We start from the raw sequence: 115,343 nt of genomic DNA on the forward strand, positions 1-115,343 counted from the left end.
AGTAAATAGGCGCTGTTCGTCACGCTTTACTGAAAAGAATGCTTCTCCTTTACTTAGGGTCGCCTGCCTGGTTTTACCATTTTCCTTATACTGTAAGCACGGCTAGCGCATTTTAATCCCAGACTCTAGCAGGGTTGAGCGGTAATCATCGTCTAGCCCTGCCATTTTCTTTTTCCTCGCCATACTTGCTGACTTAGATGCATCTTGTTTAAAAAGCGCCATGGCTATCTTTCGCATTACATTAAACATTAATGGCCCTTGAAGTTTGCGTATTCTCGATTCATCTTCTCTGAAGTTCATATCAAGCATCCAATGCATGCTTTCAACCTGCCAGTGACTGCGTACTGCATTGAGTGCTTGCGCTGCATTTAAGTCTAATGAACTTATATACCAGCGTGTTTCAGTGGTATCCGACCCTGCCGACTTATCATGAACTTCAGCCCTGACCTTAATAATACTCGTTAAGCCAGGCCAACGATAATCCTTGCCTAGCCAGCTTTTATCTATAAGTAACTGCTGGCATGTACGTGTTTCAACACGCCCATGTCCTGAGCTTATTTCGGTATGTTCATCACAATTATGCTTAGTTAACCTTTCACGCTCGCACTTGTGCCACCACGCTTCTAGTTCCTTTTGCATGCCTGAATGATTACCTTTAAGTGCAAGAATATAATCTGCTTTTTGTTGGATGATTTGTTTTGCTATTTCTTGTTGGCATCCCATCGCATCTAACGTAATGATACTGTTTTCAATATCGAGCAGGGTGAGTAATTCTGGTATTGCGGTGATTTCATTTGTTTTATTATCAACAGCCGTCTGCCCAAGCACTAACTGGTGTTGGCAACTCCATGCACTGACCGTGTGTAAGGCACTTTTTCTGTCTTTTGTGGTAAATGAACGCCGTGCGGTTTTGCCATCGATAGCGATGATATCTGCACCTGTAGTTTCAATCAGTGATGATATCCAAGATTGAAATGCCCTTTCTATTTCATTTGCTTTTAACCGACACATGACGCGAGCAATCGTGTCATGTTTTGGAATTCCTGCGTTGAACGTGCCGTATTTTTTTAACCAATCAAGCTTTAGGTGCCCAAAGTCTTCAATATCTTCCCATCCTTCTGCACCAGAGAGTACAGCGCTAATAGCAAGGAGAAGAATATCGATAAGTTCATGCTTTTTACAACGTTCAATGCGAGGATCTGTAATTGAATTAAAATGTTTCAGAAAAGTAGTGCTCATATTTATGCGACCAAGTAATTATTATGCCTTGATCTGATCACTACTTGCTCTATAAGTTCAATTTATAATGATCTTGCCGTGATACTGTAAGCTAGTTTGAATATTTAACGCCACCTCGGTGCCATCCGATAAAGTAATATCAGATGCTTCAGTTGCAACATATTGTTGTGCTGCAACAAGGATGGGAGCTTTTGGTGATACTGGCGGATTTAACTGGGTTAAGCCTATAAACGCCATAATTAAACATGCGGCCGCAGCGCTTGCCCATATCAATAAATTATTTTTTTTACGAGGTGAAATTACTATATGTTCATCTGACTTTTGCTGTGAATCCACTTTTTGCAATGCTTCGATGAGTGCAGGGTCTTGCCAAATCTGTTTATCGAGTTGTTCATTACTTGCATCGTCAGGTTTGAATGGAGTATGCATTGAATATCTCTATCTGTCTTTACTATTAATATAACGACTTAATGTACTTTAAGGGGACAATTAGCTGGTGATAAATCCGCTGATAGCCTCTTTAAGCATATCCATCGCGCGCGAAATATGCTTTTTTACAGCTTCTTCGGACAACCCTAAACTTTTCGATATTTGCTGGCGGCTTTCTCCATGTAAGCGTCTTCGAATAAACACATCTCTACGTAAGGCTGGCATTTGAGTTAATACTTGCTGATAGATACGTAGCCGCTGTTCATATTCAAGTAGGTTTTCAAGGGAAAGATCGTTACTTTCAGGCTCATATTCTAGGCTCTCGGGATATTTATTTTTCTCTCTATGATGATCAACAATTAAATGGTGCGCCATGCGATACCCATAGGCTAATGGGTTATCAATATGAGTAGTGCATTCCATTTTTAATGCTTTCATTAGCAGTTTTTGAAATAAGTCATCAGCATCAGCGCCTTCACCGACCCCGCGGAAAAAAAAGCTTTTCAATGTATCTTGGTTGGCAATAAAACATTTTACGAGTGGTTTATTTTGTTGCCTCTGTTCATTTGTTAGTGATGGCGATATCTGTGTTTGCGGCATTGTTTTTATCGTTATCTATAACATTTTGTTTTTTCAATAGACGCTCATTCTAGAGTATAGGTGACACCTTTTTATGATGTTTTGATTACATTTTTATGATGCTGGTGTCGTAAAACCGACACAAAAACTTCATCGAATAAAAACGTCCCCTATTAATTTTAAGCTGCGTCATTAGAAGCGAAATCAATTTAAAGTCGTAATATCTACAACAGGAAGAGCATGATGACTAAGCGAGTTTTTACATTATCACCTTTAGCACTAGCGTTAAGCGTACTGTTCGTCGTACCTGCATATGCACAAGACAATGAAAATAAAGAACAAGCGATGGAGCAAATCGTCGTAACGGGTAGTTACATTAAGAGTTTAGAAAAAGCGATAGATTTAAAACGCGAAAACATAGGTTTTTCAGATTCGATAGTGGCGTCAGATATTGCTGATTTCCCCGAGCAAAATTTAGCTGAAGCACTACAACGTATGCCCGGTGTAACTATTGAGCGCAATAAGGGATTAGGTCAAAAGGTTAATGTACGTAGCTTACCGAGCGAATTTACATTTGTATCAATAAACAACTTAGCAACGGCGTCAGGCAGCGGTGGTCGTGATGTTGAGTTTGATATGTTTGCTTCTGAAATTATTCAAAGTGTTACTGTAAAAAAATCACCCACAGCTGCAGATGAAGAAGGGGGGATTGCAGGCTCTGTAGCAATTACCACCGCGCGACCATTTGATTACGAAGGACGCAAAATGGTTGCCTCCTTTGAAGGTGCTTACAATGAGATCTCTGAACAAACAGATCCTAAGTTTGCATTTTTAGCCAGTGATACGTTTGGTGATTGGGGGGCTCTTGCTTCGATAGCTTACTCAGAGCGAACAAACCGAACTGATAGTAACTCAGGAATAGATTTTCGGCCGCTTTCACGCTGGTTAGAAAAGTCAGGCTCATCACAGTGGCAGGCAGACCAAGCCGCTGATGTACTAGAGCGAGATACGGGAATTACGATTAATGATCGCCTAGACAGCGATGAAACCAGCCGAGTGGTATTTTTAAATAAAGTAGGCGATCGCTCTTACTTAACGGAGCAAGAAAAATGGGGTGCAACGCTTTCATTACAATATAAACCGAGCAGTGAATTTAGTTTAACTTTTGATGGGTTACTAGGTAGTTTTGATGATCATGAAGATGAGTACGATGCTGCTGCCTATGCGGCTTCAAGTGTTAGTTCTTTAGAGCGTGTTAATCAATACGATAGTTCAACCTTGAGTGATTATGGTATTACTGTTTTGACCGATGTTGACTATGCAGCGACTCAGCATGAGTTTTTAAGTAAAGAAAATAGCAGTGATACAGACTACCAACAATTTAGCATTGCTATGGATTGGATCGTTGGCCAGTGGGATATTAATGGCTTATTTGGCTACAGTGGTGCAGATAAATCAATTGAGTCTACAAACTTAAAACACACAGCTTATCGTGCAACACGTTCACGTTATACAAGTACCGGCGCAGAGACTATCCCAAGTGACAGCGCAGATACCTTTGATATGTATAACTCACCTGAAGCTTATTTATTTGATTACAACGAAGTGAATCGTGAGGCTATCTCAGATGATAAATATGCTGCGCAATTAGACTTTACTCGCCAGTTAAATTTAGCGTTTTTCCCTGCATTATCTAAGGTGCAATTTGGTGCGCGATATACTGATAAATCAAAAGAACGTAATTATGGGTCTAATCGTGTGACAGGCCCATCAGCAGGTGATACTTCTTGGGTTGGCACGCGTACCTTAGCTGATAGTGAACTGACTAATATTACAGATCTTGTAAATGGTGGTGAGTATTTATCTGAAGTGCCATCTAAGCAAGGTTGGAGTCAGATTTCAAATAGTTATGCCCGCGATCAACTTAGGTACGAAGGCTTTGGAGTCGACTTTGAAGAAGATCAGTACTATCAAGTAGAAGAGAAAACAACAGCAATTTACGCAATGGCTGACTTTGTTTTTGATATTGGTGATATGCCGGCAACGCTTAATACAGGCGTGCGCTATATTGATACCGATGTAAACTCATCAGGTTATCATCAGGTTCAAAATGATGATGGTTCGACAAACTACACCTCAGAGCCTGTATCAAAAAATGGTCATTACACCGATTTACTGCCAAGTATTAACTTTACCCTTGAGCTTAATGATGACCTAATTCTTCGTACAGCGGCTTCTGAAACACTAATGCGTCCTGCTCTTACTGACATTGCGTATAAGCGTACTGTCAGTTTGAGTGAATTTAAATATCGTGATGGAAACCCCGATCTTCAACCAACTTATGCCGACCAGTGGGAAGTAGGGCTAGAGTGGTATTTAGAAGAAGGGGGGATACTTGCTGTTTCATACTTTGAAAAAGAAATAGAAGGTGTTGTTCGCGAATCTCTCACCGGTGTAGTTGAGGGGGTGACTAAATACAATGATAACGGAACTGTTGATGGTGTATATGACTTTGATGTTTATCAAAAAGTGAATGCTGAGGGGGCGTATGATGTAAGTGGCGTTGAGTTTGTCGCACAAATCCCATTTGTACGCTTTCACAATTTACTAGATGGCTTTGGTATAAACGCAAACTACACGACACTTGATAACTCGTTAACGGGCTCATCTGATTTAGGTATTCCAACACCACCTGAAGGCCTAGCTGATGAAACCTTTAATCTGACTTTCTATTATGAAAATGAGAGTTTTGATGCGCGTATTTCGTATAACTATAAAGACAAGTATGTAGAGTATATTGAGCTTGATATGTACCCAGTTTATCGTGATGCGTATGGCCAAACAGATGTTTCATTAGGCTACAACATCAATAACTCTATGAAAGTAACGCTTGAAGGTATTAATATCACTGACGAAGAAACCAAAGGTTATACACTTGATCCAGCTTTTCCGACTATGTATGAGTTCTCTGGCCGACGTGTATCGCTAGGCTTTCGAGCTATTTTTTAATTACATAACTTTAAGTTGCTGGGAGCAGTATGCTCCCAGCTTTTTCGTTTTTAATGCAATTGCAGGGCATTTTTTATGAAGTTATTTTTATCTTTGATACTTTGCTTCACGACAGCATTACATGCTACTTCACTAAGTAATACTCAGATAGCCTTTGTGCCGGATATTCACTTTCATGATATTTATGGTGACTTTTCAGCTGAAGGGTTCGAAGGCATTGAATTGGGTAAAGGAAATAAGCCTGTGAGTATTCGCAGTATGCAAGCGCAGATTCACTCAACTCGTTTATTTAATGAAAATTACTTTGCACTTATTGCCACACTAGATGATATTGCCGCTAAGGGGGTAAAGCTAGTCGCACTACCGGGGGATTTTACTGATGACGGTCAACCAATACATTTACAGGGCTTAAAAGCTATTCTTGATGATTACGAAAAAAATCATGGCATGCGTTTTTTTGCTATTCCTGGTAATCATGACCCAGTTACACCCTTTAAAAGCCCAGGCGGCAAAGCTGATTTTTTAGGACCTGATGCAAAACATCTTGCTATTTACTCAACCGATCACCCTCGTTGTGAAGCATCTACAAAAAAAGTCATGGGTTGATATGCAGTGATAAAATAGCCCATGCAGGTTATAAAGAAATCGTTGAAATAATGGGAGCATTTGGCTTATTACCAGATAGCCGTGATTTACTGTGGGAAACACCCTTTGGTAAAGCTGGTTCACTGGCTCAACGCCGCTATTCACAATGCGCACAAAATGACAAAGCCAGTTGCAAGCAAGTACCTGATACTAGTTATTTAGTTGAGCCTGTTAAGGGACTTTGGTTGCTTGCTATAGATGCCAATGTATATATCCCGAAACTTAAAAATGGCGCTATGGTTTTTCAAGGCTCAGGTAATGCCGGTTATAACAAGGTACTGACAGAAAAGCCTTTTTTATTAGAATGGATCACAAAAGTGGTTGAACGTGCTAAAAAGCAAAATAAAACATTGGTAGCGTTTAGTCATTTTCCGATGGGAGAATTTTACGATGGGCAAACGCAGTCGATTAAATCGCTATTTGGTGATTCGGGTTTTCAGTTAGCCAGAGAGCCTAGTAGTGATACTCGAAAACTACTCGCCGAAACAGGTTTAAAACTGCATATTGGTGGGCATATGCATATGAACGACACGTCGGTCATCGAGAGTGAACATAATACATTATTTAATATACAAGCACCTTCTATCGCAGCGTATCGCCCTGCTTATAAGTTAGTCACGCTCAATAAACAGTTAGCAAAAGTTGATACGGTCACGATAGATAAAGTGATGCAGTTTAATTTACTGTTTAATGCCTATGAAAAAGAGCACAAATACCTGAAAAGTAATAAGCCTGAGCAAGCATGGGACAAATCCATTTTAGCAGCTAAAAACTATCAGAGTTTCAGTAAAATACATTTACACGAGCTCGCTAAATGGCGCTTTATCCCTCGTGAATGGCCTTCGGACTTTCGTAATAACGTACTTCAAATGTCGCTACTTGAGGTCATCACTTTATTCGATGTTGAGCAAAACTTAGTCTCTACAGCAAAATTGCAAAGCTTGCAGACTAGGACTGTACTGGATTTTATATCTGACTTTTACTTAGTCCGTAATGCTGGCTCATTAGCATTTGTAGATATATCAAAACAAGATCAAAAAACGTATGAAATTATGGCTAAGTTACTTCACTCTGATGGTAACTGTGTTAACAATGCTTCAAACGAAGAAAAAACGACAAAGAATATTTGTCAATTAAAATCCGCTTTAACTCAAGCGTTTAGTTTATATGATAATTTAAGCCATGGTATGGCGGATAGATGTTTGATCATTGATATGTCAGAAAATAAGCCATTAAAAAGCTGTGCGGCAGATACTGTATCGCCATAGCTCAAGTTTTATAATTAATTATTATTTAATGGGGGACTAAGTTAAATGCTTAGGTGTAAAGTTGTTAAGAAGTTAGTGTTGGCTCAGCTGAACAATAATGAATAGCATAACCTTAAGCGCTAAGCTTGATGGAATAATAAAAAATTATCGCATCAGGTTTAATGTAACAGAGCTCGGTACTGGCCGCTGATAAATTGTGTGATTCAAACATCATTTCACTTTTTGTAACTCCAAGTCACGTTGATAATTTGATAGTAGAATAACAGTGCATAATTATTTACGGGAAATAATAAAACATTTATCATTATCTTAATATTGTTATTATTTCCCTCCCTTAATGATGTGTTATAAATATTCCTCAATAAAAGGAACCCTTTTATGAATAAATTATTTTGGTGGAATTTAAATTCCGAAGAAAAAGCAAAACGTTCATTTATCCTTGCCCCGGTTATCGGTGTACTCGCTTTTTTATTTATGTTTTTAGCCAATACAACATTATCGACTTTAAGTATATTGGGAATTTCAATAGCGGCTGTATTTTTAATGGTTGCGCAAGGTTTGTACTATAAACGAAAAGCCGATAAAGAAACATAGTCTCTATAGTTAAATAAACTTTTGATACTTTACTAAAGTGAAAATGGTAGAGCTATTATTTTATCATTTATGGAAGTAAGGCAGTTTTGGTTTTTCTATACAATTTTAGGCGCAAAGCTGTAGTTTCGCTCACGAGGTGACTTTAAGTTAAAAAGGTAATTGTCAGTATGCGCTTTTTGGTAAAGTGACTATTACTAAAAGGTGTTTACTTCTTTTCTACCTCTTCTGCACAATGCTTTAGTTTATTTTTGGCTCTACCTTTCATTGGCCCACATGGGGACAGATGAAAGGTAGTTATACAAAATATTTTAGCCAAAAAGTGTTATTAGTTGTTTTTTTCTTGTTCGCGTTTTTCACGTGCTTCGCGTAACTCATCAGCGAGTTCTTTTGCTTTTTGCTTGGTTTTTTCGCTCAGCTCGCCTGCAGCTTCTTTACTTTCAATCCAGGCATCAACGGCTACTTTTTTACCATCGTCGTACATGTCTAAACCAAGCGCTTTACTTTCATCGAGTAATTCTTGAAACGAGTTGTCACTAAATTCATTGCTCGTATCTTTAACATCATCCCATGCATCGTTGAATGCTTGCTTTACTTCTTCTTTAGCTTCGCCAGTGTCTTTTTTAACTTCGTTTGCGTCTTCACAGCCAGTAAGGGCAACGGCCCCTAATAAAAGTAAACTTACTAATTTATTCATACTTGATCTCTAATGGAGTTATTAAACTAAGTTTAGTATAGGCGATAAAAAATGAATGTACCTAGAACAACACGCCTTTTTTAAGTTAATGGATGAACACGTGGCGTCGTTGTTATTTGATCTCGATAACTATCCCGCTGTTATAAAATATCTTAGTCGAGGTCAGGTGAGCTCTATGAAAATCATTGAAGAAGGTTTTATGCCGCGTATGCAGGCTTATTTGTAACGAACAAAAAGGCTAAGGCATTTGGCAAGTAAATACAGTTGCAGATGATGCTTTTATTGGTTGGGTGCTTATTTGACCGATGGGGTTTTGTGAAGGCTTAAATTCGGGCAATATAGATTGCAGTAATATAGAAATTGGTTGGCGTTTTAACCGTGTCAGTTGAGGTAAAGGTTATGCTAGAGAGGCGGCGATTACGCAGGCTAAAGAAGTGGCTAAACAAAGTGATGTAAAAACACTGAGCGCCACTACACTCAAAGATAATATAGCGCCAATTAAAGTTATGACCAAGTTGGGTATGACATTCATAAATACACCCGTAAAGATGATGAAAGTGAGTCGCTGGCAGTTTTATATCGAACGAGCGTTAACGTATTGTTTGCGGTTTTATGGTATACACCACAACGTATCTATTTATTAGAATAATAAAAGTTAAAGGGGATCGGATATGTATTTAATAATTAAACGTAGCCTATTGCTGGGTATTATTTTAGCTCAGTTGCAAGTGAATGTAATGGCAAAAGCTGATGCATCAGCGCAGTCAGCGGTTGCTATGCCTGATAGCTACAGTAGTGATACTGCGCGAGCAATATTAGAGCAAGGTGGCAACGCAGTTGATGCTGCTATTGCTGCGCAGTTTGTATTAGCAGTCACTTTGCCTGAAGCAGGTAATATTGGTGGTGGTGGTTTCATGTTGATTCAAAAAGACGGTAAAGGTGATTTTATTGACTACCGCGAAACCGCGCCAAGTGCAGCGCATCGCGATATGTATCTTGATAAAAAAGGAGATGTTATTACCAATAAATCGGTCTACGGCATTCATGCCAGTGGCGTACCCGGGAGTGTTGCGGGCATGTGGTTGGCTCATCAAAAACATGGCTCTTTAAAATGGAATACGTTGCTAACCCCAGCGGTAAAATTGGCTGAAAATGGCTTTATTGTGCACCCTAAATTAGCTAGCAGTATTGAGCGTTATATTACTCGTATGGCTAAAAAAGAGGTGAATATTAACTTTGCAGAGCACTTTGCTTTGGCAAAAGCCAATACTGTTTTTAAGCAACCAGAACTAGCTGCGACTCTTAAGCGTATCCGCGAACAAGGTAAAGCTGGGTTTTATGAAGGTAAAACGGCCAAAATTATTGCTGACTTTATGGATGAGCATGGTGGCATAATTACACAAGCAGATTTAAAAGCTTACCAAGCAAAATCACGTACCCCCATTAAAGCTGACTGGAATGGTTATGAAGTTTTAACATCTCCACCGCCAAGTTCAGGTGGTATCGCTATTTTACAGTGGTTAAAAATGTATGAGTTAATTAAACCAAGCGACAAACTTGCAAATAATTCAGTCTCTTATATTCATTTACTAGCTGAAATTGGTAAGCGTGTATTTGCTGACCGAGCTGAGTATTTAGGTGATCCTGATTTTTATGAGGTACCAAAAACAGAGCTGTTAGCTATGGAATACCTTAAGGAGCGTAGCAGTACTATTACACCCGATAAAATTTCGAATACTGAGGACATCAAGCCGGGCCTATATGAAAGTGAGCAAACTACGCATTTTTCAATTGTTGATAAGTGGGGTAATGCAGTTGCTAATACCACAACCATTAATTTAGGTTTTGGCAGTGGGGTGGTAGTAACAGGGGCTGGCTTTTTACTTAATGATGAAATGGATGACTTTAGCGCAAAACCCGGAGTGATGAATGTATTTGGCGCTATAGGCGGTAAAGCCAACGAAATTCAGCCACATAAGCGTATGCTTAGCTCGATGACACCGACTATTTTACTTAAAGATAATAAAGTAAAAATGGTTACCGGCTCTCCTGGTGGCACAACGATTATTAGCTCGGTTTATGAGTCTATTTTAAATGCGGTTGAATTTAATATGAGCGCCGAGAAAACAGTGAATAGCCCACGTTTTCATCATCAATTATGGCCTAAAAATGTGATCCGTTATCATCCAGGGCTTGATAAGCAAGTAATAAACGCGCTTGAAAAAATGGGCTACAGTTTAGATGAAAGGCGATTTGGCGATATGCATGTAATTATTAACAATAATGGCAAGCTTGATGCCGCATCAGAGGCATCGGGGCGAGGTAAAGCGGTGGTGTTTTAGATTTTACCTCTTTACGTAATACAAAATAAAAACGGGGCTTTTAATTAAAAGCCTCGTTTTTTTATTATCTTGTTGTCTCGTTCTATTATGTGTTTAACCAATGGCAGGAATGAGCTCCGCGATTTGCATCCCTTGAGCACTAATAATAAGCACACCACAAAGAGCGGCAAGTGCTAAACCTATATTACCGCCACGTACAGCATAACCTGTTTGATCACCTTGTTTACGCTGCTTATAAACCATGGCAACGGGCAAGAAGATGGCAAGTATCACTAAGGCGATAGCTGCATAACCTAAGGCCACAATAAAGCCTTGTGGATAAAATAGCGCAAACCCAAGAGGGGGAATAAAGGTAATTAAGGCTGTTTTTATACGATCTTTACTACCATCACCTTTTTTTAAAGCATCGGCAAAAAAATCAAATAAACCTAAACTTACTCCTAAAAATGACGTGGCTAAGGCTAAATCGGCAAATAAGTTAACCGCTGTCGCGATTGCTGAGTTATTGGCAATACTGGACATGCTAGAAACAAACCCTAGCAAGTTCGTACTTTTAAGTAATACAGCTTGGCTCATTATACCTTGGATAATTAGTTGCCAAAAAATATAAATAATTAGAGGTAGCGCAGCGCCTGCGAACATGACTTTTCGTAAGGTTTTAATATCAATGCCAACATACTTCACAATAGAAGGAATTGAGCCGTGAAAGCCAAATGAGGTAAACACTACCGGAATAGCCGATAAAATAAGCCCTTGCTCAATAGGCATTTCGAGTAAATGTTGGCTTTGTACATAAGGGGTAAGTATATAAAATAAACTTGCTAGTGCAATTATTTTTATAGTAAACAATACGCGATTTAGCTTATCAACTTTACTTGTGCCAAGGGTGACTACAGTACCTATTACTATTGCAATAATAATGGCACCAATTTGTGGGGCGATATCAATATTAAAGCCGGTATTAATTTTTTCTTGTAGCTGTTCACCACCGCCTGCAATATAAGCTGCACAAAGCGCATAGAACAAAAACATCACCGAAAAGTTCGCAATGTATTGGCCGCGTTTGCCAAGCCATGATTTAGCTAAAGTATTGAGCGTGGCATCACGGTCGGCGTATTGGTGCAACTCCAGCATTAATAGGGCGGTGTAAGTCATCAACATCCATGTCGCTATAATTAGCGCAAGTGCGGTTGAGAAACCGAGCCCCGCTGATACAATGGGTAGCGCTAACATACCTGCGCCGATAGTGGTCCCTGCAACAATTAACATGCTGCCTATAGTTTTATTTTTAAGCACTTTTATGCCCCTAAAAAACGTGCGAGACAAGCAAGATATAACTAGTTGGTGCAAACTTAAATAGTTTTGTTATAAATGAAAGAAATTAATTGCAACTTATTTTTCATAAACTCTATTTAACAAGCATAAATGCAGTGGATGACTACTTAAATATCATTACATTTTGGCTATTTTGATCACTAAACGAGGATTTTTATCACGACCTAAAATATTATCGTTGGTGGCCACATGGCGTTTTTCACCGAAACCTTGTGTTTCAGATTTTATGATTTAACTTACATTCAAGGCGTGAAGTGGTGACCATTTCCCATTGTGAATTATCAGCAGTTGCGGTGTATTGACGCATAGCCGCGGATGAAGCACCTGATAAGCACACGGTGGTTACACAAAGCCAGCTAGTTACTAAAGCAAGAAACTAAGCAAATAGCACGCCTAAATTTAGTTGCTAATTTATCTGCGAAGGCCTAGCACACCCCCCCCCATTTTTGACATAATACACCTTAAATTGGCAAACCAAGAAGACTATGGCAAATACTGAACAAACACTTTTCGCAAAACGCTTTCGAGGCTTTTTTCCTGTGGTTATAGATGTGGAAACAGCAGGGTTCAATAAAGCAACTGATGCGTTGTTAGAAATAGCTGTCTCTATTTTAAAGATGGATGACGACGGTTTGCTGAGTATTGACCAGACCGTGCATTTTCATGTTGAGCCATTTGAAGGCGCTAATATTGAACAAGCGGCGATTGAATTTAATGGTATAGATCCATTTTCACCACTTCGCGGCGCTGTATCAGAAGAAGCAGCGATAAAAGAAATTTGTAAAGTTGTACGTAAAGCACAAAAAGCAGCAGGGTGTCAGCGCTCAGTCGTGGTGGCGCATAATGCTGCTTTTGATCATGGGTTTGTAAATGCTGCGATTGAACGTAATAATATTAAGCGTACGCCGTTTCATCCGTTCGTGAGCTTCGATACCACGTCGCTTGCAGGCCTTGCCCTTGGCCAAACGGTACTTGCAAAGGCATGTCGTGCAGCGGGAATTGAATTTGATAACAAACAAGCTCACTCGGCTCTTTATGATACCGAGCGCACCGCAGAGTTATATTGTTTAATTGTTAATCGCTGGCAACAGCTCGGTGGCTGGCCACTTGCTGAAGAAGCCGAGAACATGGTTAGCGAAGAGGCAGAAACAAAAACGACTGAGTGATCTTTAGTTGCATTTATTTAATCAAATGGGGTAAGTAAATTCGTAAAAGTTACTTACCCCATTTGGCAATTATTAGCTCAACACTTTCATTGTAATAATAAATCGTGTGTTTAATGGCCAATTAAACACAATAATAAAAATAAAACCAATAAGCCCTTGAGTCACCATCCTTTACTCAGTTATACTGCTTGCACGCTCTGAATGAGTTACTAATTCAGGGGCTGATTAGGATTCGACGGAATTCAAGAAGCCCAAGGTGCATGTCGAGGTGCGGTTTGCCTCGTTAAACAGCCGCAACTTAAAGTAATCGCAAACGACGATAACTACTCTCTAGCAGCTTAGGCTGGCTAGCGCTCCTTCCATGTATTCTTGTGGACTGGATTTTGGAGTGTCACCCTAACACCTGATCGCGACGGAAACCCTGGCCGGGGTTGAAGCGTTAAAACTAAGCGGCCTCGCCTTTACTTACCGTGTTTGTCCGGGATTTAAAGGTTAATTAAATGACAATACTAAACATGTAGTACCGACGGTCGAGGCTTTTCGGACGGGGGTTCAAATCCCCCCAGCTCCACCAATAAAGGTTTTTGAATTCGTTGATTTAAAAACCCTAAAAAACCCGCCAATTTGAGAAATCAAATTGGCGGGTTTTTTTATGGATAAAATTTACTCTTGATTTTAAACTGATGGATAAAATTATGATGATATAAAGAAGGATTGCTTGATCATTACTCTAAATCTTATTCCGTATTAAGTCTCGCACAATAAACCTGGCAGGGTGAATGGCTTGGCTTACGCGTTCGCTTAGTGGGCGAGGTTCATCGTTTAAGTTTGCGATTAAGTGTTCTGCGGCCAGTGGGGCGCTACAAAAACCGCGAGCGCCGAAGCCGGTTAATATATGTAAACCTTGTTGTGGTTTGTCTAAAGGCTGATATTGATAGCGCTTACCTAAACGTAAATTGGCAAAGGCGTTGGTGTAGTCTGCTTGTTCGGCCCATTCGCCTGCCATGGGGAGGTGATCAATAAAGCTACAGCGTATGGCAGCTTTTGCTGAGGTTACTTTATCCAAAGTATTGGCAAAAGATGCGTCAGCATAAAAATCAAGTAGTTGCTGGTGGTTCGTTTGGTTATCTTGCTCACTTATAACACGGCTTTTGGTGTTTTTTTCAAACGTTGCGCCCATGCAGTGGTGATGGTTATACATTGGCGTAAAGTAGCCTTTATGGCAAAGCACGGTTTTTAGTTTTTGTGATTCGTTACTTGTTTTTATATGTGAAACTTGCCCGCGTACACTGACAATGGGCAAGCTAGCCGTTTGGTTAAATTGCTCGCTGTACTCACCAGCGCAAATAATTACATCGCTAAATGGACCAAAGGTTTTTTGCTTGGTTTTTAACAGCCAGCCGTCTGGAGTCTTTTCTAACGTTTGTATAGCGCAGCTTAAATGCGAAGTGATTGGCGTCTGTGCTTTAGTGGCACAAAACTCTGCTGCTTTAAATAAAGCACTCACAAGCCCAGGAGGATTTACCCAGCCACCTTTTGGAAAGTAAACGCCAGCATAACCTGTTTTAACACCGGCAATAGCATCGCCTTGCTCTGCGCTTACGTTATGCATAAGTGATTCTGGCCAAAGTGATTTCTCGGCTAAGTTTTGGTGTTTATCAGCTAAACCTTGCTTTACTGCATGCTGTAAAACGCCGCACCAGTCGTGGTCAAAATTAAACCCTTGTGACAATAGATGCTGATAAAGCCTTTTTGCGTATAAAAAGCTATGGGCAAAAAACTCACTGTGTGGCGAGTTTTTCGCTTGTAAATGTGGGTAAACTGCACCTTGTACATTATGTGATGCACCCATAGCAAGCTCGCTGTCTTGGCAAAACAAACTACTGGGAATACGACGCTTGGCAAGGCTATATAATACCGCGCTACTGGCAATGCCGCCGCCAATGACTGCGACATTACTAAGCTTAGCTTGTTGATGTGCAAAGTAAGTAGGGGCTGACTGTTTGGTATTTGCCTGTTCTAATAACCCTGTAAGCATTTCACGTTTTTGACCAAACCCTTTTACTTTATTGACAGTAAAGCCGGCTTCAATGAGCCCACGCCTTACAAAGCCCGCAGCAGTAAAAGTGGCGAATGTGGCGTGTGCGCGGGAAATATCGACCATTTTTACAAATAGTGATTGTTGCCACATGTCAGGATTCTTACTGGGTGCAAAACCATCAAGGTACCAAGCATCAACTATACCAGCCTCAGGATAGCTCATGGTATTGATTGAGTCTTGCACATCACCAAAATATAAGTCGAGTACAACTTGTCCATTGGCAAATTCAAGGCGGTGGCAACCCGCTAAATTAATAGGGTACTTCGCAAGTAGCTGCTCATTAAATATTTTTAAGCTTGGCCACGCTTTAAGCGCTTGAGCTAAATCGTTTAGTTTTATAGGGTATTTCTCAAAGGAAATGAAATGTAAGCGATTAACACCAAGGTTGGGTTGATTTTGAACTTTATTCTCGCCATGCTGCCTATTAGATATTAGGTTAGCAAATTGCTGCCAAGTATTTAAAAAATTAAGTCCTGTGCCAAAGCCAGTTTCTGCAATCACAAAGTGTGTTCGGTCATGGTTTTGTAATCGTTGAGCTATATTATTTTGCTGATAAAAAACATAATTTGATTCGCTAAGGCCATTGTCATTAGAAAAATACACATCGTCAAAGGTGTCAGCAACAGGTGTACCAAGGTGGTTAAAGTGAATGTCGGCGTTTTTTATCATGTATTAACTTAAAATTTAGGAACTTTTTTTTATTATTTTACGTGTTTTCTTTGAAATAGTCTGGCGTTATTTATAAGCTAGGTGTTCAGAGTACAAGTGTACGCTAGAAAGCTGACCACTTCGTTGTAAGTTTCAGCGTAAAATAGAACACAATTTAGTATCAAGCTAAGGTAATTACCCATGAGAAGAGCCGTTATTACGGGCGTTGGTGTTGTTTCAAGCATCGGCAACAACAAAGATGAAGTATTAGAATCGTTAAAAACAGGTAAGAGCGGTATCGCTTTTAACCAAGAATTTGCAGATTACAAGTTACGCAGTAACGTATCTGGAAAAATTGATATTGACGTAAAAGAGTTTGTTGACCGCAAAGCAATGCGCTTTATGGGCGATGCAGCCGCCTATTCATATATTTCAATGGCACAAGCAATAGAAGATGCAGGTTTAACTGAAGAGCAAGTATCAAATGAACGCACAGGTTTACTTGTTGGTTCTGGTGGTGGTTCGTCTAAATGGCAAGTTGAAGCCGCGGATATTTTACGTGAAAAAGGCGTAAAACGTGTTGGTCCATATATGGTACCGCGTACCATGGCAAGTACGACTTCTGCATGCTTAGCAACGCCTTTCAAAATTAAAGGCGTTAACTATTCAATTAGTTCTGCATGTGCAACTTCAGCGCATTGTATTGGCCATGCGGTTGAGCAAATTCAACTAGGTAAGCAAGATGTCGTTTTTGCCGGTGGCGGTGAAGAACTGCACTGGACGCTAGCAATGGAATTTGACGCAATGGGCGCACTTTCTACTAAATACAACGAAACACCTGAAAAAGCATCACGTACATATGATGCTAAGCGTGACGGTTTTGTTATTTCTGGCGGTGGCGGGATTGTTGTAGTTGAAGAGCTTGAGCATGCACTAGCTCGTGGCGCGCATATTTATGCTGAAATCACTGGCTATGGCGCAACATCTGATGGCTACGATATGGTTGCACCATCAGGCGAAGGTGCTGCACGTTGTATGCGCCAAGCAATGCAAGGCCTTGACGGCGATATTGATTACTTAAATACCCATGGCACTTCAACACCGGTTGGTGATGTGAAAGAGCTAGGCGCAATTCAAGATGTATTTGGCGGTAACTCACCAATGATAAGCGCAACGAAAGCTATGACTGGCCATGCACTAGGTGCAGCTGGCGTTCATGAAGCTATTTTTTCACTGTTAATGCTTGAGCATGGTTTTGTAGCACCTTCAATCAATATTGATGAATTAGACGAGCAAGCTGAGGGCTTAAATATTGTGACTGAGCGTCAAGATGTTGAACTAAACACAGTAATGTCTAATAGCTTTGGCTTTGGTGGCACTAATGCCACGTTAGTAATGAGTAAATATAAAGACTAATTGAAAGTCTGAACATATAAAAGCCGAGCATATTGAAGTGACCCCCAATAGTTGGACAGTCCAATTACTGGGGGTCTTTTTATGTCCAAACATCATCGAGCTTTTAAGCTCAAAGTAGCTGAGTTCGCTTTATCTGAAAGCTCTCCGGCGATAGGTAATAGATTTAATGTTACACAAAGGCAGGTCCGATATTGGACCGCTGTTTATCGAATTCATGGCGCTGAAAGCTTCAGGTCTGTTCACAAACCTTATTCTCAAGCATTTAAGATAGAAGTGTTAAAATCGATGGCAGCTAACAGTTGGTCACTCAGCTATACCAGTGCGTTCTTCGATTTATCGTCCCCAGGTATTCTTTTTCAATGGCAAAAGCTTTATGCTCGCGATGGTATATCCCGTCTCCAACCACAGAAAAAAGGTAGGCCAACCATGACAAATAATTCTTCTTCATCAAAACCAGTAGAGCAAATGACTGAGGAGGAGTTACGAGAAGAGTTAGCATACTTACGAGCAGAGAATGATGTGCTAAAAAAGTTAGAAGCCTTGGCTCAAGCCAGAAAGAAAAAAGCAAAGACAAGACGATAGTCGTCGAAGAGTTCAAGGCAAAACATAGCTTACGACATCTATTAAAGGCCACGGGGTTGGCGAAGAGTGTCTACTATTATCATCGAACTACATGTGAGCAGCCCTGCGCCAACAGTGATTTACTCGTAAAAATACGTGATATCTATCACACGCATAAAGGGCGATATGGCTATCGCAGAATTACGAGTGCCCTAAGAAAAATGGGGGTACTCGTTAATCATAAGCGCGTTCAACGTCTAATGAATGAGTTAGGCCTTAAGTCAAAAGTAAGGCCTAAGCGCTATAAATCTTACAAAGGTGAAGTGGGTAAAATCGCAGAAAATACGCTTAACCGCGAGTTTACTGCGCAGAAGCCTAATCAAAAATGGGTAACGGATGTGACGGAGTTTAAAGTGGATAATGAGAAGGTATATCTATCGCCTATGATTGACTTATTCAACCAAGAGATAATCAGTTACGAAGTAAGAAAATCCGTTGCGCTTCCCTTGGTAACTGACATGCTTAAAACCGCAACGGCTAAGTTGAAGCCGAACGAGAAGCCGATAGTACACTCAGACCAAGGATGGCAATATCAAAACAAGCAATATCAAAAGCACCTTAAAGAAAAAGGGTTAAAACAAAGTATGTCTAGAAAAGGAAACTGTTTAGATAACGCTGTTGCTGAAAATTTCTTTGCCATACTGAAAAGCGAGATGTATCACAACGAAACGTTCAAGGACGCGAATGAACTCATTGAAAACATCAAAGAATATATCCACTATTATAACAATGAGCGTATTAAGCTGAAACTAAAAGGCCTGAGTCCGATACAATATCGAAATCAGGCCTTGGCTGCCGCTTAGAAATGAGTCCAACTTTATGGGGTCACTTCCACGGCAAGATCATTATAAATTGAACTTATAGAGCAAGTAGTGATCAGATCAAGGCATAATAATTACTTGGTCGCATAAATATGAGCACTACTTTTCTGAAACATTTTAATTCAATTACAGATCCTCGCATTGAACGTTGTAAAAAGCATGAACTTATCGATATTCTTCTCCTTGCTATTAGCGCTGTACTCTCTGGTGCAGAAGGATGGGAAGATATTGAAGACTTTGGGCACCTAAAGCTTGATTGGTTAAAAAAATACGGCACGTTCAACGCAGGAATTCCAAAACATGACACGATTGCTCGCGTCATGTGTCGGTTAAAAGCAAATGAAATAGAAAGGGCATTTCAATCTTGGATATCATCACTGATTGAAACTACAGGTGCAGATATCATCGCTATCGATGGCAAAACCGCACGGCGTTCATTTACCACAAAAGACAGAAAAAGTGCCTTACACACGGTCAGTGCATGGAGTTGCCAACACCAGTTAGTGCTTGGGCAGACGGCTGTTGATAATAAAACAAATGAAATCACCGCAATACCAGAATTACTCACCCTGCTCGATATTGAAAACAGTATCATTACGTTAGATGCGATGGGATGCCAACAAGAAATAGCAAAACAAATCATCCAACAAAAAGCAGATTATATTCTTGCACTTAAAGGTAATCATTCAGGCATGCAAAAGGAACTAGAAGCGTGGTGGCACAAGTGCGAGCGTGAAAGGTTAACTAAGCATAATTGTGATGAACATACCGAAATAAGCTCAGGACATGGGCGTGTTGAAACACGTACATGCCAGCAGTTACTTATAGATAAAAGCTGGCTAGGCAAGGATTATCGTTGGCCTGGCTTAACGAGTATTATTAAGGTCAGGGCTGAAGTTCATGATAAGTCGGCAGGGTCGGATACCACTGAAACACGCTGGTATATAAGTTCATTAGACTTAAATGCAGCGCAAGCACTCAATGCAGTACGCAGTCACTGGCAGGTTGAAAGCATGCATTGGATGCTTGATATGAACTTCAGAGAAGATGAATCGAGAATACGCAAACTTCAAGGGCCATTAATGTTTAATGTAATGCGAAAGATAGCCATGGCGCTTTTTAAACAAGATGCATCTAAGTCAGCAAGTATGGCGAGGAAAAAGAAAATGGCAGGGCTAGACGATGATTACCGCTCAACCCTGCTAGAGTCTGGGATTAAAATGCGCTAGCCGTGGGGTCACTTCATTTATGCGGCTTTTTCGTTTGTGTAATAAGGGTAATGTTCGCTACAATAGCCACTATTGTTGCCATTCGGATTCATTCATGAAAATTCTCGCTGATCAAAACATGCCGCTTGTTGAAGAGTACTTTGCAGACTTTGGTGAGGTTACTCGGTTTGATGGTCGAAACTTACAAAGCGATCAATTAGTTGATGTAGATGTTTTATTAACCCGCTCGGTTACTAAAGTGAATGAGCAGCTATTGGAAAAAGCGGATAAACTGCGTTTTGTAGGTACGGCAACTATTGGGGTTGATCATATCGATACCGCACTTTTACAGCGTAAAAATATTACTTTTACTAGCGCCCCTGGGTGTAACGCTGTTGCAGTAAGTGAATATGTGATCAGTAGCTTATTTGTCCTATGCCAAGAAAACGGCACTAGGCTTACCGGGAAAACTATCGGCATTGTTGGGGTAGGAAGCATTGGTAGTTGCTTACGCGATAAGTTAGCTGCGTTAGATGTTACGGTATTACTTTGCGATCCACCTAAACAACAAGCGGGTGAACTTGATGAGCATATTGATTTAGATACGCTGCTTGCACAAGCTGATATTATCACTTTTCATGTGCCCTTAATTAAATCTGGCGAACACCAAACCTTACATTTAATGGATAAAGCACGCTTAGCTGCACTTAAACCAGGGACGGTATTAATAAATGCCAGCCGTGGAGAAGTGGTCGATAACCAAGCGTTGCTTAATATAATGCAACGCGGGGCAAAGCTTGATTTAGTGCTTGATGTATGGGAGAACGAGCCGACAATTTTAACAGAGTTACTCGATTACGTTCGCTTAGCTAGTGTACATATTGCAGGTCATACTTTAGAAGGTAAAGCACGAGGTACGCAAATGCTGTATCAACGGTTGTGTCAGTTACAAGGTGTTCCAGAGACAAAAACATTAAGTGACTTTTTACCTATCCCCGCGATTACACAAGTCACTCTACAAGATACATTCAGTGAAGCCGATCTAGGTCAATTGATTCACCTTGTTTATGATGTGCGTAGAGATGACGGCATTTTAAGGCGTGACTTGGCTCAGCAAGGTTTTGACAACCTAAGAAAAAGCTATCCGTTAAGGCGCGAATTCAGCACCGTAAGTATTGTCGATGCTAAGCATAACACTGCGCTTTTAGCTGGGCTTGGCTTTAATCTTATATAAATTAATTTTTAAATAACGGCCATAAGGCCAGTTATTAAACGAGGAATACATATGTCGCAAAAATTTAATGTTGTCGTTCTTGGTGCAACAGGTCTAGTAGGCCGTCAAATAATCGAGACCTTAGCAGATCGAAAATTCCCGATTGACCAATTATTTTTATTAGCTAGCAGTCGTAGTGCTGGTGAAGATATTAAATTTCGTGGTGAAACTATCGAAGTGCAAGACGTTGAAGGCTTTGATTTTAGCCAAGCACACATTGGTTTATTTTCAGCTGGCGGTAGTGTTTCTGAAAAATACGCGCCAATTGCGGCAGAAGCAGGTTGTGTGGTTATAGATAATACCTCACAGTTTAGAAATGACTTTGATATACCGTTGGTAATACCAGAAGTTAATGCTGCAAGTTTGGCTGATTTTAGAAATAGAAATATTATTGCTAATCCAAATTGTTCGACCATTCAAATGTTGGTTGCACTTAAGCCAATCCATGATGCTTTCGGTATTGACCGTATTAATGTGTCAACGTACCAAGCGGTATCGGGTGCAGGTAAAGACGCGGTGGATGAACTCGCTAAGCAAACTGCTAACTTAATGAATGCTAGACCAATGGAAAACGAAATTTTCCCTAAGCAAATTGCTTTTAATGTTATCCCGCAAATTGACACATTTGAGGATAATGGTTACACCCGCGAAGAAATGAAAATGGTGAACGAAACGCAGAAAATCTTGGGCGATAGTTCCATTGCAGTTAATCCAACGTGTGTTCGAGTACCTGTATTTTTTGGTCACAGTGAAGCAATAAGCCTTGAAACACGCATGCCATTTGATTTAGAACAAGCAAAACAATTGCTTAATGATGCTCCAGGAGTTGAGCTAATTGATGATGCAAGCGATTACCCAACCGCAGTTTCAGACGCTAGTGGTACTGACACAGTCTATGTTGGGCGCTTACGTGCTGATATTACCCATCCACATGGTTTAAATATGTGGGTTGTCAGTGATAATACTCGTAAAGGTGCAGCAACTAATAGCGTACAAATAGCCGAAGAGCTAATTGCCAACTATTTATAAAAAAGCTGATTAAACATACTATAAAAAGCGGCAATTTGCCGCTTTTTTAGGTTTTGACTGTCAAGTTATTGCCGCATAAGCTGTAAAAGCGTATAAACTCAATCATAATAACAAAGCTTTATTCAGTTAATGAGGCTTAAGCTATTAACTATCAAAGTGTTATAATAGATATTAGATATTAAAACGTAACTGGTTTATAGTTTGTGGCTGGAATAGACCTTGCAGAAGGAGCTTAATTAGCGTTAATTTTCTGCAAGAAATAATCAATGTCTGAGTACCCGCTGGTGGTGCTTAAACATTTAAATAGTAAAGGATCAGCATGCGCGGTTTAATAACACTTTTCATTATAGCGTCTGCATTGGTAGTAACTCCAGTTTACTCTCAAGACGGAACCCAGCTCAAAGGCCCAAAAGGCGTTGACTATAGCGCGCAAGAACGCTCTATTGGTCCAATAAAACCGACGGATACGTTATGGCGTATTGCTGCAAAGGTGCGTCCAGATAACTCGGTAAATATTTATCAAGTTATGGTGGCTCTGTACGAGAAAAGCCCAAGCTCATTCTTAGATAAAAACCTTAATCACATGCGCGATGGCGCTTATTTAAAAGTTCCTACAATTGCGCAAATGCGCGCTATTAGCTCCGCGCTTGCTAAGCAGCGCTCAGAGCAAGATGATGAATTGTGGGAAAAAAAGAAAAATGGCACGCTGACTAAAAATGATATAGACACGTCACAAAAAAAACTAACGCAAGCGCGCAGAGCTGATGTTGATCAAGCTAAACAAGAATTACAGCAAGAAATAAACACCATTAAAACTGAACAGGATATGCGTTTAGTTGAATTACAAAATCAATTTAAGTCTTCAGTTAAAAATGTTGAAGAGCTTCTTATTGAAAATAATAAGTTAAAACAGCAGTTAATCAGTATTTCAACAGAGCCTGAAAATGTTCGCAATCAACTGGGTCAAGACAGCGAGATTCAAATACAACTCAAAGGGTTGATCAGTAAACAAAATGAAATAATTGAGCAGCAAAAAGTAAAAAAACAACACAATAGTGAATTTAGCATAGTAGGGTTGTTATCAAGCCCGCTAATATTGATTTTAATGATGGCTATTGCGGCGTTATTGATTATCGCAGGCATCGTGTTTTTCTTAAAAAACCGTAATAATCAAGAATTAAAAGCCAATGATGAAGGTGATTTTTTACTGCAAGCTCCTACTTATAATGCCGATGAAAATAATGATTTAGATCCGGGTCTTGAGCCCATTAGTTCCAATTCTACCGATGGTGAAAACGACGATTTAAGCGTGCGATTGGATGATGGTTTAGATTCAGACATATTGCCTGAAGACGACGATATGATGTTTGATGATCCCCTTGAAGGCTTGTTAAACGACGATGTTTTTTTTGATGATGAAAAATCAGATGACGATGACCTAGATATTTCTTTACAACAAGACTTCGACCAAACTGCTGGTGACAGCCTCAGGGACGACATTGATCTTGATAGTGATCCTGAAGAAAAAAACACTGATAATATTTTAAGTGAAGAGCTTGCGAGCGAAGAGGATGACGAAGATCTTGACATTGACTCGTTAATTGATGAAGCACTAGCCGGTTCTGCAGATGAGTTATCTGAGGCGCAAGAAGAGCTTGATGTTGATGATGTTGAGTCACTTGCTTCAAGCTTAACTGACGAACCAGAACTTGACGACACTCCATTGGGCGCTGAGTCTGAACTCGAAAATGCGTATGATGAAGACTCATTACTTAATGATGAAGATTATGTTGAACCAAAAGAATGGTCTGAAGCCGATAACGAACTAGAATACGCTGAAATTGACCTAGGTGACGATCCGCTAGCTGATGATACTGACTTAGCGAAAGAGAATGGTTTAGAAAGTGTTAGTTCAAGGCAAGAGCTTGAACTTGATGATGAACTGGTTGACCCTGAAAATGATGACACCCAAAGTGACAATATTCAAAATGATAATGCAAGTCTTGATGGTGAAAGTGAATACCAACAAGTTCAGCAAGCACCGCTTCAAACTAGTCAAGCAGAGCAACATTTAGATCATGCTTTAGGGGGCGGTAATAGTGATGCTGAAGCGTTAAGTGACTCTGATAAACTGGACCGCTTAGAAGAAAATACAGCTGCTGATACAGAAGCATCAATGGACGAAGAGCTTGCAGCTAAAGCGCAAAATAAGTTGTCAGTTCAGAAAATTGATGACGACTTTATGGCTGACCTAAGTCAGACTGATTTCGATGCACTTTTAAATGAACTTGCAGACTCAGAGGACTTTAATGGCGAAGATACCAGCGACTTTGATGTTGATTTTAAGGCGCTTTTAAATGAAGATTTAGAAAATGAAGTGCCAGCAGATGAAAACCTAGCTGAATCATTATCAAAACCGGGCAAAGAGTCTCAAGGCGAGCTAGATGAAATTGATAATGCTCTTGATGATAAATTTGTTGATATTGACTCACTGATTGAACAAAGTGATGAGCAAAGCCCTGAGTACGAACCTTATGATGATGTGAATATGGACGTTGGCCTAGGCGACTTTGATGCATTACTTGCAGGTGATAACCCAACTGATGTAGATATTGAAAGTGGAGGTTACTCTGCTAAGTTAGATTTAGCGCGCGCCTATATAGAAATAGATGATATGTACTCAGCAATGGGCGTAATAGAAGAAGTGATTACTAATGGCCCTGAAGAAGTACAGCAAGAGGCCTTAAGCTTGAAAGCGAAGCTCAAGCCTTAATCATACTGTTAGTACGTTTATGAGTAAATTAAGCCCTTTTTAGGGCTTTTTTTATAGCTTGATTTATTAAGGTTGCTTTTATTGCATCGCTAGATAGCATAAAATGCCTCGTTCATTAGCACAGTAGGTAAAGCAGTAATTATGCGAGTAGCACTAGGGGTAGAGTACAACGGCGCCTGTTATAGTGGTTGGCAACGTCAGTCACATGTAAATAGCGTACAGCAAGAAGTCGAAACGGCTTTGTCGCGTATTTGTAATCATCCAGTTGAAATTGTCTGTGCTGGGCGAACTGACGCTGGTGTACACGGCACAGGGCAGGTGGTGCACTTTGAAACCGAAGCGAACCGAGACATGGTTGCTTTTACTTTGGGCATGAATACCTTATTACCTAAAGATATTTGCATTCGATTTGCTCAGCCAGTAAATAAAGACTTTCATGCTCGCTTTAGTGCTACAGCACGTCGTTACCGTTATGTTATTTACAACAACAGGTTGCGCGGTGCAATAATGAACGAAGGGGTAACACATTTTTATCATCACCTGGACGAGACAAAAATGCAGGCCGCGTGTCAGTATTTAATAGGTGAACACGATTTTACTTCTTTTCGGGCTTTACATTGTCAAGCCAATACCGCGACTCGCACCATTCACCATTTATCGGTTACTCGTCAAGGTAGTTATGTGATTATTGATATTAAAGCGAATGCTTTTTTACATCATATGGTACGTAATATTACTGGTTGTTTAATGGATATTGGTCTTGATAAACAGCAGCCCGAATGGTTGGCAGAATTACTTAATTTAAGAGAGCGAGCGAAAGCAAGTGCTACCGCTAAGCCTACTGGTCTTTACTTAGTTGATGTTGATTATCCAGAACACTTTACGATTCCTAAAACACCATTAGGGCCACTATTTCTAACCGATTCAGATGGTTAAGTTTATAGATTCACTACTAAGACCAGTTTTTTATACCGTCTTTAGTTAATTCATGTTTTAATTAGAAAAATTGTCTGTCTGTAGGACAGTCAAGCGACACACAACAGTATTAAGAGAGTTGCAAATGAGTTGGTTAGAAAAGATCTTACCTAAAACGACAAAATCATCAGGTCGTAAAGAGATCCCTGAAGGGGTTTGGGCAAAATGTACAGACTGTGATTCGATTTTATATAAAGCTGAATTAGAAAAATCACTCAACGTATGCCCTAAGTGCGGACACCACATGCGGGTTAGTGGTCGTAAACGCCTAGAACACTTTTTAGACGATAACGGTCGTCAAGAGCTTGGTACACAGCATGAACCAAAAGATATTTTAAAGTTTAGAGACTCTAAAAAGTATTCAGATCGTATTAGCCAAGCACAAAAAAATAGCGGTGAAAAAGATGCGCTAGTCGCTATTAAAGGCAACCTAAAAGGTATTCCTGTTGCGGCCGTCGCATTTGAGTTTTCATTTATGGGCGGTTCAATGGCTTCGGTTGTTGGGGCTCGCTTTGTTGATGCTGTTGATCAATGTTTAGAGCATAATATGCCGCTAATCTGTTTTTCAGCATCAGGTGGCGCACGTATGCAAGAAGCTCTTATGTCATTGATGCAAATGGCTAAAACTAGTGCAGCACTAGCTAAAATGAGTGAAAAAGGCTTGCCATTTATTTCAGTAATGACTGACCCTACAATGGGTGGTGTATCTGCGTCGTTAGCGATGCTAGGTGATATTAACGTTGCAGAACCTAAAGCACTAATTGGTTTTGCCGGTCCACGCGTTATTGAACAAACAGTACGTGAAACCTTGCCAGAAGGCTTCCAACGTAGTGAATTCTTACTTGAACACGGTGCAATTGATATGATTGTTGACCGCCGTGAAATGCGTGACACATTAGCACGTGTACTAGCTAAGTTTATGAACTTGCCTTCTACTGAACAAGAGCATAGAGTAGCGTAAATTTCAGCTGAACTGATTAACGCTATGATAGAAAACCTCCCTAGCCAATCGTCAAGTCTTGATGATTGGCTTTGTTATTTAGAAAGTATCCATCCTGCTAACATTGATATGGGGCTTGAGCGCGTAGCGCATGTTGCCAGTCAAGTGGGTCTTTTAAATACGGCCAGTAAAGTTATCCTGATTGGCGGCACTAACGGTAAAGGTACTACAGCCCGTTGCCTTGAATCGCTGCTTTTAGCACAAGGGTATACTGTCGGTACGTATGCGTCGCCACATTTAATTCGTTATAACGAACGAGTACGAGTTAATGGGGCTGAACTTGATGACCAATTCCATGTTGATGCTTTTCATTTATTAGAGCAGGGCCGTGGTGACATGTCACTGACTTATTTTGAATACGGCACTTTAGGTGCACTGGCTATTTTTGAACGTCATGCGGTTGACTACGTTCTATTAGAAGTTGGTTTAGGAGGACGGTTCGACGCCACAAATATTGTTACGCCTTATGCAAGTGTCATCACCACTATTGATTTAGACCACAAAGAATACCTCGGTGATACACGTGAACTTGTTGGTTATGATAAAGCAGGTATTTTCCGTAAGGATACACCTGCGATTGTCGGCGATTTAGCAATTCCTCATACTGTGACTGATTACGGCAAAGAAGTTGACGCTAATATGGTTTTATCTGGGCGTGATTTTATATTTAAAGAAAGTGATGATAGCTTTAGTTGGCAATTCAGCGGCCAACAGTTTAACTATGCAAAGCCTGCCATACCTTGTCAAAATGCAGCCACAGCATTAACTACGCTTGCAGTGCTTGGTTTATTACCAGAACAACATGTCATTGAAAATTGCTTGCGTAATTTAATAGTAGAAGGGCGCTTTCAGCAATTAAGTCGGCAACCTCTTGTGTACACAGATGTGGCCCATAACCCCGAGTCTGCACGCTATTTGGCACAAAAAATAGCAAGCTTTAAAGATAAAGGCTTTAAAATACATGCATTAGCCGCTATGCTTGCTGACAAAGATAAGGTCGGCGTGCTTAAAGAAGTCAACAGCTTGGTTGATGTTTGGTCTATTGCTAGCTTAAATTGCTTTCGTGGTGACTCTGTTGAAAACTTAAAAGTAGCGCTAGAAGCTGTGCACTGCCAAACACGTATTGATAGCTATGATAGTATTCCAGATGCACTTAACAATGTCTTGCCGACCCTTAATGAAGATACCTTATTTATTATCTTTGGCTCATTTATGACAGTTGCAGCCGCTATTAATTATTGGAAAAAATAGAGAGGAAGTCGGTGAACTCAGGTTTTATTAATCGCTTAGTCGGAACCAGTATTGTAGTTATTGCTGCAATTGTTTTTATTCCAAATGTTTTAGATGGCGAAAAAGTTCATTACAAAGAAGGCTTTAAAGCTATTCCTGAACGGCCTGAGTTCAAAACGATCAACTTGCAAGAAGAAATTGACGCAAAGGTGGCTGACGCCGAGCAGCCCAAACAACCGCAAATTGAAGATATAAAAGCAGATGATCAGCGCTTCGAAGAGCCTCCTAAACAGTTGGTTGAGGCATCAACGGAGCAGCCCAACGAGACTGCTGTCGAGCAACCGACTGCTCCTGCGCGCGCTCCTAAAGAAAACCTTTCCAAAGTGTCTTATGTTATTCAATTAGGTAGCTTTTCACATAAACCTAATGTGAAAACGTTGATAGCAAAGCTTAATGCTAAAGGTTTTAAAACGTTTACCAAGCCTGTTAAAACCGTAAATGGCACATTGACTAAAGTATTCGTAGGACCCTCTTTAAATAAATCCGAACTAGAGGGTAAACTTCCTAAATTGAAAGAACTGACTAAACTAAATGGTAAAGTCACTCAGTTTGAAATAACAAAATGATCTGGCATTTTTACAGGTAGTCTTATAGAATGCGCCCCAAATTAACGACTAATTGGTTATTATGATCTGGGTTGATTACGCCATACTTGGCATTATTGCACTGTCTACTTTTATCGGTTTAATTCGTGGCTTTATCAAAGAAGCAATGTCATTAGCCGTTTGGGCTGGCGCATTTATCATCTCTAGTTTGTTTTACCAATATTTAGCATCCTTCCTAACATCAATTTCTGAACCCCTTTTAAGAAATGCAGCGGCGATAGCCATACTATTCTTTTCGACGCTACTGTTAGGTGGGCTACTAAACTATATATTAGGCGAGTTGGTACAACGTACTGGTTTGTCGGGCACTGACCGTGTTTTTGGCGTAGTATTTGGTGCTCTGCGTGGCGTGTTGGTCGTAAGCGCGTTACTCTTCTTTCTTGATGCTTTTACTGGTGCGCCAAACACGCATTGGTGGAAGAATTCTATTTTGATCCCAGAATTTGGCTTTGTTGTTGAATGGTTTTTTTCATACCTTGAAAACAACTCAAGCTTTTTAAATTCGGTAAACCGTTAATCGGCGAGGATAAATTTCATGTGTGGTATCGTTGGAATAGTTGGAACATCTCCTGTAAATCAGGCGATTTATGATGGCTTAACTGTTTTGCAGCACCGTGGTCAAGATGCCGCAGGCATCATAACCATTGAAAACAACACGTTTAGCTTGCGAAAAGGCAATGGTCTTGTGAAAGATGTGTTTCACACCCGTCATATGAAACGTTTACAAGGCACAATTGGTATTGGCCATGTACGTTACCCAACAGCAGGCTCTTCTAGCTCGTCAGAAGCACAGCCTTTTTATGTTAATTCACCATTTGGTATTGCTTTAGCGCACAATGGTAACTTAACTAACGCTGAGCAGTTAAAAGAGCAATTATTTTCTGAAGCGCGTCGTCATGTAAATACGACCTCAGATTCAGAAATATTACTTAATATCATGGCACATGAGTTAAGTAAGCCTAATAAGCTAAAGCTTGATCCTGTAGATGTATTTACTGCGGTCACTGATGTGATCAGTCAAGTAGAAGGTGGGTACGCTGCCATTTCAATGGTGATTGGCCATGGCGTGGTGGCGTTTCGTGACCCTAATGGCATTCGTCCTCTCGTATTTGGTAAACGCGAAACCAATAATGGCACCGAATACATGTTTGCCTCTGAAAGCGTGGCACTTAAAATAGATGGTTTTGATTTTGTGCGTGATGTAGCACCAGGTGAAGCTATTTATGTTACTGAAGATGGACAGTTTTTCTCACAAGCGTGCGCCGAAAAAGTATCTTACTCGCCATGTATTTTTGAGTTTGTTTACTTTGCTCGTCCAGACTCTAATATTGACCGTATGTCTGTTTATGCGACTCGCGTTAATATGGGGACTAAATTGGGTGAAAAGATTGCCAGAGAATGGGCTAATAAAGACATTGATGTAGTAATCCCTATTCCTGAAACTTCATGTGATATCGCGCTTGAAATCGCTTCAGTACTTGATTTACCGTATCGGCAAGGGTTTGTTAAAAACCGTTATATTGGTCGCACATTTATTATGCCAGGCCAAGAAATGCGTAAAAAGTCAGTACGTCAAAAGCTCAACGCCATTGACCGTGAATTTAAAGGCAAAAACGTACTGTTAGTCGATGATTCAATTGTTCGTGGTACAACATCGGCGCAAATCGTTGAAATGGCCCGTGAGTCAGGCGCTAAAAACGTTTATTTTGCCTCAGCGGCTCCTGAAATTCGTTTCCCTAATGTATATGGTATTGATATGCCGTCAGCGGCAGAGCTTATTGCGCATGGTCGTGAAGTTGAAGATATTAACGCTAACATTGGTTCAGATGGATTAATCTTCCAATCACTTCCTGATTTAATTGATGCAGTACGTCAAGAGAATCCTGAGATAAGCCGTTTTGAAACCTCTGTATTTGATGGTCAATATATCACTGGTGGGATTGACCAAGATTATTTAAATCATATTGATAAGCTACGTAATGATTCGGCAAAGTCGAGTCGTGAAAGTGCTATGTCTTCAAGTCTTGAGTTACATAATCAAGAAGAAAGCGGCGCAGAAGAATAAGACTGCTATAACAAACAATAACTAAAAAAGGAGCTCAATTAGCTCCTTTTTTGTTTGCCCAGCGAAGCTGGCAAACCCGATAGGCTGAAAGATGCCTTATCACCCTGACTAAGGGGAAGATAATCTGAATGGCAAGGGCGTCACTGGCCAACGGTGGGGTCTGAAGGAAGCCATAAGAAGTTAGAGGTACACAACTAACCGTAACCTGTTTCGGCAGTATTGGTGGGTCAGCGTGCAAAATAGCGCAACGCCCTATACTTAGTCAGACCAATACTGTGCTTGAGGGTGGGATTTCTAACAGGGAGCCAGTGCAGTAACTGGGGAAGCCTGGCATCTAAACTTAATGAGAGTAAGTGGCCTAAATTCAAGGTGAAAGCCAAGATTTAGTGTCGGTGTGAGGTGGCAGATGAACCCGTAGTAGTGAGTAAGGCTAGGCCGATGAAAGCCAGTAATGGTGTGGAGGGGAAAACCAAGCCGACCATCAACATTATGTTTGATGGGGTCAACTTTAGCCAAAAGCTTTAATTGATTGCGAAGGGGGGAAGTATTCTTTAAGCGTATGAAAGACGGGAACTTTTGTTTATCGGCTCACAAGTATTTCGACGGAAATAGCCAAAATATGACGGCCTAAATTCGGATAATAAGTGCAATTTCTCAGATTAGATGGCCAGCTGTTATAATTCGGCCATTTTCTCGCCAAAGGAAATTGCTTTAATGAAATATAAACAGCTGACACAAGAAGAAAGATACCAGATTTACGCGTTAATAAAAGCAGGAAATAACCAAAAGCAGATAGCTGAAGAACTAACTCGTTCACCGTCATCTATTTCTAGAGAGCTAAAACGCAATAAAGGACTTAAAGGCTATCGGCCTAACCAAGCCAATAACTTTGCTGAACAAAGACGTAAGTCATCTTTCAAAGCAAGTAAGTTAACAGAGGACGTCACTCACTGGATTAATAAATTGTTGCATGACGGACTTTCCCCTGAGCAAGTGGCAGGCCGCTTAGCTTTAGAGAAACAGGTCGTTTTACATCATGAAACAATTTATCAATATATTTACAGAGACAAGGCTCGTGGTGGCAAGCTACATAAGACACTCACTCGTGCATGTAAAAAGTATAAAAAACGCTATGGAAGCTATGATAAACGTGGACAGATAGTTAATCGAGTCAGCATTGATGAACGCCCAAGTATTGTGGATTCAAAGTCTAGGATTGGTGATTGGGAGGGCGATACAGTGATAGGTAAAGGGCGTAAAAATGCGCTTGTCACAATGGTTGAACGTAAAACGTTATATACAGTCGTTCACAGAATTGAAAGCAAGCATGCGAAAATAACAGCCGATGCGCTGATCACGTGTATGACACCATATAAAGGTAAGGTTATTACCGTGACGTTAGATAATGGAAAAGAGTTTGCTCACCATGAGCATGTTGCACAAAAATTAGAAGCTGATGTGTATTTCGCTCATCCCTATTCATCATGGGAGCGGGGCATAAATGAGAATACCAACGGCTTACTTAGACGCTTCTTCCCCAAGGGAACTGACTTTATGGCGCTAAGTGAAGCAGAGATACAGGCGGCAGTTGATAAGCTCAACCATCGGCCAAGAAAAACAAGAGGGTATAAAACCCCTCATGAATTATTTACGGGGCAATCAGAAGTTCTGGTGGCTGCATAATGATTGCACTTAATACTTGAATTCAAGCGGCCAAACAGGAATGTAGACGCTGAGAATTGAAGGGCGAGCAATGGAGTAATGACTGACCACTTAGGCAGATTGCCAAAAAAGGCTAGCACACCTAATGTCATCATGAAGAATCAGCGATAAGTAGAGTGACACGAGCAGACATACCGCAAGCAAAGGCAGAAAATGACAGTTTACTACAGCTTGTACGGACAATTATTAGACATTAATAACCTGTACAAGGGATTCAAAAAAGTGAAAGCAGCTAAAGGAGCGGCCGGAATAGATAGGCAGACCGTAGGCGCATTCGCCCTGAATTTAGAAGCAAACTTAAAACAACTGCAACTTGAGCTGCAAACCAAGCAATATAGGGCACAACCTGTCAAACGGGTGGAAATACCCAAAGATGATGGCGGTGTCAGAATGCTAGGTATCCCCGCAGTTCGAGACCGAATAGTGCAACAAACACTATTGAACATACTCCAACCGATATTCGACATCGACTTTCACCCATCGAGTTATGGGTATAGGCCGAAACGAAGCTGTCATGACGCTATCAGTAAAGCAAGTGTATTTATCCGTAAATACCATCGCGACTGGGTCGTAGACATGGATTTGTCGAAGTGTTTTGACCTGCTTGATCATGCTTTGATAATTAGGAGTGTTAGACGCAAAGTGACGGACGGTAGTATTTTAAAACTGATTAATCAGTTCTTAAAAAGCGGAGTAATGATAGGTGAACACTGGGAGGCTAGTACGATAGGAAGCCCACAAGGTGGCGTAATTAGCCCGTTATTGGCCAATATCTACCTAGATGCTTTCGATCAAGAAATGAAAAAGCGTAATCACCGAATAGTGAGGTATGCAGATGATATCTTGATTTTGTGCAGCACAGAAAAAGCAGCGCAAGAAGCACTTAAGGCATCCACCCAGATACTAGAGCGAGACTTGAAATTAACCGTGAACCAAAATAAAACCCATATTGCTCATAGCAGCAAAGGAGTGAAGTTTTTGGGAGTAGAGATAGGTAGCCAGTGGACACGGATACAAGCATCAAAACTCATCGGGTTTAAACAAAAAGTGAAGCAATTAACAAAACGTAACGGCGGCATAAATTTAGCAGAAGTAATAAAACGGCTAAATCCAGTTGTGCGCGGTTTTGTAAATTATTTTAGTATAGCCAATTGTAAACGAGAGCTAAAAGCCTTGGCAGGTTGGATCAGACGAAGACTAAGGGCAATACAGCTGAGGTTGTGGAAGAAGCCATCAAGGCTACATCGACGACTAAAGCAGTTAGGAAAAAAGCCACCGTTTAAGTTCATTAAGATGAACTCGTGGCGTAACTCACTAAGCCCTTTATCTTGTGTATCGATGCCAAACCAATGGTTTGAGGAGCTTGGTTTATATCCAATAGAAAAAGTGAATACGGGATGGCTTGCTTTATCGGCGTTTAGGAAATAAGTTGATAAAATGTGAAGGGTACAGGAGCCGTATACGAGGTCCGTACGTACGGTTCTGTGAGAGGGATGAGGCATAAGCCTCACCCTACTCGATGCCTATATTTAAACTAATTTATTAATTAAGTAAACATTGGGCTGACAATGCCATTGGTCCAAAGCATTGCTGTGACAGCTAAAATGATCACCAATAAAATCAGTCCACAAGTAACCACAGAGCTTGAGTAAATAAATCCTCGTTCTTGTGGAATATGCATTAAGATAGGCACACCTGTATAAAGCAAATACACAGAGTAAGCGAGTGCCACTATACCCGCACACACTAAAAGCCAAAGCTCAGGCCAAAATGCTGCTAACGCTGACATAAACACTGGGGTCGAAGTATAAGCGGCTAACTCCAACGTTTGTGTAAAAGTAGGCTCTGCACCAAACGTAACAGCCATCCAATGCGCTAAGTAAGCCAGCGCAAACACCCCTGCAATAAGTGCAATATACATTGCGGCTGCAATGAAGAGGGCGCTTTCATGGGTTAAAAATACCGGGTTACCTGTACCAATGCTCCAGCCTAAATAGACTGATGAATAATACCCCATTACACAAGGAAATAGTGCAATAAGCATTATGTGCGATAAGCTATACGCTAGGCTTTCGTGGCGGTTATCAATCGTTTGCCACTCTTCGAGCGGATGGGCATAAATGCCCCATAGGTGATTTAGTATCATAATTAGTGCCCCATAAAAGGTTGTATTAACTGTTTTAATGATTTATTTTTATACAGCTTACTAAGTTATGGTTTAGTATTTTTTGCTTGTCAAGGCGCCAGCAAGTAGTTAAATATCAAATTTCATACACTTTGTAGCTTTAATGGGCTTATTTCGTGGTAAAATATACGATATACCAAAAATTATTTAGCATGAGTTATCCCAGTGCCTTATAACCACCTTTTAAAACCAATCAACACTTTTTTAAATTGCTCAACTCCTGATGCGTGGATTGACGAAGCCATTAAAAAAGAAAATTTAAAAGTACTACTGATTGATCACCTGATTTGTGAGCTTAAAGCAGCCCAATCGGCGATGTTTTTAATTCGCAAATATGCGGTTGATAAAGAAAGTAGTGATGCGTTACTTGAGTGGCTTAAACCGTTTGAAACGCTTATTTATAAACGCGAAGGCAATTGGCGCGACCTAGCAGCTAAAAATAAACTTACCAAGTCAATCATTCCAAAATCAAACTCGCCATATGGGCAAGAGCTAATTGATAAAATGGTGATGTTAATTAAAGAAGAACTACATCATTTTTATCAAGTGCTCGAAATTATGGATGAGTACGGTGTTGAGTATCAAAGTATTACTCCGTGTCGTTACGCTAAAGGCATGTTACGCCACGTGAAAACCTTTGAGCCAGATGCATTAGTTGATAAGCTCATAGTGGGCGCTTACATCGAAGCTCGCTCGTGCGAACGCTTTGCAAAGCTTGCACCGTATTTAGATAAACGGCTAGGTGATTTTTATATTTCACTGCTGCGTTCAGAAGCACGTCATTACCAAGATTACTTAGCTTTGGCACAAGAGATTAGTGGTTTTGATATCACTGAGCGCGTGCAGTTTTTTGGTAATATTGAAGCCGAATTGATTGCAACGCCAGATACTGATTTTAAGTTTCATTCGGGTGTACCAAGCGCTGAATAACCGTCGTTATTACTTCGTGTTCATTTTTGATGCAAGAGGTGTGTTATTAAGCGTTTGGCCGTTTTCATCAACGACTAAATATGAGCCTTGTTCGTACCAATCACCAAGTACGGTACGGGTGAGTGTTTTATCTGCTACTTGATATTTATGCACATTAGGGCGGTGAGTGTGCCCATGGATCATATTGGTGACTTTATGGGCTTTGAACATATTAAGTACAGCTTGTTCAGTCACATCTAAAATATCTAGTGCTTTACTGGCTTGATTCATTTTACTTTTTTCGCGTATTTTACGGGCTAAACTACGACGATACCAAAGCGGTAATGCAAGCATAAGTTTAGGCCACCACCAACCTCGACTCTTTTTACGAAATTGTTGATATTCAATATCTTGAGTACACATTTCGTCGCCATGTAAAATGACCGTAGGTGTGCCGTATAAATCAATTACATATTGCTCAGGTAGTAATGTCATACCGGCTTGCGATGCGTATTTATCACGTATTATAAAGTCGCGATTACCATGGATGAAATAAACGGGAATACCACTATCACTCACTGCTTTTAAGTGTTTCGCTACGCTTGCTGATAACTCGGTGATAAAGTCATCGCCTACCCATACTTCAAAAAAGTCACCCAGAATATAAAGCGCATCAACTGGTTGGTTGATTATTTTAGTGTTTAAAAATGCATAAAAGGCCGCGCTAATATCTGGGCGGTTTTCGCTTAAATGTAAATCGGCAATAAAGTATGTTTGGCGCATGATGACTCGTGGTTAACACTAAAATTAAAAAGCGGATAAATTTACCCGCCTTTAAATATAAAACTAACTTAGCTTACAGTTACTTTTTCGATTTTTACATCGTCAAGAGGTACGTCTTGGTGAAAACCAGCGCTACCAGTTGCAACACCCTTAATTTTATTTACAACGTCCATGCCTTCAACGACTTCAGCAAATACACAGTAACCCCAACCTTGTGATGTTTCGCTGGTGAAGTTTAAAAAGTCATTGTCGTTCACGTTAATGAAAAACTGCGCTGTTGCTGAATGAGGATCCGGAGTACGGGCCATAGCAAGCGTGCCTACTTTATTAGCAAGGGCGTTGTTTGCTTCGTTTTGTATAGGGTCATGAACTTCTTTCTGTTCCATACCTGATTCAAAACCACCGCCTTGGACCATAAAACCGTCAATTACACGGTGAAATATAGTACCGTCATAAAAACCTGCATTTGCATACTGTAAAAAGTTTTTAACTGTGTTTGGTACTTCGCTGTCGTGCATTTTGATGGTGATGTCACCAAAGTTTGTGTGTAGAACAACCATGAGGTTTCCTATTTTCTGGTTTAATAATGGCGCTATTTTATAGTAGTTGGCTAAGATTAACAAAGCGGATATTGATTAAAACTAGTTTGACAAAGCGCTAGAGCAGGGGCTTTGCAAGTGGTAACATAGTGATCCACGAAAACAGTCAAGGATATTTAATAAATGGTACACATTTACAACACACTTACACGACAAAAAGAACAGTTTAAACCTATGGTCGATGGCAAAATCGGCATGTATGTGTGTGGTATCACCATTTATGATTATTGTCATATTGGCCATGCCCGTACGTTTGTGGGGTTTGATGTTATCGTTCGCTACCTTCGCCATATCGGTTATGACCTAAACTATGTGCGTAATATCACTGATGTCGACGATAAAATTATCCAACGCGCTAGTGAAAATGGCGAAACGATCAATGAGTTGACGCTTCGTATGACTAAAGCGATGCATGAGGACTTTGATAATTTAAATATGTTGCGTCCAGATATTGAGCCAACAGTGACTAACCATATGCCAGAAATTATAGCGATGGTTGAGCGGTTAGTTGCAAAAGGCCATGCTTATGTTGCCGCAGATGGCGATGTATTGTTTGATGTCTCAACCTTTAAGCAATATGGTGCACTTTCGCAGCAAGATTTAACTATGTTGCAATCAGGCTCTCGCGTTGAGGTGGCTCAAGATAAAGAAGATCCACTTGATTTTGTGCTATGGAAAAAAGCCAAAACGGGTGAGCCATCGTGGCCATCGCCATGGGGAGAAGGACGCCCGGGTTGGCATATTGAATGTTCAGCGATGAGTTCAAAGCACTTAGGTGAGCATTTTGATATTCATGGCGGCGGCTCAGATTTACAGTTTCCACACCATGAAAATGAAATTGCCCAGTCATGCTGCGCAAATAGTGGTAACTACGTAAATACGTGGATCCACACCGGTATGGTACAAGTAAACAAAGAAAAGATGTCGAAGTCATTAGATAATTTTTTTACCGTACGTGAAGTGCTTAAAGCTTATGATGCTGAATCAGTGCGATACTTTTTAATTTCCGGCCATTACCGTAGCCAGCTAAATTACTCACAAGAGAATTTAGACCAAGCACGTTCTTCACTTGAACGTATCTATACTGCGCTTCGTGGTGTTGAGCCTATAGCGTGTGAGCTTGAAGGCAATGAATATGTGGCTAAGTTCAGAAAAGCTATGAACGATGACTTTAATACACCTGAGGCACTGCCTGTATTGTTTGAACTGGCAAAAGAGTTAAACCGTGTTAAAGAAATTAATGCCGTTCAAGCAGGTCAGTTAGCGTATATTTTACGTAGTATTGGTGAAGTATTAGGTGTGGCGCAGCAAGTACCTGACACTTTTTTACAAGGTGGGCAGACTGATAATGAAGTCGCAGAAATTGAAGCCTTAATCGTAAAGCGTAACGAGGCTCGTGCTGGTAAAGACTGGGGGGCCGCTGATGAGGCCCGTGATGCACTTAATGCCTTAGGTGTGATTTTGGAAGACTCTGCAGGTAAAACCACATGGCGTAAAGCATAATAAATAGCTTTTAGAGCAAAGTTTCATATTTTTAAAAAGGTTGCCGACGTGGCAGCCTTTTTTATTTTTTATATTGACCTAACCCTTACTTTAGGTTTTATCCTTCTGCCTCATAACAGTTTAAAAGGAGCGAAATGAATATTTTACTTGCAATGATCCCTGCTTTTTTATGGGGTACAACGTACGCTGTGACAAAATATGCTGCGCCTGACTGGCCGCCAATATTACTTGGCGCAATACGCGCACTGCCGGCAGGTATTGTATTATTGCTGGTTAAACCTTCATTGCCACGCGCAAAACAATGGCGTGGATTAATACTGCTGGCAATGGTGAATATAGCCCTGTTTTTTAGTTTTATTTTTGTTATGGCGATTAATTTACCAGCCGCAATTGCCGGTGTAGGTATGGTGTCAGTGCCAGTGGTTGCATTACTTTATGCATGGTTATTTAAAGGGCAGAAACCAGCGCTTGTGCAATTTTTTTGTGCGCTGATTTTAATAGTATTGGCTTGGCGGTTATTTGATCCACAACATGTAACGCTAAACTTATTAGGAATAGCTGCGCTGATCGGAGCATTATTGACGATTGTTATTGGGAGTTCATTGGTACAAAAAGTGACTGTGCATATTCATTGGTGGACAGTATTAACTTGGCAGTTGATGATTGGTGGCGCACTATTAACATTTGGCGCCCTAATTCAAGCCTATTATATAGAGCCACAAGCATATCAAGTATTAAAAATGGCATTCACACCCATTCAGTGGTTTGTATTATTTTGGTTAGTCGTCCCTAATACTGCTATTGCTTATACACTTTATGTTTGGTTACTTGGGCGTATGACTGTGGTTGAGTTTACCTTTGGGACCATTGCTAACCCTATCGCGGGGATTATTTGCGCTGTAGTCTTACTTAATGAGCACTACGACAGGTGGCAATATACTGTAATGGTATTAATGATTTTCTTTTCTGTGTTACCACAAGGGCTAAAATTGATTAAACAAAGAGTCGCAACAAAAAAGGCCAGCGTTTAAGCTGGCTTTTAGTAAAAACTGAAAGTAAAACCTCAAAAATTAACTGTGGTATTTTTCACATGCTTCTAAGGTGTTTTCAATTAAGCTTGCCACTGTCATTGGGCCGACACCACCAGGGACGGGGGTAATAAAGTGCGCTTTTTGCTCTGCCACACTATATTCAACGTCACCCACTAATTTTCCTGTATCGAGGCGGTTAATACCCACATCAATAACAATAGCGCCTTCTTTAACCCAATCGCCGGGGATAAATTTAGGTTTACCAACGGCAACAACCAATAAATCAGCGCGGCGTACATGGGTTTCTAAATCTTGAGTAAATTTATGACATACGGTTGTTGTGCAGCCGGCGAGTAATAGCTCGAGTGACATCGGGCGACCAACAATGTTTGATGCACCGACTACAACCGCATGCATGCCTTTATAACGTACACCTGTAGAATCAAGTAAGGTAATTATACCTTTGGGTGTACAAGGGCGAAGTGCTGGCATACGTTGTGCTAAGCGGCCAATGTTATATGGGTGAAAGCCATCGACATCTTTATGCGGGGTAATGCGCTCAAGAATTTTTTCAGCGTCAAGCCGTTTAGGCAAGGGTAACTGTACTAAAATACCGTCGACTTCTTGGTCTTGGTTTAGTTCATCAATTAAAGTTAGTAGCTGTTCTTCGGTTGCTGTGTTTGGTAAATCAAATGATTTAGATATAAAGCCGACTTCTTCACACGCTTTTCGTTTTGAGCCTACATAGACTTGGCTTGCGGGATCTTGTCCTACTAGAACTACGGCAAGGCCTGGTGCTCTTAATCCTTGAGCTACGCGCTGTGATACTTTTTGTGCAACCGTACTGCGTACTTGCTTAGCTATTGCCTTACCATCGATGATGTTTGCCGTCATGGGTGACCTTTAGTTGGGGTTAGTTAACGATACTTTAAAAAACGAATGCATATAGAAATTGGGGTAATAATGCTAACAAAGAACATGGTCTTTACTTCTCGTTTTTAATATACATTACTATTTTCGCAGAAAAGCAGCATAGCGCCAAGATGCAATCTTATATAAAGTGTGGATTTCTAAAAAAGAGTTTGAATTTTAGCTTACATTCTCATTATTTAACCATTATGAACTAAAAATGACCGATTGATTTATTTTCTTAAAAAAAGGTTTGACCTGACCCAGCCAAATCACTATTATGCACCCCGTTGTTAACGAGGTCACTCGCTAGCAATAATAAGCATCGGCGATTAGCGCAGTTTGGTAGCGCACTTGGTTTGGGTCCAAGGGGTCGCAGGTTCAAATCCTGCATCGCCGACCACTTTTTAATTAAAGTAGCTTATTGGTTCGCTATGAAGTTTTCGATGCGCCCATAGCTCAGCTGGATAGAGCAACGCCCTTCTAAGGCGTCGGTCGAAGGTTCGAATCCTTCTGGGTGCACCATTTTGAAAACAATGTAATGCCGTGGTGATTGTAGCTCAGTTGGTAGAGCCCCGGATTGTGATTCCGGTTGTCGTGGGTTCGAGCCCCATCAGTCACCCCAATTTACAAAAAATATCGGCGATTAGCGCAGTTTGGTAGCGCACTTGGTTTGGGTCCAAGGGGTCGCAGGTTCAAATCCTGCATCGCCGACCACTTTCTCTTTTGAAGTGGTCTTAAACTCCCAGTTTGAGTATTTAATATGAAAAAAGAAGTTTAGCACTTCAATATCGGCGATTAGCGCAGTTTGGTAGCGCACTTGGTTTGGGTCCAAGGGGTCGCAGGTTCAAATCCTGCATCGCCGACCACTTTTAAAACTCCAATTTTGTGTCATTTGGTTTGGGTATATCCCATGCAGTCTCAGGTTCAAATCCTGCATCGGCGAGCACCTTTTTAAAATGTATAATAATAAATCAAAGTAAACTTTCTTATTTTAATCACTAAAGAATTCTCTTTGTGCTAACTTGCTAATCAAAACGCTTACTTCTTAACCATTTATCTTGTATAATGCGTGATCTAGCCAAATAATTGCCCCCTAGACTCGACTATCATAAATATTAGGTTATAATGCCGCGTCTATTGTTTAATATAGTGCCCGTAGGGCAGAGCAGCAATGGTATCTCATGGTATTAAACAGGTTGTTAAGTCATCAACTATGACTTAACACTTGCAAGCTCATCGAGATCACCTTGTGTGTAAGGAAGGCGAACAGTCGCCAAAATTGAAGATTGAGGTAAATCATGCAAGTTTCTGTTGAGACGACTCAAGGCCTTGAGCGCCGTCTGACCATCACCGTTCCTGCAGAGAACGTTGAGACCGAAGTAAAAAAACGCTTACAACAACTGTCTAAAACCCAGCGTATTGATGGTTTCCGTCCTGGTAAAGTACCAACATCAGTAATTAACAAACGTTACGGTGGCGCAGTTCGTCAAGAAGTTGCTGGTGAATTAATGCAACGCAACTATATTGATGCAATTGTTGCTGAAAAAATTAACCCTGCTGGCGCACCATCATTTGCACCTAAGTCTCTTGAAGCAGGTAAAGATTTAGAGTTCTCAGCGACATTCGAAGTTTACCCTGAAGTTGAAGTTCAAGGTTTAGATAAAGTTACTGTAGAAAAACCAGCTGTAGCTGTAACTGACGAAGACCTAGCAAATATGCTTGAAACGCTTCGTAAGCAACATGCATCATGGACTGAAGTAGATGCAGCAGCGGGCGAAAATGACCGCGCAACTGTTGATTTCATCGGTACTATCGATGGTGAAGAGTTCGAAGGCGGTCAAGCTGAAGATTTCCCTCTAGAGCTTGGTCAAGGTCGTATGATCCCAGGTTTTGAAGATAATATCGTTGGCAAAAAAGCCGGTGAAGAAGTGGTTGCAGACGTAAACTTCCCTGATGATTACCATGCTGAAAACCTTAAAGGTAAAGCTGTAAAATTCGTAATCACTGTGAAGAAAGTTGAAACGCAAGAGTTACCTGAGCTATCTGAAGAGTTCGCAACTAAATTCGGTGTTACCGAAGGTGGCGTTGACGCACTTAAAGAAGAAGTGAAGAAAAACATGTCTCGTGAGCTTGATCAAGCGGTTAAAGCTAATGTTAAAGATCAAGCGGTTAAAGGCTTACTTGAAAACAACGACGTTGAAGTTCCAAAAGGACTTATCGATCAAGAAATCGAAGCGCTTCGAGAACAAGCTGCACAACGTTTTGGCGGCGACGCTAAAAACATGCCTGAGCTTCCAGCAGAATTGTTCCACGAACAAGCTGTAACACGTGTTAAAACTGGCCTTTTATTAGGTGAAGTTATTAAAGCGAACGACATTAAAGTTGATGATGAAAAAGTTGAAGCATTAATTGCAAATGTAGCTTCTGCATATGAAGATCCAACTGAAGTAGTAGAATACTACAAAGCAAATGATCAACTAATGCAGCAAATGCGTAATGTAGCAATGGAAGAGCAAGCTGTTGAAGCTATTTTAGCTGAAGCAACCGTGACTGACGTTGAAAAAGCATTTGATGACATCATGAATCCACAGCAAGGTGCTTAATAAGTCATTGACTTAAGTCCTCGCTAACGATTAAATGGCTCGTGTTACTCTGTATTATGCAGTGTGCTCGAGCCATTTTAGTTTATGGCATTCGATTTTCACCCAAATTATAATACCAATTATATGAAAAACATGATCATTTTAGTGAGCTTAATCGTTCTCTAACTCAATGCAATTGGTATAACTATGCTTCCTGGTTACAAGGATAAGCGCATAAGGAATTAAATAAGTATGAATACTGGTATTACAGATCCTCTAAATGCATTAGTCCCTATGGTTGTTGAACAATCAGCAAAAGGCGAGCGCTCGTATGATATTTACTCGAGACTATTAAAAGAACGGATTATTTTCTTAACCGGCCAAGTTGAAGACAACATGGCAAATCTGATTTTAGCGCAAATGCTATTTTTAGAATCAGAAAACCCAGATAAAGATATCTTTTTATATGTCAATTCACCGGGTGGCTCTGTAACTGCGGGTATGGCTATTTACGATACCATGAATTTTATTAAACCTGATGTAAGCACAATTTGTGTTGGCCAAGCGGCTAGCATGGGGGCATTTTTATTATCAGCTGGTGCTAAAGGTAAGCGTTACTGTTTACCTAATTCGCGTGTGATGATCCACCAACCATTAGGTGGTTTCCAAGGCCAAGCATCTGATTTTGAAATACATGCTAAAGAAATCTTGTCTATTAAAGACAAGTTAAACCGTTTAATGGCTGACCATACAGGTCAACCATTAGATGTGGTATCGCGTGATACTGACCGTGATAACTTTATGAGTGCCAGCCAAGCGGTTGACTACGGTATTGTAGACTCAGTATTTACCAATCGCGGTAAGTAATTAAGCTATTGTTATGTTTAACCCGAGTTATTGCAGATGCGTGCTTGGGTTATCACTGTGCCAAAAGCAATAAATTTTGGTATAGTAATAGTATTGAAACAGCTGCTAAATAGTTTGGCAGCCAACGTATAGAGATGAGGTAGCTGAATGTCTGACACTCCTACAGACTCCGACAAAAGTAATAAGTTGTTGTACTGCTCTTTTTGTGGCAAAAGCCAGCACGAAGTCCGTAAATTAATTGCCGGTCCTTCAGTGTACGTTTGTGATGAATGTGTTGAGTTGTGTAACGATATTATCAGGGAAGAAATCAAAGACATTGCGCCTAAACACAATGCTTATGATAAATTGCCGGTACCAAAAGAAATTCGTAATCATCTTGATGATTACGTTATTGGTCAGGAACACGCTAAAAAAGTATTGTCGGTTGCAGTTTACAATCACTACAAACGTCTACGCAATCAAGAGAAAAACCCAGACATAGAATTAGGTAAAAGTAATATCTTGCTGATCGGCCCCACTGGTAGCGGTAAAACATTACTTGCAGAAACCATGGCGCGTTTACTTGATGTACCTTTTACTATGGCCGATGCCACCACCTTAACTGAAGCTGGTTATGTAGGGGAAGATGTTGAAAATATCATACAAAAGCTATTACAAAAATGCGACTACGATGTAGAAAAAGCCCAGCGTGGTATTGTTTACATTGATGAAATTGACAAAATTTCACGTAAATCAGATAACCCATCGATTACCCGTGACGTATCAGGTGAGGGTGTGCAACAAGCACTCCTTAAACTGATTGAAGGTACTGTTGCATCGGTTCCACCGCAAGGTGGCCGAAAACATCCGCAACAAGAGTTTTTACAAGTAGATACGTCTAAAATACTGTTTATTTGTGGCGGTGCATTTTCTGGGCTAGATAAAGTCATTGAACAACGCAGCCATAAAAATACTGGCATAGGTTTTGGCGCAAGCGTTAAAGAATCGTCAGGTTCACGTTCGTTGAGTGATACATTTAAAAGTGTTGAGCCAGAAGATTTAGTCAAGTATGGTCTTATTCCAGAGTTTATTGGCCGTCTTCCCGTAGTTGCAACGTTAACGGAGCTTGATGAATCTGCACTTATTCAAATTTTAAGTGAGCCTAAAAACGCCATCACTAAGCAGTTCTCTGCATTGTTTGATATGGAAGAAGTTGAGCTTGAGTTCCGCGAAGATGCCTTAAGCGCGATTGCGCACAAAGCAATGGAGCGTAAAGCAGGAGCTCGTGGTTTACGATCTATTGTTGAAGGTGTATTGCTTGAAATCATGTACGAGCTGCCATCAATGGATAATGTAAGCAAAGTAGTTATTGATGAGACCGTTATTAAAGGCGAGTCAGATCCTATTCTGATTTATGATAACAGCAAGCAAGACAAAGCTGCATCAGAATAAGTTTGATTGATAAGTAAACGAAAAGGAGCCTTAGGCTCCTTTTTTTATAATTTATTTAATCGTGTCAGCCTAAATTGTTGAACTTTAGTTAGGTTATCCCCATATACTTTAGTAATCTTTAAAATAAATGAAGTGCGAAGAGAAAATATAATGACGCTTGAGAGAACAGACCGAGTTGAAATCCCGGTGCTAGCACTGCGTGATGTTGTGGTTTATCCACACATGGTAATACCGCTTTTTGTTGGCCGCGAAAAATCAATAAAATGCCTTGAAGCGGCAATGGATAAAGACAAACAAATTTTCCTCGTGGCGCAAAAAGACGCAACCGTGGACGAACCTGAGCAAGATGATATTTATCGTGTTGGTACTATCGCAACCGTACTTCAATTACTTAAATTACCTGACGGCACAGTAAAAGTACTAGTCGAAGGTACACAGCGTGCAAAGCTTGAAAGCTTTGTTGATAATGACGAATTCTTTGTCGCCAATGCCCAGTTTATTGAATCGGGTGATATTGACGAAAAAGAGCAAGATATCTTCATTCGCAGCGCTGTTAGTCAATTCGAAGGCTATGTAAAACTCAATAAAAAAATTCCGCCAGAAGTGCTGACCTCAGTGTCGGGCATTGATGAAGCTGCGCGTCTTGCTGATACCATGGCCGCACATATGCCATTAAAAGTGCCAGAGAAGCAAAAAGTACTCGAAATTCAGGATGTAACAGAACGTCTAGAGTATTTAATGGCATTGATGGAAGGTGAAATCGATTTACTACAAGTTGAGAAAAAAATTCGTAGCCGCGTTAAGAAACAGATGGAAAAATCCCAGCGCGAGTATTATCTTAACGAGCAAATGAAAGCTATCCAAAAAGAACTCGGTGAGCTTGATGATGTACCAGATGAATTTGAAGCACTGAAAAAGCGTATCGAAGAATCAGGCATGTCAAATGACGCGACAGAAAAAGCTAATGCTGAGCTGGCAAAGTTAAAAATGATGTCGCCAATGTCAGCAGAGGCCACCGTAGTACGTTCGTACATTGATACATTAATTAATGTACCGTGGAAAAAGCGCTCTAAAGTGAAAAAAGATTTAGCTGGCGCGCAAAAAATTCTAGATAGTGACCATCACGGTCTAGGTAAAGTAAAAGAACGTATTATTGAGTATCTAGCGGTACAACAACGTACCAATAAACTTAAAGGTCCTATTTTATGTTTGGTTGGGCCTCCGGGTGTAGGTAAAACCTCGTTGGGGCAATCAATTGCACGTTCAACCGGGCGTAAATATGTACGTATGGCACTTGGCGGCGTACGTGATGAAGCTGAAATTCGTGGCCATCGTCGTACATATATTGGTTCAATGCCAGGTAAGCTAATTCAAAATATGACTAAAGTGGGTGTCAAAAACCCATTATTCTTATTAGATGAAATTGATAAAATGTCAGCAGACATGCGTGGCGATCCAGCATCTGCATTATTAGAGGTGCTCGATCCTGAGCAAAATAATCGTTTTGCTGATCATTATCTTGAAGTTGATTATGATTTATCAGATGTGATGTTTGTTGCGACATCAAACAGCTTTAATATCCCAGGGCCATTACTAGACCGTATGGAAGTTATTCGTTTGTCGGGCTATACCGAAGATGAAAAGCTGAACATTGCTAAAGAACATTTGATTCCAAAGCAAATTAAACGCAACGGCTTGAAAGTTAAAGAAGTAGTAATTGAGGATAGTGCAATTATCGGCATTATTCGTTATTACACTCGCGAAGCAGGGGTGCGTAATCTAGAGCGTGAAGCATCTAAGTTATGTCGCAAAGCGGTTAAAAATATCTTACTTAATAAAGCCACTAAAACAGTCACCATCAACGCAGATAACCTTGAAGAGTTTTTAGGTGTGCAACGTTTTGACTATGGTAAAGCAGAAGATGGTAATCGTATTGGTCAAGTAACCGGACTTGCATGGACTGAAGTGGGTGGCGACTTACTGACTATTGAATCAGCTGCTGTGCCAGGTAAAGGTAAACTAAGTTACACCGGCTCACTAGGGGACGTTATGCAGGAGTCGATTCAAGCAGCTATGACAGTTGTGCGTAATCGTGCTGAAGCATTTCGGATCAACAGTGACTTTTATGAAAAGCGTGACATTCATGTGCACGTACCTGAAGGCGCAACCCCTAAAGATGGCCCAAGTGCGGGTGCAGCTATGGTAACTGGTTTAGTGTCGAGTCTAACGGGTAACCCTGTACGCGCTGATGTGGCTATGACGGGTGAAATAACACTACGTGGTGAAGTACTGCCTATTGGTGGTCTAAAAGAGAAGTTACTTGCTGCGCATCGTGGTGGTATTAAAACGGTAATCATTCCAAAAATTAACGAGCGTGATTTAAAAGAGATCCCAGAAAACGTACTGGAAGGCCTTGATATTCACCCAGTTACTTGGATTGATGATGTATTAAAACTAGCTTTAGTACACCCTGTTGAGAGTTTTTCAGTCGAAACAGAGAAAAAGCAGTAAAAAAACCGAAAAAAGTGCTTTTAAGGGCTTTTCAAATCCGTTTGGTATGATAAGTTAAGCACTGGTTTTCAAGCCTAGGCCTTATGTGGCCTAGGTTTAAGAAATATAAAATAGTCTGAGCATAATTAGTTTGCTCTTAAATTTTCAAAACAGTGATGTTAATTTAAAAAACAATCGCTCTTGATAATAACAATGAAAGAGGATGATATTGTGAATAAATCTCAATTAATCGATCAAATCGCAGCAGATGCTGATATTTCTAAAGCAGCTGCAGGTCGAGCGCTAGATTCATTCATCGAGTCTGTATCAGGTTCCCTAAAAGATGGCGACCCAGTAGCGCTTGTTGGTTTCGGTACTTTCTCAGTACGTGAACGTGCAGCACGTTCAGGCCGTAACCCACAAACTGGCGAAACAATTCAAATTGCAGCAGCTACTATTCCAGCTTTTAAAGCGGGTAAAGCGCTAAAAGATGCATGTAATAGCTAAGACTGCTTTACAGTAAGTTAGCTTGGCGGGTTTTATATTGCCAATTGCTTCAAGTGAAAAAGCGTATCTGGTAAGATACGCTTTTTTTACATGGGCAAGGTAATTTCTGCCTTGAACAGAATAGAGATAAGTAAATGCTTGAGAAAATCAGAGATGGTTCGCAAGGACCGATAGCAAAGATTATTTTGGCTGCGGTGATTTTATCTTTTGCCTTAGCAGGGATCGGTGGTTATTTAGGTCAAACCACAGAGCAGCCCGTTGCTGAAGTAAATGGAGTTAAAATTAGCCAAACCGAATTCAGTCGTGCATATCAAAACGAACGTAGCCGATTAGAACAACAATTCGGTGAATATTTTGCACAAATTACGGCCGATCCTAATTACATGGCGCAAATTCGTCAAGGCGTGATTAACCGTTTAGTCGAGCAAGAGTTACAAACACAACTAGCAGAAGAGCTTGGCTTACGTGTTAGTGACGAGAGTGTTAAGCAAGCTATTTTTGAATTACCGTACTTTCAAATTGGTGGCCAGTTTAATAACGATCGTTACTTACAGGTTATTCGTCAAATGAATTTCCAGCCGAGTGCATTTCGTGAGTATCTTCGCGAAGAAATGACCCGCAGCCAATTGGTATCGGCTGTAGCTGGTTCAGATTTTGTGCTTGAAAATGAAGTAGCGAACACCGTTGCATTACAGCAGCAAACTCGTGCAATTGATTATTTAGTCTTAAGTAAAGAATCATTGCAGTCAGAAGTTGACGTAACTGAGCAAGAAATTGCTGATTACTACGAGTTAAACACGTCACAGTTTCTAGCTCCTGAGCAAATATCAGTGAACTATATTGAACTTGAGGCTGCAAACCTAGAAATTGATTCAAACGTCTCTGAAGATGACGTAAAAGCATATTATCAACAAAATAATGCCCAGTATGTCGAATCTGAAAAGCGCCGTGTAGCGCATATCCTAGTTGATAACAGTGAAGACGACGATGCGGCTAAAGCCAAAGCGGACGATTTACTAGCACAACTACAACAAGGCGCAGATTTTGCTGAGCTTGCTGAGTCATCATCAGATGATATTGTTAGCGCTGAAATGGGTGGCGACTTAGATTGGATTGAGCGTGATATGATGGACCCGGCATTTGAAGATGCCGCTTTTGCGCTTGCAAATAAAGGTGACTTCTCTGACGTGGTTGAATCTGAGTTTGGTTATCACATTATTAAGTTAACTGACTTACAAAGCGAGCAAGTAAAACCGTACGATGAGGTAAAAGCTGACCTTCGGGCTGAGCTTGAGCGTACTGAAAAAATTAACGCTTTCTATGACAAGCAAACTGAAATGAGCGAACTTGCTTTTGAAGTAGCTGATAGTCTAGACGATGCTGCCATTGGTGCAGGCGTTGAAGTGAAAAGCACGGCGCTTGTTAATCGTAATGAACTCCCTGAGCCATTGAGTAACCCAATAGTGACTTCGGCTATCTTCTCACCAGATGTACTTGAAGATGGTCTTAATTCAGAAGTTCTAGAAATAGGTGACGAGCATGTTGTCGTTGTGCGCATTAACGAATATAAGCCAGCCGCGACTAAAGAGCTTGCTACCGTGAGCGAGCAAATTAAAGCGACCTTAATTGCACAAAAAGCTTCAGAGCTAACAAAAGAAAAAGCCACCACGTTATTTGCACAAATCCAATCAGGGAAAAGCTTAAATGATGTGGCTACAGAGCAAAATCTGACGGTTCGTCAAGAAGCTACGCTTACACGTGAAGCTTACTCAGTATCGCCAGCTATTGTTCAGCATGCTTTTAAAATGGCTCATCCAAGTGACGTGCCAGTGGTTGATAAAGTAACCCTGCAAAATGGTGACGCAGCTATTGTTGCACTTAAGTCAGTGACTAATGCCAAGCTTGAAGGTGAACTAGATCCACAACAAAAGCAAAATATTACCATGGGTGAAGTAAACAAAAACTACATGGTTTTTATTGCTGCATTAAAAGCGCAAGCAGATTTAAACTTACCACAACTTCAGCAAGCTGTTGAATAAAAAGTAATTTAACCTACTTATTTAAAAAGCGCCGAAAGGCGCTTTTTTTGTGTTTGTTATAATAAACGCTAGGTAACCTGAATCTCGTTTAAGAAATTGAACTAAATGCCTGTTCCGAGATCCGATCTTTCGACCAAGAACGATTGGATAGACAAGGAACAGGCATGATTAAATTAGTTGAATTGTTTTGCGATGTCGATGATTTTTGCAAAGTATTTATACCTCAATGGGAACAACAATTACTCGAAGATGGTACCCAAAAACGTCAGCGAGCAGGACGTATGACGACCAGTGAAATTATGACTATTGTCATCAGTTTCCATATGTCGCATCACCGTGATTTTAAAAATTACTATCTTGGTTATGTTTCACTTATGTACAAAAGTGAATTTCCTAACTTGCTCAGTTATACCCGATTTTTAGCCGTTATGCCGAGGGTACTTGTGCCGATGTGCGCCTATTTCACTTCGCTTAAAGGAAAGCCTACAGGTGTTGAATTCATTGATTCTACATGTATTAAGGTATGCCATAACATTCGTATACCCAGGCACAAAACCTTTGATGGAATAGCCCAGCGAGGCAAAGGAACAATGGGTTGGTTTTATGGCTTCAAGTTGCATTTAATTGTTAATCATCACGGTGAAATTGTTGCTGCAAAAGTGACAACAGGTAATGTGCATGATACACAGCCAGTGCGTGAATTAGCGAGCTGTCTGACGGATAAATTATATGGTGACAAAGGGTATTTAAGTAAAGCTTTAGAAGCCGATTTACTCGATAAAGGGGTAAAGCTCATTACGACGGTTCGCAAAAACATGAAGGCAAAAGCGATGTCACTATGGGATAGAGCGATGCTTTCAAAGCGCTTTATAATTGAAACAATTAATGACCAACTCAAGAATATATCCTTCATTGAACATTCGAGACATCGGAGTATGAACGGCTTTATGTTAAATTTAGTCGCTGGATTGGTGGCTTATTACTTGAAAGAAAATAAACCACACCTTAATTTAACTGATGTAGAGCGCAATGCATTAGTTATCGCTTAAGCAGATCTCAGGTTAGGTATTAAAAAAGTGGCTTTTAAGCTCGAATTTACCTCGCGCTTGTGTTCATAAACAGCGCAGTTTGTTTACGTAAAGGTGTGTATCGTAAATTGGTTTGAGTGAAGCGAAACTCAACGAAATGGATCTTATAAATCGATACTATCGATTTGCCTTATTGAATATTTTTACAGTATATAAGGTTTTTCTAGGAAACAGTGTTTTTCATTGTTGATATTTATTCACTAAAAATAAGAAAGTATACTCATTGTCACAATTATTTTAGGTTTAATTCTATAAGCATAAATTGACCTAGGAGCATTCACTATTATTCAAAAGGATTAACTCTGTGATCATTTCATCTCCATTAGATTACCGTAAAGCGGCAAAAGCTAAACTTCCGCCATTTTTATTCCATTACATAGATGGTGGTGCTTACAATGAACACACACTTCGTAAAAACACCGCAGATTTAGCTAATATTGCGCTAAAACAACGAGTGTTGAACGACATGTCGGAACTTGACTTAAGTACTGAATTATTTAATGAGAAATTAGATTTACCAATCATTCTGGCGCCTGTTGGCTTAACAGGTATGTACGCGCGTCGTGGTGAAGTTCAAGCGGCTAAAGCCGCAGATAAAAAAGGCATCCCATTCACCTTATCGACGGTTTCTGTATGTCCTATCGAGGAAGTAGCTCCCCAAATTGAACGGCCTATGTGGTTTCAACTTTATGTGCTTAAAGACCGTGGCTTTATGAAAAATGCATTAGAGCGAGCTAAAGCGGCTGGGGTTAAGACGTTGATATTTACCGTAGATATGCCAGTGCCTGGTGCTCGTTATAGAGATGTGCATTCAGGTATGAGTGGCAAAAATGCAGCCATACGCCGTGTTTTTCAAGCCATGTGTCATCCACAATGGGCATTTGATGTTGGTTTGTTTGGAAAACCTCATGATTTAGGTAATATTTCTACTTATCGTGGTGAGGTAACAAAGTTAGAAGATTATATTGGCTGGTTAAGTAATAATTTTGACCCATCCATTTCTTGGAAAGATTTAGAATGGATCCGAGAATTTTGGGACGGCCCAATGCTTATTAAAGGGATTCTAGATCCTAGTGATGCCAAGGATGCAGTAAAGTTTGGTGCTGATGGTATTATTGTTTCCAATCACGGTGGTCGCCAATTAGATGGCGTTTTATCATCGACAAAAGCATTACCAAGCATTGCCGATGCAGTAAAAGGTGACATAAAGATTGTGGTTGATTCTGGGATTCGTTCAGGTTTAGATGTGGTAAGAATGTTAGCCTTGGGCGCAGATTGCACAATGCTAGGTCGTTCATTTATTTACGCATTAGCAGCAAAAGGACAATCTGGTGTCGAAAATCTAATAGATCTTTACGAACAAGAAATGCGCGTTGCAATGACGTTATGTGGTGCTAATACACTTAAAGACTTAACAAGTGACTCCTTAATTAATATTAAATAATCCCTGTTTGGAATTATCACTCATTTATGAATTTGTGATATATAGTTAATTAATTGAGTCATAGTTTCCTAAAACGGTGTAATCATAATGTTAGCGAATGAGTTATCGTTATTTGCGATGGTTGTTGAGTCAAAGTCTTTTAGTAAAGCGGCTACCTTAGCAGACATGTCAACGTCGGCCCTGAGTAAGCGTATTACGAAGCTAGAAGCTGATATCGGCGTGCAGTTGTTATACAGAACGACTCGGCGGATCACTTTAACAGAGGCGGGTGAAAAACTTTATTTTCATGCTAAAGATATCAATAAGCAGGTGAATGAAGCTCTTGGTGAGGTCAGTGCTTACAGCACCCGGCTAAGTGGCCATATTCGGATCAGCGTGCCAACTATTTCTGGTGAGTTATTTTTAGCGCAGAGTTTGGCGGAATTTAGTCAGCAATATCCCGATTTAACATTAGAAGTGCGTTTAGAAAACGAGTTTGTCGATTTGCTTAAAGAAGGAGTTGATTTAGCCATTCGCACCGGCGTACTTGATGACTCAACATTGATTGCGAAACCGTTAATTACTTCTCATTGGGCAGTATGTTGCTCGGCTAAATATATACAAAATTTTGGTAAACCAACTGTGCCTGCACAGCTCACTGAGCATAACTGTTTGGCATATACTCATCAAAACCAAGGAGGGGACGAATGGCGCTTTGGCGAAGGAGAAAACCTGCAGCAGATAAAAATATCGGGTGGCTTTGCTACTAATAATGCACAAGCATTACGAAAAGCCGCGCTGGGCGGTCATGGTATTGTGTATATACCGCGCTGTAGTGTCTATGAAGACTTACAAAAAGGCGACTTGATTGAAGTGTTAGCTGAGTTTAAGCCGCGCTCACTAGGTGTTTATGCGGTGTATCCATTTACCAAGCACTTACCTTATAAGGTTAAGTTACTGATTGAGCATGTGAAGCAAGGCTATGAAAAGTTAAGCCATTATTTTTAATGAGTAAATAGGGGGAAACAGCTCGGGTGTGGTGACCTTTTTGGATTTAAATTTTTCAACCTAGCAGTAGTTTAGCCACGGTATGAGGCTTGTAATCTAGTGGGGGCAATAACCGCACCTAGGTTATTCTAAAGGCCCACATACGCGTCAGAATAAGTAAAAATAAAGTAGAGTACTGTTTCATGCTTACACCCATTACTTATTTGAAAAAGTACCAACCCTACATTCACTCTGCTTGCTTACACGCTAAACATTGTAACAAGTGCAAGATCGAAAAATAAATACGGCTTAACTCTCTGTTATTATTGCAATTAACAACTTAATAATTTTTGGGTGATTTTTGATTGCGGGTTTTGGAAAGTCGCTTCAGTTTTTCCGTATTCAACAATCTCACCGTGGTCCAGCACGACTAATTGGTCACTTATGTGCCGTACTAAACTCAAATGGTGGGTGATGAGAATATAACTAAGGCCGGTATCTTGTTGTAGTTTTAATAATAGGTTTACGGTTTGCGCACGTACAGAAGGGTCGAGTGACGAGAGTGCTTCATCGAGCACTACAACCTTAGGATCAAGAATTAAGGCCCTTGCAAGTGCTACACGTTGTAATTGGCCGCCACTGAACATGTGCGGGTAGTAATGCTGGTGATCGTTTAATAGGCCCACTTTAGCGAGGGTGACTTTAATTTTTTCAAGTCGTTCTTTTGCGTCTAAATCGGCATTATATTGCAAGCAATCGTCTAACATATTACCAATGGTGAGGCCTGGGTTTAGTGAAGCCTCTGAGTCTTGGAAAATCATGCGTATATGTCTGCATTGATTATCGCGTATGCCCTTATTTTCGATTAATTCACCATTTAGAAATATTTGTCCGCTGTCACTAGGAGCAGCACCGGCGAGAAGCTTTGCTAAAGTACTTTTGCCAGAGCCGGTTTCGCCAATAACCGCTAAAGTTTCACCTTTACTTAAACAAAACGAAATATTTTTGAGTACATCAAAGCGTTTACGTGAGAATAGGCCAGCACGTAAATTAAAGCTTTTTGAAATAGTTTGTACTTTTAATAACGGCTGCATTATTTCATAGCCTTAACAAGTGGAAAATGGCAGGCATAGCTGTGGCCGTTATGTTTAGTTAGTTGTGGCGTTACCACGCAGGCTTTTTGCGCTTGCGGGCAACGAGGCCCTAATCGACAGCCTATTGGTAAATGCTGCAAAGTAGGAATGGTACCTTTAAGAGCGTAAAAGGGTTCTTTATGGGCTAAGCCTTGTTCGTAATCCGGTAAGCTTTTTAATAGCGCCTGTGTATACGGATGGCGCGGCTGATTAAATATTTTTCGGGTGGGACCCGCCTCAATCATTTGCCCGCAATAAAGTACATGTATACCATGTGACCAATTTACTATCTCTTCAAGCTCGTGAGAAATCATTAAAATTGACATGTTTTTTAGCTGATTCAAACTTTTTAACAACCTAAATACTTGCGCTCGGGTGGTGCTTTCTAGGGCTGTAGTTGGCTCATCGGCAATCAGTAGCTTGGGTGTGCGGGCAATCGCCATTGCGATCATCACTTTTTGGCATATGCCTTCTGAGAGCTCGTGAGGGTAGCTGGTAAGTATTTTTTCGTGATTTTTAATACCTACCTTATGGATAAGTGCTTTAACACGGTCTTTTCGCTCTCGGTTACGTTTTAAAAAGAAACCTTTTTTTTGTATAACTGGCAATGTTTCGGCAATTTGATCAAATATTTTAGCTGTTGGGTCGAGACAACCACTGGGATCTTGATAGATCATGGCGATATCAGCGCCAACAACCTTACGGCGTTGCTCGTTCGATAAGCGCATCAAGTCAACCCCGCGCCACTGCATGCGGTCGGCGGTAATGTGCCAGCGTTTATTAAGTACACCAACAATCGCTTTGGCAATTAAGCTTTTACCTGAGCCAGACTCGCCAACTAAAGCATGTACTTCGCCTTCTTTAAGGCTGAGGTTTACTCTGTCAACGGCGCGAATTACGGTATCAGAGGTGCGCAGCTCAATAGTTAAATTTCTAATGTCGAGTAATTGCATTTAGTCCGCCTTGCGTTCTTTTAGTACTTGGCGAAGCCCATCACCAACTAAATTTGTTGATAATACGGCTAAGAATAATAGTATGCCCGGTAAGCCAACCGTCCAAGGGGCAAGGTAAATTAATCCTAGGTTTTCAGCAAGTATCGCCCCCCATTCTGTCGTGGGCGGCTGTGCGCCAAGTTTTAAAAAGCCTAGTGCTGCAATATCCAAAATAGCAGTAGAAAGGGCCATGGTAAATATAACCACAATATGCTCGTATATATTAGGAAAAATACCCCGCGCTAAAATATGCCAATTAGAGGCGCCATCAAGTTTAAACGCGGTAATGTAATCTTTATTAAGTTCCTCAACAATCAAATTCCGGATGGAATGAATAAATTGTGGCAGCAGTGCTAAAATAATCGCCCATACGGTATTCATCAGGCCTGGTCCAAGTATGGCAATAATAATGATTGCTAGTAAAAGTGAAGGTATAGATAGCGTAATATCAAGTAAATGATTTAAAAAGCTCGAACGAAAACCTTTACTGATCCCCGCAAAAGTCCCAACGAAAACCCCTATTACGGTGGTAATAAGCGCCGCGACAATTGATAAACCAAATGTATAGGTTGCGCCGTTCATTAATCGTGACAGTACATCGCGGCCTAAATCATCGGTACCTAAAATAAAACGTACGTCTCCCATTTCATCCCATGATGGTGGGAGCAGAAGTGCATCACTATGTTGCTGGTTCACACCATAAGGCGCTAGTAACGGTGAACTGACGGCTAAAATCGCCAAAACAATAAATAACCACAAGCCTACAAGTGCAGGGTGGTTTGATTTAAATTTGAACCAAAATCGTGCCAGTGGCGATCGATTAGACTCTTCTGAAAATAAATTAAACTTTGCCATGAGCTTGATTCCGAGATAGCGGATCGAACAGGGTGTAGGTTAGCTCTGTGATAATAGTGGCTAAAATCACAAATAACGACACAGCTAACAATCCACCCTGAATGGCGGGGTAATCACGTTGGTAAATGCTGTCAATTAACCAGCGGCCAATCCCCGGCCATGAAAAAATAACTTCGGTTATCATTGCGAGCGTGAGCAAGGTACTAAACTGTAAACCAATTTGTTTAATAACCGGTAAAAGCGCATTTCTGAGCGCATGATGCATAATTAACTGAGCGCGATTTAAGCCTTTAGCGCGGGCTGTTTTAATAAAGTTTTTCTCAAGCACTGTGAGCATTGATTCTCGGGTAAAACGTACTAGTACAGTCGTTGGGTACGTGGCAAGTACGATAGTTGGTAACGCTAAGTGTTGCAGGGCATCGACAAAGGCCATCCCCGAATAAGGAAAGCGGGTAACAATAATATCAATGAGTATAAAGCCCGTCACAGAATCAATTTGATACAACAAGCCCATTCTGCCAGACATTGGAAGCCAACCAAGCTGTAATGAAAATAACATGATTAACAGTAAAGCTAACCAAAAAACCGGCATTGAATAACCAGCAAGAGCGCTGGAGTTTATTAGTTTATCGGGCCAACGCTTATGATAAGCCGCTGCGATGATCCCTGAGGGTACACCTATAACTACAGAAATAATAAGTGCATACAGACAAAGCTCTAATGTAGCGGGAAATAAACCAATAATGTGCTGAAAGACCGAATTGCCCGAAGCAAATGAAAGCCCCCAGTCACCTTGAAAAATCCGCCCTAAAAAAGCAAAATATTGTTCTACATAGTTTGCTTCTAAGTGGTATTTTACTTCCAGAGCACGAGTTTGTGAAAAGCTAGTATTGGTTACGCCACTTAAGTTAGCCAGCACGTCGCCTGGAAATAAGTAACTCAGTGAAAAAGTAAAAATACTGAGTGTGAGGGTCATAAACAATAATAGTGCTAAACGCCGGAGTATATAATCTAGAAGCATTATTTCTTCCTCGCATTAGCTAAGGAAATAGCTCCAAAGGGACCCAGTTCAATACCTTCTACATCAGCACTGGTTGCTTGAAAGCGCATACCGTGGGCTAGTGGTAAAATAGGTAACTGATCAACAATCATTTCTTGAACTTGATTATAATATTTTTTACGCATTTCTATATCGGTGGTATCAAGTGCTTGGGTGAGCAATAAGTCAAATTCAGGGCTACACCAATTAGCTGGATTTTTACCACTAAAGGTTGCAGCGCAGCTAAGTAGTGGGCTAAAAAAGTTGTCAGGATCGGGAGTGTCAGCCGCCCAACCGAGTAAAACACTGTCGTGACGGTGCTCACCGATACGTTGAATAAAGGTATTCCATTCGTATTCGACAATACTGACGTTGACGCCAATTTTTCGTAAGTCGCTTTGCATTAGCTCGGCCATTTTCCGGGCATTGGGATTATAAATACGGCTTACCGGCATTGCCCAAATAGTCATATCAAAGCCATCTTTGTAGCCGGCATTAGCGAGCAATTTTTTTGCAAGCTCTGGATTAAAGTCTGGCATTTTTTGTTGCGGCTCAAACGCCCAAGAAGTTGGCGGCAAGATTGATTGCGCGCGAATGCCATTGCCGTAGTACACCGCTTGCATTATTTTTTCAATATCAACGGCATGGGCTAATGCTTTTCGCACTCGTAAGTCATCAAACGGAGGGCGATCGGTATTAAACGCCCAATAACCTATATTCAGGTTGGTTTCTTTTTGTATTTTAATATCATCACGCTGGGCTAGAATACTCAGTTGAGCACTATTCGGATGAGAAGTTACATCACATTCTTTGGTTAGCATTTTAGCTATTCGTGTAGTGCCATTGGTGGTGATGTCATATACCAATTGCTCTAGCATGACTTCGTGCTTCCAGTATTCTGGATTTTTGTAATAACGAATAAGGTGATCGCGGCGGTATTCTTGGTAAATATACGGACCTGTACCTACCGGATATTGGTCAAATAAATCAAGTTGTTCACGTTCTTTTAATTGCATTGCGTATTCACTTGAAAGTACTACGGCAAAGTCTGTGGCCATATTAGCTAAAAAGCTGCTTTCACGATTAAATAGCTCAAAGCGCACTTTATAATCCGACACGCGAATAATTTTCTTGATCAGCTGATCAAGGCCCACACTTTGAAAATATGGGTAGTTCGCATCACCAACAAAATGATACGGATTGTAAACATCAAATAAGCGACTAAAAGTGAAAATTACGTCATCGGCGTTAAAGTCGCGGGTTGGCGTAAAATAGGTGGTGTTATGAAATTTTACCCCTTTACGCAGAGTAAAAGTGATCGCCTTACCATCAGGACTGACTTTCCAGTCAGTAGCCAGTTCACTTTGAAACTCTGCTGTGACAGGATCAATACTGATTAGTCGATCGTAAAGCTGGTTGGCTATAATATCGATTGTTGAACCTGTGGTCGTCACTTGCGGATTAAATGACACAGGGTTAGCTTCAGCGCAATAGACTAAGCCTTGGTTTTTTTCTGCGAGTGTTTTTTCTTTGGTATCTAAGCAGCCCGTTAAGCAAAGTGCTAATACACCAAGTAATAATTTATACACGTGTTCAACCTCTGACTATTGTTGTTGATCTAACAAATTATATTTTTTCAAATAGCCTCTTAGCTGATGATACGTCAAACTTAATATTTCTGCAGTTTTCTTTTGATTAAATTGACTATATTCAAGCGCTTTTTTTATTAGATCAATTTCAAACTCATTAGAAAGGCTTTTTAAGCTACACGGAAAAGTCACTTCTGCTAGCGTGCTTGTAACTGTGCTGGCTATGTTAGTTGGTGTGGAGTCTGTAAGCTTTGCTTCTTCAACGGGAGTGACTGTTGCAGTGGCGGGCTTTTTAATACGAGCTTTAGGGCGAAACGGGCTCTCAAATGGGTCAAGAATAATTTTATGCACTGGGATATGTTCATTACCATGGCGGTATAAGCTGCGTTCGATAACATTTTTTAGCTCGCGAATATTACCCGGCCAACCATAGCTTTGTAAGGTTTCGACAGCGCTTCTAGTAAATCCACTAAACAGCTCCCACTCTAAATCGCGAGCCATATTAATAGCAAAGTGCTCAGCCATTAGCATAATATCTTCTTGGCGGTGGCGAAGGGGCGGAAGGGTAATTACATCAAAAGCGAGTCTATCAAGTAAATCGTTTCTAAATTCACCTTGCTCTGCCAATGCCGGTAAATCTTCGTTGGTAGCGCATACTAAGCGGGTATCGACTTTAACTGTTTGCTTGCCGCCCACGCGCTCAAACTCGCCGTACTCAATTACACGAAGCAGTTTTTCTTGCACCATAGGCGATGTGTTGGCCAGTTCATCTAAAAAAAGCGTACCGCTATTAGCGCGTTCAAAGCGGCCTTCATGGCGTTTACTTGCGCCTGTAAATGCGCCGCTTTCATGACCAAACAGTTCACTTTCAAGCAGGTTTTCGTTAAGCGCTGCACAGTTTAATTTAACGTAACTTTGCTCCCAGCGTTTAGACAAAAAGTGCAGGCGGGCGGCTATTAGCTCTTTACCGGTGCCTCGCTCGCCAATAATTAGTACGGGTTTATCTAGACTTGCTAATTGTGACACTTGATCAAGTACGGCTAAAAAGTTGTCTGATTGGCCGAGTAAATTATCTTGTTGACGAAATTGGCTCATATTCCCAAACTCTTGGTCATTTTTACTAATAGTTAGTGTATTTCATAAGTGGGAATAAAAAAAGAAATTTGTAAATTAAGTTTAACTAGTTGAAAATAGATGAATATTTTATGCTACGAAAGTTGGCAAGCATCTTGATGGTAGTTATTGCAGAACAATTACGTTTTTAACCACAGAGGTACATATTATGGGAATTTTTTCGCGCTTTGCAGATATTGTTAATTCTAATATCAATGCCATTTTAGATAAAGCAGAAGATCCTGAAAAAATGGTGCGTTTAATCATCCAAGAGATGGAAGACACTTTAGTTGAGGTTCGTTCTACTTCTGCAAAAACCCTTGCAGAGAAAAAAGAATTAGTACGTCGCGTAGATGCACTTAAAACCCAAGTGAGTGAGTGGCAAGATAAAGCTGAGCTTGCACTAAGTAAAGAACGCGACGACTTAGCGCGCGCAGCGCTAATTGAGAAGCAAAAATCAGCTGATGCAGTTAGTTCGGTTGAATCTGAGCTCGAGCATGTTGATTCACACATTGAGAAGCTGCAACAAGAAGTCTCTACCCTGCAAGAAAAGTTGGCTGATGCTAAAGCTCGTCAAAAAGCGATTATTTTACGTCAGCGTTCTGCTGAATCACGCCTTGAAGTGAAAAAAGCACTTGATAGTTCAAAAGTGGATGATGCATTGAATCGCTTTGAACGTTATGAAACTAAGATAGATGGGCTAGAATCACAGATAGAGTCTTACGACATGGGTAAAAAGTCATTAGCTGACGAAATTGCTGATTTACAGCAAAATGAGAAGATTGATGACGAACTGGCTGAGCTTAAAAAGAAGCTTGCTGATAAATAAAGAGCCTATTAGTAATTAAAGGGGGGGAGAGGCCTTACCCCCTTTGCTTAAATCAGTGGAATGGATAGGAGAGGGTTATGCTAAGCGCAGAGTTTATTGAAGCGCCCATTATTGTTTTTATGGTTATTGTGGCGCCAATTTGGTTGATTTTACATTACCGTAGTAAAAAACAAGTAAGCCAGGGCTTAAGTGAGCATGAGCATCGCCAGTTATTGGAGCTTGCTCAAAAAGCCGATAAAATGGCCGACAGAGTCGAAACATTAGAAGCATTACTCGACCAAGAGGCCCCACAGTGGAGGCGTAAAGTATGAGTACCAAACGTGAGCTATTAAGAGACCCCGTTCGCGGAAAAGTAGCAGGTGTATGTGCTGGACTCAGTGACTATTTAAATATGGAGCTGTGGCTGGTAAGAATCATTGTTGTGACTGCATTTTTACTTACTGGGGGTTGGTTTTGCTTTGTTGCCTATGTGGCAGCGTGGTTTATCTTAGAAAAAAAACAAGTTGATAAAACCAATAGTAAGAAGGACACAAGCGAGCACCAAGACCCTCTTGAAGTAAAGTTTAAAGTATGGCAAAAAGGTGAACCACCTCGTCGTGCTTTACAAGATTTAAAAGAGCGCTTAGGGCGTGTTGATGGACGCTTACAAGAAATGGAGCGTTACGTTACTTCAACCGAGTTCACGGTGAATAGTGAAATAAACAAACTTTAAAGGATTTAATTGCACTTTATTGAGTAAATAGCCCATAAAGTGCAAGTTCATTATGATAAAAACTTCATCTGCAAAAAATGCCTTTAAAAAGCTAAAAGGCAAAGCTGAAAAAGCGGTTCACCGTAGTCTTGATCAACATGTAAAACTTGCGGTTACGGGGTTAAGTGGTAGCGGAAAAACAGCTTTTATAACCGCCGTTGTAAAGCATTTAACCTCGCAAGCCAATGAAAAAAACCTGCCATTTTTTGATGTTATGCGTGAAAAGCGCCACATAGCCACTAAAATTGTGCCGCAGCAGGCATTAACAATTCCTACTTTTGAATATGAGCAGGCACTTAGTAGTTTATTACCGGTTGATGGCAAGCCGCAATGGCCTGCCTCTACCGAGCGAATTAACACCCTACGGTTAGCAATTAAATACCAAAGTAATGCAGGCTTTAGAGGACATTTTGCGCCGCAATCTACCTTATATCTTGATATTATTGACTACCCAGGCGAATGGTTACTTGATTTACCTATGCTTGAGCAATCATTTAAACAATGGTGCGCCCAGCAGTATGCGCTATTAACAGCCAACCCTAGGCTTGAAAAAGCCCAGCCATTTTTAAGCGCTTTAGCTGATTTTGATAGTGAAGGAGTCATTGACGAACAAGCCCTCACTGCGCTTTCAAAACAATATGAATCACTACTACTGAGCTTAAAAAAAGATACTAAACTTGCTATGTTACAGCCTGGGCGTATGTTGATACCGGGTGAGTTAAAAGGTGCGCCAATTTTACAGTTTTTCCCAGTGGCTAATGTGCCAGACGAAATCCCTGAGGGGTCTAACTTAGCGCACTTACAAAAACGTTTTAACGCTTATGTAAAAGAAGTGGTGAAGCCATTTTACAATGAATACTTTCGTCATTTTGATCGTCAAATAGTATTGGTTGATGTGCTTAGTGCACTTAACGAAGGGCCTGAGACATTACATGAGCAAAGCGATGTGATTAACCAATTACTTAACCATTTTAATTATGGTGAAGCTGGCTTTTTTAAGCGCCTGTTTAAACCCAATATAGATAAAATATTATTTGCGGCTAATAAATCAGATCATTTAAGTCACGTACATCACAAAGACTTAGCTTTGCTGTTAGATTCAATTGTGCACGATAAAACTAACCATTTGAAGTTTGAAGGCGTGCAAATTGAAACCATGGCTATGTCATCTATTGCTGCGACCAAGCCAAAGCAAGTAAGCGAAAACGCCAAGCAGCTTAATTGTATTTATGGCAAACCATTAGCTGAAGATGGGTGGCTTACGTATTTACCGCCGCAGCCGCCAGCTCGATTATTAATGGCCAATGAGTGGCCAGCGCAGGGATTTGAGTTTTTAGCATTTTCGCCGATGCCAAGTCCAGATAAACGCTTTGAACATATACGTTTAGATCATGTCATGGATTACTTGCTAGGAGATAAATTAAAATGAATGACACGCTAAACACATCATCTTACCAAGCTGGTAGGCGTATAAATTCAGATGATCCAGAGCGAGATACTGACGCCGAGCTTAAAAGTGCCAAAGTTGTTGCTAAAAGTGATGAATACGACTACGAAAATGAAAATATGGAGCAAGCAGCGCTTGAAGATGAAATTGAACTTGCGCCTGTTTATAAAAAGTCAAAGTGGCAAACACTTAAAGGCTTATTTATTGTAAGCTTTTTAGTTTTAGTGTTATTAGAGCTTGCATTTTCATTGGTGTTTACGTTTCAGCAATCAATTATTTTAGGTGGGATTTATTTAACTGCTGTGGCCAGTGGCTTCTTATTATTAGCGCGACTACTGTGGCGTGAATATCGTATGCTTAGAAGCCTTAAACGTAACCAGTTGCACCGTCATGAAGCCGACCGTTTATTGCACAGTGAACAAGTGGGCGGAGCATTACCTTGGCTTGAAAAGCTTAATAACCACCAGCAACTCACGGGCTTTGACGAGTTTAAAAGCAGTATCGGCAGTCATCATTCAGATAAAGAAATTATGACCTTGTATGCCGATAGCCTATTGGTTGCCCAAGACACCCAAGCTAAAAAGCTAATAAACCGTTTTGCAACTGAATCAGGGTTATTAGTCGCACTAAGTCCATTAGCGTTGGTTGATATGATGGCAGTACTTTGGCGCGGCGCTAAATTAATTGAACAAATTGGTAGAATTTATGGCATTGGTTTTGGTTATGCTAGCCGAATAAAGCTGTATCGTTTGTTGATCAAACAAGTGTTATTTGTTGGTAGTGCTGAGCTGATCTCTGATTTAGCGGCAACAGCGCTTAGCGCTGAGTTGCTGGGTAAGCTATCTGGGCGTGCCGCGCAGGGCTTAAGTGCGGGCATATTTACCGCACGTATAGGCTATAAAGCAATGGAGTTGAGTCGGCCGTTACCGCGCCTTGAAAATAAACGAAAACTATTGAAGGGGACAGCACAGGCGGTTGCTAGTAAAATTGTTTCGCGCAGAGAGCAAGCCGAAGACAAGGAGAGAAAAGTATAACTGCCAAGTAAACTGTACAGCTGAACTACACAGCTGTACAGGGTTTAGCCATCTGAGTATCCGGCATGCTTGTAGTTTTAGGTGTCATGCGTTTTATTGATGTTATTTGATAAAGTAACAATAAGTGAAACATACAATGAGCAAGCCAAAGCATGATTACCAAGTCGCAACACAATGTATTCATGGCCCTAATAAAGCTAATGACCCCCATGGCGCATTAAGCGCACCTTTGTATCAAACTTCTACCTTCGCTTTTGAAAATGCAGCGCAAGGTGCAGCACGGTTTGCAGGTGAAGAGCCTGGCTTTATTTATACTCGTTTAGGTAATCCAACCACCCAAGAGCTTGAAGAAAAAGTCGCTCAGTTGGAAAGCTGTGAAGCCGCTGCCGCAACAGCCACCGGCATGGGCGCGGTACTAAGGGATCCCCAGAAATAATCATTAAGTTTCAATTACATCACTCACATCCATATTTTTCCAATCGAGTTTCACTACCACCTGTACGAAATAGGCTAGCCCTTCCAAATAATCTCGCCGTCGCAGTTTAATGGACTGTTTTTTGAAGTATCGCAGCCCAACAAATGCCCATGACACTACTCGTCTTTTTTTGGTTGAATTAGCTTGAAAAGCGCCTGTCTTTCCTGCTTTGTCTATCACTGCCCCCAGCATCATTGAGAACCAATGAACCAGAGTTGCGAGCAGTAAAAGTATGTCTAATCGATTGAGTTTGTTCGTTCTGTGCAGATCTGAGCCTAAGCCGAATCTAACACTTTTTTGATCTCGAAACCCTGCCTCTATCTGCATTCTCATACCATATAGCTTGAGCACTTTTTCGAGAAAATGGTGCCTTTTTGGAAGTGAAGAAACGAGTAGCCAAGGCTCTTTATAACCGCGTTCTTTATCTCTTTTTAATAACTTATGTCCCTTGCCAACCAACACTGCATGCGTTTGATATTTTGCACTTTTGGTCAGCTCGGTCGCGCCAAGATACTGGCTCTTACGTTGATTGCTCTTGAATAGTGACTGGCATGGAACAAACTCATCGCTGCCCTGCGTTTTCAAGTGTGCCGTACCTCGAACTCGGCTAATATAATGCCAGTCATTGTTTCGCACGGCTTTGAGCCAAGGAACTTTAAAGCCCGCATCCGTAACAATAACGGGCCGACAATCACTCGGCAAGATCAGTTTGAGCATCTTCAAGAACCGTTTTTGTACTTTTGGGCAATGATATTGAAAGCTGAATGCACTTTCCTGGTATAAGGTCAAAGAGCGACCTTCACTGACAATGCTAGCACGCAGAATACAGTATTTGGTTTGTGTATCTGCATGACTCCAATCAACCAATATGACGGGATGCTTTTCAGTGACCACAAAACGGCTTAAGCGAACATAAACCGATGTCGATTCACGCAAAAGCTCGTGGTTATTGAGTAGTCGATCAATACGCTTAATATCATGTTTTTCAGTTGTTTTTGAATCCAAATTGCGACCAATAGATGTCAAGGTGCATTGCTGACAGTGCAAAAGAGATTTAACGGCAGCGACTAGAGTATTAAATCTGGCTTTATGAATAGAGTTAGGGGTGACAGCGCGGAGCATATTGTGCAAAATAGTAGACGCATTCATGGTGTTTAGTTCTGTTGTTTTTAAGCGATTCATAAGATCACAAAACACCATGAATGTTCCCTCACTACCCATATTTTTTAACACTATTAGTTCATTGATATATAAAGGCTAATTTTGGGGATACTTTAGGGAACGACCCCAGGCCTACTTTTAATATTGTTTCAAAATAAAAAAGTTCACTACACGCCCTTATCAAATTTTGACTCTAATACTCGGAAATTGAAGAAAAGTAGTGTTGCCAATGAGTGTATAAGCAAACATATTTCCTTGTATATTAAATCTTAATGTCCAACGTTGGACTTTATACAACTTGGTTATATCGATTGAAATTCTCAAGCGAAGCTGTATTTTCAGCCAACCTTACAATTCTAGAGAAATTGAAATGTATAATTGTACTGACTTATTCCTGCTTTACAAAAAGTTATCCTCAAAGCATATATCCAACCAATTATATGAAATTTATTAGTGTAATAACACCCCGATTTAGGTACGATTGTTTTGAGTTTGTTAATTTAATGTCGAGGGAATGTATGAAATATCGGATTGTTTTTTTATTAATGTTGATGCTGGCCTTTAATTTAAGTGCTGATGAGCATAAGTACCACCAACACTCAAAAAAAGTGTTATTCCATAAATCGGTTGATAATTTAAGTAGGGCCGTATTAGATATAGAACCTAATAATGGTGCTATATTATCTGAAAGAGCTGTTTTTGGCGAGACAGGGACTGCCGTTGCTGAAATATGTGAGAGTAATGATATTGAACATATAGAAGTTGGTTGTGAGACAATATCTAACGAGGCTGTTAATGTTCTTTTTGATTTTCCTGAGTATAGTCAGCATACAATCTATTATCGACCAAACATAATAGTTGATGGTTTTAAGCTAATACAAGCTGTTGTACTTGATAATAAAATCCAAAAACTTGTCTTTCAAGATACATTTTCCCAAGAAATGTTTTTTGTATCCAACAATGAGCAACTTATAAATATAATTAATAAGGAACTTAAAATAAGAGAATTCAAGCCTAATAATGATCCATTAGAAGGTGATTCAATAGATCCAGATGAAGAGATACATAACAGCCCTATAGATAGAGGGCCCATAGATATATGGTTACCTCCGGGCTCCCCAAACCAGCCTTTTCGTTCAAAAGATTCAGCGGGTGATACTCCGCCAATAAACCCTCCATATATATCCATTGAAAATAGTACATCACTTGTTATACCGGATTCGCCTGAAAAAATAGAGCATTCGCCAGGGTTTACTACTGCGATTGTTTTATATACTGATTCTGTTTTGAACACTTATGGGCGTGACACAATTAGGCAGAAAATCAGAGACGTTAACTTACGTTACAGAGGCTTCTTGAGGAATAACGATATTATAAGTGACACTAACTTAGGCGCATTTTCATGGGTTGCTGCGTATGAAAATAACGAATCTGGAAATATTACTAAGCAAGCATTCATGAAAATCCCTAACGAAATTTGTAATGCCGTTGGTGGTTGTGAAAGTGGTAACTGGGATGAGTTATTAAGTGCTATTTCTCATTCTTCAGCAATTAGAGATCTTAAAGCGATTTGGAAAGCAGACTCAGTAATGGTGTTAACTAAATCAGGTCACAAAAACCGCAAAGCAGTTGGGATTGCCTATCGATTAACTAGGCCAAGAGATATGACTCAAGCTGATAAAGCTGTGAGTGTTGTGAGGTTTGATTCTGATGTAGAAACCTACTTACATGAAATATTTCACAATTTAGGCGCAGGTCATTCATTTGCTAATACTCAACAGCCTGGTACAGCACCAGGAGCTGGCTTTTTAGGGAGGTTTTATCATCCTGAGACAACAGGCCAACACCCAATTAAAACTTTCATGACGTATGAAAATGTTTGTTGGGATAACTATGCTCCAATTCCTCCATGCACTGAACGCTGTCTTAAGGTTATGCACTTCTCAAGTCCTAGTACAGTTTTTAAATATGATAGCGCCAATATTACCATTGGCACTGCACAAGCAAATAATCAACTGCAAGTTAGTAACATGATTTGGACAGTAAATAATTTCAGTACACACTACAAGGTAAGTGAACCTAAAATAACATTAATTTCACGTTCACCAGAACCAAATCAACAACAACTTTTTTCCGCAAAAGATTCGCAGGTTAATTCTCGCGAAGTTATTGAGTGGAGTGTTAGGCTTCCTTCAGGAGCTATTGCGCATAGAACTGTCGTAGGTGATAAAAATAAAAACTTCAGCTTTACACCGGTTGTTGTAGGTGATTACAAAGTTTTCTTAAAAATTGGCTCAAAACAAGATACCTATAATTTAAAAATTAAGGTAGCTGATATTCAAACTCCAATGTTCCACTTAACTCCTAATCGGTATGGCGTAACCTATGATATGCGTTGGACTGAAATCAGTGCAGCAGATACTTATAAGGTAAGGTTAGATGGGGTTTTAATTGCAACTGAAAAATCAAATATACCTCTTTATACAGAAACTTTCACAATTCAAATTCCACCTAGTGTTGGCAAATATTTGACATTACAGGCATGTGATTCGAACAGTAATAGGTGTGGTAATGAAATTGGCAGAGTTATTCCAAATCTCAGAAATTGTGGACCTCAAGGCTGTATTCTATAACTTTATATAAATGTTCCCTTTGAGAGGTTTCAAAATGAGGGTTACTATCAGATTTAAGTCTGTTTAGGATTTTAACGTGATAAAGTAACTCTCATGCTACATATTTACAATGGCCGAAAAATGAAGATTCAGTTTGCTATAGACCAAGAAGCGACTTTTGATAATAATTAATACACTGCTCAACTATCCTGTGTAAAATAACCTTGGGAGTTGTATTTACCTCTCCACTTTGCTCCTCACCATCAGTAAAATAATTAGAATCATTTAAATTTGATTCAGCGGCTATTATATTCGCGTGTGTTTGCTTTTGCTTTATAACTTCCTTATCTATATTCCCACTTGGGAATAACGTTTTTAATAGTGATAAAGCCGCATTAGAACCAATCTTTATCGTTAGCTGGTTACGTACATAAGCATCATCATTGTTGGTATTTGTAGCCCACAAAAATTGTGGCCCTTGCGTGTTCATTAGCATCTGCTTTACCCAACCATGATCATCAGTCTTAAACAACCCAACGAATGTTGAACCTTTTCTTGAAGGTTTCTTCAGTGAGTTTCTTAGATGGTATAGAATAGATGCATTGAGACCGAATGTTGTTTTCAAATCATTAATATCATCCTCAGAACCCACCGATTGAATGAAAACACTGGACGCATAATCTCTGTAAGTTTTGCTAAATGCAGTAATGCTTTGGCTAGCTTGCTGAATTTCAATTTTCCATTTTCGCGCCTGTAGAGCAGCAGAGTCTAGTTGGGGTATTGTGCATAAACGCGGTATTTTTCGGTTACTGCCCTACAGAGCCTTATTATAAAGGGCTGTGTAGCACGTCTAATTTTCATTGATAATTTATTTTATAGTAATTTACTTAAAAATCAAATAGTTAAATGAACAGCCCGTGCGAGTGCTTCAAAATCATGAGTCTCCTCACTATCAGTAAATGAATAGAACCCAGAGGGCGCGGTATCAGCATCGGTATTAAGCTTTTTATCGCAAGGGGACCATCTTATTGCATCCAGCGCATTGTACGGATGTACGTTTGCCTTTTTTGCTCATATGCTTGCGCGCTTTGGTATTGAAGTTACCTTTGTTGATATGACGAACTCTACAGAGCTTCATAATGCTGTTAAACCTAACAGTAAAATGATTTTTGCTGAAACCCCCATAAACCCGACCATGGCTGTGCTTGATCTCGCGTTGATAAGTGATGTTGCTAAACAGCATGATTTAGTGAGCGTTATTGACAACACTTTCCTCACACCGCTACTGCAAAAGCCTAAAGAATTTGGCATTGATGTTATTGTTCACAGTGCTACCAAGTACCTAAATGGTCATGGTGATGTTGTTGCAGGCCTGGTTTGTGGCAGTCATGAACATATTAGCCTAATTAAAATGACGGTGCTTAAAGACATTGGTGCAACCATTAGCCCACATGATGCGTGGTTAATTAACCGTGGTTTAAAAACACTTGGGATCAGAATGCAGCGCCACTGTGAGAGTGCACAAGTTGTAGCGGAATTTTTAGAACAACATGCCCTTGTTAAAAAAGTATATTATCCAGGGCTTAAGTCTCATCAAGGATATGAGTTTATTGGTAGGCAGATGAAAGCGGCGGGAGGGGTAATTGCTTTTGAGCTTAAAGGCACGTTAAAAGATGGTGAAACATTTATAAATAATACCGAACTTTGTACGCTTGCAGTGAGCTTAGGTGATGCAGAAACCCTTATTCAGCACCCTGCATCGATGACGCACTCACCATATACACCAGAGGAGCGTGCAGCGGCCGGAATAAGCGATGGCCTAATACGAATTTCTATAGGGCTTGAAGATGTTAACGATATTATAAATGATCTAAAACATGCTTTTTCATACCTAATGTGATTTTGTAATTATATGTTTACTAATTTTTTGTTTTAAGGTATTTGTTTATGGAGTTGTAAACATTTTCATTGTTGTAGTGTATTAAAAAGTGTACGCTCTGGGTCTTTCTGTTATTTATAGAAATACCTAGCCCTATTAAACTTTTATTCACTTTTACTTAGTATGGCTGTAACACGTTGGCACCGGTTTTTGGTGAAGCACAAAAAGGTTATTATGGCTAAGCAAAGTAAATACACCTCCAGAACCCCAGATGAAAATGGCGTGATTCATTGGAGCGATGAAGAAAATAAAGTATGGTCAGAACTGGTTGAGCGTCAATTAAAGTGCATCGAAGGTAAAGCTTGCGATGAGTATATGACGGGACTAGATATAATTAACTTACCCAAAGACAGGATCCCGCAGTTAAGTGAGCTAAACGAAGTATTGCTTGCGACAACGGGTTGGCAGGTCGCTCCTGTACCTGCGTTAATTGATTTTGATGAGTTCTTCCGCCTATTGGCAAACAAGCAATTTCCGGTTGCGACATTTATTCGTAATCGTGATGAGTTTGATTATTTACAAGAACCGGATATTTTCCATGAAATATTTGGCCACTGTGCAATGCTAACAAACCCCGATTTTGCTGAGTTTACGCATAAGTATGGTCTGTTAGGTTACGCGGCACAGAAAAAAGATCGTGCATACTTAGCGCGTATATATTGGTTTACGGTTGAGTTTGGTCTAATGCAAACTGATGATGGCTTGCGTATTTATGGCGGAGGTATTCTATCAAGCCCAGGTGAAACAAAATATGTGTACAGCGACGAGCCAGAAATAAATAGTATGAATGTGCTTGATGTATTACGAACGCCATACCGCATTGATATTATGCAACCTGTGTATTATACCATTAATTCTATTCACGATTTATTTGATATTTCACAAATAGACATCATGTCACTGGTTGAACAAGCAAAAGAGTTGGGCTTATATAAACCAAAATTTCACCCTAAATAAAAATAGTAAGTTAAGGATTTAAAATGTCACCTTTAAGCACACAAAAATGTGAAGCCTGTCATGCTGATGCACCAAAAGTATCAGATACTGAATTAGCTGAATTAATTAAAATAATACCTGACTGGGTACCTGAAGTACGTGATGGTATTATGCAGTTGGAGCGTGTTTATAAGTTTAAAAACTTTAAACAAGCTATCGCGTTTACTAATAAAGTGGGTGATATGGCTGAGGACGAAGGTCATCATCCTGGCTTATTAACCGAGTGGGGAAAAGTGACCGTTACTTGGTGGAGCCATTCAATTAAAGGCTTGCATAAAAATGATTTTATTTGTGCGGCTAAAACCGATGAACTATTTAATGAGTAATCATCGTCAAAGTTAATATGCTATAAAAAATAATAAAAGGCACGCAAAGTGCCTTTTATTGTTTACCTATTAATTCAAACCCTTGAGCTAGGTATCTGGCTAATTCATTATAGCCATTATTCTGATTTATCTGTGTTTAACATTTCATCATGCTCCGTCATATCCCAAGGTAATTCGCCTGGGCTGTTGTCTAAAAAGTGTAAGTAATTTTCAAACTGGTCGAGTATATCTTTAACAATATCGTCTTCACTGTAATCATAAATATCGTAAGATAAACCACCTCGACGTAAGAATACTTCAGCACGATAGTATAATTCAGGCGCATCTTTTAAAGATTTAACTTCAGAATGCACAAAGCTAGGTGTTGTATGTTCAGTTAGCCTAATATCATACACAAAATCGACATGTTCGTGACGCAGTACCGTTAAATGTGCGCGTGGCATCTGTGGGTCAAATTCAACAACTGCGTGCCATTTCCGCGCGTTTAATTCGGCCTGCACAGCATGCATCGCATTTGAAACTGTTTGTTCAATAAAAGTATGTACTTTTCTTTTGCTAGGGTAGTCAACCATCGATGCTAAACGACGCTTCCAGTGCGAAAGCTTTTGACTTTTATTATTTAAGGTATGTGCTTGTAAGCTAGTATCTCTATGTCCTTCAATAATTAGTGCTCGCCACAGACCTACTGTTGCTAACAACATTATTATGGCAAACGGTAAAGCGCTTGCAATTGTCATGGTTTGAAGTGCCTTGAGTCCATCGGCCTGTAATAAAGCTATTGCTACACCACCTTCCAGTGATGCCCAAAAGATACGTTGCCAAGCAGGGCTGTCAACACGACCACCTGAAGCAAGAGAGTCGATAACTAATGATCCTGAATCAGATGAAGTAACAAAAAAGGTAACGATTAATACCAAAGTTAATATTGAAATAAAGGATGTCCATGGTAACTCTGAATATAACTTAAATAATGCAACTGCTTCATTATCTTTAACATCCGTAATAATCGTGTTGATGCCTTCATTCATAATTAAATTTAAGGCGGTATCACCAAATACAGAAAACCATAAAAAAGTAAATATAGTTGGAACTAACATGACGCCAACAACAAATTGTCTAATTGTACGTCCACGACTAATTTTAGCGATAAACATACCCACAAATGGTGCCCAAGCAATTGTCCAACCAAATATAAATAATGTCCAATTGCCAATCCAGTCACTGCGGTTATATGCTTGCAAATTAAAAGTACGTTCGACAATACCACTTAAATAACTGCCTGTGTTTTGTAAGAACGATTCTAAGATGTGAATGCTAGAGCCAACAAAAAATACAAATGTCATTAAAGAAATGGCTAATACCATATTTAATATAGACAACCGTTTTACGCCTTTATCCATACCTGCAATAACGGAGAGCGTAGCGGCTGCAGTTATGACACAAATAGTCACAATTTGAACTTTAATATCAATTTCAATGCTAGGCCACAAGTAATTCAGGCCCGCATTAATTTGCGTGACGGATAACCCAAGCGTAGTTGCTATACCAAACAGGGTGCCTAAAATAGCGAATATATCAACAGCATGGCCAATAGGGCCATAAATTTTATTGCCAATTAGCGGATATAGTGCAGAGCGAATTGATAGCGGTAGACCATGTCGAAAAGCAAAGTAGGCAAGTACTAAGCCCACCAATCCATAAATTGCCCAAATATGAAATCCCCAATGGAAAAATGCGATTTGCATTGCCTGCTTCGCTGAGTTGACTGTTTCAGCAGCACCTGCTGGCGGAGAGGCATAATGTAGTACGGGCTCTGCAACGCCAAAGTAAAGTAGGGCAACGCCATAACCTGCTGAAAATAGCATGGCAAACCATTCAACAAAGCTGTATTGCGGCTCTGCATGATCGGGGCCTAATTTAATGTTCCCCCAACTTGATGCGGCAATAGAGACGATAGACACTAAAAAAATAGCCACCGATAACATATAAAACCAGCCGAAGGTTTCTGTGATCCAAGCAAGGGTGACACTGAACACTTGCTTTGCAAGTTCGGTATTGCTGGCTGTGCCTATTACTAAAAGTAAGATAATAAACACCGCAGGTATAAATACTGGCAGCAAAATAGTTGAGCGAAATGGTTTTTTTCCCATATTAAATCCTTAATATTGATTGCTAACTTTAAAGCGTGCTTACCAAGCTTATTACATCTTTGTGGATATTGGCTAATTTATTACTAAAAACATTACGTTGTCGTCAGGTGAAGTCAGTTAGTTTTGCTTTTAACGGTTATTTATTTGTACACTTACAGGCAGAACATAAGGGACGACTACCATCAAAATGATAAAACATAAAAACTTTATTATCGCTTGCTTGCTTATACTATTGCCGCTTATTGACAGCTTATTAATTCCTGTGGCGTTTGGCATACAATGGCAAGACCCAAAAACAATGTATTTAGTGAGTGCGTATTTCATTCCTTTTAAGTTGGTGTTAGTAACGATTGGCGGGTTTATGCTGGCCAGTCACGGTCACTCGCACCACCAAGAGCCGCGTAAGTGGTATTCGAAATTCGTTGATGTAACAATATTTATACTAGCAGGTGTCCAATTTATTATGCTTGGTATTGTTTGCGCACTCTACTTAGTTGTTGGCACACAAGCTGATAATTACCGCAGGCAAGGTAATATCACGGTCTACACCTCTGATGTTGGGGCACTTGGGGGGGAAGCTAATCATCATTTTTCATACCAATGTACTACTCAAAATGGCTTTTATAAGTTAACGCCTATCGTTACTCTTGATTGGCTCGGTCATTTCACATTTACCGAAAAAGCTAATACATTAATAATCAAGTACAAAGATTATACTGGTAAGGGGGAGCAGGTAAAAAAAATAAGCTTAAAAGGCTTTGAGTGTGAGTTTTGAGTCGTTGGTTAAAGTAAAAAGCCATGTGTAAACATGGCTTTGAATTTTTTATTACTGCAGGGTAGATTAGTCGTCTATCGAGCGTAAAAGTGCATTTATTCCTACTTTTTCGCGGGTTTGTTGGTCGACTTTTTTCACGATGATTGCAGCATACAGGCTGTGTGTGCCGTCTTTAGAAGGTAGAGCTCCAGGCACTACAACTGCACCGGCTGGTACGCGGCCGTAGTGAATTTCACCGGTTTCGCGGTCATAAATACGGGTACTTTGGCTGATGTAAACGCCCATTGAAATAACAGCGCCTTCTTCAACCACTACGCCTTCAACAATTTCAGAGCGAGCGCCGATAAAACAGTTGTCTTCAATGATCGTCGGATTGGCTTGTAATGGCTCTAAAACGCCGCCTATGCCAACGCCACCCGATAGATGAACGTTCTTACCTATTTGTGCACATGACCCTACAGTCGCCCATGTATCAACCATGGTGCCGTCATCAACATATGCTCCAATATTTACGTAAGATGGCATAAGTACTACATTTTTACCCACAAAGCTGCCTTTACGGGCTACCGCATTAGGGACTACGCGCATGCCGCCTTGTTGAAATTGCTCTGGCGTGTAGTCGCTAAATTTAAGTGGTACTTTGTCATAAAACTGGTTAACACCGTCATTAAGCGGTTGGTTATCGCGAATACGAAATGATAAAAGCACTGCTTTTTTCAACCATTGATGAACCACCCATTCACCACTAATTTTTTCAGCAACACGGGCTGCACCGCTATCTAATAGCTCTAGGGTATCAACAATAGCTTGCTTAACGTCATCGGTTACGATAGTTGGATTAATGTTATCGCGGTTATCCCACGCGTTTTCAATCATGGTTTTTAAATCTGACATAAGGTCCTCTTATTCGGTTTCTGCATTGAGCTTTTTACGCAATGCTTGATGAATTTTGGCTTGCTCTTCGTCGGTAAGGGCTTGGTATTCATTATTCGATACCACGAAGAAATCTTCTGCACGTTCGCCAACAGTGGTAATTCGTGCAGCATGAATGTGTAATAGATGTGTTTGAAGTACTTCGGCTATTTTAGTTAATAGGCCGGGGATATCTACCGCTTGAATCTCAATTAGGCTGCGATCTTTTCTGGCATGTGGGCGCAGCACTATTTTAGGTTTGATATTGAAGTCTTTAAAACGCTGTGAACGATTCTTTTTAAAGCGAATCTTCTTTTTCGGATCATTTAATGCTATGTCCAGTGCGCGTTTAATTGACTGCGCACGACCACTGGCGATTGGCTCACCGTTAACTTCTAAAATAACAAAACTAAATAGTACATAGCCATCTTTGGTAGTCAGTACTTGAGCATGTTGGATTTGCGCTTTTTTAGAGCCAACAACACTCACAAGTCTTGCAAATAAGCCGCCAGAGTAGGGGCTGTAGGCAAACACTTGGGTACCGCCGTGCATTGCCTTATTTGACACTAATACACTAGGTTGGCTTAAGTCTTTAACCTGCAGCAAATGTTGCGTATGCCATGAAATTTGCTGTTCACTAAAGGCTGTAAAGTAGTTTGCTTTAAAGCGGCTCCAAATAAGATCAATTTGCTCCTCGCGGCAGCCATGATTAAGTAAACGCTGCTTTGCTTGATGTTTTTTATCGCGGATCTGGTCACGCTGATCCATTGGGTTTTCAAGCCCCAAGCGTAGCGCCCGCTGGGTATGTAAATACAGTTCACGCAGTAGGGTATTTTTCCAGTCGTTCCATAAATTGTCATTGGTAGCACGAATATCGGCTACGGTTAAACAATATAGGTAATCGAGTTGGCGTTCAGTTTTAACGCGTGAGGCAAAATCTTTGATAACACCAGGATCGTTAATATCTTTACGTTGTGCGGTAACCGACATCAGCAAGTGATTAGTTACCAGCCACGCAATTAGTTTACCGTCAGAGGTTGGAAAACGGTGAAGCTTTGAAAACGCAATAGCATCAACCGCGCCAAGCTCTGAGTGATCCCCGCCACGGCCTTTGGCTATATCATGGAAAATACCAGCTAAATATAAAAGTTCAGGCTTATCCATACGAGTGACGATTTCACTACAAATAGGAAAGTCACTTACGTGGGATTTATCAAAATACTGATAAATATTATTGATCAGTTTATGAGTATGCTCATCTACCGTATAGGCGTGAAATAAATCAAACTGCATTTGTCCAAAAATATTACGCCATTGTGGTAAATAAGCTGCAAGCATGCCGTGCTTATGCATCAATGTAAAAGCGCGGCCCATACCATTTGGGTGTTTTACAATGCGTAAAAAAGCGGCACGACAGGCGGCATAATCTTGTAAATCACCTAATAAACGCCTACGAACTTGGCGCATTGTGCGGATAGTACTTGGGTAAATATGGGTGATTTCAGGGTGATCGGCAATATGCTCAAATAGCGAAAACAACTGATCACGTCGAAAGAACACCGAGGGGTTTTTAACCCGAATTTGATGGCCTACGCGCTCAAAGTTATGGTCAAGATCAATTACGGCTTGTTCACTTACGCCCGGTAAAATACTTTGCTCAAAATAAGAAAGCAGCATTTGGTTAAGCTCACGTATGCGGCTCATTATTCTAAATAAGCGTTTCATCATGCGTTCAACCGAGGCTTTACCATCACTACCAAAACCGAGTATTTCTGCAGTATTTGGCTGGTGGTCAAACAGCAATCTATTTTCAGAACGCCCGGCAGCAATATGCAATGCAAAACGAATATTCCAGAGGTTTTCTAAACACTCTGAAAGTTCCTGATGTTCTTCGTGTGTCAGGTAACCGTGGCTTATTAGTTCTTGGAGAGTTTCAGCTCTAAAGTGTTTTTTTGCTACCCAAATGATGGTTTGTAAATCGCGCAGCCCACCGGGGTTTTCTTTAATATTGGGCTCTAAATTATAGGCGGTGCCGTGGCATTTTTTATGGCGTAAATTTTGTTCTTGGACTTTTGCCAAAAAGAATTCGTCAGAGCGCCATATAGGGCTTTCGATTAAATGATGCTTGAGCTTTTCAAACTCGATGTGATTACCAAAAATGAGCCGACTTTCAAGTAAGCTGGTGGCAAAGGTAACATCTTCACGTTTTTGTTCAAGGGCTTGTTCAATAGTGCGTACGCTGTGACCAATTTCTAAATTAAGGTCCCATAGCATAGTGACAAATTGGCCGATTCTTTCACATACCGCTTCGTTTGGTTGCTGGCTTACCAGTAACATAAAATCGATATCTGAATAGGGGTGTAATTCACCACGGCCATAACCACCCACAGCAATTAGCGCTAAGTCACTTTCGTGGGCTAGATCATAAGCATGAAATAGTTTTATTAATAAGCGGTCGACAAACTCGGCGCGAGCATTAATTAAATTACTAACGGGTTGCTTTGAAAATTCATTTTCTAGCCATTTGTAAAAATAACTAGAGCAATCGCGATAATCACTTAGTTGCTCAGCATCGCTGAGCAACTTTTTTACTTTATTGGGTAATGCCAATGGCTTCGTTCCTAGTGTTCGATGATCCTGTCTATCGTATCATCCGATCGAAGCGTTAAAATTTCAACTCCATTTTCAGTAACAAGCAAGGTGTGTTCCCATTGGGCAGATAAAGAACGGTCTTTAGTTACCACTGTCCAGTCGTCTTTTAGCACCTTACATTGGCGTTTACCCGCATTGACCATAGGTTCAATCGTTATACACATACCTGCTTTTAAGGCTTCACCCGTACCAGCTTTTCCGTAATGCATAATTTGTGGGTCTTCGTGGAATTCACTACCGATACCGTGGCCGCAATATTCACGTACAATTGAGTAGTTAAAGCTCTCAGCATATTTTTGAATTGCTTCACCAATATCACCTAAGCGCACACCAGGCTTGACCATCTTAATCCCTAAGTAAAGGCTCTCTTGAGTGACTTGAGCAAGACGCTTGCCTTGGATACTAGGGGTACCAACGTGAAACATTTTAGAGGTGTCGCCGTGGTAGCCATCTTTGATAACGGTAACGTCAATATTTACGCTGTCGCCATCTTTAAGTGGCTTGTCGTTCGGAATACCATGGCAAATTACATAATTAACTGAGGTGCAGACTGATTTTGGAAAACCGTGATAGTTAAGTGGTGCAGGAATAGCTTGCTGCTCATCGACAATATAATTATGACAAATTGTATTTAGCTCATCAGTGGTGATACCAGGCACCACATGCGGCTCTATCATCTCGAGTACATCGGCCGCTAAGCGCCCGGCAACACGCATTTTTTCGATTTCATCAGGGGTCTTGATTACAGCACTCATTGAGGCTCCAGAATTAAGTTTTAGTGTATTTATCGCCGCACAATTTTTAGTCGCGACGTTGAATAATGGTTTTTAATATGGTATAAAGCGCGCCGTCTTTTTACAAATAAATTCTTAAATGATTTTTTGTATTTAAGGCAAACACAATTTTATTTTAACACACACACGTATCGTCACATACACTTGGGTGCATTTGAAGTTTCATTTAACTTCGGTGTTAGTGCTATGGGATATGTGGAGGCCTAACCCTAAACTACATAGAGGATTTATAAAATGGCAAACGTTTCAATGCGCGATATGCTTCAAGCTGGTGTTCACTTCGGTCACCAAGCACGTTACTGGAACCCAAAGATGAAGCCTTTCATTTTTGGCACACGGAATCGTGTACATATCATCAACCTTGAGCAAACTGTACCAATGTTCAACGATGCACTTAAGTTTTTAACTAATGCAGCAGCAAACAAAGGTAAAGTTCTTTTCGTTGGTACTAAACGTGCAGCAAGCGACGCAGTAAAAGAATCGGCTATCGAAAGTGACCAATTCTTCGTTAACCACCGTTGGTTAGGTGGTATGTTGACTAACTGGAAAACAGTACGTCAATCTATCAAGCGTCTAAAAGATTTAGAAGCGAAGAGTCAAGACGGTACTTTTGAAAAGTTAACGAAAAAAGAAGCGTTAATGCTTACTCGTGAAATGGACAAGCTTGAAAAGAGCCTTGGTGGTATCAAAAACATGGGTGGTCTTCCTGACGCACTTTTCGTTATCGATGCAGACCACGAGCACATCGCAATCCGTGAAGCTAACAACCTAGGCATTCCAGTTGTTGCAATCGTTGATACTAACTCTAACCCAGACGGCGTTGATTACGTTGTCCCTGGTAACGATGATGCTATCCGTGCAATCAACCTTTACACTAGCGCTGTTGCAACTGCGATCACTGAAGGCCGTGAGAACAACATTGTTGCTCAAGCTGAAAAAGATGATTTCGTAGAAGCTGAGTAATTAGCTGTCATCAAGTCTTCATCTTAACGAAGATGAAGACTTGCTATTCTTATAGAGCGGTTAACCCGCTTATCTAAAACTGACTTTCAGATTTGAGGATTTACTAATGGCTGTAACTACTGCCCTAGTTAAAGAATTACGTGAGCGCACAGGCGCTGGCATGATGGATTGTAAAAAAGCGTTAACTGAAACTGATGGCGACATCGAGTTAGCGATTGAAAACATGCGTAAAAGTGGCGCTGCTAAAGCGGCTAAAAAAGCAGGTAACATCGCTGCTGAAGGTACTATCATTATCAAGAAAAGTGGTAATGCTGCAGTACTAGTTGAAGTTAACTGTCAAACTGACTTCGTTGCTAAAGACGAAAGCTTCTTAGCATTCGCTAATAAAGTAGCTGACGCTGCAATTGCAGACACAGTGGCTATTGAAGAACTACAAGCTAAGTTTGAAGAAGACCGTGTTGAGCTAGTAACTAAAATTGGTGAAAACATCAACGTACGTCGTCTTCAGTACATCACTGGTGAGCAACTAGTAGAGTACCGTCACGGTGAGCGTATTGGTGTTGTTGTTACAGGTGTTGCTGATGAAGAGACACTTAAGCACGTTGCAATGCACGTTGCTGCTTCAAACCCAGAATACCTAACACCTGAAGATGTTCCTGCTGACGTTGTTGAAAAAGAAAAGCAAGTTCAAATCGACATCGCGATGAACGAAGGCAAGCCTGCTGAAATCGCTGAAAAGATGGTTGTTGGTCGTATGAAGAAGTTTACTGGTGAGGTTTCTCTTACTGGTCAAGCTTTCATCATGGAACCTAAAAAATCTGTTGGCGAAGTTCTTAAAGAGAAAAGCGCAACAGTTACTAGCTTCGTACGTATGGAAGTTGGTGCAGGTATCGAGAAGAAAGAAGAAGACTTTGCTGCTGAAGTTGCTGCACAAATTGCAGCGGCTAAAGGCCAGTAATTCTCTTGCTCAGCCGATGAAAAGATAAATAGATGAAATTAATCTGTTATTAGCTTTTGCGTCAGTGCTGAAAATTCTTTAAAATAACCGCGTTTTATGTATAACCATAAACGCGGTTATTTTTTATCTCATTATTAAGGCTGGCCCAAATACTATGACTATCAATCGTAAACCTATTTTTAGACGCGTTCTTCTTAAATTAAGTGGTGAGGCATTAATGGGAGACGAAGGCTTCGGCATCGATCCTAAAGTGCTTGACCGTATGGCTCAAGAAATTAAAGAACTGGTAGAACTCGACGTAGAAGTGGGTTTGGTTATCGGTGGTGGTAACTTTTTACGGGGTGGTTCACTGGCAGAAGCAGGTATGAACCGCGTAGTCGGTGATCACATGGGAATGCTCGCAACCGTAATGAACGGCCTTGCAATGCGTGATGCGTTACACCGTGCATTTGTAAATTGCCGCTTAATGTCAGCTATTCCACTAAATGGTGTATGTGACGCTTACAATTGGGCTGAAGCAATTAGCTTATTAAAATCTGGTCGCGTAGTTATTTTTGCAGCTGGTACGGGTAACCCATTTTTTACTACTGATTCAGCAGCCTGTTTACGTGGTATTGAAATTGAAGCCGATACGGTAATTAAAGCTACTAAAGTAGATGGTGTTTACAGCGATGACCCAGTGAAAAACCCTGAAGCAGCACTGTATAGCCATTTAAGCTACAATGAGATTATTGAAAAAGAATTAAAAGTGATGGATTTAGCCGCATTTACGCTAGCTCGCGATCACAAAATGCCGCTGAGCGTATTCAATATGAATAAATCAGGCGCGCTTAAGCGTGTTATTATGGGTGAAGAAGAAGGAACCCTTATTTCTTCACAAGCCTCCGATGAAGTTATCAAATAGATTAGGATTGAACCGTGATTAACGATATTAAAGAAGATGCTGCAGATCGTATGCAGAAAAGTGTAACGGCACTTGGCAGTCAATTATCTAAAATTCGTACTGGTCGTGCCCACCCAGCATTGTTAGATGGCATTATGGTGTCGTACTATGGTGCTGATACACCACTTAACCAAGTTGCTAATGTAAGTATTGAAGATTCACGCACGTTAGCTATCAGTGTGTTTGATAAATCACTAGCACAAGCGGTAGAAAAAGCGATTATGGCATCTGACTTGGGCTTAAACCCAATGTCAGCAGGTACGGTTATTCGTGTACCATTACCTGCGCTTACAGAAGAGCGTCGTAAAGACTTAATTAAAATTGTGCGTGGTGAAGTGGAAGGCGGCCGTGTAGCGGTACGTAATATTCGCCGTGATGCCAATAGTGATATCAAGAACTTACTTAAAGATAAAGATGTTTCAGAAGATGAGGCACATCAAGCTGAAGATGAAATTCAAAAATTAACAGACAAGTTTGTTAAAGAAATGGATGCTCAACTAACAGCGAAAGAAGCTGAGTTGATGGAAATATAAGTAGCAAAATAGTTTAGGCTTAGATATTTACTAACCTAGTGATCGGGGTATATAAATAACCCTTTTTTCTAGAGCTGGATTTATGCGTCAATAGCAGGGCTATTGTAAGTAAACTCAGTGCGGTAGCGCTAAATATACCTGTCTGAAATAGATTTATTATCCCTATTTCAGGTTAAAAATATTAGTTTTGAAACGCCGTCTAGGGTATACTAGGCGGCGTTTTTTTATGGAATAATCAATATTTATGGTTCTTAACGCTGATAAAATTCCCCAGCGATGTTTACCCAAGCATGTCGCGATAATCATGGATGGTAATGGTCGGTGGGCGCAAGCAAAAAACCGCCCGCGTGTTTATGGACATAAAAAAGGCGTTGATGCCGTGCGCCAATCAGTGCAGTTTTGTACTAAATTAGGTGTGCAATCGTTAACCCTCTTTGCATTTAGTAGCGAAAATTGGCGTCGCCCCGAAGACGAAGTGAATACCTTAATGGAATTGTTTTTATTTGTGCTGAGCAAGGAAGTCAAAAAGCTGCATAAAAACAATGTAAAACTGACTATAATTGGTGATTTGTCACGCTTTTCTGATGCTTTACGTGACAAGGTTGATGCGGCGCATGCGCTCACTCGTGATAACACGGGGTTACGATTAAATGTTGCAGCTAATTATGGTGGGCGTTGGGACATTACTCAAGCCACGAAGCAACTAGCGCAGCAAGTAGCTCAAGGGCAACTATCACCCGATGATATAACGCAGGATCACCTAGGTGACTGTATTGCGATGAATGATCAAGTAGAGCTTGACTTACTTATCCGCACAGGCGGTGATGTTCGCATAAGTAACTTTTTACTTTGGCAAGCAGCATATGCAGAGCTGTACTTTACTGATACGCTTTGGCCTGACTTTAACGAAGCGGCATTCGCAGAAGCGATTGCATGTTACGTCGCCAGAGAGCGACGATTTGGTTGTACTGGCGAACAAATAAAACAATTACTCGCCGAAACCTAAATATTTATAAAGGGTTACACTTTGCTTAAACAACGAATTTTAACTTCGCTCGTGCTTGCTCCATTGGCATTAGTTTTAGTTTTTTATACTCCGCTAACTTTGTTTAGCTATATAGCTGGTGGTATTGTACTGCTAGGTGCTTGGGAATGGTCTGCGTTTATGGGGCTATGCGATAAATTAAAGCGGATCACCTTCGTGTCGCTTATTGCCATCTTATTGACGATGTTAAATTTACATTGGCCAATAGAATCTTTATGGATTGATGGGAAGCTTATTGGCGACGCCAACTATCTATTTACCTTGTCATTTGCATGGTGGTTAGTCGCGACTTACTTAGTATGGCGCTATCCGGCTATGGCCAAAGCATGGAACGAAGGTTTTTTGATGCGCGGTATTGCAGGGCTGCTTACTTTAATTCCGCTTTGGCTTGCGTTAAATACTCTACGTAGTGCAGGTTATGTCGAATCTACACATTTTGGCTCGATGCTTATTTTAGTGGTTCTAGGCATTGTTTGGAGCGCTGATATTGGGGCTTATTTCACGGGTAAAAACTTTGGCAAACATAAATTAATGCCAAAAGTAAGCCCTAATAAAACTATTGAAGGCTTAGCGGGGGGCGTTGCAGCGGCAGTAATTTTTGTGCTGACCTTTTGCCACTTTACAGATGTAGGTACAGCTGTATGGCCGGTTTATGCTGTTATGACGGCCTTTATTGCGCTTTTCTCAGCCATTGGTGATTTGCTCGAAAGCATGTTTAAGCGCGAAGCTGGCTTAAAAGACAGCGGCTCGTGCTTGCCAGGCCACGGTGGCATTTTAGATCGCATTGATAGTCTAACTGCTGCTGCTCCTATTTTTGTACTGTGTTATGCCTGGACTTTAAGTTTATGATTTACCAGCAAAAACTGGTTGTTTTAGGAGCTACAGGCTCTATAGGCTTGAATACGCTAGATGTTATTTCACGCAATAAAGCTCAGTTCAGTGTATTTGCGTTAACCGCAGGACATAATGCCGATAAAATGGCTGAACTTTGTTTAGCACATAACCCTCAATATGCGGTAATGGTTGAGCAGCACGGCGCAAATAAGCTACGTGATTTACTTGCAAATACACGGTGTAAAACTCAAGTACAAAGTGGTACAAAAGCCATGAGCGAATTGGCAGCGCACCCTGATGTAGATACAGTGATGTCTTCTATAGTCGGTGCTGCGGGGCTTATACCTACGCTTAGCGCAGTTGAGGCGGGCAAAAAAATACTACTAGCGAATAAAGAGTCGCTAGTAATGTCTGGTCAGCTGTTTATAAATAAAGTTAAGCAGCACAAAGCTACTTTGCTACCTATAGATAGTGAACATAATGCGATTTTTCAATGTATGCCTACTGGGCTTCAAGGCACGCAAGGGCAGCTTAAAGAGCATGGCGTTAGTAAAATATTATTAACAGGCTCTGGCGGGCCATTTCTTAATCGTGACGTAGGCACTTTGTCACAGGTAACCATTGATGAGGCCGTTGCACACCCAAACTGGTCAATGGGGCATAAAATTTCAGTTGATTCTGCAACCATGATGAACAAAGGCCTCGAATTTATTGAAGCTAAATGGCTATTCAATTGCGAGGCTTCGGATATTGAAGTAGTCATACATCCGCAAAGCATTATCCACTCTATGGTGCAATATCAAGATGGGTCTGTTCTTGCCCAAATGGGAAATCCAGATATGCGCACACCAATCGCCCACGCATTAGCTTACCCTGAACGCATTAATGCAGGTGTTAAGCCATTGAATTTTGAACAAATTGCAGATTTCACGTTTACCAAACCGGATTACGCTCGTTACCCTAACCTCAAATTAGCTATTACAGCTTGTGAGATAGGGCAAGGCGCAACGACAACCGTTAATGCTGCAAATGAAATGGCCGTTGCCGCTTTTTTAAATAAACAAATTAGTTTTACTGATATTTATCGTATTAATGCACAAACGCTTGAACTGACAAAGGATGTTAACGTGCACAGCCTCGATGAAATTTTAGCGTGCGATCAACTTGCACGTACAAAAGCTGTTCAGTTGATCTCAAAGGTGAAACGTTAATGCTTGAATTTTTTTGGAACTTAGGTTCATTTATTTTAGCGCTGGGCATTTTAGTCACGGTGCACGAATACGGCCATTTTTGGGTCGCTAGAAGAGCAGGGGTTAAGGTTCTGCGCTTTTCGATAGGTTTTGGTAAGCCGTTACTTAAATGGTATGACAAACACGAAACTGAATATGTTATTGCAGCGATTCCATTAGGTGGCTACGTTAAAATGCTTGATGAACGTGTTGATGACGTGGCCGATCACGAAAAACATTTATCATTTAATGCAAAATCAGTACAAGCACGAATCGCGATTGTAGCCGCAGGGCCTATGGCAAACTTCCTCTTTGCAATTGTTGCTTTAGGCGCAATGTATATGATTGGTGTGCAATCAATAAAACCTGTGGTGGGTAGCGTTGAATCAAATAGCCGAGCAGAGCAAGCAGGTATTATGCCAAGCCAGCAGATTATAAAAATTGGCGATGATGAGCTTGCGACATGGCAAGATGTGACTTTTTCATTAATGGCTGGTCTTGGTGAGCAAAGTATTGATGTCATCGTACGTGATGAAAACTATCAATCTCAAGTTAAAACACTTAATTTAGCAGGCTGGAAATTAGACCAACGCGATGTACCTCCACTGGCTTCATTAGGTATTATTCCTTTTCGACCACAGGCGAGTTTAAAGCTGGCTGCAATTACTCCAGGCTCTGCAGCTGCATTGGCTAATTTACAAGTAGATGATGAAATAATTGCCGTAAACGAACAAACAATAAGCAGTTGGCAGCAATTAGTTAATGTTATTGAGGGTTCCGCTAACAAAAGCTTACAGTTTAGTGTAAAAAGACAAGATAGAGTAGAGTCGCTAACTGTTACACCGCAAGGTAAAGCGGATGCACAGGGCATTAGCAAAGGATTTCTAGGGGTTGCCCCTTATGTTGAGCCTTGGCCTGAAGGTTATGTTGAAACTAGACATTATGGGCCACTCGATAGTATGGTGCTTGGCACACAAGAAACGTGGCGTTTGATCACTTTGAGTTTTGATATGATTGGTAATTTAATTACTGGTCAAGTATCCGTAAAAAACTTAAGTGGGCCAGTAGGCATTGCAGTCGGGGCTGGAACTAGCGTAAGCTACGGATTAGTCGCGTTTTTAAGCTTTTTAGCGTTAATAAGTGTTAATTTGGGTGTATTTAATTTATTACCCTTGCCAGTACTTGATGGTGGGCACTTAATGTATTACATAATTGAACTTTTCCGTAAAAAACCAGTCTCTGATAAGACGCAAGAGTTTGGTTTTAAGGTGGGTGCGTTGTTACTCATATTTTTAACATGTTTCGCTTTGTTCAATGATGTAACACGATTATAAAAGAACCGAACAGTCTCGAATTAGAACACGATTGTAAAACACCACTAAAATGTAAATGTCATGGTGTTGCGCGGTAATACAGTTGTAAAGGATAAAGATAATAAAATGGCTATAAAAAAACATTTGGCAGTGACAAGTTTATTAGGTGCAAGTTTTGCAGCCCTAGGCCAAACTTCCTTTATTGTTGAAGATTTAAGAGTTGAAGGGTTACAACGTGTCGCACTCGGTGCAGCGTTAACACATATACCTATCAATGTTGGCGATAATGTTGATGACTATACAATTTCAACAACAATTAAGTCATTGTATCGTTCAGGTCACTTCGACAATATTGAAGCGCTACGTGATGGTAATAATGTTATTTTTAAAGTAACAGAACGCCCAACGATCAGCTTAATTGAGTTTGACGGCAATAAAGATATTAAAGATGAGCAGTTAAATCAGTCTTTAGAGCAGCAAGACATTCGCCAAGGTGAGCCACTAGACAAAACAGTTCTAGATAATATTGAAAAGGGCTTAATTGAGTTCTTTCACAGTATTGGTAAATACAACGCAAAAATTGATGTTAGCATCACAAAATTGCCGCGTAACCGTGTTAAGTTAAAACTTGAATTTGATGAAGGCGATGCCGCTTCAATTCGTCAAATTAACTTAGTGGGGAATGAGTTATTCTCTGATGAGGATTTACTAGCGCTGGCTGAGTCACAGCAAGATTTACCCTGGTGGCAGTTTATGGGTAGCGACCGCTATCAAAAGCAAACTGTTGAAGGCGATCTTGAAAAAATTCGCAGTTATTACCTAGACCGTGGTTACCTTCGTTTTAATATAGACTCAACGCAAGTATCAGTAAGTCCTGAACGTGAATCTGTTTATGTAACAGCTAACGTTACAGAAGGGGTTAAATATAAAGTTAAAGGTTTTGACTTTATTGGTGATTTGCTTGGCCGTGAAGAGCTTATTAAAAGTGTAATTCCACTTCGCGCAGGCGAGCTGTACAACGGCTCTGTGGTGACCTCTTCAGAAGAATTTATTAAAAGCTATTTAGCTCGCTTTGGTTATGCCAATGCTGAGGTACGTACTATTCCTGAAATTGACGATGAAAATAAAGAAGTGCAATTAACTCTGTCAGTTGATCCAGGTAAGCGTGTTTATGTACGTCGTATTATTGTTGGTGGTAATCAAAACACCTCCGATGAAGTACTACGTCGCGAAATGACCCAGCTTGAAGGTGCGTGGCTTTCTAATCAGAATCTTGAACGTTCTAAATTGCAAATTCAACGTTTACCGTATATGGAAACTGTTGATTTTAATGTGGTGCCTGTACCGGGTGTTGATGATCAAGTCGATGTCGATTTTAATGTTAAAGAGCAATCAGCAGGTAGCTTTAATGCTGGTCTTGCTTATGGCTCGTACTTAGGTCTGCAATTTAATATTGGTGTGACTGAGTCTAACTTTTTAGGCACAGGTAACCAAATTGGCTTTAACATTAATACTTCCCGTGGTTCTGAGCGTGTAAGCTTATCTTATACTGACCCATACTTTACGCCGGATGGTGTATCGCAAGGTAGTAGCATTTTCTATAGCAACTATGATGCAAGTAAATTCAGTCTAGTTGACTATAAATCAAAAAGTTATGGTATTGGTACGAATATAGGCTTTCCAATTGACGCCGTTAACCGAGTTAACTTTGGTGTGCGTTGGATCCAAGAAGAGCTTTCCGATATTGCTGAGTATGAACAAACTCGCGTAATACGTGAAACGTTCCGCGACCCGGAAAACCCAGATGCAGGCTTTGACTTTACTAAGTACGAGTTAAGCGTTGGTTGGTCACGTGTAACAGTAAACCGAGGCCTATTCCCAACGGCCGGTTCACGTCAAACACTTAATTTAACCGGAACTACGCCAAATTCTGACTTAACTTACTTTAAGTTAAATTATGACTCGCGTTTTTACTGGCCAATTAGTAACGACCACCGCTGGGTATTCTCAACGCGTGCGGCATTGGGTTATGGTAATGGTTATGGCAGCACCAATGGGTACGATCAAACATTACCGTTCCAAGAGTTTTTCCGTATTACCGAGATGGAATTACGTGGCTTTGACAGAAATACAATCTTACCGCAAGCTATTTCTCGCGTACCACAAACTATCCCTGGTGGACCATTGCGAGACGGCACAACAACTGGCAGTATAGGCGGCGCAGAGCAGTTTGACGTGCTTATTCCACAAGGTCGAATTGGTGGTAACACCAAAGCCGTGGCAGGTATGGAGTTAATTGTACCAACACCATTCTTGGATGAAGAAAACACCAGTTCAGTTCGTACTAGTTTCTTCGTTGACGCGGCAAACGTGTGGGATACTGAGTTCAACGTCGATCGTTATCAAAATTTAGCACCGGATGAGCGCGCTAAACTTGAGGATTACTCTGATCCTTTACGTTTTAGGGTTTCAACCGGCTTATCTTTACAATGGATCTCTCCAATGGGTCCTATGTTGATTAGTTTTGCGTATCCATTGCAACAAGAAGAAGATGACGATACGAAGACCATCAGCTTTAATATTAGTAATACATTCTAAAGGAGTTTTTATGAAAAAATCATTTAAATCAACAGCTATCGCTATTTTAGCTACCCTAATGATGGGTACTTCAGTTAACGCATTTGCTCATAAAGTAGGCATTGTAGATATGCAAGCTATCTACAAAGAAATCCCGCAAATGGCTAAAATTGAACAGTCACTACAAAGTGAGTTTGCTGAGCGTCGTCAAGAGCTTGAAAAATTACAGGGCGATATTCGTTTTGAAGCTGAGAAGTTCAAACGTGAAAGCACAACTTTAAGCCAAGCACAAAAAGATGTGTTACGTGACAAAATTCAAGATATGCAAAAAAATCTTGCTGAAAAAGGTCGTCCTTTAGAGCAAGAAATCAAAGCACGTCAAAACCAAGAACTTGCTAAAGTGCAAGGCTTAATTATCAAAGCGATTGAAGAAGTTGGTAAATCAGGTGACTTTGATGAAGTTAAAGTAAAAGATGCTACAATTTACTTTAACCCTAAAGAAGTAACTGACTTATCAAGTAAAGTTGTTGATAAAGTAAGCAAACTATAGAATCAATATGCAAAATTATACGCTTTCGCAGATTGCGGAACTTCTAGGCGCCGAGCTTCATGGTGACGGCGCTTTAGAAATTGGCAAAATAGCCACCCTTGCAAATGCCCATTCTGGGCATATTGCATTTCTAGCCAACAAGAAATACCGACCACAACTTTTAGATACAAAAGCAACAGCAGTGATACTTTCACCTGCAGATGCTGAGTACTTTGATGGTAACAAAATCATTGTTGCGAACCCTTATGTTAGTTATGCAAAACTTGCTCAATTTATGGATACCACACCGCGAGCGGCGCAAGCAGGTATTCATGCCCGGGCAGTCATTCACGATTCAGCTAATATCGGTAATAATGTCGGGATCGCTGCAGGTGCCGTTATTGAAGCCGGCGCAGAGATTGCTGATGATGTGCAGATTGGTGCAGGTTGTTTTATCGGTGCTAATGCTAAACTAGGCAAGGGCACTAAGCTATGGGCTAATGTTAGCGTCTATCACGATGTTGAAATTGGCGCTGATTGTTTGTTTCAATCAGGTGCTGTAATTGGCAGTGATGGCTTTGGTTATGCTAATGAGCAAGGTCAATGGATTAAAATTCCTCAGTTAGGCCGGGTTATTATTGGTAATAAAGTAGAAATTGGTGCCGGTACTACGATTGATCGTGGTGCGCTGGATGACACTATTTTGCATGATAACGTCATTATTGATAACCAATGCCAAATCGCCCATAACGTTGAAATTGGTTCAGGAACAGCTATTGCTGGCTGCACTGTTGTTGCAGGTAGTACGGTGATAGGTAGGAATTGTCAGATCGCTGGTCTTGTAGGTATAAATGGTCACATGAATATATGTGATGGTGTTATAATTACAGGTATGAGCATGGTTACTAAAGCAATTACTGAACCTGGGGTCTATTCTTCAGGCTTACCGCATTTGAGTAATAAAGAGTGGCGTCGCAGTATTGCTCATATACGTAACCTCGGCGATATGAAAGAGCGTATTAAAGCACTTGAGTTATTAACGAAGTCATAACTATTGAACACTAAAAAGGATGCTATTTTGGCAAACGAATTAAATAGCCTAGATATACAAGAGATTTTAAGCTTACTACCGCATCGTTATCCGATGCTACTTGTTGATCGTGTTATTGATTTTACACCGGGTAAATCTTTGCATGCGATTAAAAATGTATCGTTTAATGAACCTATTTTTACCGGGCATTTTCCAAATCAGCCTATTTTTCCAGGTGTATTAATTTTAGAAGCTCTTGCGCAAGCTACGGGTTTACTAGGATTTAAAACGGTAGAAAATCGCAGCGAAAATGAATTATATCTGTTTGCCGCAGTAGACAATGCCCGCTTTAAGCAGCCGGTAGTGCCAGGTGATACCATGCATTTACACGTTGAATTTTTAAAGGAGCGCCGCAACATTTGGAAGTTTGCAGCAGAAGCGAAAGTTGATGGCAAGCTAGTGTGCAGTGCCGAAATCATGTGTGCAAGAAGAGAGTTTTAACAGTGATCCATCCTACGGCGATAATCGAATCTGGGGCTACACTTGGCAAAAATGTGTCAGTGGGTCCATACAGCTATATTGGTAATGATGTAGTGATTGGTGATAATTGTATTATTGAATCACATGTGGTTGTTAAAGGGCCCTCTACCATTGGCTCAGGTAACCATATTTTTCAGTTTGCCTCTGTAGGTGAACAGTGCCAAGATAAAAAATATGCTAATGAGCCCACAACGCTGATTATTGGTGATAACAACGTTATTCGTGAATGTGCAACTATTCACCGCGGAACGATTCAAGATCAAGGCGTGACTAAAATTGGTAGCAATAACTTGTTTATGGCTTATACCCATGTTGCTCATGATGCAGTGATTGGCGATAACGTAATATTTGCTAATAATGCATCGGTTGCAGGCCACGTACATATTGGTGATTGGGTTATTCTTGCGGGTAATTCAGGTATTCACCAGTTCTGTAAGGTAGGCGCGCATGCTTTTGTCGGCATGTATTCAGGCGTGAATAAAGACGTTCCACCATTTGTTACGACTATTGGCACACCAGCAGGGCCAGTAGCAATTAATACTGAAGGCATGAAGCGTCGCGGTTTTGAAAGTGACGAAGTAATGGCGACACGTCGAGCTTATAAAACACTTTACCGTAAAAGCTTAGGCATTGATGAGGCGCTTGAGGCACTAAGTGAAGATGCTGCCAGATACCCAGCAGTGCAAATGATGGTCGATTTTGTTAAGTCATCAGAGCGTGGCATTATTCGTTAGGTGATATCCACCAATAAATACTAGCTCAACGAGCAAATGACTTAAAATAAGAAACCACCTTCTACGGTGGTTTTTTTGTATCTGAATTTTGCTACAATTCCCCGTCGTTTATTCAACTTGTTAAGGTAGTCGGGTGGTTAACCTAAGTCCGTTATTTGCAGAGCTCTCCTCTTGCTTACGTAAAGATCAATTTATCTTCAAAAAGCGCCTGCATGGGGTTAAAAAAGTCACCGATGAAACTAAGCAAGCTGCGGTGGCTGAAAAAATTGCTGCTGAAATAACAAAAAGCCAACAATTACGCTCAGAGCGCTTGGCAAAACTCCCTAAAGTGACTTACCCAGAGCAGCTTCCAGTTAGCCAGAAAAAAGATGATATAAAAAAAGCGATTAGCGAAAACCAAGTGGTGATTATTGCTGGTGAAACTGGGTCTGGAAAAACCACGCAAATTCCTAAAATGTGTTTGGAGCTTGGCCGTGGAGTTGATGGTTACATAGGGCATACACAGCCTAGGCGTTTAGCAGCCCGTAGCGTTGCCGATCGCATTGCCCATGAAATGCAATGTGAGCTTGGTCAACAAGTCGGTTTTAAAATTCGCTTTAGCGATAAAGTATCGACCAACAGTTATATTAAACTGATGACTGACGGCATTTTACTTGCTGAAATTCAGCAAGACCGTTTTTTAAATCAATACGATACAATCATAATAGATGAAGCTCACGAACGTAGTTTAAATATTGATTTTATTTTAGGTTATTTAAAAAACTTACTACCTAAACGCCCCGATTTAAAAATCATTATTACCTCTGCAACGATTGACCCAGAACGGTTTTCAAAACACTTTAATGATGCGCCTATCATCGAAGTGTCAGGGCGTACTTTCCCGGTCGATGTGCGTTATCGTCCGTTAATTGAAATAGATAAAAACGATATGGAAGCTGAGGGCGACCAACTGCAAGGTATTTTTGATGCCGTGGATGAGTTGTGCCAAGAAGGCCCCGGCGATATTCTAATTTTTATGAACGGTGAACGTGAAATACGCGACACTGCAGATGCGCTGACGAAACGCAATATTAAAGGCACTGATATATTGCCGTTATATTCCCGCCTTTCAAACAGTGAACAAAATCGCATTTTTGCACCGCATAGTCGCCGGCATATAATTTTATCAACCAATGTCGCTGAAACCTCACTAACCGTGCCGGGGATCCGCTATGTTATCGATCCAGGCACTGCCCGTATTAGCCGTTACAGTTACCGTACAAAGGTACAGCGTTTACCTATTGAGGCAATATCGCAAGCTAGTGCAAATCAGCGTAAAGGGCGTTGTGGACGTGTAGAGGCAGGTATTTGTATTCGTTTATACGCTGAGGACGACTTTAATTCGCGACCGGAGTTTACTGACCCAGAAATACTGCGTACAAATTTAGCCTCGGTTATTCTGCATATGTTGGGTTTAGGGCTTGGAGATATGGAACAATTTCCATTTGTGCAACCCCCGGATAGTCGTAATATCAATGATGGCTTAACTTTACTAGAAGAGCTGGAGGCCGTTAAACCGGCTAAGCGCCATACAGCAAGACAACTTACTAAATCTGGGCGTAATTTAAGCCGTTTACCAGTTGATCCTCGCCTTGCAAAAATGGTGATGACAGCTCATAAGTTAGGCGCACTGCGTGAAGTGATAGTTATTGTTGCCGCATTATCGATTCAAGACCCCCGTGAACGCCCACAAGAAAAACGCGCACAAAGTAATGAAAAACACGGTCGTTTTGACGATGAAAGCTCTGATTTTATCGCCTTCTTGAATCTGTGGAATTACCTTGAAGAGCAGCAAAGTGAACTCAGTAATAGCCAGTTTAGAAAACTTTGCCAAAAAGACTTTTTAGCGTACATGCGTATTCGTGAATGGCAAGATATTGTCTATCAGTTAAGTACGGTGTGCGCCGAAATGGATATGAAAGCCACCACCAATGTGGCAGACAGTGAACGTATTCATCAAGCATTACTGAGCGGAATGTTAAGCCACTTAGGCTTTAAAGATGAAAAGCAAATTTATAAAGGCGCGCGTAACAGCCAGTTTCATATTTTTCCGGGCTCCGTATTATTTAAGAAGAGCCCCAAGTGGATAATGTCAGCAGAGCTAGTTGAAACCAGTAAACTATACGCGCGCATTAATGCCAAAATTAATCTCGACTGGGTTGAGCCACTTGCCCAGCACTTAGTTAAGCGCAGCTACAGTGAACCTCATTGGGAGAAAAAGCTGGGCTCTGTCATCGCTTTTGAGCAACAGACCTTATATGGTTTGATTATTGTGCCAAAAAGGCGCTGTGTTTATAGCAATATTGACCCTAAAGTGAGCCGTGAACTATTCATTAGAAGTGCTTTAGTTGAACAAGAGTTGGGTCAAAGTGAGGGGTTTTTACAGCATAATCGCGAGGTAATTGAAGATATCCAGGTGCTTGAAAATAAATCTAGACGCCGTGATATATTGGTTGATGAACATACCTTAGCAACGTTTTACGAGCAAAAAATACCGAATGATATAAACAATCGGGCTGCTTTTACTAAATGGTATAAAGAGCAAAAGCGTAAAGACAAATACTTCTTGCACATGAGCCGCGATGATTTAATGCAGCACGGCGCTGACAGTGTTACCGAGTTTGATTACCCTGATGTATGGCAGCAAGGAAATTTAATGCTGCCACTAAGTTATCACTTTGATCCCGGTCAAGCTGTAGATGGTGTTGCTGTACAAATTCCGGTGGCATTATTAAACCAAATAGAAGACAGTGGTTTTGATTGGCATATTCCAGCATTGCGCCATGAGTTAATTTGTGCACTTATTCGTGCATTACCTAAATCACAAAGACGTAACTTTGTGCCAGCGCCAAACTATGCAGATGCAGTATTAGCAGCCATAGAACCCATGCAGGGTAGTTTACTTGATGCATTAAGTACGCGCTTGCTACGTATGACAGGCGTAAAAGTAGAACCTGAAGCATGGGATTTATCAAATCTTGCAACTCACCTGCGGTTTCAATTTGAAGTACGTGATGATAAAGATAAACTACTTGCACGGGGTATGGATTTAACTAAATTAAAATCTCAGTTACAGGGAAAAGTGACTGATACTTTGTCTAAAGTCGCTGATAAGGGAATTGAAAAGTCTGACTTAACTCAGTGGGATTTTGGTAAGTTACCGCGCTCATACGTAAAAAAACAAGGGCAGTACGAAATAAAAGCTTATCCGGCACTGGTTGATAAAAAATCAGCCGCCGCTATTGAGCTTTTTGATAATGAAGTAAAAGCACAGGCCGCACACCAACAAGGTTTACGCCGACTGGTATTATTAAATGTGCCATCGCCGATTAGGTATTTACAGCAAAACCTGCCCAATAAAGCCAAACTTGGCTTATACTTTAATCCATTTGGTAAAGTAGCTGATCTAATAGACGACTGCATTGCCGCAGGCGTTGATAGCTTATTAGTTAAATTTGGTGATGTGAGAACCCGTGACGAGTTTGAAGGCGTTAAAGAACAAATTCGTGGTGAGCTTGGAGATACGGTTGTCACGATTGCTACACACGTTGAGCAAGTACTAAGTATTGCGCATACATTACATAAAAAAATGAAAGGGCGGGTAGATTTAAGCATGATAACTGCTCATGGTGATATAAAATCACAACTTGAGTCACTTATATTTAAAGGCTTTGTGAGTAGTCATGGCGCGAATAAGTTAAACGACTTAATTCGTTATTTAAAAGCGGTTCAAAGGCGCCTTGAAAAACTCCCTGTTGATCCTAATCGTGATAGGTTATGCGTACTTGAGTTAGATAAGGTAGCTGCGGCTTATCAAATGCTTGTGAAAAAAACTCCAAGCGGCATGCCACTCCCACCAGAATTACAGGAAATAGCCTGGATGCAGCAAGAGCTAAGAGTCTCACTCTTTGCGCAAACACTCGGTACACCGTATCCTATTTCAGCTAAGCGCGTGCTTAATGCAATAAAAGAGTACGATGTAAAATAGGCTATTGCCCCTGCATGTTATTTTGTTATATTGGCTAAGTATTAATGCTTAGTATCGTTACTTGGAGTGCATTTTAGGTGGTTTGTAAACTATCATGGAATTTGAGAAGGAACAGCCATATTTATGTCTTCATTCTTATGTAAAGTCCCGCGTTTGCTTGTGGTGGATGATGAATATTTTAATTATGAAATGCTTGAAATAGCATTATCAAAAGACTTTGAGCTAGGTTATGCCAACTCAGGCCAAAACTGTTTGTCATCGGCAATTGCTGAGCCTCCTGATGTCATTTTACTGGATGTTTGTATGCCAGGGCTTGATGGTTATGATATTTGTCGGCTACTAAAAAACACCCCAGAAACTCGCAATATTCCTGTAGTGATGCTGTCAGGGCTTGAATCAGACCAAGAAAAACAAGCGGGCTTTGATGCTGGGTGTGACGCCTACGTAGTAAAACCATTTTCTATAAATGTGCTATTTGAGAAAATTAATACACTTGTTAAGGGCTGTTGATCTTTTGGGATTAAAATTCGTTCTTAGGAGTTAAACTATGTCTAGCGAAGGCAAACACAGCCTCAGACGCATGCAGATTAATGCAGAAGCAAAATTACAAACCCTTGAGCCATTTGCGGGGAATCATTATCAAGCCACGTGTGTAGATTTAAGTGCAACGGGGTTATCGTTACACTTAAATGAGTTATTAGAACTGGGTACACTAGTAAAAGTAAATATTGATTCAGCAAGTGATATTATCGCGCCTTTAGAAACCACGGCAAAGGTTATTCGTGCCAGTAAAGAAAGTGATGGCACGGTGACCGCAGAGCTTGAGATTATTCAGTTTAACTAAACCGATAAACGCATTAGTAAACTTTACAAATTAAGCCTTTTAAGTAAAACCCTTCAGGATAACTACCTGCTATAGGGTGGTCGGCGGCTTGATTTAAGCGTTCCATAATAAGTAAATCTTTACCGGCATCAAGCGCGGCATCAGCCACCACTTTTTGAAACAAGTTTTGCTCCATTAATCCTGAGCATGAGAAAGTCAGTAATGTGCCACCGGGTTTTAAAATCTGCATGGCAATCATGTTGATATCTTTATAACCACGACATGCACCAGTGAGCTGCGCTTTATTATCAGCAAACTTTGGCGGGTCCATTACAATGGTGTCAAATAACACACCATCTTCGCGATATTGGCGCAGCAGTTTAAATACATCCTGCTTCACAAAATCGACTTTATTTAAATCAAGGTTATTGTGCTCTACATTACGTTTAGCGGTATCGAGTGCGGGTTGTGATACATCAACATTCGTTACATGCTCACAGCCACCACGCAGTGCGTACAACGAAAAAGTGCCGGTGTAGCTAAAGCAATTAAGTACTTTTTTATCTTTTGAAAAACGTTCAAGGGCAGCACGGCTATCGCGTTGATCAAGATAAAAACCAGTTTTATGCCCGTCGATAATATCAACTTCCACTTTTAAGCCGTTTTCTTCAATCAAAATTGGCTGCTCTGGTTTTTTACCCCATAGCACACCCGTGGTCGGCTCAAGACCTTCTTTATTGCGCACCTCTACATCCGAACGTTCATAGACATCACAGCCTGGGAATATGGTTATTAGTGCTGCGACTATTTCACCTTTATGGCGTTCAGCGCCGGCGCTGAGCAACTGACAGACTAATACGTTATCAAATTTATCAATAGTTATACCGGGTAAAAAGTCTGACTCGGCGGCGCATAAACGAAAACCTGTTAATCCGCCTTCACTAATCACTTGCTCGCGCGAAGAAAATGCACGACGTAAACGGCGTTCAAAAAAGTGCTGATCAATGACTTCTTTTTCATCAAAGCTCCAAATCCTGGCGCGAATTTGTGAATGTGGGCTGTAAGCGGCTGTTGCTAAAAATTTACCGTCATTGTCATGAATTGTAACTGTGTCACCTAATCCTGGTTTACCTTTTATTTTTTTTATGGCTTTAGAAAATAGCCACGGGTGCTTTCTTTTTAATGATTTTTCGCGTCCGGTTTGCAGATAAAGGGCAGATGACATAAGAACTTCTCAGGCTGATATAAAGAGCGAGTTATTTTAGAGAAGCCACGGCAAACATACAATGAATGTTTTGTACAAAGGTCTTATACACGTTAAAATAAGCAGACTTTCAACTAGTTAATTGGTCGTTTATTAAGTTATGGCGCATTTAGCCCCGCAAACTGAGTTACCCCCGCAACTTGTACAATTAGAGCAGGCGTGTCGAGAGTTTATTTTGTCATTAGTGCATGCTGATGTTGCCCACGATATTACCCATATAGAGCGTGTCGTACGCGTTGCAAAACAGCTTTGCATCGCAGAGCAGGCGCAAATGGAAGTGGTACTGCCAGCAGCATGGCTACATGATTGTGTGGCGGTTGCAAAAAATCACCCTGATCGAGCAAAAGCTTCAACTATGGCCGGAGATAAAGCGATTAGTTTTTTAACTGAGCTTGGTTATGACAGTCAATATTTTTCAGCTATTCATCATGCCATAGCTGCACATAGCTTCAGTGCAAATATAGCGGTACAAAGTGTCGAAGCGCAGATAGTGCAAGACGCCGATCGTATGGATGCACTGGGGGCAATTGGCGTCAGTCGTTGTATGAAAGTAGGAGGCTCGATTGGTCGTCACTTATACAACGCAGAGGACCCTTTTTGTAATCAACGTACTCCTAATGACCACTTGTATACACTTGATCACTTTTATATTAAGTTGATGCATATTGCCAATAGCATGAATACGCCTTCAGCCGAAGCAGAAGCGGCGCGCCGCACGACCTACATGCATGAATTTCTAGAACAACTGAAGTCTGAGATTGGACAGTAGTACATAATGACTATACCTACGTTGTCTGGAGTCGACCACTGTCATTTAAATGTTGATGATATAACGAAAGCGCTCATTTGGTATGAGCAAGTACTGGGTTTTACAGTTGTGCCAGAACTTGAGTTTTGGCATGAAGATAAAGGTCCATTGACGCTAGAAGACGCTGCAAGCACAATCCGTTTAGCACTATTTGAAGGAAATGGCAGCAGTAAAAGTATTGCATTTGCGGCCACTGGAGAGCAGTTTTTAGCGTGGCTGAAGCATTTTAAAAACCATGAAATTAAAACCATTGTGGCCGACCATCAGGTTACTTTTTCACTGTACTTTAAAGATCCAAGTAGTAATAGTCATGAGATCACAAGCCATGACTATGCGTTTATCAAGGGTACAATTGATCCTTCATTCTTGGTTGGCTGAGTGCACTTTTTATACTTTATTAAAATCTAATAAGGTAACTGGCGACATGGCAAAGTTAAGAAATCTCTGAGTTATTTTACTGATTTAGTTAATTATAGATATATTAGGTATATCATTTGTTTGTTCATCTGGATTAAAGAGCAAAAACTTGTTTGAGTATAATCTAAAGCGAAGTATGCGACGTAAAACGGTTGCAATAAAAGTACATCAAGAGCAACTGACTGTGTATGCGCCGCATTTTGTAAAAGAAGCTGATATAAAGAAGTGGTTGAACTCGCAAGCTCAGTGGATCACCAAGCAATTAAATAAGCAACAATCACAAGTTGATACTCGTCAATACCCACTTAAAACTCATCAAGTAAAACTGTTCAGTGAGCCTTTAACCGTTATTTTTGAGCAAGGGAAGTTAACTCAGTGGCATTTTAGTTCTGAGTTTCAAATGGTTACTTTAACAATTTCAGGGCGTGTGAAAAAGCACCATAATGCTTATCAAAATTTGCTTGAGGCATTTTTACATAAACAGCTCGAAAGTTATGTTGAAATGCGTGTTGGTCATTATTGCCAGTTGATGGACGAATCACTCCCTGAACAAATAACCATCCGCCAATATAAAAGACGCTGGGGCAGTTGTAATAGTCGTCGTGAACTCACTTTTAATATTATGCTAGCTGCAGCGCCGCAGTGGGTAATTGATTATGTAATTGTTCATGAGTTGGCGCACCTTCGATTTTTAAATCACAGTAGTCACTTTTGGCAGTATGTTAACAATTATTACCCGGACTATAATAAAGCCACCAAATGGTTAAAACAGCATGGCATGAGCTTGCAGTGGGTGTTTGAGTAAGTTAGTGAAGTTAAAGTTATAAGTTAGCTAAGATTAAGCTGTAACATAAAGCAAAGGTACAAAAGTAAAATTAAAATTTAGTAGGGGAAAAGTTTTAAAGAATAATAAAGCAGGAAGAAAAGTGGTGGAGGGAGCTGGATTCGAACCAACGAAGGCTGAGCCGTCAGATTTACAATCTGATCCCTTTGGCCGCTCGGGAACCCCTCCACACTAATTTGTTGCATCTACATCCACTTAACTGAGCGATAGAAAAGTGGTGGAGGGAGCTGGATTCGAACCAACGAAGGCTGAGCCGTCAGATTTACAATCTGATCCCTTTGGCCGCTCGGGAACCCCTCCAATGCAACGGCGCTGATAATAGCAAACTTGATATTTAAGTAAAGAAAAAAGCTAAAGAAAAATGAAATTAAATCGATAAAAACTTATCTTGGTATTTAATAGGCTAAAGTCTATGCAAATCGATTGTTTGTTAATCACAGAGAGTCAACTTTCTTCCAGACTCAACTAGAGTGTGCAATAACAGCGTCGCGGGGAGTTTGGTTTATTATTAGCCATGCTGTCTTATGATGCGTTGGATTTTAGTCAATTTCATTTATCTAAAAACAGAACTTAACAACTCACAGCCGAATAGTGAACAGCTACGTAAATAGTTAGGCGCAGGTCCAGAGCAATTATTAGCCACTAACGAATTGGAGATGCTGGTTGGTCAACACAATGCAAAACGACTACGTGAAAGCGGGCTTGGTGATATTCGTTTGCGTCATTATCTCACGCCTGAGCTATTAGTAATTCGTGATGATAAAACCCCGGTGTCTTTAGGTATAATTGATAACTATGAGCTAGTCGTGCGTAAGCGCCATCAACAAAGCCATATTCATGGTGAAACCCCAGTAATGGATGCCGCGGCATTTTATGCTGGTTTAACAAATTCTGATTTACATCAGTCATTGCATCTTACTAGCGCATAAACTGATAATATTTTATTGCTTAAACTTTAAAAAAAGCCCCCATTCTTTGTGAGCAATTGCTATAATGTCGCAAATGGCATTGCGCAATATAATTTATGTGATGGCATTATTATTAAATTAAGGTAATTAGGAACGTAATGAAAAAAACATTCACGCTGAATCACGAGAAAATCAAATATCCTCGTATGGTTGATGCCGCTAAACACGAAGTTAAAAAGTATCTGAAGAGAGAGCGTAATAAAACTTTACCGGATGAAGCTAATTATTGGGCGTTTGATTGCAAATTTGGTAATACGGCCGAAACAGCGCAAGTAGTTCATGTTGCCGAAATCACAAAGCACATTAGCGAAATTGAAAGGCAAGAATTAACATCGTTTTATGTTGAAATACTTGCTCGCCCAGCACAACGTCAAGAAGTTGACTTTGATGAGGAAGATGGCGGCGAATAATATGCATTGCTTTACTTAGTGCTTTACGTAACACTAAAACTGAAAAAGCATTAAAAAACGCGGCCACAGTGCCGCGTTTTTTGTTTCTAGAGTATTTTACTTATGCTTGGCGCATTACTCATACTGTAAAGGGTCCACGGTATTATTAAGCTCAAAGGCTTCTAGCCGTTCTTGGCAGGCACCACATTTACCGCAGGCTTTATCGCGACCATTATAACAAGTCCATGTTTGGCTGTAGTCTAAGCCCATTTTTATACCATCAGTGAGAATATCAATTTTGCTATTATTTAAGTACGGGCTAAAAATCTCAACAGCATCGTAATTAGCAATACGGCAAACATCATCCATCTTTTCTACAAACTCAGGTCGGCAATCAGGGTAAATAGCATGATCCCCAGAATGAGCGCCATAGTAGACTTTACTTGCTTTAAGCGACACCGCATAACCCACAGCAAGTGAAAGCAAAATCATATTACGATTAGGCACTATGGTGCTTTTCATATTTTCGGCCTCGTAATGACCTTCGGGTACATCAATATCATCGGTCAGTGATGAGCCACCAATTAATTGATTAATTGCCGAGATATCGACAATTTTATGTGCAACACCAAGTTTTTTACATACATCAGCCGCGACTTTTAATTCTTTTACATGACGTTGCCCATAGTCAAACGACAATGCATAGACTTCGCAGCCTTGCTGTAAGGCTTTATTTAATACGGTAAATGAGTCCATACCGCCGGAATAAATCACAACTACTTTTTGCGTCATAACTGCTTTACTCTTAGTTTTGATAGAGGTTTATATCAGGGCGCGATATACTACATGGCTTCAGCCTAAATAACAATTTATGCTCGGCACAAATGCTGTTATTTAGCCGTAAATACAACCTGTCAGTGATGTAGTAAGTAGGATTTCTTTTGTACAAAATTAATGAAGTATTTGAAACCATTCAAGGCGAAGCTAGTTTTACTGGCACGCCCTCTATATTTTTGCGTTTGCAAGGTTGCCCTGTTGGGTGTTCATGGTGCGACACAAAACAAACCTGGGCGGTAGATGATGTATATAAAGTGTCTCTTGGTGAAGCGGTAGAAAAAAAATCCGATTCAGATCATTGGGCAACGGCTACTGCTGAACAAATACTGACGCTTTTTCAAACCAGAGGGTATCAAGCCAAGCATGTTGTGATCACTGGTGGCGAGCCATGTATGTACGACTTAAACCCAGTATGTGAGTTACTGCATACTAACGGATTTAGTACGCAAATAGAAACTAGCGGCACTTTTGAAATATTAACACCAGCACAAACATGGGTCACTGTATCACCAAAGATCAATATGCGCGGCGGCTATAAAGTACTGACTAGCGCCATGCAGCGCGCAGATGAAATTAAGCATCCCGTTGCTATGCAAAAACACGTAGAAGAACTAGAAGCGCTATTTAGTGAAACAAACGTATCACCAAAACTTGTGTATCTTCAGCCTATAAGTCAAAAAGTATCAGCAACCAAACTTGCCATCGACACTTGCATCGAAAAAAACTGGCGCTTGTCAGTGCAAGTACATAAGTATTTAGGAATAAGTTAAATAAGCTATAAGTGGTAAGTCGTTAATTTATAATTAGGTTATGTTGGGTGCTAGAGACTAACGTAAAAAGAGGCCGCTAATAATATGATAGCTTTGTATGGCATTGGGTGTCTTAGCTTATAAGGCCACCTTGATTTTAAAATCAAGGTGGCCTTATAAATGATTAACTAGTTAGTTACTCGAGTGTAGCTAACATTGGTCATGGTTACTTTAGATGTAGTAATACCTAAATCTTCAAAACATTCTTTGAATGAATTAGAGTTACCCGACTCACCGCAATCATCTAATGTAGATGTATCTTGAGATTGTAGGTAGTTACCAAACTTGAAGTAAGATTCTGAATCATCTTCTACCGGAATACCAAAAGTGGTACCTAAGGCCGTTACATCCACATCACCATAATTATTTACAACTCTTAGATTAAATGAGCCACCACTGGTAATGGTTCCAAGCGCAAACTTTTCTTCATTACCGCTAGTGTTTCGCAAGCGCACATAGACGTCAAAAATACCGTTACCCGCAGTACTATCATCAAAACCCGACTCAGATGAATCAGATACATATACTTTCATGATAGTCCCTGTATCACTTGCATGGTGTTGGGCAACAATTGTTTTCCCACCGTCAGACATGTCAACTTTAACGTTAGCTTCAAATTCTTCATAAGTGTCAGTCATCGCAACACGTAAGCTAGATTTAACTTTATACTCATGACGCCAACCATTGCCATTTGGAGTAATATGCTGAGCTTCCAAAGGTACAAATTCCAAGGTACTGTCATTAACCACTGGGTTAGGATTATCACCTTCAAGATCAAAAATACTACCACTGGTAATACTGCTTGGAATACCTGTTCCATTTTCATCATCATCACCACCAGCTGAACCACCGCCGCTGTCTGACTCTATAAGAGAAAAGTTATCAAAGCGAACATCACTTGAGCTATTGTTGTGCTTTGCAAAAACTTGCAATGAGTCTGTATTCGCAGAAGTAAATGTTTTAGATACTTTAGTCCATGATGGAACATCAAACTTTTTACTTTTGAACAAGCCATTAAGATCATTTACGCCAATTTCACCTTTGCCTAAGACGTATGCGCTCAATGTATATTCAGTACTTTGGTTTATATCTACATCTTGATGAACACGACCGGGACTGCCTTGAATTTTTAATGAGTGAGACCCGTCGTAGGCGTTTTCTGAGATAGCAGCAGGATCGACTTCATTCCAGCTGTTCCAGCCATCTTCAAAGCCTGAGTTATCAATAGTTGCAGCTTGTACGAAACTAGAGCATGCCGCCATAGTTGATAAAAGAAATAGAGATTTATGGTTAATCATTATCTTCATTTCTCCGAACTTGCATATGAAAACAATCTTACTACTTAGTTTAGTGAAAAATCACAAAACCTAGATCACCGCCTATAAGCAAGCTTAATTTGTGTATGAATTAATTGGTCATGTAGTTTGTATTTAATCATTACGATTGGAATTACAAACAGTCATTACCAGTTGAGTTGCCAGCTGAGAAAAACACAATGTATATTTCTTGACTTTTATTTGCAACAATTTATTTACTAGTAAGTAGGTACTAGCTTTGTTGTTTTAAATTATTTTTTATTTAATAAAAAGTTAATATAAACAACGGTTAAGGTGTTTGTTAAAGCAGTGATATATAATAGGGAAAAGAATAAAAAACATTTAAACTAATAAGTAAGTACTACTTTTAGGAAGTGTGTTAATTTAATAGAAAAAATAAAAAGAAGTTAATTGTATTTTTCATTAGTAGTAAAGGTTGTATTCAGAAAATACCCCTTCGACCTTAATTGGTCAACCAATTATGTTTGACAAACTTAAGTAAAGGGCTTAATGCGGGTAAAAACCTTGATTTTATATATTAAATAAACCGCCAATTAAAGTCCTTATTTCAGAAATGCATCTAATTGAGCTTAAAAAAGCCTCTGGGTTTCAAGCCGGGTATCAGTGCATGTCGATAATTTCTCTTTGCAAAGCGAAGTTTAAAAGGTTACTTAGCTTGCAAGGCGCAAGCTTGTTGTATGATGAGGTTATTTATACACCTTTTATAATCAAATTCGTAAGCCTACGTTAACTCATTAGTGCGAGAGTTCGTTATTTCAGACGCTATATAAATTTACTTTAAACATGCTGGATACAGCCCTTTATAAGTGACGTAATGTATCCCCCTGTTAACACACTTACAGGCGAAGTTGGTTTCATCACCGATAACTAAATAGCAAAGGCGCACATATCAATTACTTCACTAGTTGAGCGGTTTAACTCAAACGTAACTAGCTGTGAGCTACGCTCATCGAACGTTATACTTTTCATGTAAATGGGCAAAGTTAGCAGCTGAAATATGAAGTTGGGTTTAACTTTTAGCTATTATAGCTAATACAAATTTATCGTTATTACCGGTTATTTTCCTTCAATTTCAACACTTACTACAGCGCTCCCTTTACCCTCGTTATTAACTACTTGTCCTTCGATTGCTTGCGCTAATACGCTCGCTAATAATAATGTATTTATAAGGAGCGCTGCTTAAGTTAATTTATACATCTCTGACTGCGTAATATTATCTTTTTTAATGCGGTATGTTATATTGTAACGGTTTAGGGCAGGCTGCTCCTCTTATTTTCAGCTACTTAGATAAACGTTAAATATAGGTTTGCTTATGAAAAAGTTTACTAAAGGGCTCGCATTCGCGCTTTTATTAAGTGTTGGTTTTAGTGTTTATGCTCAAAAACATGTTCATGGACAAGGTGAATTACACATTGTTCAAGAGGGGAGTTTGCTGCAAGTGCAATTTATTATACCGGCAGTCGATGCTGTAGGTTTTGAGCGCCAAGCGGCTAACTCGTCTCAAAAAAAAGCCATTAGCGTATTAGCTAAGCAACTAAAAGATAGTAGTCATACTATTGATATTAAAGGGAACTGCATTTTAAAAAGTGCTGAAAATTCGCTCTCACATAATCTCGACCTGCATGATCACGAGCAAAGTGACGAGCATAAACACGATCATCATAATATTGAGGTCAATTACCATTTTAACTGCGATACACAGATTGCTGGCTTTTCGGTAACACTATTTTCTTTAATGCCTTCGCTTAATATGCTTTACGTGCAGTGGATTAATAATACAGGACAAGGCGCAGTAGAGGTGACACGCAATAACCCCTTTATAAACTTGCCAAGTTAGCTTAAAGACGCTGAACCACTATAACCTAAATATAAACAGTTAATTTTACCCGCACTTATTATGCAAATGGAACACGTTATAGGTACGCGAGTGTAAACAGCCGTAAAACGAGAAGATGAACAAGCCTTTGTTAAAATTTAATGCTAAAAATCTGCTGTTTTATGAAGATACCGTGCCCACGTTAAAGCAGACTTTAGCGTCAAATAACGATATTGACATAAACGACTACAACTTTAAAATTGAACATCAAGAAAGCTTACACGACACTGCGCCGTTGTGTACGATCAAAAAACTCCATAGCAACGCATTAATGAAGAGCGAACATTTAACTAAAAGGCATTGTATACTTAGCGAAGAATTTTAATGAGCCGCAAGTAGAGCAACAAAAAACCAAAGGACACGAAATGAATGCGTTTAATTTATTAACTATTACCTGTATAGCTACCCTAAGTATTGGCTGTACATCAACCATAGCCCCTGAATTAACGGGAAGCTCTACAAGCGATGAAGTCGTTACTAACATACAAAGTCAAAGTGTATCGCAGCCGTTAAAGGTGGCAACATGGAACGTTGAGCACCTTGCTTTCCCAATTGATACAGGCTGTAGAATAAGAACGCCAAACGAAATAGCAGCAATGAAAGTGTATGCAAAAAACTTAAACGCAGACATTATCGCCTTGCAAGAAGTGGACTCTAAGTCGGCGTTACAGCAAATATTCTCAGAGGATGATTGGCAGCTAATAATGTCAACCAGAGCAGATAGCCCAGCTTATACATGCAGGCAAACAGGTGCTTCATCGACCCAGCAAAAAGTAGCCTTTGCTGTTAAAAAATCAGTTCCTGTATTAAATGTTACTCCTGTTGAACAACTTGCATTGGCAAGAGCAGGGCTTCGCTATGGCTTACAAATAACAGTTAATACACAGCAAGGCCCGACCGATATACTTAACGTGCATATGAAAAGCGGCTGCTTTGTAGACGACTACCTTAAAAGTGACTCCCCAGCATGTAAAACTTATGCAAAACAGGCGCCTGTACTTAATAATTGGATAGAAAAGCGCGAAAATTCAAGCACGCCTTATATTATTTTAGGTGATTTTAACCATCGTATTTCAGCGCCGTATAACCGCTTAACGCGTACCTTGCTTAATGACACTCGCTCAGCAAGCATTACTACTAGCCAGCTGCTAGGTTGTCATGAACGTTACCCAGCACCTATTGATCATATAATAGTAGGCGGTATTGATGATAAAAATATTGCTAAATCAGCTCAAGTCCATAAATATAAAAATATGGATGACAAAGCCATGTTGAGCGACCATTGTGCGGTATCGGTATCGGTATCGCTTTTTAATAGCCAAACTGCGCTGTCGCCTGCAGTTTTATGGCAGACAAAAAGTAAAGAGTACCAAGCATTAACAACCTACATGTATCAGCAAGCTCAAACCGCCGTAACTTACTTGCCTAGCAAAGCGAGTAACTGGGTCGCAGTAATGGACGTAGACGAAACCGTTCTTGATAACTCGGCTTACCAAAAACAAACCGAGCTTAGTGGAAAAGGTTACACACCAAAAACATGGCAGGCATGGGTAAAAAGCGAAAACGCTACGTTAGTCCCTGGCGCTAAATCGTTTATAGAAGCGGTATTTAAACATGGCGGTAAAGTTGCGCTAGTTACCAATCGTGATAAATCAAACGACATGCACACATGGAATAATCTTAAATCGGTTGGTTTATCTATTACCGCATCTAACACGTGTTTAATTGGGCGCTCGGACACCGATAAAACCGCTGTAGATGACAAGCGCTTTATGAACGATAAAGACTTACGTCGCCAACAGATAACGCAAGGTAGCGCCGATTGTTTTAACCTAAAAGGTGCTAAAAATAGCTGGCAAAAACCGCACGTTATTGAGTTTCAGGTGGGAGATAACATAGAAGACTTTAATGGTGTAACACAAGAAAACGCCAATATCGAGGCGTTACTACCGAGTTTAGGAAAGTCACTGTTTTTACTACCTAACTCTATGTATGGTTCGTGGTAGATGTACGATATATTATAATTTTTAGAAGGGGTTTAGTATGAACGAAAACAGTAAAGAGTTACCCGATACACCTTTTGGAGCAGAGAGTTCTAGTTGTAGTAATACAAGTTGTTGCCCACCTCCACAAAGTCCGTTAACTAGGACCACACCAAAAGTGGGGCGTAATGATCCTTGTGTTTGTGGTAATGGCCGTAAATATAAAAAGTGCTGCGGTAAAAACGCATAAACTGTCACATATTAGGTTGTATATAAATATAAGGGCTAAAACGGTGCGTTACTGTTTTGGCCTTTTTTGTAGTTAAATAAAAATATCTTCCCATCCTACATATTTATAAAACTCACTTTAATCCTCATAAGGTAAAACACGATCTAATTTAAACTGATATGCCGAAGTGCCTAATTCGTTTTCTACTGTGTTTATAGTTAACTTGCCTTCAAACCAAAATGCGTCGTAAAGGCTTTCAAGCTCAACACCTTGTTCAAAGTTAACGTAAATTATTTGATTAGGTGGCGGCGGTGGCAAGTGCAAACATGCGCCAAAATACGGCACTACAAAAAACTCCGTAATGCGTTTACCTTCTTCAGACTCAAGAGGCACAATAAAACCAGGAATACGGATGTTTGTGTTGTTATAACTTTCAATAACTCGTGCAGAGCTTAGTGCTTGATGATAGCGTTTATCTTTTTCGTTTTCAAATGGTTTAGCATCTAAACTCTCTAGAGTGCCAGGGAAAAATCATACTTGAGCGTTATTTATCCTAAAATAAGCTGCTCTCTTACCTCATCTGACCAAGCAGCCTGTTTCAACTTACCTTTCATACTGTCTTTTATCGCGCTTAATTTCGCTAAGTTCATCGCAAATCGTCTGAAGGTCGCCATATTCTCGGGGGCATCACCTCGACGAATACGTGAATCGTCTTCTTTAAATGTCATATCTAATACCCAGTGTGCTGAGTTTTCTATTCCCCAATGCTGGCGAATAGACTTGGCTACTTGCTCTGGGTTTATCCCTAGCGAGCTGATGTAATAACTCGTTTCCATTGTATGACTATCGCCAACATAACGCTGTCGTACTACCTCGACTATGGAGTTGAAATTGACCCAACCGTGGCGCTGCTCAAGCCAATCTGTCACCAACAGTTGAGTGTACGTGCGCTGCTCTATTCGACCATGCCCATCATTTACTGTTTCATGGCTATTTTGCTGGATGAGTGATGGCTGCTCTCGTCTGACTTTGTGATAGTAGGCTTGAATTTCTTTGTTCAATTTTCCTTGGTTATTCTTCACTTGCAGCAAATAGTCTCCGTCTTTCTTGCTGACGGCTTTCGTCACTTTCTTTAAACAATGCATCGCGTCTGCTGTGATGATATTGCCTTTAAGCTCAAGTAATTCAATAAGTGCCATCACTGTTGATACTTCATTCTTCTTACTTTTGGATTTGCATTGTGCTAGTACTAGGCCCTGTTCAACTGCATAAGCTGAAACACTGTGAATAGCTGTTTTTTTATCACCATCATAAGAATGGCGAAGTGTTTTACCGTCAAAGGCAATGACGCTTTGATTATTCGCATCTCTAAGCTCATTAACCCAAGAAACAAAACAAGCTAATAAAGCTTCAGGGGCCAGTGAGCTAATGATACGAGCAATCGTATCATCGACAGGAATACCATTTTCAAATGAACGAAACTTACGTAACCAAGTCAGTTTACTGTCACCGAATTGCTTAATATCCTTCCACCCTTCAGCACCTGAAATAATCGCAGTGACTGTAAGGAATATAACATCCAGCAATTCATGTTTTTTGTTGATGTGTGAACGAGTATCTTGAATGTCGTTGAAATGGTTGATGAATGACATGTTAATCGCCTTTGAGAAAAAGGCGATTTGATCACAGATTCGAAGTAATAATCAAGTTAAGTATGATCTTGCCCTGTCTAGAGTGCACGGCTAGCGCATTTTAATCCCAGACTCTAACAGGGTTGAGCGGTAATCATCGTCTAGCCCTGCCATTTTCTTTTTCCTCGCCATACTTGCTGACTTAGATGCATCTTGTTTAAAAAGCGCCATGGCTATCTTTCGCATTACATTAAACATTAATGGCCCTTGAAGTTTGCGTATTCTCGATTCATCTTCTCTGAAGTTCATATCAAGCATCCAATGCATGCTTTCAACCTGCCAGTGACTGCGTACTGCATTGAGTGCTTGCGCTGCATTTAAGTCTAATGAACTTATATACCAGCGTGTTTCAGTGGTATCCGACCCTGCCGACTTATCATGAACTTCAGCCCTGACCTTAATAATACTCGTTAAGCCAGGCCAACGATAATCCTTGCCTAGCCAGCTTTTATCTATAAGTAACTGCTGGCATGTACGTGTTTCAACACGCCCATGTCCTGAGCTTATTTCGGTATGTTCATCACAATTATGCTTAGTTAACCTTTCACGCTCGCACTTGTGCCACCACGCTTCTAGTTCCTTTTGCATGCCTGAATGATTACCTTTAAGTGCAAGAATATAATCTGCTTTTTGTTGGATGATTTGTTTTGCTATTTCTTGTTGGCATCCCATCGCATCTAACGTAATGATACTGTTTTCAATATCGAGCAGGGTGAGTAATTCTGGTATTGCGGTGATTTCATTTGTTTTATTATCAACAGCCGTCTGCCCAAGCACTAACTGGTGTTGGCAACTCCATGCACTGACCGTGTGTAAGGCACTTTTTCTGTCTTTTGTGGTAAATGAACGCCGTGCGGTTTTGCCATCGATAGCGATGATATCTGCACCTGTAGTTTCAATCAGTGATGATATCCAAGATTGAAATGCCCTTTCTATTTCATTTGCTTTTAACCGACACATGACGCGAGCAATCGTGTCATGTTTTGGAATTCCTGCGTTGAACGTGCCGTATTTTTTTAACCAATCAAGCTTTAGGTGCCCAAAGTCTTCAATATCTTCCCATCCTTCTGCACCAGAGAGTACAGCGCTAATAGCAAGGAGAAGAATATCGATAAGTTCATGCTTTTTACAACGTTCAATGCGAGGATCTGTAATTGAATTAAAATGTTTCAGAAAAGTAGTGCTCATATTTATGCGACCAAGTAATTATTATGCCTTGATCTGATCACTACTTGCTCTATAAGTTCAATTTATAATGATCTTGCCGTGCTCTAGAGTGTCTTCCTCTGAGCCATCTTCAATATCATATAAATAGTCTGGTGGGTTCAGCAAGGCATCTAAATCGTCTTTAGGCATTAACTGAGTCCATTCTACTTCTTCGTAGCTTGAGTTTTGAGCCTCAGATTCACAGGTAAATATTAAACTAGCCAGTGATATAATAAGGCAGGTGAGTACTTTAGTTACATTTTGTGACATATTTTAAACTCGATATGATTAATATTAGCAGTGAAAATGTTATAACATATCAGAAGATGTCAAACCATAGGAGTCTTTTCTGTTGGCTAACTCAATTACTTCTGGCTTAACTCTCTTAGCCATAAATATTAATCAGCTTAGTTATCGGTACAACAAGGCTGATAAAACATCATTTCATATACCCAAGTGGCAAGTAAAGAAAGGTGAACATGTATTTCTGTATGGCGACTCCGGCTCAGGTAAAACCACATTACTTAATTTACTCGCAGGGGTACTAACGCCACAAGCTGGTGATATATCCGTACTAGATCAAGCATTTTCTGTGCTGTCACCCAAGCAGCGTGACAGGTTTAGAGCACAACATATTGGTGTGGTGTTTCAGCAATTTAATTTAATTCCTTATTTAAGCGTTTTAAAAAATATTCAGCTTGCTAGTTATTTTGCTAAATCGGGTAACTTGCAAATAAAAAAAGAGGCATCAGAGCTACTGTTGAACCTAAAACTACCTGCAAATATACTACACAAACCAGCAAATACATTGAGTGTCGGGCAGCAGCAACGTGTAGCTATTGCCCGCGCATTAATAAACAAGCCTAAGTTGTTACTTGTTGATGAGCCGACCTCGGCGCTAGATGCATCAACACGAGACGTATTTATGGCGTTATTAATCTCTCTATGTCATCAGCACAATATAACGCTCGTATTTGTAAGTCATGATATGCACTTACAACAATTTTTTAAAACAAGTGTTGAAATGACTTCACTTTTAAAAGAGGAAAGCACCAAGTGTTAGTGTCCTTAGCGTGGAGTAGTTTAGGCAGTAGACGTAAATCGGTAATACTAACGTTTTTATCATTACTTATAAGCATTAGTGTGTTGTTAAGCGTTGAGCATATTCGCCAGCAAGCTAAAGAGAGCTTTAATAGAACTATTTCCGATGTTGATATGATTGTAGGTGCGCCAAGCGGGCAATTAAACCTTTTGTTGTACTCGGTATTTAGAATGGGTAGTCCGACTAACAATATTGATTATAAAAGTTACAAAACCTTAAAAACAGCTCATTAGTAGAGTGGGCTGTGCCTATTTCGTTAGGTGATTCGCACCGTGGTTTTAGAGTTATGGGCACTAACAACAGTTATTTTGAATACTTTAAATACGGCAGTAAGCAACCACTTACCTTTGAGCAGGGTCAGCCATTTGAGGCATTATTTGAAGCTGTTATAGGTGCTGATGTCGCCAAAAATCTCAATTATAAAATCGGCGATAACATAGTGATTGCCCATGGTATTGGTAACACCAGTTTTAAGCATCACGACAAAACACCATTTACGATAAAAGGCATACTTAAGCCAACAGGTACGCCAGTAGATAAAACCATACATGTGAGTTTGAACGCCATCGAGGCGATTCATTTATCGCTCGCCAAACAAAATCAATTACTTAAAAGTGCGACATCGGTAAATACCGAACCTGATAGCATTACTGCTGTTATGCTGGGTTTAAAATCTAAATTTACGACTTTTAAATTACAGCGCGATATAAATAACTACAAAGTCGATAGATTAATGGCAGTGTTACCTGGCGTTGCAATGACTGAGCTTTGGCAAATGATGGCAACAGTAGAAAACCTATTACGTGTTATTGGTATTTTAGTGTTGGTGTCGTCGTTATTTGGTTTATCAACCATGCTACTTGCATCTATGCAACAACGTAAAAGCGAAATCGCTGTACTGCGTGTATTAGGTCCAGGACCAAGCGTTATTTTTAGTTTAGTATTAGTAGAGGCGTTAATATTAGTCGTACTGGCGTGCGTATCAGCCGTTGCTTTACTCAGTTTAGCTTTGTGGTTACTCGCTGATTGGCTAGGCGCCACCTATGGATTATTTTTAGACGCGAATGTGCTTAGCCTCGAAACACTTAAAGTAGTAATTATAATAACCGTTGCGGCCATTATTACCTCGATTATTCCCGCTTATGAAGCGTATAAAAGTGCACTTCATAGCTCGCTTTCCTCTAAAAACTAGGGGTCTTTTTGATATGAAAAAACAGCATGAAGACAGGTATAATTGAATTCACTAAAAACGTTACACCGGATTCCCTCGCTAAGATGAGTGGGTCTTTGTTGACGGTAGAGCTGTCAGGGCTCATCCTCATCTATATAGTTGCGGCGCAAGAGCCACTAACAATAAATTAATTGAGAAAAGTGCATAACTGACAGTTTACTATTAATTACCTTGTGAAAATACTCATGATATCGCTCACGGAAGGTCACTTGTAGCCAAGTGTTCAAAAAGCAATGCGTATAGTGGGAAGCTAAAATAATCTACTGGTGATAAGAGCGCTAAACCCGTTATTCCACCAATGGATAACAGTTAGTGGGTAATGTAAATATCGACTAGTGTATATACAAATATAAATACTTAGTTGAGAATGCTTTTGGTCGAGTCAAGCAATATAGAAAAATAGCCACAAGGTATGTAAAGCTTGAACTAAACTATCATTCAATGCTCGCTTCGACATTACAATGATGTGGCTACCAATATAGGTTGATTGATATATGTACTATAAAGATCAAAAAAAC

The 115,343-nt window shown here is 40.3% G+C and carries 101 protein-coding genes, 7 tRNA genes, 1 other RNA gene and 6 pseudogenes (1 of these 115 running past the window's edge); 82 read left to right on the forward strand and 33 right to left on the reverse strand.

From position 1 onward, the window contains the following. The 4 genes and pseudogenes from ACT3S9_RS04790 to ACT3S9_RS04805 form a co-directional block, all read right to left on the reverse strand. Window positions 1-72, reverse strand: a pseudogene (locus ACT3S9_RS04790) (FecR family protein) (its annotated part extends 444 nt beyond the left edge of the window); the annotation flags it as partial. A 30-nt stretch (window positions 73-102) separates the two neighbouring features. Beyond that, window positions 103-1,239 carry an ISAs1 family transposase gene (locus tag ACT3S9_RS04795; RefSeq protein ID WP_008466968.1) on the reverse strand — a complete coding sequence of 379 codons (1,137 nt, stop codon included), beginning with the start codon at window positions 1,237-1,239 and terminating at the stop codon, window positions 103-105. A 57-nt stretch (window positions 1,240-1,296) separates the two neighbouring features. Further along, a complete protein-coding gene (locus ACT3S9_RS04800) occupies window positions 1,297-1,668 on the reverse strand; it encodes a hypothetical protein (RefSeq protein WP_444750795.1) in 372 nt (123 codons plus the stop codon). A gap of 60 nt (window positions 1,669-1,728) precedes the next feature. Beyond that, on the reverse strand, window positions 1,729-2,268 hold the full coding sequence (locus ACT3S9_RS04805) for an RNA polymerase sigma factor (protein ID WP_444750796.1): 540 nt from the start codon (window positions 2,266-2,268) through the stop codon (window positions 1,729-1,731). Between the two features lie 219 nt (window positions 2,269-2,487). Here ACT3S9_RS04805 and ACT3S9_RS04810 point away from each other — a divergent pair, with 219 nt between their 5' ends. The 4 genes from ACT3S9_RS04810 to ACT3S9_RS04825 all read left to right on the forward strand — a co-directional run bounded on the left by ACT3S9_RS04810 (window position 2,488) and on the right by ACT3S9_RS04825 (window position 7,763). After that, window positions 2,488-5,256 (forward strand): TonB-dependent receptor, encoded by a 2,769-nt coding sequence (locus ACT3S9_RS04810; RefSeq protein ID WP_441993529.1) that lies wholly within the window; start codon window positions 2,488-2,490, stop codon window positions 5,254-5,256. A 75-nt stretch (window positions 5,257-5,331) separates the two neighbouring features. Beyond that, window positions 5,332-5,862, forward strand: a complete 531-nt coding sequence (locus tag ACT3S9_RS04815; RefSeq protein WP_441836598.1) for a metallophosphoesterase family protein — start codon at window positions 5,332-5,334, stop codon at window positions 5,860-5,862. Window positions 5,863-5,912: 50 nt separating this feature from the next. After that, on the forward strand, window positions 5,913-7,169 hold the full coding sequence (locus ACT3S9_RS04820; protein ID WP_441995887.1) for a hypothetical protein: 1,257 nt from the start codon (window positions 5,913-5,915) through the stop codon (window positions 7,167-7,169). A gap of 378 nt (window positions 7,170-7,547) precedes the next feature. After that, window positions 7,548-7,763: a hypothetical protein gene (locus ACT3S9_RS04825; RefSeq protein ID WP_441836281.1), complete on the forward strand. Its 216-nt coding sequence runs from the start codon at window positions 7,548-7,550 to the stop codon at window positions 7,761-7,763. A gap of 325 nt (window positions 7,764-8,088) precedes the next feature. Here ACT3S9_RS04825 and ACT3S9_RS04830 read toward each other — a convergent pair whose 3' ends face one another. Beyond that, window positions 8,089-8,457, reverse strand: a complete 369-nt coding sequence (locus ACT3S9_RS04830; protein WP_441836282.1) for a hypothetical protein — start codon at window positions 8,455-8,457, stop codon at window positions 8,089-8,091. Window positions 8,458-8,512: 55 nt separating this feature from the next. On the opposite strand from ACT3S9_RS04830, the gene ACT3S9_RS04835 reads away from it, so the two are divergent. From ACT3S9_RS04835 to ggt, 3 genes are all read left to right on the forward strand, one after another. After that, the gene (locus ACT3S9_RS04835; protein ID WP_441836283.1) at window positions 8,513-8,683 is read left to right on the forward strand and encodes a hypothetical protein; all 171 of its coding nucleotides are present in this window, start codon (window positions 8,513-8,515) and stop codon (window positions 8,681-8,683) included. 208 nt (window positions 8,684-8,891) lie between these two features. Continuing rightward, a complete protein-coding gene (locus ACT3S9_RS04840) occupies window positions 8,892-9,101 on the forward strand; it encodes a hypothetical protein (RefSeq protein WP_441836284.1) in 210 nt (69 codons plus the stop codon). 93 nt (window positions 9,102-9,194) lie between these two features. Next, window positions 9,195-10,799: a gamma-glutamyltransferase gene (gene ggt / locus ACT3S9_RS04845; RefSeq protein WP_441836288.1), complete on the forward strand. Its 1,605-nt coding sequence runs from the start codon at window positions 9,195-9,197 to the stop codon at window positions 10,797-10,799. 93 nt (window positions 10,800-10,892) lie between these two features. On the opposite strand, the gene ACT3S9_RS04850 is transcribed toward ggt, so the two are convergent. Together ACT3S9_RS04850 and ACT3S9_RS04855 are read right to left on the reverse strand one after the other, a co-directional pair. Further along, complete coding sequence (locus ACT3S9_RS04850) at window positions 10,893-12,095, reverse strand: aromatic amino acid transport family protein (protein WP_441836285.1); 1,203 nt, start codon at window positions 12,093-12,095, stop codon at window positions 10,893-10,895. A 156-nt stretch (window positions 12,096-12,251) separates the two neighbouring features. Beyond that, window positions 12,252-12,359: pseudogene (locus ACT3S9_RS04855) on the reverse strand (OmpA family protein); the annotation flags it as partial. 260 nt (window positions 12,360-12,619) lie between these two features. Here ACT3S9_RS04855 and rnt point away from each other — a divergent pair. Next, window positions 12,620-13,300, forward strand: a complete 681-nt coding sequence (gene rnt / locus ACT3S9_RS04860; RefSeq protein ID WP_441836286.1) for a ribonuclease T — start codon at window positions 12,620-12,622, stop codon at window positions 13,298-13,300. Between the two features lie 217 nt (window positions 13,301-13,517). Next, window positions 13,518-13,874: a transfer-messenger RNA gene (gene ssrA / locus ACT3S9_RS04865) on the forward strand. 156 nt (window positions 13,875-14,030) lie between these two features. Here the strand turns inward: ssrA and mnmC are convergent. After that, window positions 14,031-16,070, reverse strand: coding sequence for a bifunctional tRNA (5-methylaminomethyl-2-thiouridine)(34)-methyltransferase MnmD/FAD-dependent 5-carboxymethylaminomethyl-2-thiouridine(34) oxidoreductase MnmC (mnmC, locus tag ACT3S9_RS04870; RefSeq protein WP_441836619.1), 2,040 nt, complete (start codon window positions 16,068-16,070; stop codon window positions 14,031-14,033). Window positions 16,071-16,250: 180 nt separating this feature from the next. Between mnmC and fabB the strand changes: the two genes are divergently transcribed. The 15 genes from fabB (at window position 16,251) to ltrA (ending at window position 34,275) form a co-directional block, all read left to right on the forward strand. Beyond that, a complete protein-coding gene (gene fabB, locus ACT3S9_RS04875) occupies window positions 16,251-17,465 on the forward strand; it encodes a beta-ketoacyl-ACP synthase I (protein WP_441836620.1) in 1,215 nt (404 codons plus the stop codon). 81 nt (window positions 17,466-17,546) lie between these two features. Then, on the forward strand, window positions 17,547-18,047 hold the full coding sequence (locus ACT3S9_RS04880) for a transposase (RefSeq protein ID WP_444750572.1): 501 nt from the start codon (window positions 17,547-17,549) through the stop codon (window positions 18,045-18,047). Further along, window positions 18,044-18,889, forward strand: a complete 846-nt coding sequence (locus ACT3S9_RS04885) for an IS3 family transposase (protein WP_444511517.1) — start codon at window positions 18,044-18,046, stop codon at window positions 18,887-18,889. The genes ACT3S9_RS04880 and ACT3S9_RS04885 overlap by 4 nt, the downstream gene beginning before the upstream one ends. Before the next feature lie 110 nt (window positions 18,890-18,999). Then, window positions 19,000-20,136, forward strand: coding sequence for an ISAs1 family transposase (locus ACT3S9_RS04890; protein WP_008466968.1), 1,137 nt, complete (start codon window positions 19,000-19,002; stop codon window positions 20,134-20,136). Between the two features lie 94 nt (window positions 20,137-20,230). Then, complete coding sequence (pdxB, locus tag ACT3S9_RS04895; RefSeq protein ID WP_441836000.1) at window positions 20,231-21,349, forward strand: 4-phosphoerythronate dehydrogenase PdxB; 1,119 nt, start codon at window positions 20,231-20,233, stop codon at window positions 21,347-21,349. Between the two features lie 51 nt (window positions 21,350-21,400). Further along, window positions 21,401-22,417, forward strand: coding sequence for an aspartate-semialdehyde dehydrogenase (locus ACT3S9_RS04900; protein WP_444750797.1), 1,017 nt, complete (start codon window positions 21,401-21,403; stop codon window positions 22,415-22,417). 319 nt (window positions 22,418-22,736) lie between these two features. Then, complete coding sequence (locus tag ACT3S9_RS04905; RefSeq protein ID WP_444750798.1) at window positions 22,737-25,190, forward strand: FimV/HubP family polar landmark protein; 2,454 nt, start codon at window positions 22,737-22,739, stop codon at window positions 25,188-25,190. A 141-nt stretch (window positions 25,191-25,331) separates the two neighbouring features. Next, window positions 25,332-26,126 carry a tRNA pseudouridine(38-40) synthase TruA gene (gene truA, locus ACT3S9_RS04910; protein WP_441836003.1) on the forward strand — a complete coding sequence of 265 codons (795 nt, stop codon included), beginning with the start codon at window positions 25,332-25,334 and terminating at the stop codon, window positions 26,124-26,126. Between the two features lie 124 nt (window positions 26,127-26,250). Continuing rightward, complete coding sequence (gene accD, locus ACT3S9_RS04915; RefSeq protein ID WP_441836004.1) at window positions 26,251-27,126, forward strand: acetyl-CoA carboxylase, carboxyltransferase subunit beta; 876 nt, start codon at window positions 26,251-26,253, stop codon at window positions 27,124-27,126. 24 nt (window positions 27,127-27,150) lie between these two features. Then, window positions 27,151-28,416, forward strand: a complete 1,266-nt coding sequence (folC, locus tag ACT3S9_RS04920) for a bifunctional tetrahydrofolate synthase/dihydrofolate synthase (protein ID WP_441836005.1) — start codon at window positions 27,151-27,153, stop codon at window positions 28,414-28,416. A gap of 11 nt (window positions 28,417-28,427) precedes the next feature. Beyond that, on the forward strand, window positions 28,428-29,021 hold the full coding sequence (locus tag ACT3S9_RS04925; RefSeq protein WP_441836006.1) for an SPOR domain-containing protein: 594 nt from the start codon (window positions 28,428-28,430) through the stop codon (window positions 29,019-29,021). 61 nt (window positions 29,022-29,082) lie between these two features. Further along, window positions 29,083-29,577, forward strand: a complete 495-nt coding sequence (locus ACT3S9_RS04930; RefSeq protein ID WP_441836007.1) for a CvpA family protein — start codon at window positions 29,083-29,085, stop codon at window positions 29,575-29,577. 18 nt (window positions 29,578-29,595) lie between these two features. After that, window positions 29,596-31,125: an amidophosphoribosyltransferase gene (gene purF, locus ACT3S9_RS04935; RefSeq protein WP_441993258.1), complete on the forward strand. Its 1,530-nt coding sequence runs from the start codon at window positions 29,596-29,598 to the stop codon at window positions 31,123-31,125. Window positions 31,126-31,839: 714 nt separating this feature from the next. Then, window positions 31,840-32,808 (forward strand): IS30 family transposase, encoded by a 969-nt coding sequence (locus ACT3S9_RS04940; protein WP_086959932.1) that lies wholly within the window; start codon window positions 31,840-31,842, stop codon window positions 32,806-32,808. 192 nt (window positions 32,809-33,000) lie between these two features. Next, on the forward strand, window positions 33,001-34,275 hold the full coding sequence (ltrA, locus tag ACT3S9_RS04945) for a group II intron reverse transcriptase/maturase (RefSeq protein ID WP_086960535.1): 1,275 nt from the start codon (window positions 33,001-33,003) through the stop codon (window positions 34,273-34,275). A 118-nt stretch (window positions 34,276-34,393) separates the two neighbouring features. Here ltrA and ACT3S9_RS04950 read toward each other — a convergent pair whose 3' ends face one another. Next, window positions 34,394-34,993 carry a Yip1 family protein gene (locus tag ACT3S9_RS04950; protein WP_441835648.1) on the reverse strand — a complete coding sequence of 200 codons (600 nt, stop codon included), beginning with the start codon at window positions 34,991-34,993 and terminating at the stop codon, window positions 34,394-34,396. 204 nt (window positions 34,994-35,197) lie between these two features. On the opposite strand from ACT3S9_RS04950, the gene miaE reads away from it, so the two are divergent. Further along, on the forward strand, window positions 35,198-35,962 hold the full coding sequence (miaE, locus tag ACT3S9_RS04955; protein WP_441835649.1) for a tRNA isopentenyl-2-thiomethyl-A-37 hydroxylase MiaE: 765 nt from the start codon (window positions 35,198-35,200) through the stop codon (window positions 35,960-35,962). Window positions 35,963-35,971: 9 nt separating this feature from the next. Here the strand turns inward: miaE and ACT3S9_RS04960 are convergent, their stop codons facing one another. Then, window positions 35,972-36,727 carry a UDP-2,3-diacylglucosamine diphosphatase gene (locus tag ACT3S9_RS04960; RefSeq protein ID WP_441835659.1) on the reverse strand — a complete coding sequence of 252 codons (756 nt, stop codon included), beginning with the start codon at window positions 36,725-36,727 and terminating at the stop codon, window positions 35,972-35,974. A gap of 65 nt (window positions 36,728-36,792) precedes the next feature. After that, entirely contained in the window at window positions 36,793-37,284 is a 492-nt protein-coding gene (locus ACT3S9_RS04965) for a peptidylprolyl isomerase (protein ID WP_441835650.1), read from the reverse strand. Between the two features lie 162 nt (window positions 37,285-37,446). On the opposite strand from ACT3S9_RS04965, the gene cysS reads away from it, so the two are divergent. After that, complete coding sequence (gene cysS / locus ACT3S9_RS04970) at window positions 37,447-38,826, forward strand: cysteine--tRNA ligase (protein WP_441835651.1); 1,380 nt, start codon at window positions 37,447-37,449, stop codon at window positions 38,824-38,826. Between the two features lie 134 nt (window positions 38,827-38,960). Then, the gene (locus ACT3S9_RS04975; RefSeq protein ID WP_441835652.1) at window positions 38,961-39,857 is read left to right on the forward strand and encodes a DMT family transporter; all 897 of its coding nucleotides are present in this window, start codon (window positions 38,961-38,963) and stop codon (window positions 39,855-39,857) included. Between the two features lie 39 nt (window positions 39,858-39,896). Here ACT3S9_RS04975 and folD read toward each other — a convergent pair whose 3' ends face one another. Beyond that, window positions 39,897-40,751, reverse strand: a complete 855-nt coding sequence (gene folD, locus ACT3S9_RS04980; protein ID WP_441835653.1) for a bifunctional methylenetetrahydrofolate dehydrogenase/methenyltetrahydrofolate cyclohydrolase FolD — start codon at window positions 40,749-40,751, stop codon at window positions 39,897-39,899. 341 nt (window positions 40,752-41,092) lie between these two features. Between folD and ACT3S9_RS04985 the strand changes: the two genes are divergently transcribed. From ACT3S9_RS04985 to ACT3S9_RS05050, 14 genes are all read left to right on the forward strand, one after another. Further along, a tRNA-Pro gene (locus tag ACT3S9_RS04985) sits at window positions 41,093-41,169 on the forward strand. 45 nt (window positions 41,170-41,214) lie between these two features. After that, window positions 41,215-41,291 (forward strand) — tRNA-Arg (locus ACT3S9_RS04990). A 24-nt stretch (window positions 41,292-41,315) separates the two neighbouring features. Further along, window positions 41,316-41,391: transfer RNA gene (locus ACT3S9_RS04995), tRNA-His, on the forward strand. Window positions 41,392-41,406: 15 nt separating this feature from the next. After that, window positions 41,407-41,483 (forward strand) — tRNA-Pro (locus ACT3S9_RS05000). A gap of 75 nt (window positions 41,484-41,558) precedes the next feature. Then, window positions 41,559-41,635: transfer RNA gene (locus tag ACT3S9_RS05005), tRNA-Pro, on the forward strand. A 432-nt stretch (window positions 41,636-42,067) separates the two neighbouring features. Then, the gene (tig, locus tag ACT3S9_RS05010; protein WP_441992939.1) at window positions 42,068-43,372 is read left to right on the forward strand and encodes a trigger factor; all 1,305 of its coding nucleotides are present in this window, start codon (window positions 42,068-42,070) and stop codon (window positions 43,370-43,372) included. Between the two features lie 231 nt (window positions 43,373-43,603). Next, window positions 43,604-44,218, forward strand: coding sequence for an ATP-dependent Clp endopeptidase proteolytic subunit ClpP (gene clpP / locus ACT3S9_RS05015; RefSeq protein ID WP_441835655.1), 615 nt, complete (start codon window positions 43,604-43,606; stop codon window positions 44,216-44,218). Window positions 44,219-44,365: 147 nt separating this feature from the next. Continuing rightward, entirely contained in the window at window positions 44,366-45,649 is a 1,284-nt protein-coding gene (clpX, locus tag ACT3S9_RS05020) for an ATP-dependent protease ATP-binding subunit ClpX (protein ID WP_441835656.1), read from the forward strand. A gap of 150 nt (window positions 45,650-45,799) precedes the next feature. Beyond that, window positions 45,800-48,160, forward strand: a complete 2,361-nt coding sequence (gene lon, locus ACT3S9_RS05025) for an endopeptidase La (protein ID WP_441835657.1) — start codon at window positions 45,800-45,802, stop codon at window positions 48,158-48,160. A 183-nt stretch (window positions 48,161-48,343) separates the two neighbouring features. Beyond that, window positions 48,344-48,646 carry an HU family DNA-binding protein gene (locus ACT3S9_RS05030; RefSeq protein ID WP_441835660.1) on the forward strand — a complete coding sequence of 101 codons (303 nt, stop codon included), beginning with the start codon at window positions 48,344-48,346 and terminating at the stop codon, window positions 48,644-48,646. 134 nt (window positions 48,647-48,780) lie between these two features. Next, the gene (gene ppiD / locus ACT3S9_RS05035) at window positions 48,781-50,685 is read left to right on the forward strand and encodes a peptidylprolyl isomerase (protein ID WP_441835658.1); all 1,905 of its coding nucleotides are present in this window, start codon (window positions 48,781-48,783) and stop codon (window positions 50,683-50,685) included. A 164-nt stretch (window positions 50,686-50,849) separates the two neighbouring features. After that, window positions 50,850-51,734, forward strand: a complete 885-nt coding sequence (locus ACT3S9_RS05040) for an IS982 family transposase (RefSeq protein WP_444750799.1) — start codon at window positions 50,850-50,852, stop codon at window positions 51,732-51,734. Window positions 51,735-52,077: 343 nt separating this feature from the next. Further along, the gene (lldD, locus tag ACT3S9_RS05045; protein WP_441835809.1) at window positions 52,078-53,217 is read left to right on the forward strand and encodes an FMN-dependent L-lactate dehydrogenase LldD; all 1,140 of its coding nucleotides are present in this window, start codon (window positions 52,078-52,080) and stop codon (window positions 53,215-53,217) included. A gap of 87 nt (window positions 53,218-53,304) precedes the next feature. After that, complete coding sequence (locus tag ACT3S9_RS05050) at window positions 53,305-54,204, forward strand: LysR family transcriptional regulator (protein WP_193049377.1); 900 nt, start codon at window positions 53,305-53,307, stop codon at window positions 54,202-54,204. A 311-nt stretch (window positions 54,205-54,515) separates the two neighbouring features. On the opposite strand, the gene ACT3S9_RS05055 is transcribed toward ACT3S9_RS05050, so the two are convergent. From ACT3S9_RS05055 to pspF, 6 genes are read right to left on the reverse strand one after another with little or no spacing between them, the layout of a single operon-like run. After that, window positions 54,516-55,277, reverse strand: coding sequence for an ATP-binding cassette domain-containing protein (locus ACT3S9_RS05055; protein WP_441835808.1), 762 nt, complete (start codon window positions 55,275-55,277; stop codon window positions 54,516-54,518). Next, window positions 55,277-56,269 (reverse strand): peptide ABC transporter ATP-binding protein, encoded by a 993-nt coding sequence (locus tag ACT3S9_RS05060; protein ID WP_441835807.1) that lies wholly within the window; start codon window positions 56,267-56,269, stop codon window positions 55,277-55,279. The genes ACT3S9_RS05055 and ACT3S9_RS05060 overlap by 1 nt, the downstream gene beginning before the upstream one ends. Then, window positions 56,270-57,163, reverse strand: coding sequence for an ABC transporter permease subunit (locus ACT3S9_RS05065; RefSeq protein ID WP_441835806.1), 894 nt, complete (start codon window positions 57,161-57,163; stop codon window positions 56,270-56,272). It abuts the gene before it with no gap. Next, complete coding sequence (locus tag ACT3S9_RS05070; protein ID WP_441835805.1) at window positions 57,150-58,184, reverse strand: ABC transporter permease; 1,035 nt, start codon at window positions 58,182-58,184, stop codon at window positions 57,150-57,152. Before ACT3S9_RS05070 ends, ACT3S9_RS05065 begins: the two co-directional genes overlap by 14 nt. After that, window positions 58,184-59,791 (reverse strand): ABC transporter substrate-binding protein, encoded by a 1,608-nt coding sequence (locus tag ACT3S9_RS05075; protein ID WP_441835804.1) that lies wholly within the window; start codon window positions 59,789-59,791, stop codon window positions 58,184-58,186. The genes ACT3S9_RS05070 and ACT3S9_RS05075 overlap by 1 nt, the downstream gene beginning before the upstream one ends. A gap of 15 nt (window positions 59,792-59,806) precedes the next feature. Then, window positions 59,807-60,886 carry a phage shock protein operon transcriptional activator gene (gene pspF / locus ACT3S9_RS05080; RefSeq protein WP_441835803.1) on the reverse strand — a complete coding sequence of 360 codons (1,080 nt, stop codon included), beginning with the start codon at window positions 60,884-60,886 and terminating at the stop codon, window positions 59,807-59,809. 187 nt (window positions 60,887-61,073) lie between these two features. Between pspF and pspA the strand changes: the two genes are divergently transcribed. From pspA to ACT3S9_RS05110, 6 genes and pseudogenes are all read left to right on the forward strand, one after another. Continuing rightward, window positions 61,074-61,733, forward strand: coding sequence for a phage shock protein PspA (gene pspA, locus ACT3S9_RS05085; RefSeq protein WP_441835802.1), 660 nt, complete (start codon window positions 61,074-61,076; stop codon window positions 61,731-61,733). A 77-nt stretch (window positions 61,734-61,810) separates the two neighbouring features. Continuing rightward, on the forward strand, window positions 61,811-62,044 hold the full coding sequence (pspB, locus tag ACT3S9_RS05090; RefSeq protein ID WP_441835801.1) for an envelope stress response membrane protein PspB: 234 nt from the start codon (window positions 61,811-61,813) through the stop codon (window positions 62,042-62,044). Beyond that, a complete protein-coding gene (gene pspC, locus ACT3S9_RS05095; protein WP_441835800.1) occupies window positions 62,041-62,445 on the forward strand; it encodes an envelope stress response membrane protein PspC in 405 nt (134 codons plus the stop codon). The genes pspB and pspC overlap by 4 nt, the downstream gene beginning before the upstream one ends. Window positions 62,446-62,500: 55 nt before the next feature. Continuing rightward, window positions 62,501-63,913: a YcjX family protein gene (locus ACT3S9_RS05100; protein WP_441835810.1), complete on the forward strand. Its 1,413-nt coding sequence runs from the start codon at window positions 62,501-62,503 to the stop codon at window positions 63,911-63,913. Beyond that, the gene (locus ACT3S9_RS05105; protein WP_441835799.1) at window positions 63,910-64,965 is read left to right on the forward strand and encodes a TIGR01620 family protein; all 1,056 of its coding nucleotides are present in this window, start codon (window positions 63,910-63,912) and stop codon (window positions 64,963-64,965) included. The genes ACT3S9_RS05100 and ACT3S9_RS05105 overlap by 4 nt, the downstream gene beginning before the upstream one ends. 136 nt (window positions 64,966-65,101) lie before the next feature. Then, window positions 65,102-65,380: pseudogene (locus tag ACT3S9_RS05110) on the forward strand (PLP-dependent transferase); the annotation flags it as partial. A 24-nt stretch (window positions 65,381-65,404) separates the two neighbouring features. On the opposite strand, the gene ACT3S9_RS05115 reads toward ACT3S9_RS05110, so the two are convergent. Then, window positions 65,405-66,622, reverse strand: coding sequence for an IS4 family transposase (locus tag ACT3S9_RS05115; protein WP_444750800.1), 1,218 nt, complete (start codon window positions 66,620-66,622; stop codon window positions 65,405-65,407). Window positions 66,623-67,119: 497 nt separating this feature from the next. On the opposite strand from ACT3S9_RS05115, the gene ACT3S9_RS05120 reads away from it, so the two are divergent. Beyond that, window positions 67,120-69,234, forward strand: coding sequence for a M12 family metallo-peptidase (locus ACT3S9_RS05120; RefSeq protein ID WP_444750801.1), 2,115 nt, complete (start codon window positions 67,120-67,122; stop codon window positions 69,232-69,234). Between the two features lie 136 nt (window positions 69,235-69,370). On the opposite strand, the gene ACT3S9_RS05125 is transcribed toward ACT3S9_RS05120, so the two are convergent. Further along, window positions 69,371-69,865, reverse strand: coding sequence for a hypothetical protein (locus tag ACT3S9_RS05125; protein ID WP_444750802.1), 495 nt, complete (start codon window positions 69,863-69,865; stop codon window positions 69,371-69,373). 324 nt (window positions 69,866-70,189) lie between these two features. Between ACT3S9_RS05125 and ACT3S9_RS05130 the strand changes: the two are divergent. From ACT3S9_RS05130 to ACT3S9_RS05140, 3 genes and pseudogenes are all read left to right on the forward strand, one after another. Next, window positions 70,190-71,113: pseudogene (locus ACT3S9_RS05130) on the forward strand (trans-sulfuration enzyme family protein); the annotation flags it as partial. Window positions 71,114-71,326: 213 nt separating this feature from the next. After that, the gene (gene phhA, locus ACT3S9_RS05135) at window positions 71,327-72,109 is read left to right on the forward strand and encodes a phenylalanine 4-monooxygenase (protein ID WP_441834470.1); all 783 of its coding nucleotides are present in this window, start codon (window positions 71,327-71,329) and stop codon (window positions 72,107-72,109) included. A 23-nt stretch (window positions 72,110-72,132) separates the two neighbouring features. Continuing rightward, window positions 72,133-72,474, forward strand: coding sequence for a 4a-hydroxytetrahydrobiopterin dehydratase (locus tag ACT3S9_RS05140; RefSeq protein WP_441834469.1), 342 nt, complete (start codon window positions 72,133-72,135; stop codon window positions 72,472-72,474). A 116-nt stretch (window positions 72,475-72,590) separates the two neighbouring features. Here the strand turns inward: ACT3S9_RS05140 and ACT3S9_RS05145 are convergent, their stop codons facing one another. Beyond that, the gene (locus tag ACT3S9_RS05145) at window positions 72,591-74,624 is read right to left on the reverse strand and encodes a BCCT family transporter (RefSeq protein WP_441834468.1); all 2,034 of its coding nucleotides are present in this window, start codon (window positions 74,622-74,624) and stop codon (window positions 72,591-72,593) included. Between the two features lie 187 nt (window positions 74,625-74,811). Between ACT3S9_RS05145 and ACT3S9_RS05150 the strand changes: the two genes are divergently transcribed. Next, the gene (locus ACT3S9_RS05150; protein WP_441992756.1) at window positions 74,812-75,399 is read left to right on the forward strand and encodes a hypothetical protein; all 588 of its coding nucleotides are present in this window, start codon (window positions 74,812-74,814) and stop codon (window positions 75,397-75,399) included. A 66-nt stretch (window positions 75,400-75,465) separates the two neighbouring features. Here ACT3S9_RS05150 and dapD read toward each other — a convergent pair whose 3' ends face one another. The 3 genes from dapD to map are packed head-to-tail and all read right to left on the reverse strand — an operon-like array spanning window position 75,466 to window position 79,718. After that, window positions 75,466-76,293 (reverse strand): 2,3,4,5-tetrahydropyridine-2,6-dicarboxylate N-succinyltransferase, encoded by an 828-nt coding sequence (gene dapD / locus ACT3S9_RS05155; RefSeq protein WP_441834466.1) that lies wholly within the window; start codon window positions 76,291-76,293, stop codon window positions 75,466-75,468. Window positions 76,294-76,302: 9 nt separating this feature from the next. Beyond that, entirely contained in the window at window positions 76,303-78,921 is a 2,619-nt protein-coding gene (glnD, locus tag ACT3S9_RS05160; protein ID WP_441834465.1) for a [protein-PII] uridylyltransferase, read from the reverse strand. An 11-nt stretch (window positions 78,922-78,932) separates the two neighbouring features. Then, the gene (map, locus tag ACT3S9_RS05165) at window positions 78,933-79,718 is read right to left on the reverse strand and encodes a type I methionyl aminopeptidase (protein ID WP_441834464.1); all 786 of its coding nucleotides are present in this window, start codon (window positions 79,716-79,718) and stop codon (window positions 78,933-78,935) included. 273 nt (window positions 79,719-79,991) lie between these two features. On the opposite strand from map, the gene rpsB reads away from it, so the two are divergent. From rpsB to ACT3S9_RS05245, 16 genes are all read left to right on the forward strand, one after another. Then, complete coding sequence (gene rpsB / locus ACT3S9_RS05170; RefSeq protein ID WP_441833699.1) at window positions 79,992-80,720, forward strand: 30S ribosomal protein S2; 729 nt, start codon at window positions 79,992-79,994, stop codon at window positions 80,718-80,720. A gap of 106 nt (window positions 80,721-80,826) precedes the next feature. Then, a complete protein-coding gene (tsf, locus tag ACT3S9_RS05175) occupies window positions 80,827-81,678 on the forward strand; it encodes a translation elongation factor Ts (protein ID WP_441992755.1) in 852 nt (283 codons plus the stop codon). 154 nt (window positions 81,679-81,832) lie between these two features. Next, window positions 81,833-82,582 (forward strand): UMP kinase, encoded by a 750-nt coding sequence (pyrH, locus tag ACT3S9_RS05180; RefSeq protein WP_441834462.1) that lies wholly within the window; start codon window positions 81,833-81,835, stop codon window positions 82,580-82,582. A 50-nt stretch (window positions 82,583-82,632) separates the two neighbouring features. Continuing rightward, a complete protein-coding gene (gene frr, locus ACT3S9_RS05185; RefSeq protein WP_441834473.1) occupies window positions 82,633-83,154 on the forward strand; it encodes a ribosome recycling factor in 522 nt (173 codons plus the stop codon). Window positions 83,155-83,398: 244 nt separating this feature from the next. Next, window positions 83,399-84,160, forward strand: a complete 762-nt coding sequence (locus tag ACT3S9_RS05190) for an isoprenyl transferase (protein WP_441834461.1) — start codon at window positions 83,399-83,401, stop codon at window positions 84,158-84,160. Between the two features lie 21 nt (window positions 84,161-84,181). Further along, window positions 84,182-85,048 (forward strand): phosphatidate cytidylyltransferase, encoded by an 867-nt coding sequence (locus ACT3S9_RS05195; RefSeq protein ID WP_441834460.1) that lies wholly within the window; start codon window positions 84,182-84,184, stop codon window positions 85,046-85,048. Continuing rightward, window positions 85,045-86,244, forward strand: a complete 1,200-nt coding sequence (ispC, locus tag ACT3S9_RS05200) for a 1-deoxy-D-xylulose-5-phosphate reductoisomerase (RefSeq protein WP_441834459.1) — start codon at window positions 85,045-85,047, stop codon at window positions 86,242-86,244. Before ACT3S9_RS05195 ends, ispC begins: the two co-directional genes overlap by 4 nt. Further along, complete coding sequence (rseP, locus tag ACT3S9_RS05205) at window positions 86,244-87,596, forward strand: sigma E protease regulator RseP (protein WP_441834458.1); 1,353 nt, start codon at window positions 86,244-86,246, stop codon at window positions 87,594-87,596. Before ispC ends, rseP begins: the two co-directional genes overlap by 1 nt. A 105-nt stretch (window positions 87,597-87,701) precedes the next feature. Further along, window positions 87,702-90,173 carry an outer membrane protein assembly factor BamA gene (bamA, locus tag ACT3S9_RS05210; protein WP_441834457.1) on the forward strand — a complete coding sequence of 824 codons (2,472 nt, stop codon included), beginning with the start codon at window positions 87,702-87,704 and terminating at the stop codon, window positions 90,171-90,173. 10 nt (window positions 90,174-90,183) lie between these two features. Beyond that, window positions 90,184-90,702 (forward strand): OmpH family outer membrane protein, encoded by a 519-nt coding sequence (locus ACT3S9_RS05215; protein WP_441834456.1) that lies wholly within the window; start codon window positions 90,184-90,186, stop codon window positions 90,700-90,702. Window positions 90,703-90,709: 7 nt separating this feature from the next. Continuing rightward, window positions 90,710-91,732, forward strand: a complete 1,023-nt coding sequence (lpxD, locus tag ACT3S9_RS05220; protein WP_441834455.1) for a UDP-3-O-(3-hydroxymyristoyl)glucosamine N-acyltransferase — start codon at window positions 90,710-90,712, stop codon at window positions 91,730-91,732. Between the two features lie 27 nt (window positions 91,733-91,759). Continuing rightward, a complete protein-coding gene (gene fabZ / locus ACT3S9_RS05225) occupies window positions 91,760-92,212 on the forward strand; it encodes a 3-hydroxyacyl-ACP dehydratase FabZ (RefSeq protein WP_441834454.1) in 453 nt (150 codons plus the stop codon). Between the two features lie 2 nt (window positions 92,213-92,214). After that, window positions 92,215-92,985, forward strand: coding sequence for an acyl-ACP--UDP-N-acetylglucosamine O-acyltransferase (gene lpxA, locus ACT3S9_RS05230; protein WP_441834453.1), 771 nt, complete (start codon window positions 92,215-92,217; stop codon window positions 92,983-92,985). 133 nt (window positions 92,986-93,118) lie between these two features. After that, window positions 93,119-97,012, forward strand: coding sequence for an ATP-dependent RNA helicase HrpA (hrpA, locus tag ACT3S9_RS05235; protein ID WP_441834452.1), 3,894 nt, complete (start codon window positions 93,119-93,121; stop codon window positions 97,010-97,012). A gap of 123 nt (window positions 97,013-97,135) precedes the next feature. Next, window positions 97,136-97,522, forward strand: coding sequence for a response regulator (locus tag ACT3S9_RS05240; protein ID WP_441834451.1), 387 nt, complete (start codon window positions 97,136-97,138; stop codon window positions 97,520-97,522). A 37-nt stretch (window positions 97,523-97,559) separates the two neighbouring features. Further along, complete coding sequence (locus ACT3S9_RS05245; protein WP_441834450.1) at window positions 97,560-97,856, forward strand: PilZ domain-containing protein; 297 nt, start codon at window positions 97,560-97,562, stop codon at window positions 97,854-97,856. Window positions 97,857-97,869: 13 nt separating this feature from the next. On the opposite strand, the gene ACT3S9_RS05250 is transcribed toward ACT3S9_RS05245, so the two are convergent. After that, complete coding sequence (locus tag ACT3S9_RS05250; RefSeq protein WP_441834449.1) at window positions 97,870-99,060, reverse strand: class I SAM-dependent methyltransferase; 1,191 nt, start codon at window positions 99,058-99,060, stop codon at window positions 97,870-97,872. Window positions 99,061-99,199: 139 nt separating this feature from the next. On the opposite strand from ACT3S9_RS05250, the gene ACT3S9_RS05255 reads away from it, so the two are divergent. From ACT3S9_RS05255 to ACT3S9_RS05265, 3 genes are all read left to right on the forward strand, one after another. Next, window positions 99,200-99,868 (forward strand): HD domain-containing protein, encoded by a 669-nt coding sequence (locus tag ACT3S9_RS05255; RefSeq protein ID WP_441834448.1) that lies wholly within the window; start codon window positions 99,200-99,202, stop codon window positions 99,866-99,868. Between the two features lie 6 nt (window positions 99,869-99,874). After that, a complete protein-coding gene (locus tag ACT3S9_RS05260) occupies window positions 99,875-100,285 on the forward strand; it encodes a VOC family protein (RefSeq protein ID WP_441834447.1) in 411 nt (136 codons plus the stop codon). 175 nt (window positions 100,286-100,460) lie between these two features. After that, window positions 100,461-101,129, forward strand: coding sequence for a M48 family metallopeptidase (locus tag ACT3S9_RS05265; RefSeq protein WP_441992754.1), 669 nt, complete (start codon window positions 100,461-100,463; stop codon window positions 101,127-101,129). A gap of 122 nt (window positions 101,130-101,251) precedes the next feature. Here the strand turns inward: ACT3S9_RS05265 and ACT3S9_RS05270 are convergent. Both ACT3S9_RS05270 and ACT3S9_RS05275 read right to left on the reverse strand, forming a co-directional pair. Beyond that, a tRNA-Tyr gene (locus ACT3S9_RS05270) sits at window positions 101,252-101,336 on the reverse strand. 47 nt (window positions 101,337-101,383) lie between these two features. Further along, a tRNA-Tyr gene (locus ACT3S9_RS05275) sits at window positions 101,384-101,468 on the reverse strand. 214 nt (window positions 101,469-101,682) lie between these two features. On the opposite strand from ACT3S9_RS05275, the gene ACT3S9_RS05280 reads away from it, so the two are divergent. The 3 genes from ACT3S9_RS05280 to ACT3S9_RS05290 all read left to right on the forward strand — a co-directional run bounded on the left by ACT3S9_RS05280 (window position 101,683) and on the right by ACT3S9_RS05290 (window position 102,546). Next, window positions 101,683-101,742, forward strand: a complete 60-nt coding sequence (locus tag ACT3S9_RS05280; protein ID WP_441836523.1) for a hypothetical protein — start codon at window positions 101,683-101,685, stop codon at window positions 101,740-101,742. A gap of 82 nt (window positions 101,743-101,824) precedes the next feature. Next, entirely contained in the window at window positions 101,825-102,097 is a 273-nt protein-coding gene (locus tag ACT3S9_RS05285) for a VC2046/SO_2500 family protein (protein WP_441993265.1), read from the forward strand. Window positions 102,098-102,234: 137 nt separating this feature from the next. Next, window positions 102,235-102,546: a DUF6172 family protein gene (locus tag ACT3S9_RS05290; protein ID WP_441836519.1), complete on the forward strand. Its 312-nt coding sequence runs from the start codon at window positions 102,235-102,237 to the stop codon at window positions 102,544-102,546. Between the two features lie 114 nt (window positions 102,547-102,660). Here ACT3S9_RS05290 and queC read toward each other — a convergent pair whose 3' ends face one another. Beyond that, a complete protein-coding gene (queC, locus tag ACT3S9_RS05295) occupies window positions 102,661-103,317 on the reverse strand; it encodes a 7-cyano-7-deazaguanine synthase QueC (protein WP_441836520.1) in 657 nt (218 codons plus the stop codon). A gap of 149 nt (window positions 103,318-103,466) precedes the next feature. Here queC and queE point away from each other — a divergent pair, with 149 nt between their 5' ends. Beyond that, complete coding sequence (gene queE / locus ACT3S9_RS05300) at window positions 103,467-104,132, forward strand: 7-carboxy-7-deazaguanine synthase QueE (RefSeq protein WP_441836521.1); 666 nt, start codon at window positions 103,467-103,469, stop codon at window positions 104,130-104,132. Between the two features lie 167 nt (window positions 104,133-104,299). Here queE and ACT3S9_RS05305 read toward each other — a convergent pair whose 3' ends face one another. Continuing rightward, window positions 104,300-105,469: a polysaccharide lyase family 7 protein gene (locus tag ACT3S9_RS05305; protein ID WP_441836522.1), complete on the reverse strand. Its 1,170-nt coding sequence runs from the start codon at window positions 105,467-105,469 to the stop codon at window positions 104,300-104,302. A gap of 1,351 nt (window positions 105,470-106,820) precedes the next feature. On the opposite strand from ACT3S9_RS05305, the gene ACT3S9_RS05310 reads away from it, so the two are divergent. From ACT3S9_RS05310 to ACT3S9_RS05320, 3 genes are all read left to right on the forward strand, one after another. After that, a complete protein-coding gene (locus ACT3S9_RS05310; protein WP_441993266.1) occupies window positions 106,821-107,345 on the forward strand; it encodes a ZrgA family zinc uptake protein in 525 nt (174 codons plus the stop codon). Window positions 107,346-107,749: 404 nt separating this feature from the next. Further along, the gene (locus ACT3S9_RS05315) at window positions 107,750-109,390 is read left to right on the forward strand and encodes an HAD family acid phosphatase (RefSeq protein WP_441836634.1); all 1,641 of its coding nucleotides are present in this window, start codon (window positions 107,750-107,752) and stop codon (window positions 109,388-109,390) included. A 37-nt stretch (window positions 109,391-109,427) separates the two neighbouring features. After that, on the forward strand, window positions 109,428-109,616 hold the full coding sequence (locus tag ACT3S9_RS05320) for an SEC-C metal-binding domain-containing protein (protein WP_441836635.1): 189 nt from the start codon (window positions 109,428-109,430) through the stop codon (window positions 109,614-109,616). A gap of 117 nt (window positions 109,617-109,733) precedes the next feature. On the opposite strand, the pseudogene ACT3S9_RS05325 reads toward ACT3S9_RS05320, so the two are convergent. The 4 genes and pseudogenes from ACT3S9_RS05325 to ACT3S9_RS05340 form a co-directional block, all read right to left on the reverse strand. Continuing rightward, window positions 109,734-110,084: pseudogene (locus tag ACT3S9_RS05325) on the reverse strand (DUF3299 domain-containing protein); the annotation flags it as partial. Between the two features lie 59 nt (window positions 110,085-110,143). Continuing rightward, window positions 110,144-111,247, reverse strand: coding sequence for an ISAs1 family transposase (locus ACT3S9_RS05330; RefSeq protein WP_096793603.1), 1,104 nt, complete (start codon window positions 111,245-111,247; stop codon window positions 110,144-110,146). A gap of 90 nt (window positions 111,248-111,337) precedes the next feature. Continuing rightward, window positions 111,338-112,474, reverse strand: a complete 1,137-nt coding sequence (locus ACT3S9_RS05335) for an ISAs1 family transposase (protein WP_008466968.1) — start codon at window positions 112,472-112,474, stop codon at window positions 111,338-111,340. 57 nt (window positions 112,475-112,531) lie between these two features. Next, the gene (locus ACT3S9_RS05340) at window positions 112,532-112,762 is read right to left on the reverse strand and encodes a hypothetical protein (RefSeq protein ID WP_441995318.1); all 231 of its coding nucleotides are present in this window, start codon (window positions 112,760-112,762) and stop codon (window positions 112,532-112,534) included. Window positions 112,763-112,844: 82 nt separating this feature from the next. Between ACT3S9_RS05340 and ACT3S9_RS05345 the strand changes: the two genes are divergently transcribed. The 4 genes and pseudogenes from ACT3S9_RS05345 to ACT3S9_RS05360 form a co-directional block, all read left to right on the forward strand. Next, window positions 112,845-113,555, forward strand: coding sequence for an ABC transporter ATP-binding protein (locus ACT3S9_RS05345; protein WP_441836437.1), 711 nt, complete (start codon window positions 112,845-112,847; stop codon window positions 113,553-113,555). Beyond that, window positions 113,549-113,827, forward strand: coding sequence for a hypothetical protein (locus ACT3S9_RS05350; protein ID WP_441836436.1), 279 nt, complete (start codon window positions 113,549-113,551; stop codon window positions 113,825-113,827). Before ACT3S9_RS05345 ends, ACT3S9_RS05350 begins: the two co-directional genes overlap by 7 nt. Window positions 113,828-113,838: 11 nt before the next feature. Further along, window positions 113,839-114,786 carry an ABC transporter permease gene (locus tag ACT3S9_RS05355; RefSeq protein WP_441836435.1) on the forward strand — a complete coding sequence of 316 codons (948 nt, stop codon included), beginning with the start codon at window positions 113,839-113,841 and terminating at the stop codon, window positions 114,784-114,786. A gap of 307 nt (window positions 114,787-115,093) precedes the next feature. Next, a pseudogene (locus ACT3S9_RS05360) lies at window positions 115,094-115,281 on the forward strand (IS5/IS1182 family transposase); the annotation flags it as partial. Window positions 115,282-115,343 lie beyond the last annotated feature (62 nt).

The sequence above is a fragment of the Pseudoalteromonas sp. AOP31-A2-14 genome, assembly GCF_052378035.1.
Classification (GTDB): domain Bacteria; phylum Pseudomonadota; class Gammaproteobacteria; order Enterobacterales; family Alteromonadaceae; genus Pseudoalteromonas.

Coding starts and splice junctions, on each gene's coding strand:
- bamA (WP_441834457.1), top strand. CDS start 87,702: ATGGCTATAAAAAAACATTTGGCAGTGACAAGTTTATTAGGTGCAAGT.
- ACT3S9_RS04815 (WP_441836598.1), top strand. CDS start 5,332: ATGAAGTTATTTTTATCTTTGATACTTTGCTTCACGACAGCATTACAT.
- ACT3S9_RS04965 (WP_441835650.1), bottom strand. CDS start 37,284: ATGGTTGTTCTACACACAAACTTTGGTGACATCACCATCAAAATGCAC.
- ppiD (WP_441835658.1), top strand. CDS start 48,781: ATGCTTGAGAAAATCAGAGATGGTTCGCAAGGACCGATAGCAAAGATT.
- ACT3S9_RS04975 (WP_441835652.1), top strand. CDS start 38,961: ATGAATATTTTACTTGCAATGATCCCTGCTTTTTTATGGGGTACAACG.
- rpsB (WP_441833699.1), top strand. CDS start 79,992: ATGGCAAACGTTTCAATGCGCGATATGCTTCAAGCTGGTGTTCACTTC.
- ACT3S9_RS05320 (WP_441836635.1), top strand. CDS start 109,428: ATGAACGAAAACAGTAAAGAGTTACCCGATACACCTTTTGGAGCAGAG.
- ACT3S9_RS05050 (WP_193049377.1), top strand. CDS start 53,305: ATGTTAGCGAATGAGTTATCGTTATTTGCGATGGTTGTTGAGTCAAAG.
- ACT3S9_RS04800 (WP_444750795.1), bottom strand. CDS start 1,668: ATGCATACTCCATTCAAACCTGACGATGCAAGTAATGAACAACTCGAT.
- ACT3S9_RS05145 (WP_441834468.1), bottom strand. CDS start 74,624: ATGGGAAAAAAACCATTTCGCTCAACTATTTTGCTGCCAGTATTTATA.
- ACT3S9_RS05255 (WP_441834448.1), top strand. CDS start 99,200: ATGGCGCATTTAGCCCCGCAAACTGAGTTACCCCCGCAACTTGTACAA.
- rnt (WP_441836286.1), top strand. CDS start 12,620: ATGGCAAATACTGAACAAACACTTTTCGCAAAACGCTTTCGAGGCTTT.
- ACT3S9_RS05065 (WP_441835806.1), bottom strand. CDS start 57,163: ATGGCAAAGTTTAATTTATTTTCAGAAGAGTCTAATCGATCGCCACTG.
- fabB (WP_441836620.1), top strand. CDS start 16,251: ATGAGAAGAGCCGTTATTACGGGCGTTGGTGTTGTTTCAAGCATCGGC.
- ACT3S9_RS04950 (WP_441835648.1), bottom strand. CDS start 34,993: ATGATACTAAATCACCTATGGGGCATTTATGCCCATCCGCTCGAAGAG.
- truA (WP_441836003.1), top strand. CDS start 25,332: ATGCGAGTAGCACTAGGGGTAGAGTACAACGGCGCCTGTTATAGTGGT.
- ltrA (WP_086960535.1), top strand. CDS start 33,001: ATGACAGTTTACTACAGCTTGTACGGACAATTATTAGACATTAATAAC.
- ACT3S9_RS05245 (WP_441834450.1), top strand. CDS start 97,560: ATGTCTAGCGAAGGCAAACACAGCCTCAGACGCATGCAGATTAATGCA.
- ACT3S9_RS04880 (WP_444750572.1), top strand. CDS start 17,547: ATGTCCAAACATCATCGAGCTTTTAAGCTCAAAGTAGCTGAGTTCGCT.
- ACT3S9_RS04905 (WP_444750798.1), top strand. CDS start 22,737: ATGCGCGGTTTAATAACACTTTTCATTATAGCGTCTGCATTGGTAGTA.
- ACT3S9_RS05120 (WP_444750801.1), top strand. CDS start 67,120: ATGAAATATCGGATTGTTTTTTTATTAATGTTGATGCTGGCCTTTAAT.
- ACT3S9_RS05285 (WP_441993265.1), top strand. CDS start 101,825: ATGCTGGTTGGTCAACACAATGCAAAACGACTACGTGAAAGCGGGCTT.
- ACT3S9_RS04930 (WP_441836007.1), top strand. CDS start 29,083: ATGATCTGGGTTGATTACGCCATACTTGGCATTATTGCACTGTCTACT.
- ACT3S9_RS05140 (WP_441834469.1), top strand. CDS start 72,133: ATGTCACCTTTAAGCACACAAAAATGTGAAGCCTGTCATGCTGATGCA.
- ACT3S9_RS05260 (WP_441834447.1), top strand. CDS start 99,875: ATGACTATACCTACGTTGTCTGGAGTCGACCACTGTCATTTAAATGTT.
- ACT3S9_RS05290 (WP_441836519.1), top strand. CDS start 102,235: ATGAAAAAAACATTCACGCTGAATCACGAGAAAATCAAATATCCTCGT.
- ACT3S9_RS05060 (WP_441835807.1), bottom strand. CDS start 56,269: ATGCAATTACTCGACATTAGAAATTTAACTATTGAGCTGCGCACCTCT.
- ACT3S9_RS04825 (WP_441836281.1), top strand. CDS start 7,548: ATGAATAAATTATTTTGGTGGAATTTAAATTCCGAAGAAAAAGCAAAA.
- pspC (WP_441835800.1), top strand. CDS start 62,041: ATGAGTACCAAACGTGAGCTATTAAGAGACCCCGTTCGCGGAAAAGTA.
- ACT3S9_RS05105 (WP_441835799.1), top strand. CDS start 63,910: ATGAATGACACGCTAAACACATCATCTTACCAAGCTGGTAGGCGTATA.
- ACT3S9_RS05265 (WP_441992754.1), top strand. CDS start 100,461: ATGCGACGTAAAACGGTTGCAATAAAAGTACATCAAGAGCAACTGACT.
- folD (WP_441835653.1), bottom strand. CDS start 40,751: ATGACGGCAAACATCATCGATGGTAAGGCAATAGCTAAGCAAGTACGC.
- ACT3S9_RS05310 (WP_441993266.1), top strand. CDS start 106,821: ATGAAAAAGTTTACTAAAGGGCTCGCATTCGCGCTTTTATTAAGTGTT.
- lpxD (WP_441834455.1), top strand. CDS start 90,710: ATGCAAAATTATACGCTTTCGCAGATTGCGGAACTTCTAGGCGCCGAG.
- ACT3S9_RS05305 (WP_441836522.1), bottom strand. CDS start 105,469: ATGATTAACCATAAATCTCTATTTCTTTTATCAACTATGGCGGCATGC.
- dapD (WP_441834466.1), bottom strand. CDS start 76,293: ATGTCAGATTTAAAAACCATGATTGAAAACGCGTGGGATAACCGCGAT.
- ACT3S9_RS05215 (WP_441834456.1), top strand. CDS start 90,184: ATGAAAAAATCATTTAAATCAACAGCTATCGCTATTTTAGCTACCCTA.
- clpP (WP_441835655.1), top strand. CDS start 43,604: ATGAATACTGGTATTACAGATCCTCTAAATGCATTAGTCCCTATGGTT.
- purF (WP_441993258.1), top strand. CDS start 29,596: ATGTGTGGTATCGTTGGAATAGTTGGAACATCTCCTGTAAATCAGGCG.
- ACT3S9_RS05250 (WP_441834449.1), bottom strand. CDS start 99,060: ATGTCATCTGCCCTTTATCTGCAAACCGGACGCGAAAAATCATTAAAA.
- ACT3S9_RS05150 (WP_441992756.1), top strand. CDS start 74,812: ATGATAAAACATAAAAACTTTATTATCGCTTGCTTGCTTATACTATTG.
- ispC (WP_441834459.1), top strand. CDS start 85,045: ATGATTTACCAGCAAAAACTGGTTGTTTTAGGAGCTACAGGCTCTATA.
- phhA (WP_441834470.1), top strand. CDS start 71,327: ATGGCTAAGCAAAGTAAATACACCTCCAGAACCCCAGATGAAAATGGC.
- ACT3S9_RS05330 (WP_096793603.1), bottom strand. CDS start 111,247: ATGTCATTCATCAACCATTTCAACGACATTCAAGATACTCGTTCACAC.
- pspF (WP_441835803.1), bottom strand. CDS start 60,886: ATGAGCCAATTTCGTCAACAAGATAATTTACTCGGCCAATCAGACAAC.
- pdxB (WP_441836000.1), top strand. CDS start 20,231: ATGAAAATTCTCGCTGATCAAAACATGCCGCTTGTTGAAGAGTACTTT.
- tig (WP_441992939.1), top strand. CDS start 42,068: ATGCAAGTTTCTGTTGAGACGACTCAAGGCCTTGAGCGCCGTCTGACC.
- rseP (WP_441834458.1), top strand. CDS start 86,244: ATGCTTGAATTTTTTTGGAACTTAGGTTCATTTATTTTAGCGCTGGGC.
- ACT3S9_RS04805 (WP_444750796.1), bottom strand. CDS start 2,268: ATGCCGCAAACACAGATATCGCCATCACTAACAAATGAACAGAGGCAA.
- accD (WP_441836004.1), top strand. CDS start 26,251: ATGAGTTGGTTAGAAAAGATCTTACCTAAAACGACAAAATCATCAGGT.
- folC (WP_441836005.1), top strand. CDS start 27,151: ATGATAGAAAACCTCCCTAGCCAATCGTCAAGTCTTGATGATTGGCTT.
- cysS (WP_441835651.1), top strand. CDS start 37,447: ATGGTACACATTTACAACACACTTACACGACAAAAAGAACAGTTTAAA.
- pspB (WP_441835801.1), top strand. CDS start 61,811: ATGCTAAGCGCAGAGTTTATTGAAGCGCCCATTATTGTTTTTATGGTT.
- ACT3S9_RS04890 (WP_008466968.1), top strand. CDS start 19,000: ATGAGCACTACTTTTCTGAAACATTTTAATTCAATTACAGATCCTCGC.
- ACT3S9_RS05335 (WP_008466968.1), bottom strand. CDS start 112,474: ATGAGCACTACTTTTCTGAAACATTTTAATTCAATTACAGATCCTCGC.
- frr (WP_441834473.1), top strand. CDS start 82,633: ATGCAGAAAAGTGTAACGGCACTTGGCAGTCAATTATCTAAAATTCGT.
- map (WP_441834464.1), bottom strand. CDS start 79,718: ATGAGTGCTGTAATCAAGACCCCTGATGAAATCGAAAAAATGCGTGTT.
- ACT3S9_RS05040 (WP_444750799.1), top strand. CDS start 50,850: ATGATTAAATTAGTTGAATTGTTTTGCGATGTCGATGATTTTTGCAAA.
- ACT3S9_RS04830 (WP_441836282.1), bottom strand. CDS start 8,457: ATGAATAAATTAGTAAGTTTACTTTTATTAGGGGCCGTTGCCCTTACT.
- ACT3S9_RS04835 (WP_441836283.1), top strand. CDS start 8,513: ATGTACCTAGAACAACACGCCTTTTTTAAGTTAATGGATGAACACGTG.
- ACT3S9_RS04900 (WP_444750797.1), top strand. CDS start 21,401: ATGTCGCAAAAATTTAATGTTGTCGTTCTTGGTGCAACAGGTCTAGTA.
- ACT3S9_RS05190 (WP_441834461.1), top strand. CDS start 83,399: ATGGTTCTTAACGCTGATAAAATTCCCCAGCGATGTTTACCCAAGCAT.
- pspA (WP_441835802.1), top strand. CDS start 61,074: ATGGGAATTTTTTCGCGCTTTGCAGATATTGTTAATTCTAATATCAAT.
- ACT3S9_RS05070 (WP_441835805.1), bottom strand. CDS start 58,184: ATGCTTCTAGATTATATACTCCGGCGTTTAGCACTATTATTGTTTATG.
- lon (WP_441835657.1), top strand. CDS start 45,800: ATGACGCTTGAGAGAACAGACCGAGTTGAAATCCCGGTGCTAGCACTG.
- ACT3S9_RS05240 (WP_441834451.1), top strand. CDS start 97,136: ATGTCTTCATTCTTATGTAAAGTCCCGCGTTTGCTTGTGGTGGATGAT.
- ACT3S9_RS05115 (WP_444750800.1), bottom strand. CDS start 66,622: ATGAATCGCTTAAAAACAACAGAACTAAACACCATGAATGCGTCTACT.
- ggt (WP_441836288.1), top strand. CDS start 9,195: ATGGCAAAAGCTGATGCATCAGCGCAGTCAGCGGTTGCTATGCCTGAT.
- ACT3S9_RS05055 (WP_441835808.1), bottom strand. CDS start 55,277: ATGCAGCCGTTATTAAAAGTACAAACTATTTCAAAAAGCTTTAATTTA.
- tsf (WP_441992755.1), top strand. CDS start 80,827: ATGGCTGTAACTACTGCCCTAGTTAAAGAATTACGTGAGCGCACAGGC.
- pyrH (WP_441834462.1), top strand. CDS start 81,833: ATGACTATCAATCGTAAACCTATTTTTAGACGCGTTCTTCTTAAATTA.
- ACT3S9_RS04795 (WP_008466968.1), bottom strand. CDS start 1,239: ATGAGCACTACTTTTCTGAAACATTTTAATTCAATTACAGATCCTCGC.
- ACT3S9_RS05315 (WP_441836634.1), top strand. CDS start 107,750: ATGAATGCGTTTAATTTATTAACTATTACCTGTATAGCTACCCTAAGT.
- ACT3S9_RS04810 (WP_441993529.1), top strand. CDS start 2,488: ATGATGACTAAGCGAGTTTTTACATTATCACCTTTAGCACTAGCGTTA.
- ACT3S9_RS04820 (WP_441995887.1), top strand. CDS start 5,913: ATGGGAGCATTTGGCTTATTACCAGATAGCCGTGATTTACTGTGGGAA.
- mnmC (WP_441836619.1), bottom strand. CDS start 16,070: ATGATAAAAAACGCCGACATTCACTTTAACCACCTTGGTACACCTGTT.
- clpX (WP_441835656.1), top strand. CDS start 44,366: ATGTCTGACACTCCTACAGACTCCGACAAAAGTAATAAGTTGTTGTAC.
- queC (WP_441836520.1), bottom strand. CDS start 103,317: ATGACGCAAAAAGTAGTTGTGATTTATTCCGGCGGTATGGACTCATTT.
- ACT3S9_RS05340 (WP_441995318.1), bottom strand. CDS start 112,762: ATGTCACAAAATGTAACTAAAGTACTCACCTGCCTTATTATATCACTG.
- ACT3S9_RS04940 (WP_086959932.1), top strand. CDS start 31,840: ATGAAATATAAACAGCTGACACAAGAAGAAAGATACCAGATTTACGCG.